Annotated in this window: 106 protein-coding genes (1 of these 106 running past the window's edge); 52 read left to right on the top strand and 54 right to left on the bottom strand. The window is 40.5% G+C overall.

Annotated features, from left to right (window positions below; translation table 11 throughout):
- The 5 genes from H6G75_RS04355 to H6G75_RS04335 form a co-directional block, all read right to left on the bottom strand.
- Positions 1-72 carry the 5' portion of a Crp/Fnr family transcriptional regulator gene (locus tag H6G75_RS04355; RefSeq protein ID WP_190978745.1) on the bottom strand. It extends 549 nt beyond the left edge of the window, so 72 of the gene's 621 nt are visible here — the first part of the coding sequence; it begins with the start codon at positions 70-72; its stop codon lies beyond the left edge, outside the window.
- A 135-nt stretch (positions 73-207) separates the two neighbouring features.
- On the bottom strand, positions 208-2,442 hold the full coding sequence (locus tag H6G75_RS04350; RefSeq protein WP_190978744.1) for a PhoX family phosphatase: 2,235 nt from the start codon (positions 2,440-2,442) through the stop codon (positions 208-210).
- Between the two features lie 308 nt (positions 2,443-2,750).
- Positions 2,751-3,416, bottom strand: coding sequence for a phosphate signaling complex protein PhoU (phoU, locus tag H6G75_RS04345; protein WP_190591395.1), 666 nt, complete (start codon positions 3,414-3,416; stop codon positions 2,751-2,753).
- A 28-nt stretch (positions 3,417-3,444) separates the two neighbouring features.
- Positions 3,445-4,770 (bottom strand): PAS domain-containing sensor histidine kinase, encoded by a 1,326-nt coding sequence (locus H6G75_RS04340; RefSeq protein WP_190978743.1) that lies wholly within the window; start codon positions 4,768-4,770, stop codon positions 3,445-3,447.
- A gap of 60 nt (positions 4,771-4,830) precedes the next feature.
- Entirely contained in the window at positions 4,831-5,583 is a 753-nt protein-coding gene (locus H6G75_RS04335) for a winged helix-turn-helix domain-containing protein (RefSeq protein ID WP_190591397.1), read from the bottom strand.
- A gap of 634 nt (positions 5,584-6,217) precedes the next feature.
- Here H6G75_RS04335 and H6G75_RS04330 point away from each other — a divergent pair.
- Complete coding sequence (locus tag H6G75_RS04330; RefSeq protein WP_190978742.1) at positions 6,218-7,201, top strand: hypothetical protein; 984 nt, start codon at positions 6,218-6,220, stop codon at positions 7,199-7,201.
- Positions 7,202-7,243: 42 nt separating this feature from the next.
- Entirely contained in the window at positions 7,244-8,329 is a 1,086-nt protein-coding gene (locus H6G75_RS04325; RefSeq protein ID WP_190978741.1) for a hypothetical protein, read from the top strand.
- Between the two features lie 390 nt (positions 8,330-8,719).
- Here H6G75_RS04325 and H6G75_RS33430 read toward each other — a convergent pair whose 3' ends face one another.
- The 4 genes from H6G75_RS33430 to H6G75_RS04310 form a co-directional block, all read right to left on the bottom strand.
- Positions 8,720-8,845, bottom strand: a complete 126-nt coding sequence (locus H6G75_RS33430) for a hypothetical protein (RefSeq protein WP_277884068.1) — start codon at positions 8,843-8,845, stop codon at positions 8,720-8,722.
- Positions 8,846-9,010: 165 nt separating this feature from the next.
- The gene (gene hisA / locus H6G75_RS04320; RefSeq protein ID WP_190978740.1) at positions 9,011-9,784 is read right to left on the bottom strand and encodes a 1-(5-phosphoribosyl)-5-[(5-phosphoribosylamino)methylideneamino]imidazole-4-carboxamide isomerase; all 774 of its coding nucleotides are present in this window, start codon (positions 9,782-9,784) and stop codon (positions 9,011-9,013) included.
- Between the two features lie 200 nt (positions 9,785-9,984).
- On the bottom strand, positions 9,985-10,299 hold the full coding sequence (locus tag H6G75_RS04315) for a DUF3593 domain-containing protein (RefSeq protein WP_190978739.1): 315 nt from the start codon (positions 10,297-10,299) through the stop codon (positions 9,985-9,987).
- On the bottom strand, positions 10,296-10,643 hold the full coding sequence (locus H6G75_RS04310) for a DUF2499 domain-containing protein (protein WP_190978849.1): 348 nt from the start codon (positions 10,641-10,643) through the stop codon (positions 10,296-10,298). Before H6G75_RS04310 ends, H6G75_RS04315 begins: the two co-directional genes overlap by 4 nt.
- 182 nt (positions 10,644-10,825) lie before the next feature.
- Between H6G75_RS04310 and csaB the strand changes: the two genes are divergently transcribed.
- The 8 genes from csaB to H6G75_RS33425 all read left to right on the top strand — a co-directional run bounded on the left by csaB (position 10,826) and on the right by H6G75_RS33425 (position 18,913).
- A complete protein-coding gene (gene csaB / locus H6G75_RS04305) occupies positions 10,826-11,863 on the top strand; it encodes a polysaccharide pyruvyl transferase CsaB (protein WP_190978848.1) in 1,038 nt (345 codons plus the stop codon).
- 96 nt (positions 11,864-11,959) lie between these two features.
- Entirely contained in the window at positions 11,960-12,760 is an 801-nt protein-coding gene (locus H6G75_RS04300; protein WP_190978738.1) for a PD-(D/E)XK nuclease family protein, read from the top strand.
- A 232-nt stretch (positions 12,761-12,992) separates the two neighbouring features.
- Positions 12,993-13,382, top strand: coding sequence for a hypothetical protein (locus H6G75_RS04295; RefSeq protein WP_190978737.1), 390 nt, complete (start codon positions 12,993-12,995; stop codon positions 13,380-13,382).
- A 311-nt stretch (positions 13,383-13,693) separates the two neighbouring features.
- The gene (locus H6G75_RS04290) at positions 13,694-16,138 is read left to right on the top strand and encodes a DHH family phosphoesterase (RefSeq protein ID WP_190978736.1); all 2,445 of its coding nucleotides are present in this window, start codon (positions 13,694-13,696) and stop codon (positions 16,136-16,138) included.
- 465 nt (positions 16,139-16,603) lie between these two features.
- Positions 16,604-17,347, top strand: a complete 744-nt coding sequence (locus H6G75_RS04285; RefSeq protein WP_190978735.1) for a choice-of-anchor E domain-containing protein — start codon at positions 16,604-16,606, stop codon at positions 17,345-17,347.
- A 307-nt stretch (positions 17,348-17,654) separates the two neighbouring features.
- A complete protein-coding gene (locus H6G75_RS04280) occupies positions 17,655-18,515 on the top strand; it encodes a Cof-type HAD-IIB family hydrolase (RefSeq protein WP_190978734.1) in 861 nt (286 codons plus the stop codon).
- Between the two features lie 27 nt (positions 18,516-18,542).
- Positions 18,543-18,740, top strand: a complete 198-nt coding sequence (locus H6G75_RS04275) for a hypothetical protein (protein WP_190978733.1) — start codon at positions 18,543-18,545, stop codon at positions 18,738-18,740.
- A 41-nt stretch (positions 18,741-18,781) separates the two neighbouring features.
- Entirely contained in the window at positions 18,782-18,913 is a 132-nt protein-coding gene (locus H6G75_RS33425) for a hypothetical protein (RefSeq protein ID WP_277884067.1), read from the top strand.
- A 67-nt stretch (positions 18,914-18,980) separates the two neighbouring features.
- Here the strand turns inward: H6G75_RS33425 and H6G75_RS04270 are convergent, their stop codons facing one another.
- Positions 18,981-19,646: a DALR anticodon-binding domain-containing protein gene (locus tag H6G75_RS04270; protein WP_242051451.1), complete on the bottom strand. Its 666-nt coding sequence runs from the start codon at positions 19,644-19,646 to the stop codon at positions 18,981-18,983.
- Between the two features lie 485 nt (positions 19,647-20,131).
- Between H6G75_RS04270 and H6G75_RS04265 the strand changes: the two genes are divergently transcribed.
- Positions 20,132-20,890, top strand: coding sequence for a Crp/Fnr family transcriptional regulator (locus tag H6G75_RS04265; RefSeq protein WP_017654928.1), 759 nt, complete (start codon positions 20,132-20,134; stop codon positions 20,888-20,890).
- A 761-nt stretch (positions 20,891-21,651) separates the two neighbouring features.
- On the opposite strand, the gene H6G75_RS04260 is transcribed toward H6G75_RS04265, so the two are convergent.
- The 3 genes from H6G75_RS04260 to H6G75_RS04250 all read right to left on the bottom strand — a co-directional run bounded on the left by H6G75_RS04260 (position 21,652) and on the right by H6G75_RS04250 (position 25,331).
- Positions 21,652-22,686, bottom strand: coding sequence for a PstS family phosphate ABC transporter substrate-binding protein (locus H6G75_RS04260; RefSeq protein WP_190978731.1), 1,035 nt, complete (start codon positions 22,684-22,686; stop codon positions 21,652-21,654).
- Between the two features lie 188 nt (positions 22,687-22,874).
- Positions 22,875-24,236, bottom strand: a complete 1,362-nt coding sequence (locus tag H6G75_RS04255) for a serine/threonine-protein kinase (RefSeq protein WP_190978730.1) — start codon at positions 24,234-24,236, stop codon at positions 22,875-22,877.
- A gap of 81 nt (positions 24,237-24,317) precedes the next feature.
- Positions 24,318-25,331: a LysR family transcriptional regulator gene (locus tag H6G75_RS04250; RefSeq protein WP_190978729.1), complete on the bottom strand. Its 1,014-nt coding sequence runs from the start codon at positions 25,329-25,331 to the stop codon at positions 24,318-24,320.
- Positions 25,332-25,538: 207 nt separating this feature from the next.
- Between H6G75_RS04250 and H6G75_RS04245 the strand changes: the two genes are divergently transcribed.
- The 5 genes from H6G75_RS04245 (at position 25,539) to ndhD1 (ending at position 33,816) form a co-directional block, all read left to right on the top strand.
- Positions 25,539-26,261, top strand: a complete 723-nt coding sequence (locus tag H6G75_RS04245; protein WP_242051450.1) for an NnrU family protein — start codon at positions 25,539-25,541, stop codon at positions 26,259-26,261.
- A gap of 409 nt (positions 26,262-26,670) precedes the next feature.
- A complete protein-coding gene (locus tag H6G75_RS04240; protein WP_062289379.1) occupies positions 26,671-27,057 on the top strand; it encodes a co-chaperone YbbN in 387 nt (128 codons plus the stop codon).
- 238 nt (positions 27,058-27,295) lie between these two features.
- The gene (locus H6G75_RS04235; protein ID WP_190978728.1) at positions 27,296-29,386 is read left to right on the top strand and encodes an NAD(P)H-quinone oxidoreductase subunit 5; all 2,091 of its coding nucleotides are present in this window, start codon (positions 27,296-27,298) and stop codon (positions 29,384-29,386) included.
- Positions 29,387-29,817: 431 nt separating this feature from the next.
- The gene (locus H6G75_RS04230; RefSeq protein WP_199337706.1) at positions 29,818-31,956 is read left to right on the top strand and encodes a PAS domain S-box protein; all 2,139 of its coding nucleotides are present in this window, start codon (positions 29,818-29,820) and stop codon (positions 31,954-31,956) included.
- A gap of 282 nt (positions 31,957-32,238) precedes the next feature.
- Positions 32,239-33,816 carry a photosynthetic/respiratory NAD(P)H-quinone oxidoreductase subunit D1 gene (ndhD1, locus tag H6G75_RS04225; RefSeq protein ID WP_190978727.1) on the top strand — a complete coding sequence of 526 codons (1,578 nt, stop codon included), beginning with the start codon at positions 32,239-32,241 and terminating at the stop codon, positions 33,814-33,816.
- A 64-nt stretch (positions 33,817-33,880) separates the two neighbouring features.
- Here the strand turns inward: ndhD1 and H6G75_RS04220 are convergent, their stop codons facing one another.
- Entirely contained in the window at positions 33,881-34,486 is a 606-nt protein-coding gene (locus tag H6G75_RS04220) for a hypothetical protein (RefSeq protein ID WP_190978726.1), read from the bottom strand.
- A 258-nt stretch (positions 34,487-34,744) separates the two neighbouring features.
- Between H6G75_RS04220 and H6G75_RS04215 the strand changes: the two genes are divergently transcribed.
- The 3 genes from H6G75_RS04215 (at position 34,745) to rimJ (ending at position 37,370) form a co-directional block, all read left to right on the top strand.
- Complete coding sequence (locus H6G75_RS04215; RefSeq protein ID WP_190978725.1) at positions 34,745-35,467, top strand: Uma2 family endonuclease; 723 nt, start codon at positions 34,745-34,747, stop codon at positions 35,465-35,467.
- A 374-nt stretch (positions 35,468-35,841) separates the two neighbouring features.
- Positions 35,842-36,546 (top strand): hypothetical protein, encoded by a 705-nt coding sequence (locus H6G75_RS04210; RefSeq protein WP_190978724.1) that lies wholly within the window; start codon positions 35,842-35,844, stop codon positions 36,544-36,546.
- Positions 36,547-36,794: 248 nt separating this feature from the next.
- Positions 36,795-37,370 carry a ribosomal protein S5-alanine N-acetyltransferase gene (gene rimJ / locus H6G75_RS04205; RefSeq protein ID WP_190978723.1) on the top strand — a complete coding sequence of 192 codons (576 nt, stop codon included), beginning with the start codon at positions 36,795-36,797 and terminating at the stop codon, positions 37,368-37,370.
- Between the two features lie 83 nt (positions 37,371-37,453).
- Here the strand turns inward: rimJ and H6G75_RS04200 are convergent, their stop codons facing one another.
- From H6G75_RS04200 to H6G75_RS04190, 3 genes are all read right to left on the bottom strand, one after another.
- The gene (locus H6G75_RS04200) at positions 37,454-37,795 is read right to left on the bottom strand and encodes a cupin domain-containing protein (RefSeq protein WP_190978722.1); all 342 of its coding nucleotides are present in this window, start codon (positions 37,793-37,795) and stop codon (positions 37,454-37,456) included.
- Positions 37,792-40,686, bottom strand: a complete 2,895-nt coding sequence (locus tag H6G75_RS04195) for a glycerol-3-phosphate acyltransferase (RefSeq protein WP_190978721.1) — start codon at positions 40,684-40,686, stop codon at positions 37,792-37,794. The genes H6G75_RS04200 and H6G75_RS04195 overlap by 4 nt, the downstream gene beginning before the upstream one ends.
- 198 nt (positions 40,687-40,884) lie before the next feature.
- A complete protein-coding gene (locus H6G75_RS04190; RefSeq protein ID WP_190978720.1) occupies positions 40,885-41,025 on the bottom strand; it encodes a hypothetical protein in 141 nt (46 codons plus the stop codon).
- Between the two features lie 485 nt (positions 41,026-41,510).
- On the opposite strand from H6G75_RS04190, the gene H6G75_RS04185 reads away from it, so the two are divergent.
- The 5 genes from H6G75_RS04185 to H6G75_RS04165 all read left to right on the top strand — a co-directional run bounded on the left by H6G75_RS04185 (position 41,511) and on the right by H6G75_RS04165 (position 47,327).
- The gene (locus H6G75_RS04185; protein ID WP_190978719.1) at positions 41,511-42,482 is read left to right on the top strand and encodes a GDSL-type esterase/lipase family protein; all 972 of its coding nucleotides are present in this window, start codon (positions 41,511-41,513) and stop codon (positions 42,480-42,482) included.
- 1,365 nt (positions 42,483-43,847) lie between these two features.
- The gene (locus H6G75_RS04180; RefSeq protein WP_190978718.1) at positions 43,848-44,558 is read left to right on the top strand and encodes an NYN domain-containing protein; all 711 of its coding nucleotides are present in this window, start codon (positions 43,848-43,850) and stop codon (positions 44,556-44,558) included.
- An 89-nt stretch (positions 44,559-44,647) separates the two neighbouring features.
- Positions 44,648-45,358, top strand: a complete 711-nt coding sequence (locus tag H6G75_RS04175; protein ID WP_190978717.1) for a response regulator transcription factor — start codon at positions 44,648-44,650, stop codon at positions 45,356-45,358.
- Positions 45,359-45,807: 449 nt separating this feature from the next.
- Positions 45,808-46,128 carry a GIY-YIG nuclease family protein gene (locus tag H6G75_RS04170; RefSeq protein ID WP_190978716.1) on the top strand — a complete coding sequence of 107 codons (321 nt, stop codon included), beginning with the start codon at positions 45,808-45,810 and terminating at the stop codon, positions 46,126-46,128.
- Positions 46,129-46,220: 92 nt separating this feature from the next.
- Positions 46,221-47,327, top strand: coding sequence for a cell wall metabolism sensor histidine kinase WalK (locus H6G75_RS04165; protein WP_190978715.1), 1,107 nt, complete (start codon positions 46,221-46,223; stop codon positions 47,325-47,327).
- 319 nt (positions 47,328-47,646) lie between these two features.
- Here the strand turns inward: H6G75_RS04165 and H6G75_RS04160 are convergent, their stop codons facing one another.
- The 8 genes from H6G75_RS04160 to H6G75_RS04125 all read right to left on the bottom strand — a co-directional run bounded on the left by H6G75_RS04160 (position 47,647) and on the right by H6G75_RS04125 (position 52,379).
- Positions 47,647-47,874 carry a DUF4327 family protein gene (locus H6G75_RS04160; RefSeq protein ID WP_062289349.1) on the bottom strand — a complete coding sequence of 76 codons (228 nt, stop codon included), beginning with the start codon at positions 47,872-47,874 and terminating at the stop codon, positions 47,647-47,649.
- 328 nt (positions 47,875-48,202) lie between these two features.
- A complete protein-coding gene (locus tag H6G75_RS04155) occupies positions 48,203-49,072 on the bottom strand; it encodes a polyphosphate kinase 2 family protein (protein ID WP_190978714.1) in 870 nt (289 codons plus the stop codon).
- 98 nt (positions 49,073-49,170) lie between these two features.
- Positions 49,171-49,665 (bottom strand): hypothetical protein, encoded by a 495-nt coding sequence (locus tag H6G75_RS04150; protein WP_190978713.1) that lies wholly within the window; start codon positions 49,663-49,665, stop codon positions 49,171-49,173.
- Between the two features lie 119 nt (positions 49,666-49,784).
- The gene (locus H6G75_RS04145; RefSeq protein WP_190978712.1) at positions 49,785-50,342 is read right to left on the bottom strand and encodes a peroxiredoxin; all 558 of its coding nucleotides are present in this window, start codon (positions 50,340-50,342) and stop codon (positions 49,785-49,787) included.
- Positions 50,343-50,374: 32 nt separating this feature from the next.
- Positions 50,375-50,638 (bottom strand): regulatory protein SipA, encoded by a 264-nt coding sequence (sipA, locus tag H6G75_RS04140; protein WP_190978711.1) that lies wholly within the window; start codon positions 50,636-50,638, stop codon positions 50,375-50,377.
- A 177-nt stretch (positions 50,639-50,815) separates the two neighbouring features.
- Positions 50,816-51,331, bottom strand: a complete 516-nt coding sequence (locus H6G75_RS04135; RefSeq protein ID WP_190978710.1) for a Coq4 family protein — start codon at positions 51,329-51,331, stop codon at positions 50,816-50,818.
- A gap of 166 nt (positions 51,332-51,497) precedes the next feature.
- Entirely contained in the window at positions 51,498-51,797 is a 300-nt protein-coding gene (locus tag H6G75_RS04130) for a hypothetical protein (protein WP_190978709.1), read from the bottom strand.
- 60 nt (positions 51,798-51,857) lie between these two features.
- The gene (locus tag H6G75_RS04125) at positions 51,858-52,379 is read right to left on the bottom strand and encodes a Spy/CpxP family protein refolding chaperone (protein WP_190978708.1); all 522 of its coding nucleotides are present in this window, start codon (positions 52,377-52,379) and stop codon (positions 51,858-51,860) included.
- 220 nt (positions 52,380-52,599) lie between these two features.
- On the opposite strand from H6G75_RS04125, the gene H6G75_RS04120 reads away from it, so the two are divergent.
- Together H6G75_RS04120 and H6G75_RS04115 are read left to right on the top strand one after the other, a co-directional pair.
- Entirely contained in the window at positions 52,600-53,814 is a 1,215-nt protein-coding gene (locus H6G75_RS04120; RefSeq protein ID WP_190978707.1) for a sensor histidine kinase, read from the top strand.
- Entirely contained in the window at positions 53,811-54,473 is a 663-nt protein-coding gene (locus H6G75_RS04115) for a response regulator transcription factor (protein ID WP_190978706.1), read from the top strand. The genes H6G75_RS04120 and H6G75_RS04115 overlap by 4 nt, the downstream gene beginning before the upstream one ends.
- 20 nt (positions 54,474-54,493) lie before the next feature.
- On the opposite strand, the gene H6G75_RS04110 is transcribed toward H6G75_RS04115, so the two are convergent.
- Both H6G75_RS04110 and H6G75_RS04105 read right to left on the bottom strand, forming a co-directional pair.
- On the bottom strand, positions 54,494-54,811 hold the full coding sequence (locus tag H6G75_RS04110; protein ID WP_190978705.1) for a hypothetical protein: 318 nt from the start codon (positions 54,809-54,811) through the stop codon (positions 54,494-54,496).
- Between the two features lie 25 nt (positions 54,812-54,836).
- Positions 54,837-55,268: a nucleoside deaminase gene (locus H6G75_RS04105; RefSeq protein ID WP_190978704.1), complete on the bottom strand. Its 432-nt coding sequence runs from the start codon at positions 55,266-55,268 to the stop codon at positions 54,837-54,839.
- Between the two features lie 84 nt (positions 55,269-55,352).
- Here H6G75_RS04105 and H6G75_RS04100 point away from each other — a divergent pair, with 84 nt between their 5' ends.
- From H6G75_RS04100 to nifJ, 8 genes are all read left to right on the top strand, one after another.
- The gene (locus H6G75_RS04100; protein ID WP_190978703.1) at positions 55,353-56,144 is read left to right on the top strand and encodes an ion transporter; all 792 of its coding nucleotides are present in this window, start codon (positions 55,353-55,355) and stop codon (positions 56,142-56,144) included.
- A gap of 101 nt (positions 56,145-56,245) precedes the next feature.
- Entirely contained in the window at positions 56,246-57,412 is a 1,167-nt protein-coding gene (locus H6G75_RS04095) for a TIGR04222 domain-containing membrane protein (RefSeq protein WP_190978702.1), read from the top strand.
- 105 nt (positions 57,413-57,517) lie between these two features.
- Positions 57,518-58,471, top strand: a complete 954-nt coding sequence (locus H6G75_RS04090; RefSeq protein ID WP_190978701.1) for a TIGR04222 domain-containing membrane protein — start codon at positions 57,518-57,520, stop codon at positions 58,469-58,471.
- A 46-nt stretch (positions 58,472-58,517) separates the two neighbouring features.
- The gene (locus tag H6G75_RS04085) at positions 58,518-59,564 is read left to right on the top strand and encodes a TIGR04222 domain-containing membrane protein (RefSeq protein WP_242051449.1); all 1,047 of its coding nucleotides are present in this window, start codon (positions 58,518-58,520) and stop codon (positions 59,562-59,564) included.
- Positions 59,565-59,567: 3 nt separating this feature from the next.
- The gene (locus H6G75_RS04080; RefSeq protein ID WP_242051448.1) at positions 59,568-60,401 is read left to right on the top strand and encodes a DUF692 domain-containing protein; all 834 of its coding nucleotides are present in this window, start codon (positions 59,568-59,570) and stop codon (positions 60,399-60,401) included.
- Between the two features lie 188 nt (positions 60,402-60,589).
- Positions 60,590-61,180 (top strand): hypothetical protein, encoded by a 591-nt coding sequence (locus tag H6G75_RS04075; protein ID WP_190978700.1) that lies wholly within the window; start codon positions 60,590-60,592, stop codon positions 61,178-61,180.
- Between the two features lie 12 nt (positions 61,181-61,192).
- Positions 61,193-61,630 (top strand): YidH family protein, encoded by a 438-nt coding sequence (locus H6G75_RS04070; RefSeq protein WP_190978699.1) that lies wholly within the window; start codon positions 61,193-61,195, stop codon positions 61,628-61,630.
- Positions 61,631-62,109: 479 nt separating this feature from the next.
- Positions 62,110-65,793: a pyruvate:ferredoxin (flavodoxin) oxidoreductase gene (gene nifJ / locus H6G75_RS04065; RefSeq protein WP_190978698.1), complete on the top strand. Its 3,684-nt coding sequence runs from the start codon at positions 62,110-62,112 to the stop codon at positions 65,791-65,793.
- Positions 65,794-65,827: 34 nt separating this feature from the next.
- On the opposite strand, the gene H6G75_RS04060 is transcribed toward nifJ, so the two are convergent.
- On the bottom strand, positions 65,828-66,748 hold the full coding sequence (locus H6G75_RS04060; protein ID WP_190978697.1) for a hypothetical protein: 921 nt from the start codon (positions 66,746-66,748) through the stop codon (positions 65,828-65,830).
- A gap of 151 nt (positions 66,749-66,899) precedes the next feature.
- Here H6G75_RS04060 and H6G75_RS33420 point away from each other — a divergent pair, with 151 nt between their 5' ends.
- The 3 genes from H6G75_RS33420 to H6G75_RS04050 all read left to right on the top strand — a co-directional run bounded on the left by H6G75_RS33420 (position 66,900) and on the right by H6G75_RS04050 (position 67,953).
- Positions 66,900-67,025 (top strand): hypothetical protein, encoded by a 126-nt coding sequence (locus H6G75_RS33420; protein ID WP_277884066.1) that lies wholly within the window; start codon positions 66,900-66,902, stop codon positions 67,023-67,025.
- Between the two features lie 103 nt (positions 67,026-67,128).
- Complete coding sequence (locus tag H6G75_RS04055) at positions 67,129-67,467, top strand: XisI protein (RefSeq protein ID WP_190978696.1); 339 nt, start codon at positions 67,129-67,131, stop codon at positions 67,465-67,467.
- A gap of 261 nt (positions 67,468-67,728) precedes the next feature.
- The gene (locus tag H6G75_RS04050; protein ID WP_199337705.1) at positions 67,729-67,953 is read left to right on the top strand and encodes an MbtH family protein; all 225 of its coding nucleotides are present in this window, start codon (positions 67,729-67,731) and stop codon (positions 67,951-67,953) included.
- Positions 67,954-68,004: 51 nt separating this feature from the next.
- Here H6G75_RS04050 and H6G75_RS04045 read toward each other — a convergent pair whose 3' ends face one another.
- The 6 genes from H6G75_RS04045 to H6G75_RS04025 form a co-directional block, all read right to left on the bottom strand.
- Positions 68,005-73,401, bottom strand: a complete 5,397-nt coding sequence (locus tag H6G75_RS04045; protein WP_190978695.1) for an ATP-binding sensor histidine kinase — start codon at positions 73,399-73,401, stop codon at positions 68,005-68,007.
- A gap of 93 nt (positions 73,402-73,494) precedes the next feature.
- Positions 73,495-73,755 (bottom strand): hypothetical protein, encoded by a 261-nt coding sequence (locus tag H6G75_RS04040; RefSeq protein ID WP_190978694.1) that lies wholly within the window; start codon positions 73,753-73,755, stop codon positions 73,495-73,497.
- A gap of 85 nt (positions 73,756-73,840) precedes the next feature.
- Positions 73,841-76,234 carry a heavy metal translocating P-type ATPase gene (locus H6G75_RS04035; protein WP_190978693.1) on the bottom strand — a complete coding sequence of 798 codons (2,394 nt, stop codon included), beginning with the start codon at positions 76,232-76,234 and terminating at the stop codon, positions 73,841-73,843.
- A gap of 261 nt (positions 76,235-76,495) precedes the next feature.
- Entirely contained in the window at positions 76,496-76,714 is a 219-nt protein-coding gene (locus tag H6G75_RS04030) for a DUF6887 family protein (RefSeq protein WP_190978692.1), read from the bottom strand.
- A complete protein-coding gene (locus H6G75_RS33900) occupies positions 76,714-76,890 on the bottom strand; it encodes a DUF6888 family protein (RefSeq protein WP_397331372.1) in 177 nt (58 codons plus the stop codon). Before H6G75_RS33900 ends, H6G75_RS04030 begins: the two co-directional genes overlap by 1 nt.
- A gap of 138 nt (positions 76,891-77,028) precedes the next feature.
- Entirely contained in the window at positions 77,029-77,325 is a 297-nt protein-coding gene (locus H6G75_RS04025) for a DUF3288 family protein (protein ID WP_062288320.1), read from the bottom strand.
- 230 nt (positions 77,326-77,555) lie between these two features.
- Between H6G75_RS04025 and H6G75_RS04020 the strand changes: the two genes are divergently transcribed.
- Positions 77,556-79,997, top strand: a complete 2,442-nt coding sequence (locus H6G75_RS04020; protein WP_190978842.1) for an ATP-dependent Clp protease ATP-binding subunit — start codon at positions 77,556-77,558, stop codon at positions 79,995-79,997.
- Between the two features lie 537 nt (positions 79,998-80,534).
- Positions 80,535-84,053, top strand: a complete 3,519-nt coding sequence (locus tag H6G75_RS04015; RefSeq protein ID WP_190978691.1) for an NB-ARC domain-containing protein — start codon at positions 80,535-80,537, stop codon at positions 84,051-84,053.
- 113 nt (positions 84,054-84,166) lie between these two features.
- Here H6G75_RS04015 and H6G75_RS04010 read toward each other — a convergent pair whose 3' ends face one another.
- The gene (locus tag H6G75_RS04010; protein WP_190978690.1) at positions 84,167-84,388 is read right to left on the bottom strand and encodes a hypothetical protein; all 222 of its coding nucleotides are present in this window, start codon (positions 84,386-84,388) and stop codon (positions 84,167-84,169) included.
- A 114-nt stretch (positions 84,389-84,502) separates the two neighbouring features.
- On the bottom strand, positions 84,503-85,339 hold the full coding sequence (locus H6G75_RS04005) for a hypothetical protein (RefSeq protein WP_190978689.1): 837 nt from the start codon (positions 85,337-85,339) through the stop codon (positions 84,503-84,505).
- Positions 85,340-85,645: 306 nt separating this feature from the next.
- On the opposite strand from H6G75_RS04005, the gene H6G75_RS04000 reads away from it, so the two are divergent.
- On the top strand, positions 85,646-85,831 hold the full coding sequence (locus H6G75_RS04000; RefSeq protein ID WP_190978688.1) for a CopG family transcriptional regulator: 186 nt from the start codon (positions 85,646-85,648) through the stop codon (positions 85,829-85,831).
- A gap of 80 nt (positions 85,832-85,911) precedes the next feature.
- On the opposite strand, the gene H6G75_RS32860 is transcribed toward H6G75_RS04000, so the two are convergent.
- The 3 genes from H6G75_RS32860 to H6G75_RS03990 form a co-directional block, all read right to left on the bottom strand.
- Positions 85,912-86,064, bottom strand: coding sequence for a CopG family transcriptional regulator (locus tag H6G75_RS32860; protein WP_062289322.1), 153 nt, complete (start codon positions 86,062-86,064; stop codon positions 85,912-85,914).
- 766 nt (positions 86,065-86,830) lie between these two features.
- Complete coding sequence (locus tag H6G75_RS03995; RefSeq protein ID WP_190587993.1) at positions 86,831-87,568, bottom strand: 2-phosphosulfolactate phosphatase family protein; 738 nt, start codon at positions 87,566-87,568, stop codon at positions 86,831-86,833.
- A 139-nt stretch (positions 87,569-87,707) separates the two neighbouring features.
- Positions 87,708-88,343 (bottom strand): Uma2 family endonuclease, encoded by a 636-nt coding sequence (locus H6G75_RS03990; RefSeq protein WP_190978687.1) that lies wholly within the window; start codon positions 88,341-88,343, stop codon positions 87,708-87,710.
- 201 nt (positions 88,344-88,544) lie between these two features.
- On the opposite strand from H6G75_RS03990, the gene H6G75_RS03985 reads away from it, so the two are divergent.
- From H6G75_RS03985 to psb35, 3 genes are all read left to right on the top strand, one after another.
- Entirely contained in the window at positions 88,545-88,964 is a 420-nt protein-coding gene (locus H6G75_RS03985) for a BlaI/MecI/CopY family transcriptional regulator (protein ID WP_062289328.1), read from the top strand.
- Positions 88,964-89,809: a M56 family metallopeptidase gene (locus H6G75_RS03980; RefSeq protein ID WP_190978686.1), complete on the top strand. Its 846-nt coding sequence runs from the start codon at positions 88,964-88,966 to the stop codon at positions 89,807-89,809. The genes H6G75_RS03985 and H6G75_RS03980 overlap by 1 nt, the downstream gene beginning before the upstream one ends.
- Before the next feature lie 308 nt (positions 89,810-90,117).
- Positions 90,118-90,345, top strand: coding sequence for a photosystem II assembly protein Psb35 (psb35, locus tag H6G75_RS03975; RefSeq protein ID WP_190978685.1), 228 nt, complete (start codon positions 90,118-90,120; stop codon positions 90,343-90,345).
- 104 nt (positions 90,346-90,449) lie between these two features.
- On the opposite strand, the gene H6G75_RS03970 is transcribed toward psb35, so the two are convergent.
- Together H6G75_RS03970 and H6G75_RS03965 are read right to left on the bottom strand one after the other, a co-directional pair.
- Positions 90,450-90,872: a TerB family tellurite resistance protein gene (locus tag H6G75_RS03970; protein WP_190978684.1), complete on the bottom strand. Its 423-nt coding sequence runs from the start codon at positions 90,870-90,872 to the stop codon at positions 90,450-90,452.
- A 57-nt stretch (positions 90,873-90,929) separates the two neighbouring features.
- On the bottom strand, positions 90,930-92,279 hold the full coding sequence (locus tag H6G75_RS03965; RefSeq protein WP_190978683.1) for a 16S rRNA (cytosine(967)-C(5))-methyltransferase: 1,350 nt from the start codon (positions 92,277-92,279) through the stop codon (positions 90,930-90,932).
- Positions 92,280-92,615: 336 nt separating this feature from the next.
- Here H6G75_RS03965 and arfB point away from each other — a divergent pair, with 336 nt between their 5' ends.
- A complete protein-coding gene (arfB, locus tag H6G75_RS03960) occupies positions 92,616-93,029 on the top strand; it encodes an alternative ribosome rescue aminoacyl-tRNA hydrolase ArfB (RefSeq protein ID WP_190978682.1) in 414 nt (137 codons plus the stop codon).
- Between the two features lie 86 nt (positions 93,030-93,115).
- Here arfB and H6G75_RS03955 read toward each other — a convergent pair whose 3' ends face one another.
- Genes H6G75_RS03955 through H6G75_RS03940 form a run of 5 tightly spaced genes read right to left on the bottom strand, consistent with a single transcriptional unit; the run spans position 93,116 to position 94,693 of the window.
- Positions 93,116-93,475 (bottom strand): hypothetical protein, encoded by a 360-nt coding sequence (locus H6G75_RS03955; protein WP_190978681.1) that lies wholly within the window; start codon positions 93,473-93,475, stop codon positions 93,116-93,118.
- Positions 93,472-93,594, bottom strand: a complete 123-nt coding sequence (locus H6G75_RS33895) for a DUF5674 family protein (RefSeq protein WP_397331366.1) — start codon at positions 93,592-93,594, stop codon at positions 93,472-93,474. The genes H6G75_RS03955 and H6G75_RS33895 overlap by 4 nt, the downstream gene beginning before the upstream one ends.
- The gene (locus H6G75_RS33890; RefSeq protein ID WP_397331364.1) at positions 93,584-93,799 is read right to left on the bottom strand and encodes a DUF5674 family protein; all 216 of its coding nucleotides are present in this window, start codon (positions 93,797-93,799) and stop codon (positions 93,584-93,586) included. The genes H6G75_RS33895 and H6G75_RS33890 overlap by 11 nt, the downstream gene beginning before the upstream one ends.
- Before the next feature lie 40 nt (positions 93,800-93,839).
- The gene (locus H6G75_RS03945) at positions 93,840-94,229 is read right to left on the bottom strand and encodes a hypothetical protein (protein WP_190978680.1); all 390 of its coding nucleotides are present in this window, start codon (positions 94,227-94,229) and stop codon (positions 93,840-93,842) included.
- Complete coding sequence (locus tag H6G75_RS03940) at positions 94,226-94,693, bottom strand: hypothetical protein (RefSeq protein WP_190978679.1); 468 nt, start codon at positions 94,691-94,693, stop codon at positions 94,226-94,228. Before H6G75_RS03940 ends, H6G75_RS03945 begins: the two co-directional genes overlap by 4 nt.
- A gap of 175 nt (positions 94,694-94,868) precedes the next feature.
- Here H6G75_RS03940 and H6G75_RS03935 point away from each other — a divergent pair, with 175 nt between their 5' ends.
- Entirely contained in the window at positions 94,869-95,177 is a 309-nt protein-coding gene (locus tag H6G75_RS03935; RefSeq protein WP_190978678.1) for a hypothetical protein, read from the top strand.
- Between the two features lie 105 nt (positions 95,178-95,282).
- Here H6G75_RS03935 and H6G75_RS03930 read toward each other — a convergent pair whose 3' ends face one another.
- The 5 genes from H6G75_RS03930 to H6G75_RS03910 form a co-directional block, all read right to left on the bottom strand.
- Positions 95,283-96,728 carry a glycoside hydrolase 100 family protein gene (locus H6G75_RS03930; RefSeq protein WP_190978841.1) on the bottom strand — a complete coding sequence of 482 codons (1,446 nt, stop codon included), beginning with the start codon at positions 96,726-96,728 and terminating at the stop codon, positions 95,283-95,285.
- A 651-nt stretch (positions 96,729-97,379) separates the two neighbouring features.
- Complete coding sequence (locus H6G75_RS03925; protein WP_190978677.1) at positions 97,380-98,555, bottom strand: M20 family metallopeptidase; 1,176 nt, start codon at positions 98,553-98,555, stop codon at positions 97,380-97,382.
- Between the two features lie 232 nt (positions 98,556-98,787).
- Complete coding sequence (locus tag H6G75_RS03920) at positions 98,788-99,375, bottom strand: pentapeptide repeat-containing protein (RefSeq protein WP_190978676.1); 588 nt, start codon at positions 99,373-99,375, stop codon at positions 98,788-98,790.
- Positions 99,376-99,890: 515 nt separating this feature from the next.
- Positions 99,891-101,633: a protein kinase domain-containing protein gene (locus H6G75_RS03915; RefSeq protein ID WP_190978675.1), complete on the bottom strand. Its 1,743-nt coding sequence runs from the start codon at positions 101,631-101,633 to the stop codon at positions 99,891-99,893.
- A gap of 252 nt (positions 101,634-101,885) precedes the next feature.
- Positions 101,886-103,487 (bottom strand): peptide ligase PGM1-related protein, encoded by a 1,602-nt coding sequence (locus H6G75_RS03910; protein ID WP_190978674.1) that lies wholly within the window; start codon positions 103,485-103,487, stop codon positions 101,886-101,888.
- A 444-nt stretch (positions 103,488-103,931) separates the two neighbouring features.
- Here H6G75_RS03910 and H6G75_RS03905 point away from each other — a divergent pair, with 444 nt between their 5' ends.
- A complete protein-coding gene (locus tag H6G75_RS03905) occupies positions 103,932-104,870 on the top strand; it encodes a phosphoribulokinase (protein ID WP_190978673.1) in 939 nt (312 codons plus the stop codon).
- Between the two features lie 481 nt (positions 104,871-105,351).
- Complete coding sequence (locus H6G75_RS03900; protein WP_190978672.1) at positions 105,352-106,065, top strand: tetratricopeptide repeat protein; 714 nt, start codon at positions 105,352-105,354, stop codon at positions 106,063-106,065.
- A gap of 410 nt (positions 106,066-106,475) precedes the next feature.
- Here the strand turns inward: H6G75_RS03900 and H6G75_RS03895 are convergent, their stop codons facing one another.
- The 3 genes from H6G75_RS03895 to H6G75_RS03885 all read right to left on the bottom strand — a co-directional run bounded on the left by H6G75_RS03895 (position 106,476) and on the right by H6G75_RS03885 (position 111,117).
- The gene (locus H6G75_RS03895; RefSeq protein ID WP_190978671.1) at positions 106,476-106,886 is read right to left on the bottom strand and encodes a hypothetical protein; all 411 of its coding nucleotides are present in this window, start codon (positions 106,884-106,886) and stop codon (positions 106,476-106,478) included.
- Between the two features lie 434 nt (positions 106,887-107,320).
- A complete protein-coding gene (locus tag H6G75_RS03890) occupies positions 107,321-107,764 on the bottom strand; it encodes a hypothetical protein (protein WP_190978670.1) in 444 nt (147 codons plus the stop codon).
- A 368-nt stretch (positions 107,765-108,132) separates the two neighbouring features.
- The gene (locus tag H6G75_RS03885; protein ID WP_190978669.1) at positions 108,133-111,117 is read right to left on the bottom strand and encodes a valine--tRNA ligase; all 2,985 of its coding nucleotides are present in this window, start codon (positions 111,115-111,117) and stop codon (positions 108,133-108,135) included.
- Positions 111,118-111,179: 62 nt separating this feature from the next.
- On the opposite strand from H6G75_RS03885, the gene H6G75_RS03880 reads away from it, so the two are divergent.
- Genes H6G75_RS03880 through H6G75_RS03860 form a run of 5 tightly spaced genes read left to right on the top strand, consistent with a single transcriptional unit; the run spans position 111,180 to position 115,207 of the window.
- A complete protein-coding gene (locus H6G75_RS03880) occupies positions 111,180-111,605 on the top strand; it encodes a GxxExxY protein (RefSeq protein WP_190978668.1) in 426 nt (141 codons plus the stop codon).
- A 53-nt stretch (positions 111,606-111,658) separates the two neighbouring features.
- Positions 111,659-112,921 carry an MFS transporter gene (locus H6G75_RS03875; RefSeq protein ID WP_190978667.1) on the top strand — a complete coding sequence of 421 codons (1,263 nt, stop codon included), beginning with the start codon at positions 111,659-111,661 and terminating at the stop codon, positions 112,919-112,921.
- Between the two features lie 4 nt (positions 112,922-112,925).
- On the top strand, positions 112,926-113,894 hold the full coding sequence (locus H6G75_RS03870) for an N-acetylglucosamine kinase (protein ID WP_190978666.1): 969 nt from the start codon (positions 112,926-112,928) through the stop codon (positions 113,892-113,894).
- Between the two features lie 17 nt (positions 113,895-113,911).
- Entirely contained in the window at positions 113,912-114,655 is a 744-nt protein-coding gene (locus tag H6G75_RS03865; RefSeq protein ID WP_190978665.1) for a hypothetical protein, read from the top strand.
- A 6-nt stretch (positions 114,656-114,661) separates the two neighbouring features.
- Positions 114,662-115,207 (top strand): DUF1349 domain-containing protein, encoded by a 546-nt coding sequence (locus tag H6G75_RS03860; protein WP_190978664.1) that lies wholly within the window; start codon positions 114,662-114,664, stop codon positions 115,205-115,207.
- Positions 115,208-115,343 lie beyond the last annotated feature (136 nt).

Raw genomic sequence — 115,343 nt, 5'->3', positions numbered from 1 at the left:
AAAGATTTTTAGTGATAATTGTTCACTAATGGATGCGGTCGAGAATGTTGGTGTCAGACTAGTAGATGTCATTATAAATTTTATGGGATCTAGTGAAAGTTTTGATTTTTTCTCAAGGCGATCGCAGCAAAATTATTGAGGCTAATTCCTAACAGCTATTTGCTTGATAAACTCAGAATAATTTTTAGCTAAATAATAGATTGCTGATTATGTGGCTAATTGAGGATTTTGATATGTTTTGTTAGTAGATATTGCCGCTTTTGTGATAGCGATAACCGCTGGTTTTGGTGGTGCATTTGGTGTTTTATCAGGCCAATTAGAACCAATGGGAACTTGGCGAGTTTGCAAAAATTCTTCGCCTGTGGTAGAGGTAATCACAAATTGTCTAGTTTCTATTGCTTGGTTTTTTCTTGTGCCATTTGTTTCACCTGGATGTTGTATAGATAAGAACATAGTTGTTTGATCATTTGTGAAACAAGGGCCTGTAGTTTCACATTCCATTGGCCCCATTGCAAATAAAAAGGCTTTCCCTGCATCTGCGCCACTGGTAGGAATAAACCACATTGAGTTATTGCCAAACAAACCAGACAAACTAGCGTTGCGGTTATTCACAGCGTTATTGAGTTTGGTGGTGGAAATATCAGTTACCATCCAGACATGACCTTGACGGTCGAGTAATAAATTATCGGGATTGGCAAAACCCATTCCGCCTGCGGTGGGTTCTCCGCCTGTGGCTAACATTTGCCAACGAAAACTCATGGCGGCGGGGTCGTTGTTATCTTCGGTTAAACGCATCACCCAGCCGTATTCATAGCCTGTTTCACCTTGAAGACTTTTAAACACTCGCACATCCGAACCACCTTGTTTGTCCGGCGCACCAGAAGTAAAACTGATGTATAAATCGCCGTTGGGGGCAACTTCTGTATCTTCTGGACGGGCTGTGCAGGTAGCGCCAGCAGCATTAGCAGCGTAATGTGCATCAATTAAAATTGCGCCTTGCTTTTCTTCGGTGTTGCCTGTGTAAAGGTCTGCGAGTTTTTGATACTTTTGTTTGTACTGGGCGATCGCTTCATCTTTTGTGACTGCAAAATAACCCGCAGTTGGGTCTGTTGTTTCAGCTTTGGTTCCCAGGGGCAACAAAATGATATTACCAGCTATCTGACTCGGCACATCTGGATTCACCAGTGTCTCGGCTTTCAGAGGTATCCAGCTACCAGTCCCATCGGCGTTGAATTTGGCGGCGTACAACATTCCCTGTTGTAATAACCGCGAATTGCCTTTGTCTTGGGGATTTTTTACCTGATCACGACTAACAAACTTATATATATGTCCGCCACGGCGATCGCATCCTGAATAAAAGGCCAGTGGTTTACCTGCTTCTACTCGCACACCGACGGCTTCATGGCGATAACGTCCTAACCAAGTGTGTTTTGTCCCGTAGTCTTGGGGGTTAGCGGGGTCGATTTCCACAATCCAACCATATTTATTCCCAGCTAAACCAAATACATTTCCTTGGCCAAATAATTCTTCATCACCCAAAGCAAAGGGCAATGTCTCAGGGTTAAAAGCTGTACCATCAGCATAAACTGGTTCCGGGACTTGGGCTTGAAAGTTTTCTTCTGCACTCAAAACTGTACCCCACGGTGTTGTTCCCCCCGCACAGTTGCCAAAAGTGCCGATAATGCGATCGCCCAGTTTATCTATATACCCCTGACCTGTTTGCTTGCGGAATATTGCCACGGATGGGCCTGTGGCTTTTAAATAACGATTATCCTTTAAGCCCGAAATTCCACTAATGCGTCTATCTGCTGGGGAATTAGTTCTTTCCCACTTGCCATTAGCTGTTTTTTGCAGGGAAATTACACCTAAACCTTGGTCTATTAAGGCTGCTTGACAAATTTCGGCAATTTGAGCTTTTACTGGGTCATTATCTGGCAAAGCATAAGCATTAATGGCATTTTTACCAGTATTTGTGCTGTCTAAAGCTGCTTTCACCTCAGCAAACGGTAATGACTGACCAATGACTTGCTGATAGGTTTCCATCCAAGGAATTGCACTGATATACTCAAAATTCACAGCCAGATAACCAGCATTTTCTGTGGTGGAGATAAACGATAAATAATCGTTGTTGTAACCAAACCGCGAATCTCCGACTTGATCACCCCAAGCCGCAATGACTTGATATCCAAACCCTTCTGGTAGCACCAAGTCATCTACAACTTCATAACTACTATATTGGACTTGTTGTTGTTCTCGATTAAAGCCTGCTGTTTCTAAGGGAATCGGCCCTTTGATGGGTTTAAACGAAAATGTCGATTCTCCTACAGATGATGTGTTTCTTTGCGTCGTTGTTTTTTGACCGCAACCTGTGAGATTAGCCAGTGCCAATGCACTTGCGCTACCTCCCATTAATAGCAATAAATCCCGACGCTTGATACTCATTTATATCAGTAAAGCGATAGTTCCTGTGATTTCCGATACTCTAATCAGCTAAGGTTAAGAATAGGTAAAAATTCAGTGAAATCTAACTCAGTTAAGCAAGTTTTAACTTTTTGGTAGTTCAAAATACTAGTCAGTTCAGATCCCCGACTTCTTAAAGAAGTCGGGGATCTTTTGATTCCTCAGCTAAAAAAATAGAGAATTGGAACTTTATATATCCCAATTCTCTATTTTTTTATGTTGTATTTAGTAACAAAAGATTTGCTAAATTATCAATTCAGTAATTGGGAAAAATCTCTCATCAATTATTGTTAACCGCGTTGACCAGTGACAATATATGCTACTCTCTGACCAATATTAGTAGCGTGATCTGCCATCCGTTCCAAACAACGAATTGCTAATGCCAACAAAATAATTGGCTCCACAACTCCCGGAATATCCCGTTGTTGAGCTAAAGTTTGATAAAGGCGATCGTAAGCATTATCTACCGCATCATCTAAGTGCTTAATTCCCCGTCCGCCAGCTTCATCTAAATCAGCCAAAGCTACCAAGCTAGTTGCTAACATTGCCTGGGCATGGTGTGACATGATTTCAATTTCTGGTAAAGATGTATGAGGTGGATAAGGGAAAAGTTTAACTGCTATTTTGCCTAAATCTTTAGCATAATCTCCTATCCGTTCTAAATCTCGGACTAATTGCATGAAAGCACTCAAACAGCGCAAATCTTGGGCTGTTGGTGCTTGAGTCATGATGGCTGTACAGTCTGATTCTATTTGTCTATAAAAACGGTCAATTTTTTTATCTAATTGGGGGAGTTCTTCAGCAGCCGTAAGGTTACGAGCAAATAACGCTTGGTGGCTGAGGCGAAATGATTGTTCTACCAAAGCTCCCATACGTAAAACATCTCGTTCTAAGCGCCTGATGGCACGCGCCAACTGAGAACTGTCCGGGTTGGAATTGTAAACGACAGCTTCCACACTTGTATTCTCAAAAGTGAAGATACTATTAACTATAATCTTGGCTTTGAGAGTTCGCCACCACTTCGGGGAGGGTTAGTTGCATCCAAGCCCCTCCTGTTTGGGGATGGTTCATGGCTTTAATGGAACCACCATGTGCTAAGAGAATTTGCCGGACGATCGCTAAACCCAAACCATTACCGACAATAGAACCAATGGAATTGTCTTGTAAGGGCGAGTGTGTTCTGGCTTTATCTCCCCGATAAAATCGCTCAAAAATATGCGGTAAATCTGCTTCGGAAAAACCTGTACCGGAATCAATTAAATTTACTTCTAAGAAGGGGGGTATAGAATTATTTTGATGATTATCTACTGAAAATTTAATCTTGGCTTCTACTTGAATGTTGGTGCTAGGAGAACTGTATTTAATACTATTGTCAAGCAAATTGAGAAAAACTTGATAAATTCTGGCTTGATCAGCTTTTACCCAAATATCTTCCGGCCCAGAATAGTGAAGTGACAGGTGTTGTCTTTGTGCTAAGGGTTCTAAGGTTTCCCAAACTGATGTAATCAGCGATCGCACTTCCACTGGTTCTAAATGCAGTTGTATAGTTGGGTTAGCTTCGATTTGCGTTAGTTCTAACCAGCCTTGGACTAAGCTAATCAATCGGTCAACTTCTTGCATCAAGCGGTCAACCCAACGGTTTAAGGGTGGTTCTAGGCGATGTTGTAAGGTTTCTGCAACCAGGCGAATGGAAGTTAAGGGTGTTCTGAGTTCATGGGCTAAATCAGAAAATGAGCGATCGCGTTCTTGATTTACGTCTAAAAGTGGTTGACGATTTTCTAAAAATACGCCTACTTGACCGTTGGGTAAGGGCAAGCCAGAGGCGCGTAAGGTCATAGACTTGATTGTAGGTAGTTCGGCTGGATTGTCGGATGAGGGATGAAATAACCACTCTTTGGTTTGGGGTTTTTGGCGATCGCGTGTTTGTTCCACCAACCGATCTAATTCATACGACCGTACCAACTCTAACAACAAGCGCACTTGCCCCGGTTGCCATCTTTGCAGATATAAAATTTCTCGTGCTTGTTCGTTGCACCACAGCAATTGATTTTCTTCATCTACTTGCAAATATCCTATCGGTGCAAAATCCAATAGGTCTTGATAAGTTTGTAGAGATTGCTGTAAATCTTGGCGCTGCTGTTGTAATGTCTTGATTTCCTGACGCAAACGAGGTAATAGCGGTAGAGCTACATCCGTCGAACTAGAGTAGGGTTGAAGAACTCTCCCCAGGTAACGGTTTAATTGAATCTGTTGCCAAATCCAAAACCCAATACCTACCGCCAAACCTAGAATTAATCCCAATAAGAACATTGTGAGTCCCAGTTGCTAGTTGCGTCGTGATTAATAAAAACTAACAACTATCTTCACCAATTATCCGAAACGATAGCCAAATCCTCTTACAGTCACAATATATTCGGGGTGGCTAGGGTCTAACTCTAACTTCTCCCGCAACCAGCGAATGTGAACATCTACAGTCTTGCTATCGCCAACGAAATCTGGCCCCCAAACCTGATCTAACAACTGTTCCCGCGACCAAACTCGCCGCGCATAACTCATAAACAATTCCAACAACCGAAATTCTTTGGGGGAAAGATTGACTTCTTGACCCCGGACTAATACTCGACATTCTTGGGGGTTTAAGGTCACGTCTTTGTATTTCAGAACTGGTAATTGCGGTAAAGTGCTTAAACGTTGACGACGCAGCAAGGCGCGACAACGAGCCACTAATTCCCGCATACTAAATGGTTTGGTGAGATAGTCATCTGCGCCAACTTCTAAACCCAACACGCGATCGGTTTCACTTCCCTTGGCACTCAGCATCAAAATCGGTACTGGATTGCCTTGATGGCGCAGCAAGCGACAAATATCTAAACCATTGATTTGCGGCAACATCAAGTCAAGAATCACCAAATCAAAGGGGAACTCACCGGAGTTGGGTTCAACACTTTTGAGATACTCGATCGCAACCCTTCCATCTGGCGCTGTTACGACCCCGTAACCTTCCTCTTCCAATGCTACAGATAGCATCTCTTGGATTAATTCTTCATCTTCTACCACTAGAATCTGACTTGTGTGTCCGATATCTGCTCTGGCAGAATACTTGGTCGATTCACTGGTGTACATTGATATCACAAAAGTCTGCCCTGTGCTTGTATCAATATTGAGAAACGAGTCAATTATCTAATCTTTCGGTGCATTCACTGTCGCACCTGAGCAAATTACTTTGCAAAAAGTAACATATATAACAGTCATGTCTACAAAACATTATAAAGCAAGTTTGTTGCATATTAGCAAAAAACTCGTTGTCAAACTTCACACTCAAGTGTTATGGAGTTTGCTGTTATCTGCTACTAGTTGCAGACTAGGTGATTCTACACTGCTACATTGCCGAAAAACAAGCTTTTCACGTCAGCCATCACTCTCTCTTGACAAGGGCAAGAGAGTTTGAGTATACTTATTAGTACAAATTTACTATATACAAGCGATCGCAGTATTAGGTGAAAACATCTAAAAAGCACGAATGCTAGGCAAAGTAAGACTTTTGCCTTCTGCCTCCTGCCTATTGCTAATAGAAGCCATACCAACAAAAAAACAGTACGGTTAATTGATATCGTACTTGATTTTCTGCATTTCTTCATTCCAGTATTTGTACTGAACAAAAATCATGGTTTTAAAGGTTACTCTGATGTCTGCATAGGGTAGCTATTGGTATGGTTTGCTACCCAATCAATTCATTGCTAATTAAGGGAGTTTGAGTATGACTTCAGTTGCAGTTAAAGACAGTAAACAGCAACTCATGCAAGCATTTCAACAAATTTTAGCTGAACAAAAAAAATTAGAATCAAAAATTGCCACTAAACAAGAAGAAGCTGAAAAAATCAAAAACCAAGAAATTTTAACTGCGGCTTCTACATATACAGTTGATAGTATTGTTAAAGGTTTAGCCGATTTACAACTAGAATTTGGTAGTATTGTCACCTCTCTCTCCGAAAAACTGGCGAAAGAAAATTCCAAATTAGATGAACTAAACCGAGCGATAGAAATTGCCACTCAAAACCTTCAAGAACTACAAAGAATTAGAATTGTTGCAGATACATTAGATATTCTCACTCAAGAACATCAAGAAAAGTTAAAAACTTTAGAACAAGATACCGCCAGTAAAAAAGAATCTATTGAAAAAGAAATTGCTCTCAAACGTAAAGAATGGCAAAAAGAACAGTCAGAGTATGAAGAAGCAGTCACCACATACAATGATTCTACTAATAAAGAACGTCAACAAGAACAAGAAGAATATCAATATAAATTAGAAACTACTCGTAAACTCAACACTGATGCTTACGAAGCCAAGAAACGCAACTCAGAAAGAGATATCCAAGAAAAGACACAGGAAAAAGAAAAAGACTGGACTGAACGGGAGAAAGTTCTATCTAATAATCAAGCTTTATTCAAAGAATATCAGCAAAAAGTCGCAGCTTTCCCCACTGAGTTGGAAGAAGCAGTGAAAAAGGCGCGAGAAGAAGCAATTAAAGGAACTAGTCAAAAAGCCAAAATTGAAGCTGATTTGTTTGAGAAAGAATGGGAATCTACCAAGCAAAGCTATGAACTCAAAATCCAAGGCTTAGAACAGACAATTACTAAGCAAACTGAGCAAATCGAAAGTATTTCTACCCAATTACAAGCAACTCTGAAGCAAGCGCAAGATTTAGCTATGAGAGCTTTTGGTAATTCTGCTGCTAAATAGATAATTCTTATCTGAGTAATTTAGAATCATTGGAGGTTAAATATGGCTAGTAAAAAACTCACAGATAAGAATACTAAAGCGGAAATTTTGCAAGCTTATGAAGAGTTGTCCAAAGAAACATCAGGGTTAAAAACTCAACTAAATCAGGCTTTAAAAGCAAATCAAAATACCAACGTAGAAAAGCCAAAAGTAGAACAAAATACAATTATAACTATGACTCAGCCTGCAACTATCCAACAAAAGATGAATTATACAATTGAAAGTTTAGCTAAAATTCAATTGGGTTTTGGTAGTGCGGCAAATGAGTTATCAGAACAGTTAACAACACAAGCTTCTAAATTAGGGGAAATTAGACAATCTGTAGAAACAGAAACTACCGCATTAAAACAATTACATAATTTAGAAGTTGGCGAAGATACTTTAGATACTCTGATTACAGCTTATGAAGATAATTCTAAGGCATATCAGGAAGAATATAATCAGCGTTATGAAATATTATCCCAAGAAATACTTGAGCAACGCATTGCTTGGCAAAAAGAACAGGATGAATATAAGCAATCAATCAAAGAACGCAATGATAATTTAAATAAAACCCGACAGCGAGATACAGCCGAGTACAAATATGATTTGGAACTGCAACGCAAGCTAGAATCTGATGAATATGAACAAGCTCAAAAAACTTTATATAAACAATTAGAAGAATTTCAGCAAGAAACAGAAAAGCAATGGGCTGAAAAGGAAAAACAAATCTCAGAACGCGAAAAGCAATTTGAAGAAGCGAAAGCAAAGGTAGAAGCATTTCCGAAAGAGAAAGAAGCAGCCATCAAAAAAGCTACAGAAGAAGGTAAAGGAATTGCTCATTACCAAGCTAAAGTAAAAGCTGATTTATATGCAAAAGAAGTCGAAGGGCAAAAGCGTTTCTATGAGCAAAGATTACAATCTCTAGAACAAACCATCACTAATCAAGAAACACGCATTCAAAATCTATCTAAACAATTAGACTCTGCACTGAAACAAGTTCAAGATTTGGCAGTTAAGGCGATTGAAGGAACTGCAAATGTCAATTCTTACCAAGCAATTAAAGAGATTGCATTAGAACAAGCAAAAAGTCAGGTGAAGAATAAATAGACATTAATTTAGAGACGTAATTAGTGATTACGTCTCTACTTTTTAGGCATAATTTGTAATAAATGATTATTGATAATCAGGGTTCGGTTTTATTGGGTTTACCATTGTTCAGAGGTTTCTTACGAGGAGTTGCGCTTTCATTAGATTTTTTGTTGGGTTGGGGGTTGGTGTTTGATTTTTGGTTAGACATAATACTGTGGAATTAACTCTATATTGACATACAACAAGAATATTACTGAATCCAGAAATTAGTTAAAAAATTTACATATAAAAATAAAAAAGAGACGCGATTATACTTGCGCCTCTAGACAGAGAAGAAACCCAATATTGTAGAAAATTAAAAGTTTTAGTAAATGTGCTTGTTATAACTTATTGAAGTTTTATAAAAAACTATTCTGGTTTATTAATTTCGTTCGAGTTCTGTTGATTGATTTTGTCAATTTTGCCAATAAACCGAGTAGCACCAGGTTCTGTTTTACTTGGCTTACCGTTATTACGGGGTTTTTGACGAGGCATAAGATCACACTGATTGTTCGTAAAATCTTTACTACTTTAACTCCAACAGTGTAAATAGCAATTCCGGAAATTAGAGACGTTGTACACAACGTCTCTACTTGTTGGAACTATTGAAAGCAACTTAGTATGAGTTTGTTTAGCCGCGATTTTGCATCGAAGCTATTGTTAAGCAAAGGAAGAAAAGCCAAGATTGGGTGGTATATCTTGAATGCGTCCTGGGCCGATCGCTCGTAGTGCTTCTTTGAGTAAAATATCGCCAGTATACAAAGCACGTCCCACAATTGCACCTGTGACACCTAGTGGTTCTAAGGCTAATAAACTCAACAAATCAGTTACCGAACTCACACCGCCAGAAGCAATTACTGGGATGGAAATCGCATTGGCGAGTTCGCGTAATGCTTCAATGTTGGGGCCACTAAGAGTACCATCACGGTGAATATCTGTGTAGATAATGGCTGCTGCACCTAATTCTTGCATTCGCACAGCTAGTTGGGTGGCTAAAACTTCCGAAGTTTCTAACCAACCACGGGTGGCTACTTTCCCATTCCGCGCATCAATACCAATGATAATTTTTTGGGGAAATTCTTGGCAGAGTTCTTGGACTAGCTGTGGTTGTTCGACGGCGACAGTCCCCAGAATTGCCCATTGTACACCCAAGTTAAACACTTGCTGCACACTAGAGTGATCGCGCAATCCACCACCGATTTCAATTGGTACTGATATTGCTTGAGCGATCGCTGCGATCGCTTTCAAGTTTACTACTTTACCCGCTTTTGCACCATCTAAATCAACCAAGTGCAAGCGAGTTGCACCTTGATCTACCCATTGTTTAGCCACATCAACAGGATTTTCACTAAAAACTTGGGATTTTTCATAATCTCCCTGATACAGTCGCACACAACGACCTTCAAGTAAATCAATTGCTGGTATTACATCCATTTATCTTATCCTTGGTTAATTTTCAAAAAGAGGGAGTGGGGAATTAATGGGGGTAAGGGTGTGAGGGTGTAGGAAAAATAAAAATTATTTAGGACTTACGCAAAATCATGAAAAAACGAACCGCAAAGGGCGCAAAGGACACGAAGTTAAGAGGATTTGAGAGGGTTCTTGCGTAAGTCCTATTATTCTTTCACTGCCTTCTAACTCCTGCCTTCTGCCTCCTGCCTTCTGCCTTTTAATTCCTTCACAGCTTGGCGAAAACCAATCACCAGCAAGATGTTAGATAGGGTTAAAAAGACTTCCGCACCCCCATGTAACCAATCGACATTTGCCAAAGCTTCGCCATAATGCACTTTGGCGTAGATACCTGCGGGGATGGTAATACCGACAAATACAAGTGTGCCGTAAAATCCATACAGTGCTAAACGGGGTACTTGTTGACTGCGGCTAAGAAACCACAAGAAACCCAAATAGGGAAACAAGGAAAGGGCAAACAGGGTTTCTTTTGAGATCATGGTTTTGATTTAATAGATGAGACTGCAACATTATCTGTGACACTTTTGGCAGACTTGCTGGAACGCCAAATCCATACCGCAGCTGCCCACAGTGTAAAATTACCAACTAAAGTCATGGTAGCTTGCAAAGTTACCAGCCATTCTAGAGATTCTGCATTGTCAAAATAATGCCAAGTGCAAGCACACATGGCACTCACCAAAGCTGGTAACATGGCCAGGGACAATCCCCACCAACTACGATTACCAGTGAGTTCGCCGTAAGTCCAGATTAACCAAATCGCGGCAATCCACTCAATAACGCTAGAAATGTGAATAATCCAAGTGGGAATTGATAAGGCGTGCATAAATAAGTCAAAAGTCAAAAGTCAAAAGTCAAGAGTCAAAAGTTAATCTTCCTCTGATTCTTTCTTCTGTTCTTCAATCTTCCCACAAGGAAATTCCTCTTTGATTGACAAGATGGCTGACATACTATGAACTGTTGAGAAAAAGTTGATATTCTAAAATCCAAATTCTAAAGATGGGAACTATGCGGGCGTTATTGTCTGGTTATTATGGCAAAGGTAACGGTGGTGATGAAGCTTTACTGGCGACGCTTTTACAAATGTTGCCATCTCATGTTACACCTGTGGTGCTTTCTGGCAATCCCGAAGAAACGCGCGATCGCTACAATGTAGAAACTTACAATCGTATGGCTATACTACCTGTACTGCAAGCTTTACGTTCTTGTGATGCTTTGATTTGGGGCGGCGGTAGTTTAATTCAAGATGTCACCAGTACCATTAGCCCTCTGTATTATGGGGGATTGATGACATTGGCGCAAACAATGAATTTGAAAACCATTGCTTGGGCGCAAGGTATCGGCCCTTTATTGCGTCCGCAAACGCGCTGGTTAGCCAGACGCAATTTTGCTGATTGTACCAAAGTTAGTGTCCGCGATCGCGCCAGTGCGGCTTTATTATCAAATTGGCAAATTCCCCACATCATCGCACCTGATCCTGTTTGGGCGCTACAAGGAAAACCAGTCGCCGAACTTGCCGATTTACCTGCGCCGAGAGTTGCTGTAACATTGCGATCGCACCCTCAACTCACCCCAACCCGCCTAGCTAACCTCACCAAAGCATTAGTCGATTTTCAAAAAGCTACCCAAGCATTTATTTTATTGCTGCCATTTCAAAAAAGTGAAGATTTAGGTATAGCCCAAGCCATTCAACCCCAGCTTGCTGATGTTAGCCAAATATTGTGTCTGGAAGATCCACAACTATTAAAAGGTGTATATCGTGGTGTGGAAATGGCAATTGGAATGCGGTTACACAGTTTAATTATGGCTGCGGCTGAAGGTTGTCGCTGTTTTGCCTTGAGTTATGATCCCAAAGTAAATCGTTTAATGGAAGATTTAGCCATACCTGGCTGGGATTTAGAAAATTTACCAGATGAAGCAAATATCATTAGTAAAACTTGGCTGGAATATTATGCTAAGGGTGAACCACTTCTGCCAGAAAAAATCCAATCTTTAGTCGATAGAGCCTTAATGCACCGCGAATTATTGAGTGAAGCCTTGAGTTAAATTTTTGGATATTTATTAAGGGAAAACCCAGATAAAAATTATTACAAATAAAATAGGAGCCAGCAAGGCGATCGCAGCTAAATCTATAATAGAAAAATGCTATCAAATTCTCCTAATTTATTAAGACTATCCCAAGGACAACTCAACTTATTAGAACGTTGTCCCCGTCAGTTTCAGCATACGTATTTAGAGCAACTCAATTCTCCCGCAAATCCAGAACACGAAGAAAGACAAACTTTGGGTAGTCGGTTTCACTTGCTCATGCAGCAGAGAGAAATCGGTTTACCAATTGATAGTTTATTACAAGCCGATTCTCAACTACAAAAATGGATGTCTGCATTTGCTAATGCTGCTCCCGAAATTGTAACGCCTACAATCAATAATCAAATTTTCCGGGAAAGCGAACACTATCGTACTCTACAAGTTCAAAATTATTTACTAACTGTTATTTATGATTTATTAATTGCAGATAACCAGCAAGCGCAAATTTTAGATTGGAAGACCTATCCCAAACCGCCAGATAAACGTAAATTAGCCCAAAACTGGCAAACACGCCTTTATATGTACGTATTAGCCGAAACCAGCGAATACTTACCAGAAAATATCTCAATGACCTACTGGTTTGTTCAGTCTGAAGGTAGACCACAAAATATAAAATACACCTATGATAATAAGCAGCATCAGCAAACAGCAAAAGAACTCAACCAGCTATTAAATAATCTAACTAATTGGCTAAAACTTTATCAAAAAAATCATCCATTCCCACAAGTTATCGAGACTAGTAAAGCCTGTAATTACTGCCAATTTGCCGTTCGTTGTCAACGTACATCATCAACTGAAGACACAGTAACATATCCATTAATAAATATTGATAACATTCAAGAAGTCACCCTTTAATTGATATAGCACTTCTTGGTTTAGTGAGGTACACTTTTTTGAGGCTATAGCAGATTTGATTTTTGAAAAAATCTAAGGCGAACGGCCGTTCGCCCCTACCTTTGGGGAACATGAAGTACGATCACCTACCACCCTAGTTCAAAAATCAAATATGATTCCTATGGAAGCTAGAGGGTGTAGCTTCTATAATCGGGAAAAAGTTAAAACATTTACCTGACTAAATCGAGCATTAATGTCAAAAATCAAAAATATTGTGATTATACCTCTGTTTTTAAGCCTTTTAAGCACACCAGTTAAAGGTAACGAAAAATTAACACCACCAGTCGTCTCGCCAGCAATTTATGGTTCGCAAGAATGGTTTGGAACGTATACACAATTAATGTTTTATAGAGATTCTGTCTGTGATATTGAGGGAGTTGATTCAATCCTTTGTGAACGTGCTTTTTCAGAATATTTTCGATGGATGGATTCTACAGAAAGTAGTATAAATTCAAAAAAAGAGTGGATAGTATACCTAACTTTAGTTTGCAATTATGCGGATAAACCATTTTCAGTTACAGCTCCCGTGGACTGTAAAAGAGCTTCTGAAAAATATTTAAATTGGTTGAAAAAATCTCTTTGACGAGCCTTAATTTCCTAGTCTTAATCTTAAAGTTTTGTAAAGTTTTGTGAGGTGTAAATATCACAAATACTCTAGATTAAAAGCTGCAACTATCATGAGAAGCGTTAATACTATAGGACTCATATTTTATTTTTGAAAAAACTTAGGTAGCTGTAAGCTAGTTATTAACTACTATATTTTATGTTGACTAATAATTTTACTGAACATGCCCACACTACGTCTATTTCTGAAGAAAGATGATAGGAAATATGGAGTAGAAAACTGAGAATACATGAGAGGTAAAGTAATAAATAATAAATGACGAACGACAAATGACAAATGACCAAACACAATGGATTTTAGCACCAACTGAACAACCCCCAGATTGGTTTATTGCAGCAGTCAAGCAGTACACACCTGCATCGAGTGGATTATATGCAGCACAATTATTGTGGCAAAGAGGTATTCAAGATTCTCAACAACTAGCCACTTTTGTTAACTATCAAAATTATCAACCTGCTAGTCCCTTTGAATTTGGGGAAGAAATGCACCTAGCAATCACCAGATTACAACAAGCAAGTAAGCTTGGTGAAAAAGTGGCGATTTGGGGAGATTTTGATGCTGATGGTATCACTTCTACTGCGGTGTTATGGGATGGCTTGGGGCAATTTTTTCAGCAACATACACAGTTAACTTATTACATTCCCAATCGCCTTAGAGAATCTCACGGACTGAATAATTCAGGAATCGAGAATTTAGCAAAACAAAATTTTAAATTAATAGTTACTTGTGATACAGGTAGCACAAATATTGATGAAATTATCTATGCTCAACAGTTAGGTATAGATGTCATTGTTACCGACCATCACACCTTACCCGCCCAACGTCCACCAGTTACAGCTATTATTAACCCCCGTTATTTACCAAGTGAACATACATTATTTCATCTTTCTGGGGTAGCAGTTGCTTACAAGTTAGTAGAAGCACTTTATCAAACTCTGCCGAACGTCCCGCAAGATGCACTGGAAAATTTATTAGATTTAGTCGCAGTCGGGTTAATTGCTGACTTAGTACAACTCAAAGGAGATTGTCGGTATTTAGCACAATTGGGAATCCAACGTTTACAAGCAGACTTTAAACAACCACCAACCGCACGACGACGACCAGGTGTAGGGCGATTATTAGAATTGTGCCAAAAAAGTGGCGATCGCCCCACAGATATTTCCTTTGGTTTGGGGCCGCGCATCAACGCAGTTAGTCGCATTCAAGGTGATGCGAGTTTTTGCGTAGAATTACTGACTAGCCGCGATGCCAAACACTGCAATCAATTGGCTGAAGAGACAGAACTTGCCAACACTCGCCGCAAGTCATTACAAAAAGATGTCCAAACCCAGGTAGCCCAAAAACTCACCCAATTAGATTTATCAACCACCAGCGTCATCGTCCTTGAAGATCCCCAATGGCCAGCCGGTGTATTAGGCTTAGTCGCCGGACAAGTAGCCCAAGAAACAGGCCGCCCCACAATTTTGTTAAGCACTGAATTAGCAGAAGAGCATACTTCGACTTCGCTCAGTAACCATACTTCGACTCCGCTCAGTAACCTGGGAAACAGAGGAGCTTTAGAAGAATTAGCTCCTTTATCTTCTAACTCAGCACTCAACACTCAGCACTCAGCACTTGTACTAGCCCGTGGTTCAGCCCGTTCCATCAATTCTGTTGATTTATATCAACTAGTCAAAGACCAAGCACATTTATTACATCGCTTTGGTGGACATCCCTACGCCGCGGGTTTGAGTTTACCAGTCGAGAATATTCCTTTATTTACCCAAGCAATTAATCAGCAGTTGCGGCAATCTTTGGGTAGTACAGAATTGATGCCTACGGTTCAAGCAGATTTAAAAGTTACCGTAGCAGACTTGGGCAAAGAATTATTTTTAGAATTAAAACTCCTAGAACCTTGTGGGATGGGAAACCCAGTCCCAAAACTACTCATTCAAAACTGCTGGTTTGAAAATGCTTGGCATCGCAATCAGCAAGACTGGCAAGGAAAAAAAGTACAGTACATTAAAACCGATTTTAATATTCGGGATGACTCTACTAAAAATCCTTTTCCTGGCGTGTGGTGGGGGCATTATAAAGATGAATTACCTGTAGGCAAATCTGATTGCATCGTCGAATTAGATTACAACAGTTTCAAAAAACGCTATGAAATCAGATTAATCGCCGTCCGTCCTAGCAATAACTCAGAACTCACTCAACAATATTCAACACAAATCCTCGACTGGCGCAACCAGGAATACTCAGCACTCAGCACTCAGCACTCAGCACTCATCCTCGAACAATGCCCCACTAGCTGGGATGAAATACGTATGTGGTGGCAACGCTCACTTTACAATCATCAACAATTAGCCTTAGCTTGGTCTAAACCTCACTTACAACCACCGCAAGAAATTTGGCAGACTCTAGTTGGCATAGCTAAATATCTGAGTCGTACACAGCAGCTAGTTACCCGCACGCAACTACTAGGAAAATTAGGCATAGGCGATCGCAGCTTACTACTAGGAATCAAAGCTTTAAAATATTGCGGATTTATAGCTACCAGACAAGACCGTTATTTACAAATCAGCCAAAATTCCCAAACAATTTCATCCCATCTAGTAGATACAGCCGTTACTCAATTTCTGTCCGCAGTCAGCGAGGAACAGTTTCAGCAACAATATTTTTCTGAAGTGCCTTTATCTACAATTGTGGCGCTTGTTAATCGACCCATAGCATAAAAGTTCCAAGTCCTGAGTCATTACAGGACTCACTTTTTCATATTTGCATACGCAATATATTTTACAAACTATACATGGTGCTTAATTACACCTATATAAATTTTAAATTTTTAAGATAAAATCTAGATTTTATGTTTATCATACTAGCTATTTTTCTATTTATATTACAGAATTATGTATAAAAAAGCACCTAAGCTATGAGGATTTACTGCTTGGAAAAAGTTGTGATTTAGCAAAAATTCTGATACTTTTTGATAGTCCAACAAGGCTCTAGTAATACTCCATCTAATTTGCCAACCTTAACACAACTTTATCTATAGTTCTCAAAGCTAGATTTATCCGAGTTTTTTCCTAATCAAAGCTTCACAGAAATTTCGGTAGATTTAGCAAGCCAAGAACCAAAAACTACGAGTTAGAAATAATGTAGCAATCTTGCGTTTATCCAGTTTGAGAAGATAAATTCCCATGACAACAAAACTATTTCAAACTCTAGCAGCAGCTACCACCTTGGCCGGTATCGTAGCCACCGCAGGCGCAGCAAACGCAGCTTCTCTTTCTTACACCACTCAATACCAATACAAGCCTACAGATGGTACACCAGTGTCAGCTGATGGCTTCTACGCGACAGATATCGAAGATATAATCAGTGTCCAAAAGTTTGACTCAAAATTAGGTACTCTCAAAAGTGTAACTATAGATTTTGTCGGTCAATTAAAGGGAGATGCAGCTTTTGAAAATAGAAGCAACAGAGCTTCTACGGTTTTAGTAAATCTTGCAGGTACTTTGAGATTAGAACTACCAAAAGGTGTAGAGCAATTTAACATTGAACCAACACAGTCTTATAGTTACAACGTCGCCAGATATGATGGAAATACTGATTACGCTGGTGCTTCTGGCAGAACACTGAATGGGCTGACGGCTACTTTGACACAAACAAGAACATTCACTAGTAGTGATGGACTTTTTACTAATTTCCTTGGCAAAGGAACAGCAGACTTTAATTTCTATGCAGATGCAACTTCCAGCATTCAAGGTTCAGGCAACATTAGCTCTTTGATTAATACTTATGCTGCCGCAGGTTTGACTGTCACCTACGAATACGACCCAGCATCTGTACCCGAACCTTCTGCTGCAATTGGTCTTGGCTTAGTGGCAGGAATCGGTTTAATGTCCCAACGCAGAAAAAATTGGCTCAAAGCGTCTAACTAATTGGTAGAAATAGGTGAGTCTTCTCACCTGATTCAATCTACTAATACCAATTAACAACCAAAAAGCACATTGCATTATTTACAAAGGTGTGCATCTGTTAGACACAGTTCATGTCGATTATTATTGTCAGAATCATCTTTTATTTAACAGTGAAAAACCTAGACTTTTAGTCTGGGTTTTTTATTTTGGTTGATATGTTGTGGTGTGTTTAAGGAATTTAGTTGTGTTTTAGCTAAATTATTTTGCCTGAATCAGATTGTGCCAATGCCTGTTAACCTCATACTGGGAGTTCACAGTTTAAAAATTTATGTATATGGCATCGCCTGAAAATCAAGCTCTACCTACACAAGACATTAAGTTACTAGTTTTAGATATCGATGGTACGATCGCAGGTAAATCCAATTCTGTAAGCAAACCTGTCAAACAAGCGATCGCAGCAGCCCAAGCTAAAGGCATTCATGTTGCAATTGCTACTGGGCGTATGTATCGTTCTGCTTTACGCTTTCATCAAGAAATTCGCTCTAACCTGCCATTAGCAGCTTATCAGGGAGCCTGGATACAAGACCCAACTAACCAGAAAATCCACTATCACTTACCTGTAGCCAGAGAAATCGCATACCAACTACTAGACTATTTTGAACAACCCCAGTGGCGATCGCTGCTTTCTATTCACTTTTACATTAATGATCAACTGTATGTGCGGGAGTTAACGAGAGAAACTAAAATTTACGCACAACGTTCAGGAATTACCCCCATTGCTGTGGGTGATTTACGCAAAATTTTAATTGAATATGAACCGACAAAAATTCTAGCTTTGTGTGATGACACAGAAGCAATTAGCCAATTATTAGGAAATTTGCGTCGCCAATATACACCCGCAGAACTTTATCTCACAACTTCTGTTGCTACTTTTTTTGAAGCCACAAATCCTGCTGTTAATAAAGGTGCGGCTGTACGTTATTTTGCTGAAGAACTTCTCGGTTTGCAAAGAAATAACGTTATGACTATTGGTGATAACTTTAATGATTTAGAAATGTTGGAATATGCTGGTGTTGGTGTAGCAATGGGCGATGCACCCACAGAAGTGCAAGCGATCGCTCAGTGGACAGCTCCCAGTGTAGAAAAAGATGGAGTTGCGATCGCCATCGAAAAATTTTTACTTTCTTAAAGCAAACTGTTTAAACTTTTTTACATTATGAAATCAGAAAGAGCGCCGACGACTGGCCGTGTTTCGTCTCGGCGCTCTTGCTGGTTCGCTCCTCACACAACAGCAAGTATAGTCGAACTACTTTTCCGAGTCAATAGCTATGATAAAAACCGTCATATTTTCCTCAGAAACAATACTGATGAACAGCACGCTCGTTTCTCGCAAAATTGCGTAGCTGTTTCTTAAAATTACAACTTTATAACGTCCATAAATTCTAGGAATCCGGTTTGATTTCCGAATCTAGTTGTGTAGATAGCGAATGGGTAGAGGCGGGTTTACTCAATGAATCTGTGGGTAAACAAAATTCTTCATTAACCCGCCGTACAGGAGTAGGAAAGAAGTCTGATCCAGTATATTGATTTTTTCATCAATTCAATATTCAGCCTCCTGCCTTCTTTGTTGCAGCTTCCTTACAAAACTACAGTTTCATAGCTCCCACAAAGCAGCAACTCCTAGTTTTTCTACTAGTAAATATCTCAGTAAATGTTGGGTTACTATTACCAAACCCAAACGAGCTTGAGCTAATTCCGGTGAATTAATTTTTACATCACCCCAAATACGACACTGACACCACAATTTTTCAAAAGCCTGGCTCAACTTCAAAGCGGTTTTTTGCCAGTGAATTGCATCATCAATCTCAGAACATACCAAGTCGTCCACTACCTGCACTAACTGAGCGAGTAAATTCTTCTCTGTGGAGTGATACAGCCAAAGTTGGTTGTCTTGGTTTAACCAAGGTATTGGTTGTTGAGATACTGGTTGCCACAACGTTGTGCTTGTATCTGGTAAAGGTTCCCGTAGTTTTATTAATCTTTCACGATGACCAAGCAAGAGTAACGAACAACATCTTGCATAAGCGTATTGAATAGCAAATATCTGGGATGGGTTGTGATTGTTAAATTTGGGAGTTGTGTTTTCTGTTCCCATCTTTCCAAGTTTTTCTCTGCTTCCCATAACCCAGCTTTGTAGCCAACTTGCCAAATAAGTTGGTTTCAATTCAAAATAAATCCAACCAGGTGGAACAATTTTAACTATAAAAACGTCGCCACTGGTCGCCAATAATTTAGGGACAAGAGTATTAGCTATATCCATAGCAGTGCAATTATGAGATTTTGCCAACTGCTGTGCCACTCCTGAGATATACAAGATTTTTTTATTATCTCTATCTTTATATAGATGATTTTTTTTTAATTCTTTGAATTGTATATTTTCTGCACTAGCAATATCACTGAGTGCCTCCCGTAACAAAGCATTTGTTAGCTGCTTAATTGATGAGTAACTGCTTGCTATAAGCCTATAATCCACTTAATCTGATAAGAACGGCTTTTAATTATTTCTTTAACAATGGCTTGTCATCTTCCTTTAGATATAAGTTTTATCTATATAAAGAAAAATGAGAAGACCATAAAATTTAATAAATATTCTATGAATAGTAAGTAAACTTTACTACCATCATTGTACAGTAAGAAGTATAACAAAAGAGTAGGCGCTAAATTGCTCTCTACTCTTTGGATGGCTGGCGCTGTTAGGCGTTAAGCCTACCCGTCAACACAAAGACACTCCTTGCACCTTGTTTTATGACGTCTTTGTCTTCAGCCGAACGCTCTTTGTTACCTATGCAATCTCCATCCTCCTTTTCTGAGGCATCACGCCCCTTTTTGACTTGGCAACGTATTCTTGATTGGGCTCAAGAACACTATCGTTGCCGCACCTTTAGCAAAGATGAGCGCATTCCAGCTAGACCTGGTTTGCTGTATTTGGTGCAAAGAGGTGCGATCCGTATGGTGGGTACCGCTCAAGTGAGTGCTACTGCCAGTCAGTTAACATCTCGACGCATTAACAGAACTCCAGAAGAAGCCTTCTTGGGTTTTGTGGGAGCAGGACAACCATTTGAAATTGTGGCTCAGTCACCATTCACTCTCCAGGCATACGCTCATGTTGACCAAACTGCGGTGCTGTGGATGTACTGGCATGATTTAGATAACTGGCCTCACTTCCGGCGCGAGGTTATGGATGCCTTTAGGTATCAGCATCAGCGTAAATTGTTGTGGCTGAGTGCCTTGGGTCAGCGGCGCACAATTGACCGCCTACTAGGATTCCTCACCTTGTTAATTGAGGAATATGGCGAACCCGCTATGAGCGAAACTGATCCCGATGTGATTCGTGGCTATTGTTTGCCTTTCCCTCTTACTCATGCCCAAATTGGTAGTGCGATCGGCTCTACCCGTGTAACTGTGACCCGCTTAATGGGTAAATTGCGTCAAAGAGGTTTAATCCTCACTCAAGGAGATAATCTCATTTGCTTGCCAGCAGAGTCGATTAATAGAGCAAGCTAAGACGCTATTAGAGTTCCTGTAATGGCATCTATCAGAACTTGATCCCGATCAGTCATCAGTAAGTTGGCGCAGCAACACCTCCTTACTGTTGTGTTTGACCAATCTGTTTGACCACCACAAACAGATTGTGCGTAATCGGGTGTTTTCTGGATAAAAAGACCTTTGTGAGAAGTTTTTTCTTAGACAGGATATTCACAAAGGAAAAATAACAGTTCTTGGTAGAGAACTAATTTATGATTTTTTTTGCCTGCCAATCACAGGAACTAAGTTAAACAGTCAAGATAATCCTTGTTTAAGGCAAAAGTGTAGTAGATTCCAGTCATAAATATCAGCCAACTTTCAATGAAGTTTGGGTGGTCTAAAAAACTCACAATTAGAGTCGAAAGTATTGATTACCCTAGACTAGTTCAGTGCTATTGTCTGCCTTGTTGTTATCAGTGGTGCAGTGAAAATACGGTTAATTAATTCACAGAATTGGAGCCTAACCCTAGGCTCCAATTGCCATTTTTATGCCATTTTTACCTTACACAGTAGACCTCTTGCACGAATGTTATAAAACACGAATTTTAGGTCTCACGCAAAGGCGCAAAGGCGCAAAGAGTTACAGAAAATTCGCTTGTTTAGTAGGCATAATCTGATTTATGCAAGAGGTCTAGTGAGATGGTTTGGGAAAGAGTATAGGGGTATATATGTTCAAAACCCTTCACACCATACCCTTTTACACCTATATCCAGTCTTCACAGACCAGTAGGTGGTCATGATTAGCGCAGTCTCACAAATCCAGCTTTAGCAATTAATTCTTGTCCTTGATCTGTCAGTAACAAGTTGGCGTAAGCTTCACCTGCTTGCTGATCTGTTTGTCCATTTTGTTTGACAATGACAAATAAACGTCGGGTGATGGGATATTCGCCAGTTTGAAATGCCTCTGTATTCAGTTGATTACGCTGTTGCGGACATTTATCTAAGGGAATATAAGGTTTTTTGTAAGGTTCTACAAATTTGTCTGGCTGTTTACCTAGAGGTAAGGCTTTGATACTGCATTGTCCAATTACCTCTGGTGCGGAAGCATAGTAAATTGCACCAGGATTTTTGGCTACTTCTTTTAAGGCGTTAGTTGTAGTGTCGATAAATTGGACGTTGGTAGCAAATTTTTCTCCACCTAGGACGTTTTCATCAAAAAACTCAATGGTGCCACTATCTTCTGGACGGCGAGAATATGGGGTTATGGGTAATTTTGGCCCGCCTAACTGTTCCCAATTATTAACTTTACCTGTGTAGATGTCTTTTAGCTGGGTGAGGGTTAAGCCAGGAAGGTTGAGGTTCGGATGAACTGCGATCGCAATTCCATCAATTGCTACAGGTATTTCTTTGAGGGCAAACCCTAGTTTTTTTGCCTGTTCATTTTCTTCTGGCTTCACAGCACGGGAAGACTGAGCAAATGCTAACTGATTACCCAGCAGCATCTTAATTCCAGTTCCAGAACCGGGTGCAGCTTCTATCGGCTCGGTGTAACGTAGTTGAAATTTGGGCCAGACAATAGCTACGGCTGAGTCTACCTGCTGGCGAATTGGAGCCCAAGTTGTACTACCCCCATAACTAAATAACCCCGTGGGTACATCGGGTATTTGCGAGAAGGTATCAGTATTTGGCGTTTCTACCCTGGCTCTAGTGAGATAACTGCCTTTGATGCCATAGCTGTGAGAAAACCACCACAACAAACCACCTACTAGTCCCAAGGTGATTGCTAGTGTTAGAACCAAAACTTTAGTTTCGTTAGTTCTATGTTGTTGTGTCATAGTTGGTGGCGTAGTTTTCTTACCCTGAAAGTAATTTCTCATTTTATGGGTAACTCTAGGTTAAAGTTTGATTAAACTCTAATTTCCTAGTTGCAATTTTATTAGTACGAAATATGATACACAGTACTGAAATTAGATTCCTGAAATTACTGGTTGAGACAAAAATATAGCATTTTATGATGTTTTATTTAAAACATCATAGATAATAATTTATATATAAGTTTAAATAGTGCTGTTACGGCAATAGCTACTAAACTGCCAGCAATTCCTAATATTACTATTTGTTGAATATCCATTCCTGCCTGCAAGGAAGGAACAAAAAGAACGATCGCAAAGGTAATTGTTGCCACAATCAATAAATTTGTGGTTTTAATCCAGCGTCGAGTTTGAGCAAAAATTATCACACTCAAAATCACGATGGTAATAATGAAAGCGATCATGGGTGATATCAAACTAGATAGAGCGATCGCTATCAATGCACCTTCAAAACCGCTCACAGCAGCTCCTGATAATAAATCTGTGGTAGAAAAACTAGCAGGTGGCTGTATAACTGGCGGTTGAGTTGGTGTGTTTGTGAGTGTAGTTGGAGGGATGAACTGCGGAAACAGTTCTTTCAGTACTTCTTCGGCTGATTGAAAACGTTGACTGACCGCAGGCAACAGCATTTTATCTAAAGTATTAGCAAGGTGGGGGTCAATGTCCACATGCGATCGCCAAGTCCACTGATTAATTAGCGGATCGAATAACTGGGGGGCTGGTTGACCGGTGAGTAAAGTCACAGCAGTCACCGCTAAAGCATATAAATCTGTACAGGGAAATACTTGATTTCCTGTCATTTGTTCTGGGGGGGCAAATCCGGCGGAATAAATTCCCGTTGATGAGGCGACTGTTCCTGATGCCACATTGGTAACTTGCTTGACTGCGCCAAAATCTAAGAGAAATAATTTCCCATCTTGGCGGCGCATAATATTTGATGGCTTGATATCTCGATGAATAATACTTTTATCATGAACAAACTTGAGGATTTTGAGAATTTCCTGCAACATATATAAAATTTCGGCTTCCGAAAATTTCCCTTTTTGGGTTAATTCTTCCTCAAGATTCAGACCATCAATATATTCTTGGACTAAGTAAAAAAACTGTTCTTCTTGATTGGGTTGGGTAAAACTAGGAACAGTAATTTGGAAAAAAGCGTAGAGTTCTGGGATTTGTTCGTGTTCTCGGCCAATTTCGGCTAAGACATCTGCTTCTCTTTCAAATAATTGCTGGGCGATGCGTAGTTGATTAGCACTAATGTCTCCCGCGGGTTGGAACTGTTTGACTACACAGGCACGAATCCCTGGAATGCGGCGATCGCGTGCGAGAAAGGCAGAGGCAAATCCTCCCCGACCCAGTAGTTTGGTAGACATATATCTCCCATCAAGAATGAGTGGCATACCACAGGTAGCGCAATATTTTTGCTGCGCTGTTTTGAGGGTTGACACATCATCTAAGTCGGCAAAGTAGTTTTTCGGGCGGGGGCAGCGTGGACGAGTGCAGTAAGCTTCCATGTTAGTTTTTAGTCAATAGTCCACAGTTAATAGTCAATAGCCTGTAGCCCTTAACTAATGACTATTGACTATTGACAAGTATCAGCCCTCGTCAGAGGAACTGGGTGTTGCTACATCGAATGTATTTACGACTAGTTTTTTTTGTGACAATTTTATCAGGTCTTGGTTCCATCCTGGAGTAGCAAACTGGGGTAAGATTTCCTGGCTGAATGCCTCTGCGGCTTTGGATCTATATCGGTTGGGATTAAAAATCAGCCAGAGTGTGCGTTTGACGATTACACCTTCAATTGGGGCGCAGTGAAGTACACCCATTTGGAGTTCTTTGGCGATCGCGGATGTCGAGACGAAAGCCGCTCCTAAGCCTGATTGCACGGCATTTTTGATGGCTTCGATGGAATTGAGTTCCATTTCGATTTTGAAACGTCTGGTATCAATCTCGCAGCGTGCTAGGACTTGATCGATGACTTTGCGAATAGTTGATTGGGAATCTAGGGCGATGAATTGTAATTTATATAGGTCGTCTTTTTGAATTGTGTCCAGTTTAGCAAAAGGATGGAAAACTGGCAGAATCAGGGCCAGTTCATCTTCAGCGTAAGGAATAATTTCCAAAGATTCGGCTAATTCGCCAGGAATTTCCCCGCCAATGATGGCTAAATCAACTTGGCCATTGGCGACACTCCAAGCAGTCCGGCGAGTTGAGTGGACATGCAGTTGCACTGCCACATCGGGATATTTTTGGCGAAACATCCCAATCATCCGTGGTAATAAATAAGTCCCGGTGGTTTGGGAAGCACCGACAATTAAAGTACCACCTTGGAGATTTTGTAAATCCTCAATAGCGCGGCAAGTTTCTTGACACAGACTGAGGATTTTTTCGCCGTAACTTAAAAGTAGATGTCCAGCTTCGGTTAATTGGGCGCGACGGCCACCACGGTCAAATAAAGGGACATCTAGTTGCCGTTCCAGGTTCTGCACTTGCAAACTCACGGCAGGTTGGGAGACATAAAGACTATCAGCGGCACGCTTGAAGCTCCCTTCTTGTGCGATCGCTTTCAGGATACGTAACTGATCTAAAGTGAAAGGAAGGTCAGACATAAGGTTCAACCCACAAACTTTGAAAGGAGCAGCTTTGGCAATACATCGGCTTTGATCACCAAAAAGTAAGAAATGATTTATTGCATCTTCAAATCGGAAGACTTGACTCGAAAAAAACAGTACTACTGCATCTTCGCGCAAGTCCCCTGTTGAATACTTTGTGTTATTGGTTGTACTGTATTAACTTTTGTTTAAATAACTTCACCCATGTCTACGATGCCTAATCCTTTGTTTACTCCCAGTCATTTTGTCATGTTGGGGTTACAATTTGCTTTTGCGATCGCCCACAGTGGCGGGGCTGCTCTACGTCCATTGGCTGAGAAGCGCATAGGAGCAAGGCTTTATCGCATTTTGTTTGCATTAGTTAGTTTACCGTTGGCTGTCATCCTAATTATTTACTTTTTTAACCACCGTTATGATGGCTGGCAAATCTGGCAGGTACAAGGAGTACCAGGAATACAAGCTGTAGTTTGGGTGTTGTCAGCAATTTCGTTTTTGTTTTTGTATCCTGCCACCTTCAATCTACTAGAAATTGCTGCTATTCAAAAGCCCCAAGTTCATCTGTATGAAACTGGGATTATCCGTATTACCCGTCATCCCCAGATGGTAGGGCAAATTATTTGGTGTGTCGCCCATACTCTGTGGTTAGGGACAAGCTTTACCTTAGTCACATCTTTGGGATTAGTATTACATCACTTATTTGGAGTTTGGCATGGCGATCGCCGCTTATCCCAACGCTACGGCGAAGCTTTTGAACTTGTCAAACAAAGAACTTCCATCATCCCCTTCCAAGCTATTATTGATGGTCGTCAATCTCTCAAATGGCAAGAATTTATTCGCCCTGCTTATTTAGGAGTAGCAATTTTTGTTGCTCTACTGTGGTGGTTACATCCACTGTTGATCGTAGCAACTAGTCAAATAGAATGGTGATTTTTACTGATCCCAACTATCAACAAAAAATTATGTAAATGCCAATTTCGGCTTATCAATTGCTGCCAAATCAATGTAGGATCAAATCAAATAGTTGTCAGTGGGGGTAAACTTAACCAGTTTGATCTTCAATACAGTGGTAAGTCGCTGGTCAAATATCTTGGTTGAGATTTGCGTGGCACAGTCTTCTCAACACCCTCGATGACAGCGGCAATCAGGAGTTAAAAAAAACTAAAAGCCACCGTGAAAGTCGCGCTGGCTTTTTTATCAGAGTTAAAATCAAAGCGGCAGTAATTTTTTAATCATCTTAAATCCTGAATGCTGATTCATAGATAGGTGCTGACTAAGTTGCCAATTCTTCCTGCTGATAGCTAGTTTGATATTAAAACCCTATAATTTTCGAGGCATCATGGTGTTGTCGGTTAGTGAGCGGACATTTACTCAAGAAGTTTTAGAATCTCCAGTACCTGTTTTAGTTAATTTTGAAGCACCTTGGTGCGGCTTATGCCGTATCATCCACCCTTTGTTATTGCAATTTAAATCTCAATGCGGGGAGCAAATTAAATTGGTTGGAGTGAATGCAGATGAAAACTTCAAACTATCCAATACTTATCGTCTCAAGTCACTACCCACTTTACTTTTAGTAGAAAACGGGATTATCCGACATCGCCTAGAAGGTTTTCGTGGCAGAGACGATTTACGTCTGGCTCTAGAAGAAATTAAGCTCACCTATACCAATCGTTCTAAAACATACAATCACTCCCAAACAGCAGATTTAGAATGCCGAACTGCATAATACAAGTCATTGGTCAATGGTCAATAGTTGATGATCATTAGTGAAAGATGCTATTGACTCTATCCAAATCTAAAACCATGCTTAATTACCCCGCCCAATTACTCTTGGGTGGGGTATTTTATCATCAGGGGTGTGTGTCACAATTATTAACAGTTCCGACCAGGACAGTTGCCTGCGGAAGACAGCCGCCGCAAAACTGTCCTAAGCTAGTCAAGAATTCTCAAATTACGCGTCAGTGATGGAAGCAATCTATGAATATGCCTGGCTGATTCCGGTGTTACCTCTTCTGGGGGCAATGCTGGTCGGTTTGGGATTAATTTCGATCAATCAGGTGACGAACCGCCTGCGGCAACTCAACGCTGCGTTGATTATCTCCTTGATGGGAGCAGCGATGGGTTTGTCGTTTGCCTTGCTGTGGAGTCAAATTCAAGGACACCCGACTTATCTGCGGACTTTGGAATGGGCAGCAGCAGGGAATTTTCACCTGAGCATGGGCTATACAATTGACCACCTGACAGCCCTTATGCTGGTAATTGTGACAACCGTAGCCTTTTTAGTCATGGTCTATACCGATGGCTATATGGCACATGATCCAGGATATGTAAGGTTTTACGCTTATCTGAGCTTATTCGGCTCCTCAATGTTGGGTCTGGTGGTCAGCCCCAACTTAGTGCAAATTTATATCTTCTGGGAACTGGTAGGGATGTGTTCCTACTTGCTGGTCGGCTTTTGGTACGATCGCAAGTCAGCAGCCGATGCCTGTCAAAAAGCATTTGTCACCAACCGCGTTGGTGACTTTGGCTTATTATTGGGGATTTTAGGTCTGTTTTGGGCAACCGGTAGCTTTGATTTTCATATCATGGGCGATCGCCTCGCCCAACTGGTGCAATCAGGAACAATCAGCAATTTCCTCGCCGTGCTGTTTGCGATTTTGGTGTTCCTCGGCCCTGTTGCCAAATCAGCCCAGTTCCCCCTCCACGTCTGGCTTCCAGATGCGATGGAAGGCCCGACACCAATTTCCGCCTTAATCCACGCCGCCACAATGGTGGCAGCAGGTGTATTTCTGGTAGCCCGGATGTACCCTGTGTTTGAACATGTCCCCGCCGCGATGAACGTAATTGCCTTTACTGGGGCATTTACAGCATTTTTAGGGGCGACAATTGCGATTACGCAAAACGACATCAAAAAAGGCTTGGCTTACTCCACCATCTCCCAATTAGGTTACATGGTGATGGCGATGGGCGTAGGTGCTTACAGTGCTGGCTTATTTCACCTAATGACTCACGCTTACTTCAAGGCGATGCTGTTCTTAGGTTCCGGTTCTGTAATTCACGGGATGGAAGGAGTCGTTGGCCATGACCCCGCTTTAGCCCAAGATATGCGACTTATGGGCAAACTGCGGAAATATATGCCCGTTACAGCCATTACCTTTTTGATTGGCTGCTTGGCAATTTCCGGGATGCCTCCGTTTGCGGGTTTTTGGTCAAAAGATGAAATTCTCGGTAAGGCTTTTGCTGCTAATCCATTTTTGTGGATCATTGGCTGGCTAACGGCGGGAATCACTGCTTTTTATATGTTCAGAATGTATTTCATGACATTTGAAGGCAAATTCCGGGGTACTGACGAGAAAATCAAAGCCAAACTTAAGAAAGCTGCTACAATCATCCTCGAATTAGAAGCTGAAGAACCAGCCCCGAATTTTGGCCCTGGGGCGATGAAACATGGTGAACTAGCTGCAACAGGAGACCATCATGGTTCTGGTGGTCATCACAGCGATTCTCCCCATGAATCACCGTGGACAATGACCTTGCCATTATTAGTGTTGGCTGTACCTTCGATTTTGATTGGTTTGGTGGGAACTCCCTTTGCTAATTATTTCGAGGAATTTATTTACTCCCCTAACGAAACTCTCGCTGAAGTTTTAGAAAAAGCCGCCGAATTTGAGCCGACGGAATTTTATATTATGGCGGGGGCTTCTGTGGGAATTTCCTTGATTGGGATTACCTTGGCTTCCTTGATGTACTTGCAACGGAAAATTGATCCTGCTGCGATCGCAGCCAAAATCAAACCTTTGTACGAGCTATCCCTCAACAAGTGGTACTTTGATGACATTTACCATCGTGTCTTTGTCCTCGGCTTGCGTCGCCTAGCTAGACAAGTCATGGAAGTTGACTTCCGCGTTGTTGATGGTGCTGTTAACCTCACAGGCTTTTTCACCCTAGTCAGTGGTGAAGGGTTGAAATATTTAGAAAATGGTCGCGTTCAATTCTATGCCTTGATTGTGTTTGGCGCAGTTTTGGGCTTGGTGATCGTTTTTGGGATTACCTGATTCTTTAGGGGTGGGCTAGTTGTCTGCCCTTCAGTTTTTCATTTTTGAGAGTCTCATTGTAGACTCTTTTTTTTGTTTATATAGCAGTACTTACGCGCCAAGCTTGTCTACTCAGAATGGGTATAAGGGTTTTGAATAAGTATACCTCTACACCGTTTGGCTGAAGCCTTTATACCTTTCTGTTTCCCCTACACTCTACTTAGGCAGTGATTGTGTATCTTTTTAGTTGGCAGTCCCTGAGATAAATCTCTTCCTCTGCTCCCTCTGCTTGTCCTGGTATCAGACTGAAGTCTGGAGCTATCAAACTAAACTCAATCAATAGTCTTCGCCACACAAGTAAATTACCCAGACTTATTTGGGCAATATTAATACTAAGAACATCAAAAACTTATTTGTTTTCCCTCTTTTAACTAGGCTGGAGATTAACCACTATGTTCCTTGAATCTGAGTATCCAGAGCTACCGACTTGTTGCCAGCAGCGAGATCATCTAATAGGAGATTTAGAGAATACACGAAAATCACTTCAAGACACTCAGCAAAAATTCTTTTCTTTGGTTGAATATCATCCTTTAGGAATCATTCAGTGGAATATAGACTTTGAGGTTTTAGACTGGAATCCGGCGGCTGAGAGGATCTTTGGCTACAGTAAACAAGAGGTACTGAAACTTCATATTGCAGAAATTCTATTACCTAGTATTTCTAAAGAAGATGCCAATCAGTTAATGACTGCATTACTCAAGCAAAATGGGGGAAATTACTGTACCAATGAGAATTTTACTAAAGATGGCAAAATAATTATTTGTGAATGGCATCACACTCTTATATTTGATTTTCAAGAAAATGTGACTGGTGTTTTGTCCATTGTTGAAGATATTACAAATCGTAAAAATACCTATATTACTGCTTACCACAAAGCAGAAACTAATCTCAAAAAATCTCTTAAGGAATTAGCAGATATAAAATTTGCTTTAGACCAATCATCTATTGTTGCTGTAACTACTAATAAAGGCATGATTGAATATGTGAATGATAAGTTTTGTCAAATCTCCCAATACCAACCAGAAGAACTAATTGGTAAAACCCACAGAATTATCAATTCTGGCTATCACTCCCAAGAGTTTTTTCAAGAAATGTGGTTAACTATTAGCCAGGGAAAAGTATGGAAAGGCGAAGTTAAAAATTTGGCAAAAGATGGCACATATTATTGGGTAGACACAACAATTGTGCCTGTTTTAGATGAGCAAGATAAACCCCAGCAATATGTAGCTATTCGTAATGATATTACTGCGCGTAAACAAACTGAAATCACTCTTAAAAAATCCCTTAAAGAAGTAGCAGATATAAAATTTGCTTTAGACCAATCATCTATTGTTGCTGTAACTAACAATAAAGGCATGATTGAATATGTGAATGATAAGTTTTGTCAAATCTCCCAATACCAACCAGAAGAACTAATTGGTAAAACCCACAGAATTATCAATTCTGGCTATCACTCCCAAGAGTTTTTTCAAGAAATGTGGTTAACTATTAGCCAGGGAAAAGTATGGAAAGGCGAAGTTAAAAATTTGGCAAAAGATGGCACATATTATTGGGTAGACACGACAATTGTGCCTTTATTTGATGAGCAAGGCAAGCCTCAACAATATGTGGCTATTCGTAATGATATTACTGCGCGTAAACAAGCAGAAGCAGAACTCAATCAAAAAGCCAAAGAACTAGAACAAGCTTTACAAGAATTGCAACATACACAATTGCAGCTGATTCAAACTGAAAAAATGTCTTCTTTGGGGCAACTAGTTGCGGGAGTGGCTCATGAAATCAATAATCCAGTTAATTTTATTTTTGGCAATCTTAAACATGCCTATCAATATACTCAAAATATTATCAAAATCCTGAAACTTTACCAATATCATTATCCAAAACCAGACGTAGAAATTCAAGCGGAGACGGAGAATTGTGACTTGGAATTTTTAATTGATGATTTGCCAAAGCTTTACTCTTCAATGACAGTTGGAGCAACTCGAATTAGTGATATTGTCACTTCTCTACGTACCTTTTCTCGTCTAGATGAATCTGATTTAAAAGTTGCGGATATACATGAGGGTCTAGATAGTACTTTAATGATTTTAGAGCATCGTTTAGCATCTAAAATAGATAGACCTAATATTTTAGTGATTAAAGAATATAGCAATTTACCTTTAGTTAAATGTTATGCTGGGCAGCTCAACCAAGTATTTATGAATATTTTGCTGAATGCGATTGATGCGTTAGAAGAAAATTGCCAACAGCTAACACCAACTATTTGCATCCGTACAGTTATGCCAAACCCCAAACAAGTCAAAATCAGCATTATTGATAATGGGGTGGGGATGTCGGATGAAGTCAGACAAAAAATATTTGACCCCTTTTTTACAAGTAAACCTGTAGGTAAAGGAACGGGGATGGGTTTGTCTATTAGTTACCAAATTATTACTAACAGACATCAAGGGTCTTTAGAATGTATTTCTTCTCCAGGAAAGGGTGCGGAATTTATTATTACAATTCCCATTCACTTAGAGCTAGAGAGTTGAATTTGCCAACTGTCTTAATTACGAATTGTGAATTACGAATTACGAATTTTTCTGAGATGGTGCGATCGCAGTCCTAAAATTTTAGCTAAATGTCTGGCGCAAAGGGGGTATTCTCACCGATACTGAGTCACCGCTAAAGTTAAAAGATACTACCAAAACCACAAATGGGGATTGTCCACTTAATTAAATCAACCTAACAAGGAATGCCAAATCCCCAAAAAGCTGCTACTTAATAGCTAGGGCTTCCTTGATAAACATGATTTTGATTGTAGACAAATTGTGATGAATACAGCTAATTTCCCGTGGCTGACGACAATTATCCTCTTCCCGATTGCGGCATCACTCTTGATTCCGATTATCCCGGATAAAGATGGTAAAACAGTGCGTTGGTATTCCCTGATTGTCGGGTTGATAGACTTCGCGCTGATTGTCTACGCCTTTTATACCGGGTACGACTTCTCCAACCCAGATTTGCAGCTAGTTGAAAGTTATGCCTGGGTTCCACAACTAGATTTGAAGTGGTCAGTAGGGGCAGATGGCTTATCTATGCCCCTCATTATTTTGACCGGATTTATTACTACCCTAGCGACTTTAGCAGCGTGGCCTGTGACCCTCAAGCCCAGGCTGTTTTACTTTTTAATCCTGGCGATGTATGGCGGACAAATTGCCGTCTTCGCTGTCCAGGATATGTTGCTGTTTTTCTTGGTGTGGGAACTGGAATTGATTCCGGTTTACCTGCTGTTGGCAATTTGGGGTGGTAAAAAGCGGCAATACGCAGCGACTAAGTTTATTTTGTACACTGCTGGCGGTTCGCTGTTTATTTTGGTTGGCGCGTTGACGATGGCCTTTTATGGCGATACAGTCACCTTTGATATGCACTCCCTCGGCCTCAAAGATTACGCACTCAATTTCCAACTGTTACTCTATGCTGGCTTTTTGATTGCCTACGCCGTCAAATTACCCATCATTCCCCTACATACCTGGCTACCAGATGCCCACGGTGAAGCTACAGCACCTGTACACATGTTACTGGCAGGTATTCTCTTGAAAATGGGCGGGTACGCCTTGATTCGGATGAATGCCCAAATGCTGCCCGATGCCCATGCGTATTTTGCCCCGGTTCTCATAATTTTAGGGGTAGTTAACATCATCTACGCCGCCCTAACATCATTTGCCCAACGTAACCTTAAGCGCAAAATTGCCTACTCCTCAATTTCCCATATGGGCTTTGTGACTATCGGTATCGCCTCCTTCACCGATTTGGGCTTGAGTGGCGCGGTTTTACAAATGGTGTCTCATGGCTTAATTGGGGCGAGTTTGTTCTTTTTGGTTGGTGCAACTTACGATCGCACACACACCCTCATGTTGGATGAAATGGGTGGTGTTGGTAAGCGGATGCAGAAAATTTTCGCTATGTTTACTACTTGTTCAATGGCTTCTTTAGCATTGCCAGGAATGAGCGGTTTCGTAGCAGAATTAATGGTATTTGTGGGCTTTGCCACTAGCGATGCTTATAGCTCTACCTTCAAGGTTATCGTGGTATTTTTGATGGCAGTGGGTGTAATTTTAACGCCAATTTATTTGCTATCAATGTTGCGGGAAATCTTCTACGGCAAAGAAAACGAAGAATTGGTTTCACACCAAAAACTTATCGATGCTGAACCCCGCGAAGTCTTTATCATTGCTTGTTTGCTAGTACCAATTATTGGTATCGGGTTCTATCCTAAATTGCTGACTCAAATTTACGACTCTACAACCGTACAATTGACAGCAAGATTGCGCGATTCTGTGCCAACGTTAGCGCAGAAAAAAGAAGAAGCACCAAAGCTTTCATTGAATGCGCCAACAATTGGTAATTAGTCAGCAATTGATCAATAAAATTATTTTTTCAGGCGGGTTTTATACTCGCCTTTTTTATATACAGCTAATTATGAGACTCGATAAAGCTTTTAATAATGCCTAAAATCTTGCCTACATCGCTTAAGAAATATTCATTTAAATCAATTTCTACTATTTGACCAGTGAGGCGCATAAATTTCCAGTTAGTTCCTGTTGTTACGCTACCATAGACACTTTCAATGACATTACCTTTTTGTTGATTAAATAATTGTGCGGCTACCATTTCAGCGATACACTGCCCTAATCCAGATTGGATGTTATCATTTTTTGCTTCCACTAAGGCAACTACAGGTGCTTTAATAATTATTTGTTCTGGAGATTTACTAATAAGAAAATCACAAAAACCACTTAAACCTTTTTCGGGACTAACGTTAAATTCTCTACCTGAAAACAAGCTAATTTGATTTTGCAATTGTTCTTTTAGTTCTACAAGTATTGGTGTCAAGATTAATTCTGAACGCGATTTTTCAGTGGCGATCGCTAAAGCCAATGGTATATATTTTTTAAGTGCTTGTGCTAAAAAATCGCTATATTCTATGGCAGGTATGTCAGCAAAGATACCCACAGATTCCCTGATGGTAATGCCAAAAGTGGTTTCGACAGTTTCTATAGTAAATTGACTGTATGACACTTGACAAAAATTATCTCATCTATATTTAGATGTTACTCAGTTTGATTATAACTAAACAACACTTACGGGAAAGTATGAAAAAACGAACCGCAAAGGACGCAAAGGACACAAAGTTATAAGAGTTTGAGAGAGTTATTGCGTAAGCCTTACTAAAACTACAGTATTAATTTAGAGAGTAAAACTTTGTGATATCTACATATATCAAAATTCCATTATTTTCTAAAATCTTTCTAGAAATCGCATCTACTCAGACCACTCATGTTAAACTACAACCCGTTACACTGTTTACCATCTTCCGAAGAGCTACCAGACTCAGAGGATACACCTGTGGATAATGAACTACAAGATTTAATTCCCAGCTTGCTAAAATCGACACTCGCCTTTGTGTGGTCTGAGCGTTGGGATTGGTTTTTTGGCGTGAAGATGGGAATTTATTACGACCCTAAAAAAGCCGCGATCGCGCCTGATGCTTTTCTGAGTGTGGGGGTTAAACGCTTTATTGATGGTGACTTACGCCTGAGTTATGTGATGTGGGAAGAAAAACAACCACCAGTTTTAGCACTAGAGGTCGTTTCTCAAATCAGTCATGGTGAATACAGTACCAGAAAAGAATTTTACGCTAAAGAATTGGGTGTTTTATATTACGTTATCTACAAACCTCTGCGAAAGAAAAAGCCCCCTCTGGAAGTTTATCAATTACAAGATGGGGAATATTTCTTAATACCAGGAAATCCGGTTTGGCTACCAGAAATTGGTTTAGGAATTGGTCTAGAACGGGGCATATATCAAGGTCTTGCACGAGAATGGTTGTATTGGTATAACGAGGAAGGACAAAAGTTACCCACCCCCGAAGAACGCATTTACGAAATCGAAGAACAATTAAATTTTGAGCGTCAGCTACGTATCCAAACAGAACAAAAAATGCAATTGCTGGCTGAACAATTAAGAGCTTTAGGTGTAGAACCTGAAAGTTTAGCCTGAAGACCATTATTAAATCTCTCGCTATTACAAGCCACGTTTCTCAAGGACAGGATTGAGAAACGTGGCTTGTGATATTTGGCTCTGTTTTTTATGCAAGGTTGTTAATCAACTAACTGACTAGGGAATTATAAAGCTAATTGCTTGTTGACAATTTAGTTACATAAGTATTCGGCTCTCCTAGACTAGCTATAGCAAATTAATACTTAATATCAGGTTAAATCCTTACATAGTCTGGGATTCAGGAGTAATAAAGTAAATTTTTATTAAATCATTGTTTTTATATTAGCGAAACCTTGTTATATCAATCATTTGAGCCATTTTTTAGTGTTAATTTATCAACCCAAGTCTGGGAGAGCCAAGTATTCTCCTGGAATATGGATATTAAATTAGGGTTCGGCTCTATCCCAAAACCTCAGTATGTATTTGTGAGTAAAGAAAGTGATCATTGTTGGTATATGCTCTCTGATGATGCTAAACAAATACCTATTTATGACAGAGCATTAACGGGAGTGATTACGGAAATAGAAGTTAACAAAATAATAGAAACTTCTCAGGGAAAAAGTGAAAAAACAGATTTGCATATTTTGGCGGATAAGCCCTATATTGTTCGTTCAGGTAGCGAATCTTATTTTTCTAAAAGTTTACTCCTTTCATTAGATGCCTTAAGCTATGAACAATTGCTTCAGCCATTAACTATTGCAGTGAGTCCAGGGGAAAAAGCCATAGTATTTTGTACAATTTACCATCCCATGACTTATCGCTCTGTGGGGGTAAGTTGGGACGGACATAAAGAAATAGACTGGCAAGTTTTAGGAAAACGAGTGAGTCTGAAAATTAACGGTAAAAAAACTGTAACTTCAGACACAAGAAAAATACTGAATAATGAAATTAACGCAGAAATTCGTGCTGATTTTATTTCTAAAACAGACGCATATTTATCACAGTTAAATTGGACTCCTCAGCAGGGTAGAGAGTATTTACAGCAAAAATATGGCAAAAAATCACGTTACCATCTCTCAGAGACAGAACTTGTAGATTTTGTTGACTACCTGAAGTTACAACTGGCTCTGAGCTATTAAAGCATTGAATATATTGAAAGAGCGATCGCCTAATTTCCCGAATTTTATCAACTGGTGGAGGGCGATCGCACTTTTATAATATTCTGAACAAGGGAGATAAGGGAGATATGGTAGACAAAGTAGACAAAATCTCGAAAATGCTAATTCTGCTAAATCTTGTTATAACAGTTTTACTGTTTGGTACTCACAACAGCAAACAGCCAGAATAAAATGCTGTAGCTATCAGTTATCAAGTTGGTCAAGTTTGTATGCACTCAGAATTGCCAATTATTACTAGCGATCGCTTATTATTACGCATTGCTATCAAGGAAGATATTCCCCAAATCTTAAAATATTTTTTAGACAACAAATCTTATCTGACTCCTTTTTATCCGAAATGGGGGGATGGTTTTTTTACAGAAGAGTATTGGCAATATCAACTAGAAAATACGTTTTTAGAATTTATTCATGACCAATCTTTAAAATTATTTATATTTTCTCGCAAAAATCCTAAGATTATCGTTGGCACAATTAATTTTAATAATTTTATTAGGGGAGCCGCCCATTTTTGTTATGTAGGTTATAGCCTAGCCGAAAATCAACAAGGTAAAGGCTACATGACCGAAGGATTAAAAGCAGCAATTCAATATGTATTTGATGATTTAAATTTTCATCGCATTATGGCAAATTATATGCCACATAATCAACGTAGTGGTAATGTCCTCAAACGTTTGGGATTTGTGGTTGAAGGATATGCTAGAGACTATTTATTAATTAACGGCAAGTGGCAAGACCATATTCTTACCAGTCTCACTAATCCTGATTGGCAACCAGAGAAATATTAAATTCAGAATTCAGGATTCAGGAGTTATATATGAGATTGAAATTATATTTATTTGCTGAGAATATTGTAAATATAGATGCTGTTTTATACTTCTATCCGTAAACCAAAGTAAGTCAAAACTAATTCCGTTACGCCATTGTTAATTACTTCGTGAACTTCTCCAGCTTCGATGGCGATGCAGTTTCCGGGTAGTAGGGGATATTCTTGATTATTTACGCGAATTACCCCAGAACCAGCTTCCACAAAAAATACTTCACACATATCTTGATGTGCGTGTGCTGCGGCTGTCTGTCCAGGGGCAAAGCGGGCTTGAGAAAAGTTGGTGAGGTGAGGTAAATCGCCAAAGCGCAACATCACCTTTTTTTTAATTTCGGGGTTGTGAGAAACAGATTCTTCGGGCAAGTTATTCAGGGAAGTGGTAATCATTGTGGCCTTAAGTCGTTAGATAGTTCTACAATACCCCTAGAGCCATCAATTCTGACCCGTTGACCATCTTGCAACAACCAAGTTGCGCCTCTGACATCCATCACCGCCGGGATACCATATTCACGGGCGACAATTGCGCCATGAGATAATCTACCACCAGCTTCAGCAATCAGTCCGCCAGCCCGCACTAATAAAGGAGCCCAACCAGAATCGGTATAAGGAACCACTAAAATAGTATCGCGGTCAATTTGGGGCAAATCTTGTAAGTTTCGTACTACCTTAACTCGACCTTCGGCTTGTCCGTGGCTGGCGGGAATACCTTGTAATGTTTGGTCAGAGTAAATAGGAGAAGGTGCTAGGGGATGGGGTGGTGTATGGCCGTAAATCAAAATCGGGACTTGGGGAATTTTGCTATCTTCGAGAAATTGCGATCGCCGATATTCGATAATTTCTGGTAAGCGTTCTCGCAATGGCGTATCAGCTTCGGCAATTAGCTGTCTAATTTCTGCCATTTCGAGGAAAAAGATATCGCCCACCTCTTTGAGTAACCCAGATTTTAACCAAGTTTTCTCAATAGCAACAAATCGCCAGCGCAATTCTGCCAACAGTCGGGAATAAACCTCTGTCACTCTGCCTTTAATATCTACACGTTCTTGGACAAAGCCACGTTTGCGTTTGCCAGATAAAGCCCGATTAATGGGGTCAACATCACCTGTTTCTGGTTGATTACCTTGAATTAGTTGCACAAATAACTGCTGCACTGGTCGGGGGTCTTCTTTCCAGGTAGGAATAGCAATGTTAGTTCCGACATCACTTAAATAACCGTAATCTTCCAGCAGTTCGTTAAATTCGTAAAGAACTTTTTGACCTTCGGGTGTTTGTTCTAACTGTTCAAATACTTGGTCTGGTTCCAACTCTGTTAATATTTGTCTGGCATCGGCAGCTAAAGCACTGAGCGATCGCAAAGCAGCCACTTCTGGTGTCACACTATTATCAATCTGCCCATCTTTCACCCGAAAGATGCCTTGTCTAATGGCGGCACTCAAAGGCGCTAAAATGCTGTAATAAGTGCCACGCCGCAGTAATTCTAAGTTAAAATCAATTCTCTCTAAGATTTGCTCTGGTTCCATCTCCTCAATTGATTCATGGGCTAATTGCGATAACCCAGGAATAAATAACTGGCGGTAGTCTTGCTTAAAGTCTTTGTCTAAATTCAATTCCTGTTTCAACAACTGCATTAATCCGGGGAGATTCTGCATTGTGGACTGCAAAGGCGGTTTACTCATTTTTGTGCCTCTGGTGAGAAATTCTAAACTTTCCGGCGGTAAACCCATCCGCAGAAAAATATCTCCTAAGAGGGAGGCATTAAAATAAGCTCTAGAGTAGTGCAGGGTAGCAGTTTCCGTAAAATCTAACCCAGAAGCGCGATCGCCTAACACAATTGTGAAAATATCTCCCCACACGCCACAAGTTAAGGGGCGATTAATTGACCAAGTTAAAGGATGAATCACCCCCGGAATCACTTCGGCGGCGATTTTCCTTGTCCAGATTGGTAACAGTGTAGTAATTGGTCGGGCTTGCAACACCCACAGAGTTTGACCGTCATAACACCACTCAATATCTTGGGGTATGCCGTGGTAACGTTTTTCGATACGGTAGGCGAGGTAAGCCACTTGTTTGATGATGGCTTGGGGGACTTGTCCTGTCCCTTCGATGTGAATTGAGGAAATATTATCGGTTTCGACAACAAAGGCGCGATATTGTTCGGGCGTAACTTGTCCAGAGACGACTTGAATCGGACTACCGGGTAAGGCTTCAATGACGATCGCATCCCCTTGCTGGGTTATGGGATCACGGGTAAAGGCCACTCCCGAATAAACGCTTTGGACTTGCTGCTGCACCAACACTGTCATCGCTGTTTCTGGTAAACCGCGATCAATCCTGTACTGTACCGCACTGGGATGATTGTAGGAATCTCTCACTTGGGCGATCGCAGTTTGCAATTGTTCTTTACTAGCGACACTCACCACCGTTTCATACTGTCCGGCGGCGGAAGCTTGTTCGGAATCTTCCCCAATGGCTGAGGAACGTACAATTAACGGCGATAAATCGGAAGGTTTGAGGATGGTGATTAATTTTTCGGGATCTGCACCGGGAACAATTACCCACCCTTTAGGGACAGGATAACCCCAACGCTTAATTTGAGATAGGGTAGCGGCTTTTTGTCCGACTATCGCCCCATCTAGTTCATCATCTAAAGTCAAAATTGGGCGATCGCTTTGCAAGGTTGCTAAGGTTGCTTGGGTATTGGTCTGGGCTGCTTCTACTGGTAAATCTAAATCATCCGGCATTTGCCGATAAATCCACCCCAGTAACACAGCTAAAGCGATCGCAGCCAGAATTCTAAACAAATCATCAGAATGCAAAACGATGACCAGTAAAGGAAACAGCATTAATACTCCATACTTCACTGGTCGTTTGGCACGAAATACTAAAAATGTGGTGATTGCTAAAAAACTGACAAATACCGCCACCAATGGATCATGAATTAAAAATCCCCAAGCAGCATTTGTGGTTCCCGCCCCTTTACCTAGCCAAAATCGCCCTAAGACTAAAGCAATGATGGCGATTATTTCCCAAGGCGAACCATCTGGGAAAAACATACGAGTCAGAAAAACGGCGGCGATTCCCTTTAAGGCTTCTGAGACTACCGCCAAAAGCCCTACCAATGTGCCGCCATGATAAAAAGCGGCTGAAACGCTGATGTTTTTTGTGCCTATCTGTGACAATTGCCTACCTGTCAACCCGTTGGTAATCCAGGCGATTAGCGGTAAGCCGCCTAATAAGGGGCAGGCAATTAAAATAACTAAGGCACCCCAAAGTTCAAGCATTGTTGATGTTGGATTTTAGATTTATATTGCATCTAAAATCTCAAATCGCAAAATCTAAAATTTTTTGGAAGTTTTTTTCCGATTTTTCGGACACTTTATTAATATGTCTCAAATGGACATTGGGCAGCAGTGCAAACCTAGGTTTTGCTGACATTCTGCCCATATCCAAATCAACACTAATTTTTCAGCACTGGTCACTTAATTTAAGGCATAAGCCGCTTGCAGCGCCCAAATAATTAGGCCAGCAATCGAACCCAAGAGCAAAACTGTAGAAACAGTCACTACTTTGGGGGAGTCTGCACCCTCAAATTTCATAATTCCTCTATTTAAGTCGGACATCGCGTTTAATCCTCCTTCGTTAGAGTCCTAATTTGTCCGTTTTGATTGTAGTCCTTCTGTTAGCAAAACTAGTTAAGGTTCTGCTTTTATTTTGTTTAAGCTTTGCAACGAATACATCCCTAAATTTACTTACGTCGCAGGTGGTAGTAGTTCAGTTTATATACATAAAACAGGAGTTAGTGGTTCGGCTACGCGGTAATCGAGCGAAGCGATGCACTGAGCTTGTCGTTCGCGTAGCGTCTCCGGTAGGAGAAGTGTCGAGATTCACCAACCAGAGATAGGAGAAGCAAAGGCTGTTTTTCTCCTGTTTATAGTTGAGAATTACTGGGTAAGAATTAATCAGATTAGTTGTTAGTTAGCAATATTTTTCAGTAAATCTACGAGTTGATATATTTATCTTTTTTTAAAGAATCACGGAAAAAATCGAGTATAGTTAATTACTTTAATAAGGCAAATAAAAATTATTTATAGGTGAGGATTCAGCAGTGAAAGTAGTCATATTCATGATTTTGGTAGTGATAGTGCTACTGGTAATTATTGAGATTGGGTTGCGATCGCTTTTTGGTTTTGGTAATCCCTTAATTTACATTGGCGACCCCCAGATAGGTTACTTGTTAGCACCAAATCAAAGCACGCGCCGATTTGGAAATTGCATTGAAATTAATGAATTTTCGATGCGTAGCAGTTCCATCGCTAAAATCCCTGCACCAAAAACTTTGCGCGTCCTGTTGTTAGGAGATTCTATTGCTAATGGTGGCTGGTGGACTGATCAAAAAAACACCATCTCCAGCTTAATCATGAATTCCCTCAAATCAGAGATTGCTGACAAATATCAGCAGGTGGAAGTTTTGAATGCTTCGGCTAACTCTTGGGGGCCAAGAAACGAATTAGCTTATTTGCAGCGATTTGGCAATTTTTCAGCCCAGATAATAATTTTATTAATTAATACAGATGATTTGTTTGCCCATTCTCCCACAGCTTTACCAGTAGGACGCGATCGCAACTATCCAGCGACGAAACCGCCGTTAGGATTAGTAGAAGTATGGCAACGTTATGCAACTAAACAACAGCCAATTCCCGAATTGCAAGCACTCCAAGCCGAACCAGGCGATCGCGTCGGTGTGAATCTGGAAGCAATTAAACAAATTCAAGCGATCGCCAGTCAAAACCAAAGTCAATTTCTCTTAGCCATGACTCCCTTACGGCGGGAACTCGGTAAACCCGGCCCCTTAGATTACGAAATTACTGCACGTAAAAGATTGAGTGCGTTTACTCAAACCCAACAAATTCCCTATATAGATTTTCTGCCGCTATTTAATCAAACAGACAACCCACAAGCTTTATATCATGACACCATTCACATGAATTTGCAGGGTAATCAATTTGTGAGTGGAGTGATGGAGCGATCGCTTTTAGAAATTTTGGCACAAGCAAGTGAATTAGGACTGACGCAGTGAGACGAAAAATCAAGGGTTTAGGAAAGGGTGTAGGTGTTCAAAACCCTTACAACCTCAACCCCTATAACCCTCTCCACCAAATATAAAAAGCGCCAGTTAAAGCGGAATCAAACTGGCGCGATCGTGTTATCGGTTTGTTAGCGTGTTATAAACAAAGTGAATTAAACAGAAAACAAAGTTTGATTTCTTAAGACATGACTTGCTTTCCGTTATCAGTCTACCTAAAACAAACTAGCTAAGAAAAACCGTAGTTTTTCTAACATTTTCCTTTAGGTACAAATTATTGACAGGATAGCATAAGAATCAGAAAACATGAGAAACTTTCTTAGTATTTCTTAATGTATTATCTAGACAGTAATTTAATTTACAAAACAGATTTATATAGACCAGTTTTACAAACATCTCTCTCCCTTGTCTCCCGTGTCTACCTTGTCTCTCTAGAATTTTTAGTTCATATCTTAATTAAGATAAATTTATTTATGGGTATCTTCTCCTGCTTCCTGCCTACTTAAAAAATAACCTCCGGGGTCAAATAACCACTGGAGGAGATGAGCAAAGACATTTTGTGGACTAGTCTAGATATCAATTTAGCTCTATTATTCAATCAATGCACTCCATCTTAAGAACAATTAAAGGTTAAGTTGATAAGTGATTTTGATAACAGTTTGTTCAACTGCTTATTTAACTGGTTATTCAGGAGGTAAACTATTAAACAGCAAATATTCGCAAATATAACTGTAATTGTTTTAACGATTAATTTTAAATAATTATGAACTCCATAATTTTAAATATATATTTGCCAGAAATTCTGCACATATTTGCCTAATAAATCAAAGCTTTGGCATTTTTGATATATATGGATATCTATACACAAAGCTGGAGGTGATTGTGGGATTTTGCCATTCAGTTGTACAATAAGTTATAGATGCGATCGCTCTTCACTATTCACCTTACAGCAAACTGCCTTTGAGCAATTGTTAGCATCCTGTGGTAAGTTGAGATGCAGAGGGAATAGATAAAGAGCCTTATATTTATAGGCAAAGGGAATATCTCGTAAAACTCGCTCTGATCAGAGTTAACAACTCTAGAGAGTTTACCTTTGGGATCTGCAAAATTAACACAATTTCTGTGTATCAAGCTCATCCAACTAAGTATTAATTCATTAGTCATTTTGCTGGTCATTCTCATCAATATTCATGACTAATGACATCACACAAACTCTGCAAGCCAATGTGCAACTTAGATAGATAACAGCTTCAGCACAAATAATGCCACATCCTTTGTTGCTAGGTAAATTAACTAGCACAAATCCTATCTTGCTAATTTCTCCACAATCTTCACAAATTTAAAATTTCCGAGGAGTCAATGACTTTCACTAATTTTACCAAAGCCAACAACGTATATAAACACCTGGAATCAGAATCGCCCTCATCACCAAAGATGGTCTTGAAAAATCCTGCCAAAAGTGAACATTATCACAATCGAGAACCGAGAACCAACAGCTCAACAATTAACGGATTAAACCGTGGGCGAGTGGCTATTTTTATTGATGGTGTCAATCTATTTCATGCAGCTTTGCAACTAGGAATTGAAATCGACTATCTCAAATTACTTTGTCGTTTAACCTCTGGTTCGCGGCTATTGCGGGCTTTCTTTTACACAATAGTGGACGTTAATCGCCCTACTCCCGCACGTCCACGGGCGAATGACAAACAACAAGGCTTTTTGTTTTGGATGCGGCGCAATGGTTATCGAGTAGTGACTAAAGAAGCACAACCGACAGACAATTCTAAAAAACCTAATTTGAATGTAGAAATTGCTGTCGATATGATCACTTTAGCCCCCTATTACGATACAGCTATTTTGGTTAGCGGTGATGGCGCGTTAGCTTATGCAGTGGAAGCAGTGACTAGCAAAGGTGGTCGAGTTGAAGTTGTGAGTTTGCGACCTATGACTAGTGATAGCTTGATTGATGTAGCTGACTACTTCCTTGATCTGGATAGCATTAAACAGGAAATTCAAAAAGACTCCCATTTAGGTTACAACTATCGATCGCTTTCTAATTCTCACCTGTAAAATCTGTTACTCATTACCTATCACAGGTTTTTAGAGTACAATGCAAGCCAGGAAATAACTCTGCGTATTCCGTTGAATTTTGAATAGCGATGGATATTTTAATTGTTGAGGATGAAGCTGAAATTGCTCAGTTAATCCAACTGGCTTTAGAAAAAGAAGGATTTTCTTGTCGTGTTAGCCGCGATGGTGTAAACGCCTTGCGGATGTTTCAGGAACAACCACCTGATTTAATTATTCTCGACTTAATGATTCCTGGGTTGGATGGCTTGGAAGTTTGCGCCAGAATTCGCCAAAAACCTGGAAGTAAAGACCCTTATATTTTAATGTTGACAGCCAAAAGCGAAGAAATCGATCGCGTCATTGGTTTATCTACTGGTGCTGATGACTATATGGTTAAACCCTTCAGCCCTAGAGAATTAGTGGCCAGAGTCCGGGCGTTATTGCGGCGGAGTCTGCGTCAAGGCGGACAACATCAAGTTACCCGGACGCAAAACTTTATTGTAGATATTGAACAACGCACCGCTTCGCGCCAGTTAAATTCCCAAGAAGCAGAAACTTTAGACTTAACCAACCTAGAATTTAATTTATTAAGCACCTTTGTCAGTAACCCTGGGCGAGTTTGGAACCGCACTCAACTAATTGATAAACTTTGGGGCGATGATTTTTTCGGTGACGAGCGAGTTGTTGACACCCATGTAGCAAGGTTGCGGAAAAAAATTGAGCCAGATCCTGCTAACCCCTCGTTTATTAAAACTGTTGTTGGGGTAGGTTATAAATTTGAAGACTCTCCTGTAATGTGAGCGTGATGAAAAAACTTCGACTGCTCCCTTCAACGCTCCCTTCGACTTCGCTCAGGGAGCGTTGAAGGGAGCGTTTGCATTGTTTGGTAGAGAGAAGATTCCTTGAACTTTGCGCCAAAACTGTTCCCTGAGCGAAGTCGAAGGGAACAATCTGGGTAACGACAGAGCAGCGTAAGTCAACATCATGGCTGACACGCCCTGAGCGTTTGCGTTGTTTGGTAGAGAGAAGATTCCTTGAACTTTGCGCCAAAACTGTTCCCTGAGCGAAGTCGAAGGGAACAATCTGGGTAACGACAGAGCAGCGTAAGTCAACATCATGGCTGACACGCCCTGAGCGTTTGCGTTGTTCGGTAGAGAGAAGATTCCTTGAACTTTGCGCCAAAACTGTTCCCTGAGCGAAGTCGAAGGGAACAATCTGGGTAACAACAGAGCGTCGCAAGTCAATTATTATGGCTTACATGTACATTCTTGAATGTGTTGATGGTAGTTATTATACGGGTAGTACAAAGAATCTTGAGCGGCGGTTGTGGCAACATCAGCAAGGTGAAGGTGCAAACTACACAGCAAAACGCTTGCCTGTAAAATTGGTTTTCTGTGAGTATTATCAGTCTGTGATGGATGCTTTTGAGCATGAAAAGCAAGTGCAAGGTTGGAGTCGGAAGAAGAAGCAAGCTCTGATTTTAGGGGATACAAATTTGTTGCATAAGTTAGCTGAATGTCAAAATGAAACTCATTACAGCAGGTTGGCTGGTTTTGACGATTTGATATGATTAATGCTCTTATATAAGGATGCTCCCTTCGACTTCGCTCAGGGAGCGTCGAAGGATTACAAATTGAGATAAAGCTACTTTTACTTTTTAAAATGAGTTGGCGTTGGACAAAATCCTTGCCTTTGGCATCACGTTTATTTGTTTCCCACTTGGTAGTGATGATTGTGGGGGTAGTCAGCTTTGTGATTATCAGCAAAGTTTCGTCACCACGTTTTTTTGTGCTGCACCTAGAACGACTACAAAGCCAGGGGTTAGATTTAATTAATGTTCGTACCGAACTAGTAGAAGGCTTTGAAACAGCTTGGCGACGCAGCACAATTTGGTCGGTGATTGTTGGGACTACGGCGGCGGGAGGATTGAGTTATTGGGTTTCTAAAAGAATTATGCAGCGGTTAACAGAAATGGAACAAATTACCCAAAAGTTTGCCGTTGGTGAATTAGATGCACGATTACCTCTGTCTGATATTCCTGAACTAAATCGCCTGGGTACTAGTTTTAACCGTATGGCTGCAAGTTTAGAGGGTGTAGAAGCACGACGGCGGGAACTCATTGGTGATATGACTCATGAATTGCGAACACCGCTAACAGTTGTGCGTGGTTATTTAGAAGAATTAGCAGATGGTGTAATAGAACCTTCGCCGGAAGTTTATCGACGTTTAGCCAAAGAAACTAGGCGCTTAGAAAGATTAGTCAATGATTTGCAAGAACTTTCTAAGGCAGAAGCCGGTTATTTACCAATTAAAATACAGGCAATAAATCTGCGCCCTTTGTTGGAGTCTTTAGTAGAAAGATTTAGCGAACAATTATTAGAAGATGGGCCTGTGCTGCATTTGGATTTTCCTACTCAATTACCAATGGTATTGGCGGATGTCGATCGCACTGAACAGGTGTTAGTCAACTTACTCGGCAATGCCATCCGCTACACAGCTAAAGGTAAAATTACTCTGCAAGCTTGGCCAGAAGCCTCGAAACTTTGGATTGCTGTCATTGATACAGGTATTGGCATTTCCCCTGAAGATTTACCCCATGTGTTTGAACGCTTTTGGCGGGCTGATCAATCACGCGATCGCCATTCGGGAGGAACTGGTATTGGGTTAACTATTTCTCGGCATTTAGTTGAATTACAAGGCGGAGAAATTCAAGTAGAAAGCGAATTAGAAATTGGTAGTACATTTAGTTTTTGCCTACCTTTGGCTTAATGGCTGTTGCAAAGTTTTCAAATAACTCGCTCTATACTCAGCACTCACATTTCGGCTACTTCGGCTGCGCTCAGTACAAGTCCGCTCAGTGTACAGCACTCAGCACTTTATTTGTACAAAGAATTGACACAAGCTAGTCGCATGACTGTCATACTCAATTGATAGCTTGAAGATATGCAAAATAAAGTTTTAATTCATTTTTAAAATGACTACTCTTGTTCTAGCTTCTTGCTTAGTGAGTTTACTAACTATTTCAGGGTGGGCTGCGATCGCCTATTTATTTCCACCAAATCATTCCCAAGATCCATAGTTGGGATAATCAGCTACCGTCCTCTTCCCAATTTTCGCTACCTAATAAGTCAATAATTCTATCTCTGAGCAGAAATTCGTTTTTCTCTAACTCCAGTTCAAACACACCCCATTCACGTTCAGGGATATACTTACACAACGCGTAAATTGGTCGCTGACGGCTAATAAGTCCCTTTTTAACCAATTGACGTGCTTCTTCTTTAATCAGTTCAATGTCGTATTTAACAGCAGTATCCATAATTAGTTCCTTTGTTTATGTTCAAGGAAATAAATGAAATGCCAAGATAAACAATACTTGGTCTTTATCTTAAAATTATCAAAAGAAGTTGAGAAAATTGTGAAGAAATAAATCAATCAAGCCAACTAAAGCTATGTAATTGATGAGATTATTTTAAATTCATAAACATATATAATTAATTTTGATTTTCATCAAGTCACACGTAAATATATTCTGAATATCCACACTTTGCCCAGAATGACATATTTACATAAGCTTGTGATCAGCCTCTAGGTAGAGCAGATTTAGAAAAGTTTATGTAGATTGATTAAATTTATACAATGATAAGTTATTCTTCTTGCTCTAAGGCGAACTTTGCTTGTAGAAGATGTTGTTGAGCTTCTTCACTGACAGTAGGGTACTTTAACTTGAGTGACTCTAATTTAGAACAGATAATATCAGCGACTACCATCCGCATAAACCATTTGCGATCGGCAGGGATGATATACCAAGGAGCGTATGTAGTACTAGTATGATGAAAAACCTCTTCATAAGCATTCATATATTCTGACCAAAATGCTCTTTCTTGCACATCATTAATTGAGAATTTCCAATTTTTTTCAGGAGAGTCAATTCTTGCTAAAAATCTTTTTTTCTGTTCTGCCTTTGAGACATTCAGAAAAAATTTGAGAATTACAATGCCATTATCTACTAAATATTTTTCAAAATTATTGATTTCGGTAAAACGCTGTTGCCAAATTTTATTGCCTTTTGGTAGGTGAGGAAGTTGCTGTTTTTGCAAAATTTCTGGATGAACGCGCACTACTAATACTTCTTCGTAATAAGAACGATTGAAAATGCCAATTCTGCCTCTTTCCGGCAAAGCTTTCATTGATCGCCATAGGTAATCATGGTCTAATTCTTCATGACTGGGAGATTTGAAGCTAAAAACTTGACAACCTTGGGGATTAATCCCAGACATTACATGTTTAATTGTGCTGTCTTTTCCAGCCGCATCCATCGCTTGAAAGATAATTAGCAAGGCATAGCTGTTTTGTGCATACAGGATATCTTGATACTTGGCTAATCGTTCAATGTCTGAGCGTAATTTTAGTGTTGCATCATTGCGGTCATGGTAATTAGCTGTATACGCAGGGTCATAATCTTTTTGCAAAGAGACCTTAGCACCTGGCGGCACAATAAAAGCATCGTGATTCATGATTAATAAAGTATGAAGTGTGAAGTCTGAGGTGCGATCGCCTATATATTGAGAAGTTGCGCTCTATAAATTCTGTAGAGACGTTGTATACAACGTCTCTACTTAAAATTTTTTCTTGGCTTTTTTAGCTTGATGGTTGGTCGCATCGTTTCTCGACCAATCATAAACATTCCTGCTATCCCGAAGCAGACAAACCAAACATATTGATACCAATATTGGTGAATCTGTCCCACTGTACTGAGTTCAGGATGCAGCGTATTCAAGTACAGCAGCAACACTAAAATCATCAATGCGCCAAAACCCACAAAGCATAAACCCACACGTAGCCGCACGGGTTGTAATTCCCAGTCAGTAATTTTTTCTAGGTCAATTTCTGCCAATTCTTGCAAAGATGTTTCCGCAACAGTTGAGACTTCTTGCATTCTGTTACTCAACTTTGGGGGCAGAATCGGCACTAATGTTGCTACAGCAGGGCGACGTAGTAAAGCCTCAGTATCTCGTAACAATTCTAGCGGTTTACGTGCCGTTACTGATTGAGCAAATTCTGTGTTACTTGGAGCAGTTGTGGTGGTAGCTTTGCCTTCAAAATCCATAGCAGGCTATAGAAGTAAGAGGATACAAATAGCCTAGCGAATCAGTTGGAGTCACGCAAATATCTTGAGTATCTATGTCTTGATGGCGAAATTGAACCATCAAGACAGATATACAAAATTTACGAAGCTGAAGATTGTAATTGTTCTAATCTGGCTAGTACTTCTTGACTGTGAACCGATGGATTAACTTTGACAAAAGTCTCGCGCAAGATACCTTCTGGGTCAATGATAAAACTGTGGCGCATCGAGACAAAACCAATCCAAGAACCATAAGCTTTGCTCACTGCACCAGTGGTATCAGCTAATAAGGGAAATTTTAATCCTTCAGAATCGCAAAATTCAGCATGAGAATCGACATCATCAGCACTCACGCCAATTATTTGTGTATTTTTTGCTAAATATTTGGGTAAGTCTTGCTGAAAACGCCGTGCTTCGATGGTGCAACCAGAGGTAAAGTCTTTGGGATAAAAGTACAGTACTACCCACTGACCACGCAAATCAGTCAGAGAGATTTTGCCGTCACCTGTATTTGTCGGCAATGTAAACTCTGGTGCAGGTTGATTTACTGCTGGTAGTTTACCACCCAGGGCGTTAGCCGCAGGTGAAAAGTTGAACCAACTGATGAGGGCAAAGCAGCTGACAAATAATATACTCAAAAAATTGCGCCGTGAAATCATGGTGTAGACCAAAATTACAACTTTACATAAGTTTACAATTCTTGGTCACTATTATCACTTGATTCGGATTCACCAGGGATATCTGTACTTTCGATGTATTGGCTATCAAGAAGAAAAGCTCCTCTGGTAAAGCGGATACCCCAATAACCTCCCGGACGGCGATCAAGGACTATACCTTCTTCACCAAGAGTTATCACGTCTGGGGGACGTAACATGGGCATCGGGTCGGCGGTTTTGACGTAGGGTGGTAGCGCCACAACTTTGACTTTGCTACCAATAGCGAATTCTTTGGTCATATAAAAAAAGCTAGAAGTTTGAATTAACTCCTAACTTTATCCTAAAGGGGTTGCCAATTTTGTTATTAGTTGGGAAGGAAATTAAGGAATGCGAAAGGAGATGGAACTTCTCCCCTCTCGCCATCTTCTGCAAGGAAGCTTGAGTAAGTAAAAAGTCAAAAATCAAAAGTTAAAAGTTTATTTGTTGACGGAAAATATTGCTTGTATTTCAGTTAGGGGTAAGTGCCAAACTAATTCCGGTTGCCAAGTATCGGGGTCAAAGTTGGAGTGACGACCGCGCTGATATGCTTGCCATAATCTTTGCCAAGCAAATGCTTGACGAGAATCAAGATTTTTATAAATAACTCTTAAGAGTCCTAACCCTAATAGAACATTAAATAAGCCGAATTTTGCGCCTAATAAAAATGCTTGTACTTCTGCTTCACCTATGGGGTCTGCACCGTAACCAGTGAGGACGTGAACGCCATCATGAAGTTGTTTGCGGCGAAGACCTGTAGTAAAAGGTTTGAGGTTGTGTGCATCAAGAAAATCAACCCAAGCTTGACCAAAACTATCAACAGGTAGCGATCGCAATTTTTCTACATAAACAATTTGTGGCACATTTTTGCCGCGTGCTTCGGTAATGCGATCGAGTTTGTCTAAAAATTGTTGGATGGGAGGAGTTGATTTGGAGGAAGCAAGATCAGTTTGCATAATTCTGAGATGAAAGTATTAATGGGGGTGGGGAAATAACACCCACCCTGGCTAAATAACTAGTACAGTGCGGCGGAAGTAAACAGACTATCAGGAATTGCAAAAAGGCTTTTGGTATGGCTATTCTTTCTTTTGCCTTTTGCTTTTTTCCTTTTGCCTTGTTGTACTAGTCGTGCTTATCGCGGTAGATGGTACGAGAGAGACGATTTTGGCGGCGGTTGAGTTGTCTTCTTTCTTGAGGAGTTAGGTGTCCGTCACTACGAATATCCCGTCTTCTGGCAGCTTCTAGGGATGCTTCTCGCCGTTCTAATTGCCGTAATTCTGCTCTGTTGATTGAGCCATTTTTAACACCGTGATAGATGCGCTGCTGCTGATGAACTTCCCGCGCATGAATTTCGCCAGCAGATGCTACGGTAGGCAAGAAAACAGCAACAGCACATATAACAGCATAGGTAAAGCGGTTCATAAAATAACCTTGTAAGTAGTTATTGTTGTGGCTCTCAATTTCAAGGCTGATTTGCCAGAATTAGCTATTGGGTTGACGGCGTTGTTGACGACGTTCTTTACCTTCTTGGCGTAATTGCTGAAGTTTTGTTCTTTGTTCGGGAGTTAAAACTGCTTCAATTTGTTGTTTAGAAGATTCACGTATTTGCCGGATTTGGGTTTTTTGCGCTTCGGTTAAGTTCAAATCAGCAAAATCCTTACCACCTCTGCGGCCAGCACGCTGTCCTGGTTGACCTTGGTTTGCTTGTCTTTCGGCGCGGCGTGCTTCTATTGCTGCTTTGATTTTTGCCTTTTGTTCTGGGGTGAAAACGTTTTCAATTTGAGTGCGGGTGTTGCGTTGAATTTGCTCAATTTGGCTCTTTTGTGCGTCAGTTAAACCTAATTCTGCCCAAGGGCCTTTTTTACCTTGCCAACGGCCTTGTCCTTCTGCTTGGGCTACTAACAGAGGAGAATGGGAGAAGGCTTGAGCTTTTACAGCTAAGGAAGTTGTGGTCAGAGTTAGAGCGATCGCACCAGCAATGAATGATAATGATTTGAGTTTCATTTTGTAGCTTGTTTTCTGTTCCGTTTGAGGATGCCATCATCATAGGAATTTACTCTTGCTAATCACATGAGGAGAAAGTCATGGTTACACCCATGACTTTAGTCATGCTTTATTTTTCTGTGATTTGAGTAACAATAACTAGTAATTTCAAGTGACAACAACAGGCGGGATTAAGTATAATCTCGCCCTTTTCTACTAACGCTATAAATCTGATATTGCTATGAATGAACCTATTCAAATTCACAATCATCCCTTTCGGTTTTTACTGTATTTAGAATGGATATTGCTTACTCTTGCTATTTCATCATCTACCTTTCCTGACCCTTCACCACGCTTTGCTAATTATGCCAATCAATTTCCTGAACTGACTATTGGTTGTTTAATTATCTTTGGTGTGATGGGTTTAAGAATACCCACAGATAAACCGATAAATAAAATAATTTACACGAGTATTGAAATTTTATTGTTATTTATTACGGGGATGTTTGGTGGTAGAGTGGCGCGGTTGTTTCCATTTATTTATTTAATTTTAGTCACCCGTAGTTGTTTAATTTTTCAATTACCAGGGCGTTTAGTTGTAACGGGTTTATCTTTTAGCTTATTTTTAATTACCTTAAATTCTCGTTTACCCAAGTCTTTACCGCCACAAGCCCAAGAGAGATTTCGTTTTATTACATTCAACACAGCATTATTATTTGGTTTAAGTTTGGTTTTCGTTTTATTATTAATGAATACAGTTTTAGCTGAACGGCAGAGTCGAGAAAAACTAGCGATCGCTAATGATAAACTCCGCCAATATGCTTTGCGAATTGAAAATCAAGCCACTTTAGAAGAACGCACCCGCATCGCGCGAGAAATTCATGATTCTTTAGGACATTCTTTAACTGCTTTAAATTTACAATTAGAAACAGCTTTAAAATTATGGAATGCTAACCCAGAAAAAGCCCAAACATTTTTAGCTAGAGCCAAAGAATTAGGTTCTAAAGCTTTAAAAGATGTGCGTCAGTCAGTTTCGACGATGCGGGCTAATCCTTTGCAAGAAAAAACTTTAGAACAGGCAATATCTGTACTTTTAGAAGATTTTCACCGTGCTAATAATATCAGTCCACGTTGTTTTATTAATTTAGATTATCCTCCGCCATCAGATATTAATATTGCCTTGTATCGGATTATTCAAGAATCATTGACCAATATTTCTAAACATGCACAAGCAACAGAAGTCATCATCGCCCTCACTAGTAATAAAAATAGTTTACGGTTGATGGTGCAAGATAATGGCAGAGGGTTTGATATTCAGCAAAATACCACTGGTTTTGGCTTACAAAGTATGCGCGATCGCACTTTAGCATTAGGAGGGGAATTTAATATTCATACTAGTCCTAATTTTGGCTGTCAAATTACCGTTGATATTCCTTTATTGAGTTTAATGCCATGATTAAAGTATTATTAGTAGATGACCAAAACTTAATCCGCCAAGGGCTAAAAGAATTATTGAAATTGGAAGCAGATTTAGAAATTGTTGGCGAAGCGGAAAATGGTAAAATCGCTGTGGAATTAGCCGCAAAATTGCAACCAGATGTGGTATTAATGGATATTAGAATGCCCATTATGGATGGAGTTGCAGCTACCAAAGAAATTCATCAACATTATGAAAATATCAAAATTTTAGTACTGACAACTTTTGATAATGATGAATATGTTTCGGCTGCATTACAATATGGTGCAATGGGTTATTTACTCAAAGATACACCCTCAGAAGAATTAGCAGTGGCAATTCGCGCTGTTTACAAAGGTTATACTCAATTGGGGCCAGGAATTGTGCAGAAACTCTTAAATCAGTTTCCGCATGGTATCTCAACACCATCAGAACCTATTCCACCGAGTTTAACTGAACTCACGCCCAGAGAAAAAGAGGTTTTAAAGTTAATTGCGACAGGTGCGAGTAACCGCGAAATTGCCCAAGAATTATATATTTCGGAAGGGACGGTAAAAAATCACGTCACGAATATTTTAAATCGCTTGAGTTTGCGCGATCGCACTCAGGCTGCTATCATCGCTAATACCTTTCTATCTTATTTAAATGAGTCTGATTAACATATCAATTCATCTCAAAATCATGGTTGTCGTAACGCCGACATTACTTGTGGCGTGACATCTTTACCACCTCGAAAATTTGTCAACAGAGATTGAATTGTATAGATAATACCCCAAGGTATACCCCACCAGCCGAAAAATAGAGAAATTAAAGTGAATTTTAAGCTTTTTTTCAGAGTCTTATCATCAGATTTAATAAAATAGATATTAGAACTACGTTTAAAAGTCAAAATGACTATCGAAAAGCAATAAAGAAAAACAATAAACTTAGCACCATTGGCTAACTCTTGATTGACTTCTGCTACCGTTAATCCGTCTAAACCAATTATTTTCGACATTTAGCACCTGACACTATTAAAATAATTAATTTTGTATAAATAAAGCCAAACATTCATCTTTTAAAACACCTTTTGTCACCTTGATATTTCTAAAGGACTTGGCTATGATTTCTTCGCAAAAAATATGAATCTGTGACTGGTTTATCGAGATTAAATCTTGAATCGAAACACCATAGATAATTTCTGATATACCTGTCCACACACAAGCTGTTGCACACATCGGACAAGGTTCACAAGTTGTATATATGCTGTAACCTTCTAAAGAAGGTTTTTTGAGTTTAGTTGTTAATTTGCGAATCACATTTATTTCTGCATGTGCAGATGGGTCACTATCTGTTTGCACCGTATTATATGCTACCGCAGCAACTTCGTCATCCTTGACAATTACCGCACCATAAGGCCAATCACCTTTTTTGGCAGCTTCCAGAGCTAAACGCATAAAATATTCTTGGTTCATTGTTGTTATTAATAGTCAAAAATCAGACTCAATCATATTCCACAGAGATTAAAATTCAGTGAAATTTTTAAAGGTCGAAAAAATATGTTAATAAGTAGAGAAAAAACAGAATTTTACTTAACAGACTTGGAAACACCTACTGGAAAATTGATTAATCTGACAATTGCAGCTTTAGTGCTAATTTCGTCAGGCATTTTTGTTGCCCAAACTTATAATATTCCTTATAATATTAGATTACAGCTTGATTTTATTGATACTGCTATTTTGGTAATTTTTGCAGTAGAGTATATAATTCGCCTCTGGAGTGCCGAAAACAAGCTGAAATATATTTTTAGTTTTTATGCAATTTTAGATTTAATGGCGATATTGCCATTTTTTCTTGGTGCAGTAGATATCAGTTTTATTCGCCTGCTGAGATGGTTTCGGATTTTAAGATTAATTAGGTTTATTGATCAGAAATTTTTGTTTGCCAGTGTCAGCAGCGAAGATAGTTTAATCTTCGTGCGGATATTGTTTACATTATTTGCAATTATTTTTATTTATTCTGGGTTAATTTATCAAGTTGAACATCCAGTCAATCCGCAAGTTTACACTACATTTTTGGATGCGTTTTATTTTTCTGTTGTCACGATGACGACTGTCGGGTTTGGGGATGTCACACCAATTTCGGAAGCAGGAAGGTTGTTGACAGTCTTGATGATTTTAACAGGTGTCACCTTAATTCCTTGGCAAGTGGGAGATTTAATTAAGCGGTTGGTAAAAAATGCTAATCAGGTAGAAACGGTATGTTCCGGTTGTGGGTTAGCTTTTCATGATTTAGATGCGACTTTTTGTAAAAGATGTGGGACAAAATTGAGAATTAAAAGTGGCGAGTAAAAATTAAACTTTTCTAAAATTTTACGTAAAAAGCTTGTCGGAAATTGTAGCGGTTGCTGAATAGACTCAATTCTGAAAGTATCAGGAGTTGAATTTTAGCAATGGATAAGTTATTACTGGCAATTATAGCGATGTTGCTGATAGTGACCGTTCCTAACCCATTGAGTAACCCCATTGCGAATATGTATGGGCCGAACTTTTTGGTGTTGTATGGTTGTCTCATTGCTGTAACTATGTTTGCCGCCTATTGGAGTGTACAAAGCGACACAACAGCAAAGTTACCTTTACCATTAATTCCCACTCATCCAGATCCTTATAAGATTGCATATTTACGTGGTGGAGAAAATGAAGTTATAAGCTTGGCTATATTTAACTTGCTTCAGGATGGTTACTTGCAAATTGAACGCGGTACGATAGAGCGATCGCCTACTCAACCTAACTCTGATAATTTATCTACAATTGAGCGTGAAGTATTTGAGCATTTTTCAGTTCCCCAAACAGCTAGTCAAATCTTGCTTTCCTCTCTTCCAACTAAAATTAGTTACTACTGCAAAGTCTACGAACAATCACTACTTAACGAGCAACTTCTATCACCCCCAACACTAATCGAAACCGCAGGAAGAATCAATAAACTAGGGAGTTTAATTATTGTCGGTTTAGGTGGTTATAAACTTGGCGTAGCTTTGTTTAAAGGATATACCAATGTTGGGTTTCTCTTCATGATGGGAATAATCTCATTCGTCATCATTCAATTTATCTGTTATCCACCACGCCTAACTCAACTTGGAACAGCTTATATAAACCAACTCCAGCAAAGTTTTACACAACTCAAAAGCAAAATTTCTCAACCTGTATCAGATTATCCTGATGGTACAGAATTTAATATATTGTTGCCTGTGGCTATTTTTGGTACAGGCGTTTTATATGGAACTGAATACGCTAATTTTGCTCAGTATTTCACTTCATCATCGGGACAATATACCAGCACAAGCATAGATAGTAGTGGCGGTGGAAGTTCTTGCGGTGGCGGAAGTTCTTGCGGTGGCGGAAGTTCTTGCAGTAGTGGGAGTTCTTGTGGTGGCGGAAGTTCTTGTGGTGGCGGAAGTTCCTGTGGCGGCGGAAGTTCTTGCGGTGGGGGGAGTTCTTGCAGTAGTGGAAGTTCCTGTGGTGGCGGAAGTTCTTGCAGTAGTGGAAGTTCCTGTGGTGGCGGAAGTTCCTGTGGCGGTGGAAGTTCTTGCGGTGGTGGCGGTGGCTGCGGTGGTGGCTAAAACTGAGTATGATATAATACTGTGCAGAGTTGAAAAAGCGAGATGAATTAAACAACCGCTACCAAAATTTTGACAATTAATTGTTCCTAACAAGGAGTAAAAGTAATGGATACATTACTGCACAATTTCGTTGCAGATATGTATGGGCCGAACTTTCTGCTATTGTATGGTGTTGTTATCATCGCAACTTTGTTATTGTGTGAGCGTTTAGTCCAAGATCCAACAAAAAATCAGCCTTTACCCTTAATTCCGGCTGAACCAGATCCTTACAAAATCGCTTACTTGCGTTCTCAAGCAACCGGAATTGCCCATTTAGTATTATTCAACTTGATTCAGCAGGGTTATTTGCAAGTTAGTGAACAGACTCTCAGTAAAACATCAGATCATCCTGACATATCAAATTTACAACCAGTCGAACGGCAAGTTTTTGAGAAAATTTCTGAACCTGCTACAGCTAAAACATCTCTGTGGTTAGCTACCGAGTGTGTACAACCATTCTGCATTGCTTATCAAGAACAGTTGGATGATGAGAAATTACTGTATGCAGGTAAATGGCAAATACGTAACGTTCAATTTGGCTTAATGGGGGCAATGCTGATTTTCAGTTTCGGTTGCTATAAGCTGCTGATAGCCTTGGGTAAGGGACGCTACAACGTTGGTTTTTTGATAATTATGGGCGTATTATCCATTATTTATCTGCTGTGGTTTGTGAGTCAGCCCCATCCGCCCCTAAGTCATCTCGGAACAAGGTATCTGCAACAACTTCAAACCACTTTCAACAAACTGCGCGAAACTTCTATCGTCAATAACAACTTACTGGTATTAGCACTATTTGGTGTTGAGTCTTTGGCGGGAACTGCTTACGATGCTTACTATAAAGCGTTTTTTCCGCCGGCTTATTCTACGACAAGTAGCCGCAGTAGTTCGTCTAGTAGTTCATGTAGTAGTGGTTCTGGCGGTAGTTCTTGTAGTAGTAGTTCATGCAGTAGTGGGAGTTCCTGCGGTAGTTCTTGTGGTGGTGGTGGTTGCGGCGGCTGTGGTGGCGGTTGTGGCGGTTAGAGAGAATGTCATACAACAGGCTGTCTGAAAAATTGAGATGTAGAGAATGTTAACTAAACCTGTACCCAGCACAGTTATAAAATCGCTCATACTCAAGTTACTGATTATCTTACTGGTAATGTGTTTGGTGGTGGCGATCTCAAAAATCATCACAGACATGAATAACGTTGATTTTCTGCGGTTTTATGGTGCTATTGTCATCATCACGGCGTTAGTTGGTCGCTGGTTTATGCAAGATCCTACGAGAAATCAACCTTTACCTCTTATTCCCTCTGAACCAGATCCTTACGAAATTGCTTACTTGCGTTCTGAAGAAATGGGAGTAGCAAAGGTAGCAGTGATGGACTTGTCACAACGCGGTTATTTACAAATCACGGAAGAATCTATCCAGCAAGCAAAAAATCATCCTGATGTATCTCTGCTAACAACCATACAACGTGAGGCATTTGATTGGTTTGCTACACCGACAACACCAAGAACATCTGGATGGTTATTAGCCAAACAATTACAGCCACACTGCACAGTTTATCAACAACAATTACAAAATAAACAACTGCTAACTTCTGAACAAATGCAAGTCCGAAAAGAGTTAGTTAGCTTTATCGGGATTTCTATCATTCTGATGTTAGGTGGCTTTAAATTGGTAGTAGCGTTATTAGATGACTCCCATAATGTCGCTTATCTCATCATTGTGGGAATATTTTCGGTTTATTTTCTCCACAGTCTCTCTCAAATACCTCGTCTTAGCACTTTGGGGAAAAATTATCTCAAACAACTCGAAGTCACATTTGGACAATTAAAACCGAAAATTCAAGCTGATATCCCCGAAACAACCTTCGCGCAGTTAAAACAAAAAGTAGAAATTGGCATTCCGTCGGAGTTGGAATACAAATTGGCTGTCGCACTTTATGGCTTTGAATTACTCACCGGAAGCCGCTACGACAGATATCAAAATATTTTTGTACCTGTGATAAATACCGCCTATGGGCAAAATAGTAGTTCTGGTGGCTGTGGCGGTGGTGGCTGTAGTGGCGGTTGTAGCGGTTCCTGCGGCGGTGGTTGTGGTGGTTGTGGCGGTTGTGGTGGAGACTAAAAAATGATGTTATCTCAACTTCCTAGTTTGGGTGTCGGGTTGGGTTTTCGAGAACCATTCAAAAGTGATTTATTTCTCAACCGTCAGCAAGTGGACTTTCTGGAAATTGTGGCAGAACATTATCTTGATGCACCAGTACAAAAACAACAAGAGTTGGAAATACTGGCTGCACATTTCCCGATAGTTCCCCACGCCATTAATTTGTCGCTGGGTAGTGCAGAAGGTTTAGACACAAATTATTTACGCAAACTTGCAACATTAATTAAACAACTTAACCCGCCTTGGTGGAGTGAACATATTTGTTTTACCAAAGCTGGCGGTGTGGATATTGGGCATTTGTCACCCTTACCTTACACCAAAGAGGCGGTAGATATACTCTGTCGCAATATTGCCGAAGTGCGACGCTTTGTTGATGTGCCGTTAATTCTGGAAAATATTACCTATATGGTAAAACTTCCTGGTGCAGAGATGAGCGAAGCGCAGTTTTTGACAGAAGTGGTAGAACGTGCTGACTGTGGGTTGCTGTTGGATGTGACCAATTTACATACTAATGCGGTGAATTATGGTTATGATATCCAAGATTTTCTCAATGATTTGCCTTGGGAACGTGTTGTACAGTTGCATTTCGTCGGCGGACATTGGCACGATGGTGTATTAATTGATAGTCATTCCCAGTCAACCCCTGCGGAAGTTTGGCAAATAATGGCGGAAGTTGTCGCCCACATTTCCGTGAAAGGGATAGTGTTAGAACGGGATGAAAATTTACCTCCGTTTACAGAAATAGCCCAAGAATTGCAGACAGCACGAAAGATTATGAACACACATATCTTGCACTAGCCCCGACGAATGGAATTCGCGGCTATAAGAACGAAGTCCGCCTACGCGGACTAAAGGAAAATCAAGGGTTTTGAACCCGCGCAGGTGGTCACTGAGCTTGTCGAAGTGCGGGTTTTGTTCATGTAGCCGCGACTTCAGTCGCTTGGTGCAAGAAAGATATGAATTTAACAGCTTAGGAGTTATCAAAGATGGGGTTAGCACAAACCCAGCAAGTTTTAGCCCAGCTTTACACCAATACTGAATTTCGAGGGCGTTTTTTTGCCAACCCGCAAGCGGTGGGTGTGGAGTTTGGTTTGAGTGATGATGAAGTGCAGCAGTTAGCGGAAGTGTCATCACAGGAAGTCAATATATTTGCCAATTCTCTCAAGTGGAAGCGGTTAGGGGAAATACGGGAACTGTTACCCCGCACTGCTAAGGCGTTAGGGAAAGATTTTAATACTTTGTTTTGGCGATATGCGGAAACCTATTTACCCACGGGAATTAAAAAACATCGGGATGATGCGATCGCTTTTGCTAACTTTATGATTAAGGTGGCGCAAAATGAAAACTTAGAACCTGCTTGGATAGGTGATTTAGTGAGGTATGAACAAACTTGGCTGTTAACTTATGAACCTGGAGTTTATTTAAAATTTTGTTGGTTGCGTTACGCTATCCATCGTGATTTTACTGCAAAACCAACATTGGCAATCTGGTGGCGTTGGTCGGGGCGATCGCACTTACGTCATATAATATTATCTCACGCAGAGACGCGGAGGCGCGGAGAGTATCAGGAGTTGTAGATTAGTTTACTCATGAACAAAATAGACCGCCAGAGAGAACATCAAGCCAATGAAAGAACTTTTCTCGCTTGGTTGAGAACTTCTATTGCTTTGATTGGTTTTGGTTTTGCTATTGCCAGGTTTGGTCTATTTTTACGCCAATTAAATACAGCAATTACCCAACAAGAACCCGTGGTTCATCCTTTATTTAACTCGGAAAATTTAGGAGTTGCTTTAGTAATTGTGGGAGTAAGTGCGATCGCCCTAGCCGCGTGGCGATATAATCAGGTTTTCTGGCAAATTGAACGGGGAGATTATCAACCCAATCGTTTACCTGTGTGGATACTCACCGCAGTGGTGATGATTTTAGGTTTACTGAGTATTCCTTTATTGTTTTTACGCAATCATCAGACACCACGCCCATCTTCAATACCACCCCAGCCCCAAACTAAAAATATTAACCCAAAATAATTCATGATTTATTTATGACCATAGACATATTTAAATTATGACTATTGGCATATTTTTCAAATTAAATTTGTGCTTTTAAATATCAGCCGCTAAAATTTTAGAATATATTAATCAGGCAAATAAAACTGTTTTGAAAACTCAAATCAGTTCCCGCACCTCTACCCCCACAAATCAAAAGCATCTATTCAAAAGTCTTGAAGAGAGATTGTTTCTGCCCTTGAGTACATCGTTAATAGATATTATTAAATAAAGTATTTCGGATGAGATACTAAGAGCATACAATCACTATTTAGAGTCAACTCCAAAGCCCGCAAGTGGTCAATCAAATATTATCCTAACCAGGGATAATCCTACCTACACATATTGGATTTTCCAGTTGGATGCAGCTAACACCAACCACCAACTTCCAGGCTTTAACTATTTCTAATTAGTACCACAACGCTGTCTGATAGTGCCGTTTAAAGGCTAGGACTACAATTATGAGTCAAACCTTTGCAACCATCGACGGGAATGAAGCTGTTGCCCGTGTTGCTTACAAATTAAATGAAGTAATTGCTATTTATCCTATTACTCCCTCTTCCGCGATGGGTGAATGGGCGGATGCTTGGTCAGCAGAAGGTCGTCCCAATCTTTGGGGTACGGTTCCCAGCGTTGTGCAGATGCAAAGTGAAGGTGGTGCGGCTGGTGCAGTTCATGGGGCATTGCAAACAGGTTCTCTGAGTACCACATTTACGGCATCTCAAGGGCTATTGTTAATGATTCCTAACCTCTACAAAATTGCGGGGGAACTCACTAGCACAGTTGTTCATGTGGCTGCACGCTCATTGGCTACTCATGCTTTATCCATTTTCGGCGATCATAGTGATGTGATGGCGGCGCGGGCGACTGGCTTTGCCTTGTTGTGTTCCGCTTCAGTGCAAGAAAGTCACGACTTAGCCCTCATCGCCCATGCAGCTACTCTCAAATCAAGAGTTTCGTTTATGCACTTTTTTGATGGGTTCCGCACCTCTCATGAAGTGCAGAAGGTGAAATTATTGGCGGATGACGATATTAAATCGCTCATTCCTGACGAATTAATTTTAGAACACCGCGCCCGTGCTTTAACCCCAGACCGCCCTGTGTTGCGGGGTACTGCCCAAAACCCTGATGTTTACTTCCAGTCGCGGGAAGGCGCAAATCCTTACTACAACGCCTGTCCAGAGATTGTCCAAGATATCATGGATCAATTTGGCGATCGCACAGGTAGATATTACCGCATTTTTGAATATCACGGTGCTGAAGATGCGGAACGGGTAATTGTCATCATGGGTTCTGGTTGTGAAACTGTCCATGAAACAGTTGATTATCTCAACGCCCGTGGGGAAAAAGTCGGCGTGGTGAAAGTACGCCTCTACCGTCCCTTTGATATCCAAAGGTTTGTGCAAATGTTACCAGAAACTGTACAAGCGATCGCGGTTTTAGACCGCACAAAAGAAGCAGGTAGCACCGGCGAACCACTATATCTCGATGTGGTCGCAGCTATCCACGAAATCTATGCTGAACGCGGTAGTGGTAGAGACAAAGTTCCCTCGGAAATTGTCGCTGCCCGTGGTAGTGGCAGAGACAAAGTTCCCTCAGAAATTGTCGCTGCCCGTGGTAGTGGTCGAGATCAAGTCCCACCGATGATTATCTGTGGTCGTTACGGCCTTTCCTCCAAGGAATTTACTCCCGCAATGGTGAAGGCCGTCTTCGACAACTTATCTCAACCAAGACCAAAAAATCATTTCACTGTGGGTATTCACGATGATGTGACCCACACTTCCCTTTCCTTTGACCCCAACTTTTCCATCGAACCCGATAGCGTTGTCCGGGCAATGTTCTACGGCTTGGGTTCCGATGGGACGGTGGGGGCGAATAAAAACTCCATCAAAATTATTGGTGAGGGAACCGATAACTACGCCCAAGGTTACTTTGTCTACGACTCGAAAAAATCCGGTTCCATGACCGTATCTCACCTGCGGTTTGGACCGCAACCGATACGGTCTACCTACCTGATAGACAAAGCTAACTTTATTGGCTGTCACCACTGGGTATTTCTAGAAAAGGTCGATGTACTGCAAGGGGCGGCAACTGGCGCGACAATTTTGTTAAACAGTCCTTTTGATAAAGAGACAGTTTGGCAAAATCTCCCTGTGAAAGTCCGACAGCAAATTTTAGATAAACAGCTGAAATTGTATGTCATCAATGCCAATCAAGTCGCCCGAGAAAGTGGCATGGGGGGACGCATCAATACAATTATGCAGGTGTGCTTCTTTGCCTTAGCTGGGGTATTGCCACAAGAGGATGCGATCGCCAAAATTAAACAGGCGATCGAAAAGACATACAGTAAAAAAGGTGCAGATATCGTCCGCATGAATATGCAAGCGGTTGATATGACCTTAGATAATCTGCATCAAGTCAATATCCCCACCGCCGAACAAGGTAAATGGCTAGATGAGGAATTATTCTCGACCAATTCCTTACCTGTGAGTGCGCCCGAATTTATCCAAGAAGTCCTCGGTAAAATCATGGTTTGGCAAGGCGATGATTTACCTGTCAGCGCCTTACCAGCAGACGGAACCTTCCCCACAGGTACAGCCAAATGGGAAAAACGCAACGTCGCCCAAGAAATCCCCGTTTGGGAACCGGATGTCTGCGTACAATGCAGTAAATGTGTGATGGTTTGTCCGCACAGTGCCATCCGTGGCAAAGTATATCAAGAAAGTGAATTAGCTAATGCACCGTCCGCCTTTAAGTCGGTGAATGCCAAAGATAAGGATTTTAATCATCAAAAATTTACTATTCAAGTTGCTCCCGAAGATTGTACAGGTTGCGCTATTTGTGTAAATATTTGTCCGGCGAAAAGTAAATCTGAACCGACGAAAAAAGCCATTAATATGGCGCAGCAACTACCTTTAAGAGAACAAGAAAGAGAAAACTGGAATTTCTTTTTAAACTTACCCAACCCCGACCGGAGAAATTTAAAATTAAACCAAATTCGTCAACAACAATTACAAGAACCCTTATTTGAATTTTCTGGTGCTTGCGCTGGTTGTGGTGAGACACCCTATTTAAAATTATTAACCCAATTGTTTGGCGATCGCTCAGTTATTGCCAACGCTACCGGCTGTTCCTCCATCTACGGCGGCAATTTACCCACCACACCTTGGACAACCAACGCCGACGGACGCGGCCCCGCTTGGTCGAATAGTTTATTTGAAGATAACGCCGAGTTTGGTTTTGGTTATCGCCTATCTATAGATAAACAAGCCGAATTTGCCGCCGAATTATTACAACAAATCAGCAGTGAAGTAGGCGACAATCTTGTTCAATCTATCCTCAATGCTGAACAAAAAAACGAAGCCGACATTTGGGAACAACGAGAAAGAGTTTCATTATTAAAAGACAAATTAGATCACATTTTAACTTCTGCGATCGACGCGAATTTAAAATCTAAAATTATCAATTTAAAATCTATTGCAGATTACCTCGTCAAAAAAAGCGTCTGGATTATCGGCGGTGATGGTTGGGCGTATGATATAGACTTTGGCGGTATTGACCATGTGTTAGCCAGTGGTCGCAATGTCAATATTTTGGTGATGGATACAGAAGTATATTCTAATACTGGCGGTCAATCTTCCAAAGCCACCCCCAAAGCAGCCGTAGCCAAATTTGCCGCCAGTGGTAAGCCTGCACCCAAAAAAGACTTAGGCTTAATGGCGATGAACTACGGTAATGTCTACGTAGCGAGTGTAGCTTTAGGTGCAAAGGATGACCACACCCTCAAAGCCTTCTTAGAAGCAGAAGCATACGACGGCCCATCATTAATTATTGCCTACAGCCATTGCATCGCCCACGGCATCAACATGACCACGGGAATGAATCACCAAAAAGCTTTGATAGAATCAGGACGTTGGTTATTGTATCGCCACAATCCCCTATTAAAAGAACAAGGTAAGAACCCCTTGCAATTAGATATGCGCCCTCCGACGCAATCTGTAGAAGCATCAATGTATCAAGAAAATCGCTTCAAAATGCTCACCAAGAGTAAACCAGAAATTGCCAAGCAATTGTTAGAACAAGCACAAGCCGAAGTCGATGCGCGTTGGCAAATGTATCAATATTTAGCAGAACGCAATATCTAAAACTATATGTAGGGTGAGCATTTTCAGCTTTTGTTTATTTTGGAAATGCCCGATGAGTTAAATTCCAAGTATCATCTGGCGTAGCTGTAAATTTTAAACGAAGGTTGCGATCAGAAAACTGACGTAAAATTTCACCACCAACGAATTGGGTATTCATCAAAAAGTTTCCAATATCTAAGCGTGATAAGTTTTTGGCTTCATACCGACTCTCAACATAGTCTGGAAGCTGTTTAACGACAAATAGTACGGTTTCTCGGTCAAAATTAGGCAACTGTTGGGCAGTTTTATCTACCAATTTCTCAAGGTCATGTCCGTAACCCTTTTGCTTGCTTGCTAGAGTCTTTTCGTCGATTCCTTTAGCAATCAGCGTTCCTTTCAATAGCAGTTCTGTCGAAATGCAACAATTCTGAATTACAGCATATTTGTTGAATGAACCTAATACTGTTGCTGCTGCTGCCTCCAGTTGCTGTTTTGCTAGACACCAATATTCCACCGTTTTATTAGGTACTTGTCCTATTTTTTCAAGATCATCAAGTCCATACACAAAATCCATTAGGTCAATAACTTGATCAAAAAAAGCCAAGCCAGATTGTTGGTCTGTCAACAACCATCGTTTTTGTATGTCAGGTACATCAATGAGAAAATCAACTGGGTTGATTACTGGTGAGCCAAAAATTAGTGGAATTCGTAGAGGAAAGAACACGTCTCGGAACATGAATGCTCCTATATGCATAGGCGGCATATGAATATCTGATGGACGGTATAACTCGCCATATATATAATTAACTGCGTTAAAAAGTGGATCGCTTTCAAGAATACAACTGCTACCTGGTTTCAGACGCTGTGCAATTCTCATATAAGCAGCTAAAGGACGTTGAAAGGGTTCTACACTTTCTTTGATTAGTTCATCATCTACTTCAATAACAAGCTTCATCAAATCAATTTCTTCTGCCACTGCTGCACTTAAACCAAAAATTTATATTGCTATTGTTATATTATACTACAAATTACACTACATTTATTACAGTTTGGTAGAATTACATAATAATATTAAGAAATCTTTGTAGTTAGATGTACGCTCACTCAGTAATTTTGAGTATTGAATTATGCAATCAAGCCAAACTTATCTATTGGCTAAAGTTATTTCATATAGTGCCATTGATGCCAAGATTCAAGCTGCAATTATGCGAAAAATGCAAGCTGTAGATAATGACGATAAAGCGAAAGCTTAATCTTACCGAATGAATAGCTTAGTTTGTATTAATTAAATGTAATGCACCTGTTTTGTTTTTCAGCTATCATTTGTTATCCATTATCATTATTATCTTTTGTGCAATGGATACCCGACTAAAATACCAAAGCATTATTAAGTCTGTCCTCCAAAACCATGCAGACTATCGTGCTACTCTGCCTGATAGTTACACCTGTCAAGTTGTATTTGATGATGAACGAGGGCAGTATTTAGCTCTAGACATGGGTTGGAATGGTGATAAATATCTCCATGCAACTCCCATTCATATTAGTTTGATTGGTAATAAAGTCTGGATTCAACATGATGACACAGAAGAAGGTGTTGCAACTGATTTAATGGCAGAAGGTATATCTAGAGAAGATATCGTACTTGGTTTTCGCCATCCAAAAATCCGGCAACATACAGGTTTTGCCGTGGCTTGATAGACAAGTGTGGTTGTGAAATTGTCCAATTAGGATAACAAGGTAATCACTAGAATCCTTCAAAAAACACTAACGCCAGCGTCTCATTCATCCAAAAAATATGTCAGAATACAGGTCTTTACTATGAAAATTTATTTAGTAATTGCAATTTTTCTTAACAATTAAATTTCTTAAGTGTCTTAACTGTCCTTGTATTCCTGTTAGAAAAGTCAGAATATGTAGTAACCAGTTATTATAAAAAAACAAAAAAAGAAAACACTTATGACTATAGATAGGGAGACTGAAGATACAACAATTTACAAAGTTGTAGTTAATCATGAAGAACAATATTCTATTTGGCCAGCTGATAGAGAAAATCCTTTAGGCTGGAGAGATGCGGGTAAAACAGGTCTTAAGGCAGAGTGTTTGGAATACATTAAAGAGGTATGGGTAGACATGAGACCTTTGAGCTTGCGTAAGAAAATGGAAGAAATGGGCTACCAGTGAGTCCAGTAGAGTGCTTTACATTTCATTAACGCACCTGATTTCTATGGGTTCCTATAAAGGTAACTGAATAATAAACTCAGTACCTTCGCCTAGCTGAGAATTTACATCAATCAATCCTCCATGTTTTTCCACAACAATTTGTCTTACTATAGCTAATCCTAAGCCTGTACCCTTACCTACAGCTTTAGTAGTAAATAAATGGTCAAAAATCTTTTGTTTGACAGCTTCATTTATTCCTTTACCATTATCAGCAATTGAGATGTTTACATATTGATCTACAGTTGATGTTGTAATAGTAATTTGGTTAGGATTAGCTTGAATTTCGGCAAAACCCCGCCCGGAGTTTGATTCATCTAAAGCATCAATGGCATTAGCCAGGATATTCATAAATACTTGATTTAATTGCCCAGGAAAACAAGAAATTTGTGGCAAATTGCCATAGTTAGTAGTAACTTCAATTGCGGGACGTTGTTCATTTGCTTTCAGGCGATGTTTGAGAATTAAAATCGTACTATCAATTCCTTCATGCAGATTAAACTTGACTTTGTAATCTTGATCAGCGCGGGAGAAGGTGCGAAGACTGGTACTGATATTTTTCAATCTATCGCACGCTAACACCATTGCATCTATCATTTTTGGTAAGTCTTCTAAAAGAAAATCCAAGTCAATTTCCTCAGCATGATTTTGGATTTCATTACCAGGATTATCGATAATTTCTTGATAAAGTTCTAAATGTTCTTTTACATCAGCAAAGTTTGGTTTAGCTTGTTGTAGAGTCGCAGAAATAAAACCCAAAGGATTATTCATTTCATGACCTATCCCAGCTACTAAGTTACCTAATGCAGACATTTTTTCACTTTGGATAATTTGTAATTGCGCCTGTTGTAAATCTTGTAATGCTTGTTGAGATTGCTGATATAGTCTGGCATTTTCTAATGCGATCGCAGCTTGGGAAGAAAGTAAATTAATCACTTGTAGCCGTTCGTTAGTAAATACGCTACTTGTGAGTTTATTTTCTAAATATAAAATCCCAATTAAATTGCCTTGATTAATAATTGGTGTACATAATATACTTTTTGGTTGATGATCTAGCAGATATTGATCCATCACTCCCGGAATATCTGTTTGGCAGTTATTAATCACAACAGTTTCGTGAGTATTTTTGACATAATTGATAATTCGTTTAGGTATAGTTTTACAAACAGCAATTGACTGTGATTCAAGGATAGTCTGTATTTGATTTTGAGAATGATTTTTCTGATCAATAAAAGTGATTGCTCGAACTTTTAAAGTATCTGATTCCGCAAGTATTAATACAGATTTTTTAGCACCAGAGTTTTCTAGGATAATTTGGGTAAGGCTGGCAATAAGTTCATCTAACTGAATACTGCTAGAAATATTTTGAGCAGCTTTAAGAACAGAGGTAAAATCTAGAGCGTCAGAGATATTTGTGCTACCTGTTGTAGAAGTATGAATAGATGCAGAAGTCCCGCGGGATGTGATTGTTTCTAAGGGGTTGAAGGAAAGTTTTTGTTGTTGCAGAATGGGTTGTAGTAGGTGAGGATAACATATTTCTAAGTCATCGATTTTGGCTTTTGCACCCCAACGAGCATAACAATAATATGCTTCCTGCATATAAAAGGTGGCGAATTTTTCTTTCTCCCATTCTAAGAAAAATTTAGCAGCCAACTCGTTAGCTAAAGCTTCTTCTTGAATGTATGTGTTGGCTTTAGCTCTAGAAATAGCACAATCATATAGCTCCATTGCGGCAATTTTTTCGCCCAAAACTCGATTTAATTCTGCTTCTACTAAATAACATTTGTGAGCGTAATTCATGGGTGCGCTCTCTGCCCATTTTTGGAGATGTTGATGATTTTCTCTAACGCGCTCAATGATGATTTCTTGTTCTGGTAAAGAGTAATGACGATGCAAAGATAAGTAAATTAAAGATTCATAAAAATAAAAAGTTGGTACTATGACTAATCCCGTAACACTTGCCAAATATTCCTTAACAACTGCTGCATTATCTAACGCTTGATGATGATCATTAAAAAAATAACACAAAATCATTTTACAAAAGTGAAGCTGACAAATCATACTGATTTGATTGGCAGCCCGATGCAGAGGTAACATTTTTACCTCATCATAAATTTCACCAATTAAACAACAAGGATTATCTGCCAGTCCTAATAAGTTTAAAACAGATTGATAATATATACTATTAAAGTTTAAATAAGTAGTCTGTTTGAACTGGTGCATAACTGAGCCATAATTTCCCATAGCATCAGCTAATTCTTTTAACTCATGACCACTTAAATAGGCATATCTGCCAAACACATAGGCAGACATAGCCGCATATTCAATATCACCAGTTTCTAAACCACTTGTATAGGCTTGCAATAATGGATTTAAAGTATCTTTTACAGGTGCTTTCCAATGTCGAATAAAACAATTAACTGCAAATAAAGTTTTAGATTTCAGTTTAGAGGCATTGAGACGTTCTACTAACTGTAATGCTATCTCGCCAAACTCATAGCCAGCATCAATTTGCTTCAAGACACCGCAGAGTAGGAGTCCATAACTAGCATAAGCATAGGTAGATTCTGGTGCATTGCCATAAAGCAGTGATAACTGAACTTGTTTTAAAACAATCACTCTAAATAATGGTGGTGATGCTTGATAAGCCGTTGACATAATACTAGATAAAATTTGCATTGCTGCCAAGATATTTGCATCTGTCATTTCTGGCAAATCAAGCAAATCGATCGCAACTTTATCTTTTAATAGCAATTGTGTTTGTTCTAGTTCATAATCAATATCTGTTTGGTTAACTTGTTGAGGCAGTTTTACTCCTATAGAGTGGAGAACAGCTAAGGCAATTTGCAAGGCATTTTGATGTTGTGCCTGTGCCATACAGGCTTGAATTTTAGTATTATGAATGGGTATTTGTTCCAGGACTGTTTCTGCTTGTTGTAAAACAACTGCTGCATAACCTTCCATTTTCTCAAATTCACCACAAAGACAAAGTGCTTCGGTGAGAGATTGATGTAGTGCTAATGTGAGTTCATAATCTTGTTGCCAACTACAATCTGATAATAAATTTAAACCTGTAGTGAAATATTCACTGGCAGATAGATAAGCAGTGGCATTTTTAGCTTTTGTACCTGCTTGAAAATTTAATCTAGCTAGTTGTTGACTTTCGTTGATATTGGTAATGAGTGACGAACCAATATTTAATTGATTCACTACATCAAAAATTTTCTCTTCTAATTCAATGTCAGATATATTTTTTAGTAGAAGCTGCCCGATTGTTAGATGGGTTACTTGTTTTTGTTCATTAGGAATTAGAGAATAGGCAGCTTGCTGAACTCGATCATGCAGAAATTTGTATGTGGGTAATTGTTGATGATTAATTGTGAAATTGCATTCTACTTCGATATCTTGATAAAACTTATAAACTTCACTTTGGGGTAAAACTAGTCCTTCTTGTAAAGCACTCCACAGTGAAACTGCGGTTTCTATTTCTGTTTGTTGGGAAATAATTGCTAAGGTTGCTAAGTCAAATTGGTTGCCAATACAAGCTGCAAGTTGTAATACTGTTTGTGTTGCTGGTGCAAGTTTCTGCAACTGCATTGCTAGAAATTCAACTACATCATCTGTCAATGCTAATTCCCGTACTTGGGTAATGTTACATTGCCAATAACCAGCTTGCAGATTGAAGGTAATTAAATTTTCCTGATGCAATACTTTGAGAAATTGGGTGCTAAAAAAGGGATTACCATAAGTTTTTTGATACACTAATGCTGTCAAAGGTTGCGCTAAGGCGATCGCACAAGCAAGAGTATCCGCCACTAACTGATTTAAACTGAGTATAGATAAAGGCTGTAAAGTTATAGTATTGACTGTGGCTTTGGCTTTGCTCACTTCATCCAGTGACAACATCAATGGGTGAGCTGGAGACACTTCATTATCCCGGTAAGCACCAATCAAAAGTAAATATCCTTGCTGGGATTCTTCCATGAGCAATTGCATCAACTTTAATGATGTTGAATCTGCCCACTGCAAATCATCCAAAAATATTACCAAGGGATGCTCTGGTGTGGTGAAAACTTGTAAGAATTTCTGAAATAATAAATTAAAGCGATTTTTTGCGGCTGTTCCCGATAGCTCTGGTACAGGAGATTGCTTACCTATGAGGTATTCTAGTTCGGGTATTACATCAATAATAACCTGGGCATTTTCTCCTAATACTTCTATAATTTTTGTTTTCCATGCTTGTAATTGAGCATCTGATTCACAAAGTAACTGCCTCATTAAATCTCGGAATGCTTGTACGAAAGCAAAGAAAGGAATATTGCGGTTAAATTGATCAAATTTGCCTTTGATGAAATAGCCTCGTTGTCGCACAATAGGTTTATGAACTTCATTGACAACGGCAGTCTTCCCAATACCAGAAAAGCCCGCTACTAAGATAATTTCTGTAGCACCAAGGCTGACTCTTTCAAATGCTTGTAGGAGAATTTCTACTTCGCTTTCTCGTCCATATAGTTTATCAGGAATAATAAATCTATCACAGACATCCCTTTGGGCAATGGCGAAACTTTTAATTTCTCCTGTTTTTTTGAGTTGATGTAAACATTGTGTTAAATCATGCTTGAGACCCCATGCACTTTGATAGCGGTCTTCGGCATTTTTAGCCATTAGTTTGTTAACAATTTCTGCAATAACCAAGGGTATGTTTGGATTAATTTCATGGACAGAAGGTGCTGTTTTGGCAATATGACAGTGTACCAATTCCATTGGTACACCTGATTTAAAAGGTAATTCTCCTGTAAGTAATTCGTAAAAAGTTACACCCAAAGAATAGAAATCTGTGCGATAATCTAAACCTCGATTCATCCGCCCAGTTTCTTCGGGAGAAATATAAGCTAATGTTCCTTCAACAACATTTGGACTGACTATATTTTGAGTTTCCCGTGGGAGCAAAGAGGCAATACTAAAGTCAATTAATTTAACTTGTTTTGTTATAGGATTTATCAGAATATTAGCTGGTTTAATATCTTTGTGAATAATGCGATCGCGGTACAGTATCTCTAAGGCATTACACAAAGCGATCGCTATTTCTAAAAATTCTTCTAAACATCCAAAATAATGATGATTGACAAAATAATCATATAGAGAAATTCCCCCAAAGTCTTCCATCACTAACACATAGCCATTTTTGTAAAGTTCTAGGCTATAGGTTTGAATGATTTCGGGATAGTTGAGATTTTTGGTAATCGTGTATTGATTGCGAAATTGTACTAGTTCGCTAAAGCTGGGATAAGGATTTTTAAGTAATTTGATGACTACGGATATGGAGTCAACCTCTCGGATAGCTCGGTAAACTATAGTTCTCGAACCATGATAAATTTCTTCATTTAGCTGATATCCGGGAATACTCAACATAACACCCAACCTTGAAATAACAAGTTTAGTATTCCCAAAGATACGAAATATTTCACGAGGAAATAAAAAAAGACTCACACTAATTTAGTTTAATCACTTAGTTAGTTTGCTGTGAACGCGATCGCTCGATAACTTAGGCTTACTCAACAGAAACCACCAGATTTCTAAACCCATTAATGCCAAACCACCTGCGGTAACTGCACCTTTCATTAACAGTGGTTGCTCAATGCGGCGAAACTGAGTGTTTGGTGATTCTTTTGGGTTGGGGATTTGAGTTTTCGCTACACCACCCGCCAAACTCAACATCAATCCGCAACTGGCAATACTACCAATAATTGCTTTACTATTCCACATACTTACTTCCCCTTGAAGTAATGCAAATATCTTCCTTGTCTCCTTCATCCCTGAAGAATGGCATACTTGTTGAATAGAAAGTACCTTAGCCAATCACTTTGGCTCGAAAGTTACGCAAACGTAGCGCATTAGTGACTACAGAAACTGAACTAAAAGCCATTGCTGCACCTGCAATGATTGGGTTGAGCAACCACCCAAATATCGGGAACAGAATTCCAGCCGCGATGGGAATACCAGCAACGTTGTAGATAAACGCAAAAAATAAATTTTGGCGAATATTACGCATTGTGGCGCGGCTGAGTTGAATTGCTGTGACTATACCTTGCAAATCACCAGAGATTAGGGTGATATCACTAGCTGCGATCGCTACATCTGTACCTGTACCAATCGCAATTCCCACATCCGCTTGCGCCAAAGCCGGTGCATCATTAATCCCATCACCAACCATCGCTACAATTGAGTGCTGAGTTTTGAGTGCTGAGTGCTGAGTGCCGTACACTGAGCGAACTTGTACTGAGCGCAGCCGAAGTAGTCGAAGTGTGAGTGCTGAGTAATTCTCCCTTGTCTTCCTTGTCCCCCTCGTCTCCCTTCTACCCTCTCCTTGCAACAACTTAATTGCTTCTACCTTCTGCTCAGGACGCACTTCAGCTAATACTCTGGTAATCCCAACTTCACGCGCAATACTTTCGGCGGTGTGGCGATTATCACCTGTGAGCATCACAACTTCTAAACCCATTTTTTGCAAAGCTCGCACAGCTTGGGGAGAAGTCGGTTTAATCGCATCAGCAATTCCCATCAATCCTTGGATTTCACCATCTACTGCTAACAAAACCGCCGTTTTACCTAAGTATTCTAAGCGTTCTTGATTTGGTTGCAAGTCTGCGGTGTTAATATCTAACTCTTCCATCCAGCGTTGTGTACCGATTTGCACCAGACGATTTGCAACTATACCCTGCACACCACTACCAGCGATCGCGGCAAAATCTCGAACATCTATGAGGCTGACATCCTGAGATTGAGCATATCTCACCACTGCTTCGGCTAATGGGTGTTCAGAATTGCGTTCTACAGAGGCGGCTAGTTGTATTAACTGAATTTCGTTACCATTAGCCGTACCGTTAACTGTGACAAAATCTGTAACTGTAGGCTTACCTTGGGTAATAGTGCCAGTTTTATCTAAGACAATTGTTTGAATTTGGTGGGCGAGTTCTAAACTTTCTGCACCTTTAATTAAAATGCCGTTTTCTGCACCTTTCCCTGTACCCACCATAACTGAGGTTGGTGTAGCTAAACCCAAGGCGCAAGGACAAGCAATAATTAACACTCCGACTGTGGTAATCAACGCCAAGGAGATATTACCAGTGATGTTGAACCAGATAATAAAAGTGAGGATGGCGATCGCAATTACCGCAGGTACAAACCAGCCTGTAACTTGGTCTGCTAACCTTTGAATGGGTGCTTTTGAGCCTTGCGCCTGTTGTACTAATTGGACAATTTGCGCCAATACCGTATCTTTTCCTACTCTTGTCGCCCGAAATTGGAAACTACCAGTTTTATTGATGGTTGCGCCAATAACTTCATCTCCTGGTTGCTTTTTCACAGGAATACTTTCGCCAGTCACCATCGCTTCATCAACTGTGGATGTCCCATCAATTACTTCGCCATCAACCGGAATTTTCTCTCCAGGACGCACCAGCACCACATCACCAATTTGTACTTGTGCGATCGGTACATCTATTTCTCGTCCGTTGCGGATCAACCGCGCAGTTTTCGCCTGTAAACCTATCAACTTACGGATGGCTTCGGAAGTTTGCCCTTTGGCGCGATTTTCAAACAGCCGCCCTAATAAAATTAAGGTAATCACAATCGCCGCAGTTTCGTAATATACATCTGCCATCAATCCCTGAGCTATGAAAAAGCCGGGAAATATTGTAGCGAATAGAGAATAAAAATATGCTGCACTCGTACCCAACACAATTAAAGTATCCATTGTGGCAGTATGACGCTTGAACGCTTTCCCAGCATTTACATAAAAACTTTTACCGCACCAAAACTGTACAGGAGTGGTGAGGACTAATTGCAGCCAAGGATTATGCAACCATCCAGGAATAAAAGGTAAGTGCAATCCTGTCATCATCGGCAATGAGCCAAGCACCAGTAAACTGCTAATTATTCCCCCCACTATCACCTTTTGCTGCAAATCACGGGATGCTTGCTGGCGATGTCTTTTTTCTTCGTCGTCTTCACCCACCAGCAAATTCTCTTCTTGCAAAGGATAGGCAGAATAACCAGCTGCATCCACCGCATTTTGGATGGCTAGTAAATTTGTTTTTCTGGAATCATAATTAACTGTTGCCTGTTCTGCCCCAAAATTCACACTACATTCATTCACACCAGGAACAGCACTAATAGCATCTTCAATATTTTTGGCACAGGAGGCGCAACTCATACCGCGCAGCTTCAATGTGGCATTTTCCATTTGACTCACCCCAATAGCTAACGACTATCTTCATCTTGAAGTATCTAGTCAACTGGAGAGTCAAGGGGTTATTGGCAGAATTTTTATGAGTGCGGGGTGATGTTATCCACAGATGGATGCACCTACCCATACTTTATCAAGTAAGGCAGCAGGTAGGAGTTCCGCTTTGTTGAGTGCGGGTTTGTTTGACAAACTTACTTTTATAAGTAATTAGGCTGCGATATTTAAGCAAGTTCTGAAAGATGGCGATTGGGTTAGTGGTTAGGTTGACTTACCACTTTGATATTCTGCCATTTGCTGACGGATAGCCGCTTGAATTTTGCTGTCAAAGTCTGGGTCGTTGATTGTTGTGATCACAGGACGTGAACGTTCTCTACGCCTTGCCAAATAAGCTTGGAACGCAGCATCGTCATCTCGATGAGTCAGAAAATAACGCCTTAATTCTTGATAGGACATCGCTGCATAATCAACTGAACTCATCACAGCACCTCCCCATTCGGAGTAACTTCAAACTCGATTTCTTCGTTTTGCCCTGCCAAGACATACAAATTCTGGGTTCGACCATCGATACAAACCAGATGAATCGGCTGCAACATTCTATATGTTAAATGGTAACAAATTCGATACAGGCACTCCAACTGACTGTTAGTAGGCATCACACCCAACTAGGTACATAATTTTTCTTGATAATACTTCTTTGCGGAAACCATACGAGAATTTTCGGCAAGGAAACGGCAGGTGTCATCATAACCGTGACAGTTAATGAACTTACTCGGCAATTGGTACGCCAAAGACTAATTCCAATCTTGTTCTTCTTTCTTACCGCGACTTTTGTAAATCCCCCCTACGTCGTGGATTTGGCGGGTTTTAGCGAAAAGTTCTGATTCGGTTAACCCCCACTGTTGCAAAACTTTATCTAGGTCTTTTTGAATGTCCCGTGCGCCAGGGAAGCCTTGATAACGGATGCGTAAACGGGCTAATTCTGCCAAATGGTAGTCTGTTGCTTCTTGAGCGAGTAAAATATCAATAAGGGGGCGATCGCGGTTGTAAAGTGGATGTTGTTGGTCTTTACTTCCGTGCTGTTCTGCCATAGTTTATACCTTTAGTCAGATTCTTAATTCATTCTGAGTCTAGAGTTGAGATTCCACCCAACGCCAGATAATAAAAGATGAGGGCAAACACACCTTTACGCTTACGGCTCTCACCACTGCCAGTCAATCATAAATAAAGATACATTGTCTTTAAGAAAATACTAAAAGTTTTAACGAGGGTGAACCTCAAATCACCCCCAGTCCAAGCAGCAAGGGAGCAAGAACCCGCTATGTTTGAACACTTCACTTCCGAAGCCATTAAAGTCATTATGTTAGCTCAGGAGGAAGCACGTCGTCTGGGACACAACTTCGTAGGAACTGAACAAATTCTCCTGGGTTTAATCGGAGAAGGAACGGGAGTTGCTGCCAAAGTGCTGAGTGAGTTGGGCGTTACCCTCAAAGAAGCACGACGGGAAGTTGAAAAAATTATTGGTAGAGGTTCTGGCTTTGTACCGCCAGAAATTCCTTTTACACCAAAAGTCAAAAACCTCTTCGAGCAATCGTTTAAAGAAGCTCATAGTCTAGGACATAACTACATCAACACTGAACACTTACTTTTGGGTTTAACAGAAGCTGGTGAAGGTGTGGCGGCGAAAGTATTGCAAAATCTGGGGGTTGAACTCAGACTCATCCGCACTACTGTCTTACGTCGTTTGGGTGAAGACCCCAATGTGGCTGTAGGTGGTAGTAGTCCCCGCCGCAACCAACAAGCACTCACCTTAGAAGAGTTCGGCAGAAATCTCAGCAAACTCGCCCAAGAAGGCAAGCTAGACCCTGTAGTTGGTCGGGAAAAAGAAATTGAGCGTGCCATTCAAATTCTCGGTCGCCGCACGAAAAATAATCCTGTGTTGATTGGTGAACCAGGAGTTGGCAAAACTGCGATCGCAGAAGGTTTAGCACAACGTATTGTTAACCAAGATGTTCCTGATTTGTTGTTGAATAAACAAGTCATTAGCCTTGATATGGGCTTATTGGTCGCAGGAACTCGCTTCCGTGGTGATTTTGAAGAACGCCTGAAGAAAATCATGGACGAAATCCGCTCTGTCGGTAACATCGTCCTAGTAATTGATGAAATTCATACCCTTGTGGGTGCTGGTGGCACAGAAGGCGGCTTAGATGCAGCCAACATTCTCAAACCAGCTTTAGCACGCGGTGAACTCCAATGTATCGGCGCAACCACCCTGGATGAATATCGCAAGCACATCGAACGCGATGCCGCTTTAGAACGCCGTTTCCAACCGATTTTGGTCGGTGAACCTTCTGTGGAAGAAACCATCCAAATTCTTTACGGTTTGCGCGGTGCTTACGAACAACATCACAAAGTCGAAATTTCCGATGCGGCTGTGTTAGCAGCAGCGCAGTTGTCAGATCGTTATATTAGCGATCGCTTCTTGCCCGATAAAGCCATAGACTTAATTGACGAAGCTGGTTCCCGTGTCCGGTTACGGAACTCCCAAATTTCCGCCAACAAAGAACTCAAGCGTCAACTAACCAGTGTCACCAAAGCAAAACATGAAGCCGTCAGAGTTCAAGACTTTGACAAAGCCGGCGAACTGCGCGACCAAGAATTAGAACTGGAAGCGCAAATTCACCAAGAACAAAATATTCCTCAGCCCATTGTTGACGAAGAAGACATTGCTCAAATCGTCGCCTCTTGGACTGGTGTCCCAGTTAACAAACTCACCGAATCTGAGTCAGAATTGCTGTTACACCTGGAAGACACCCTGCATCAACGCTTAATCGGTCAAGAACAAGCAGTTACCTCTGTATCTCGCGCTATCCGTCGGGCTAGAGTCGGGTTAAAAAATCCCAACCGTCCCATTGCCAGCTTTATCTTCTCCGGCCCCACAGGCGTTGGTAAAACAGAATTAGCCAAAGCCTTAGCATCGTACTTCTTCGGTGCAGAAGAAGCAATGATTCGCTTAGATATGTCCGAATTTATGGAAAGCCATACCGTATCTAAGCTAATTGGTTCGCCTCCAGGTTACGTCGGCTACGATGAAGGTGGACAACTGACCGAAGCTGTGCGGCGCAAACCTTACACAGTGCTGCTGTTTGACGAAATCGAAAAAGCGCACCCCGATGTCTTCAACATGCTGCTGCAAATCTTAGATGACGGTCATCTAACTGATGCCAAAGGTCGGAAAGTTGACTTCAAGAACACTTTGATCATTCTGACTTCTAACATCGGTTCTAAGGTGATTGAAAAAGGTGGCGGTGGTTTAGGTTTTGAATTTGATAATCAAGCCGAAGCCAGCTATCACCGCATTCGTAACTTAGTCAATGAGGAACTCAAAACTTACTTCCGTCCAGAATTCCTCAACCGAGTTGATGAAATTATTGTCTTCACTCAACTGGGTAAAGATGAAGTCAAGCAAATTGCTGAGATTATGCTGCGCGAAGTTGCTAATCGCTTGACAGAAAAAGGTATCACTTTGCAAGTGACAGAAGCATTTAAAGAATTGGTTGTTAATGAAGGTTATAACCCCAGCTATGGTGCTAGACCTTTACGCAGGGCAATTATGCGCCTGTTAGAAGATTCTTTGGCTGAAGCACTACTAGCTGGCGAAATCAGTAATGGCGACACAGCGATTGTCGATGTTGATGATGACGGCCAAGTGAAAGTCCGTAAATCAGATACACGGGAGTTACTTTTGGCAAACGCTCGCTAATATTCCTCATCTAATAATTTGACACTCAAAAATCCCTTGGGAATCAACCAGGGGATTTTTGCTATTGATACTAACTGAGTCAGAATTAAAAGTAATACTCCAGATTCTCGTAGTGAGTATTGCCATAGTATATGCTAAGATACAGCCGAAATTACGTTTAATTTACCTAGTTGTGTGTATAACATCATTCCGCATAAACCATAGCTTTTGAATTGTGTTTTGATACATTCAGAATAATTTGCCACTATTTTTAGCTCAGGGCGTTTTATTCAATATCATAAAACTGGCATATTCTGAGATTCTCAAGCCAAGATTTTGTGTATAAATTGAAATTATAACATTCGTAAGAATTCAGGATTCAGAATCCAGGAGTCAGTCAGAATGTTGCCAGATTAAGTAAAATTATTCTAGGCCAATCGATGAATCATTCTGAATTACGTTTAAATTGTGACTCCTGAGTGCTGACTTTTTAGTACCATTCTTTTTTAAAAAGCTAAAAATATCAAGGATACGTGATAGTTAATACAGTTTTAATACATGGTTTTACAGAATTGGAGACGTAAGCGTGGTGTTGCACTTACTACTAGAGGTTTACAAAAACTTCAGGAGGCAAAACGTAAGTCAGAAGCACAAGAAAATTTTGGCAATAGCTATACATTAGAAGATATCAGCGCACTTTCAGGTTTGCATCCTAGTACGATATCCAAAGTACTAAATCGAGAAGGTGGAGTTGATAAAAAAACTCTGGAAAAGCTATTTTTAGTTTTTAATATCAAAATCAATGAAAGTGATTATTTAAGCTCCAATACTCGGTTAGATTGGGGAGATGCGAGTTTTTTACCAGTTTTTTATGGGCGGAAAGAAGAACTGGCGGCCTTAGAACAATGGATTTTAGATGAACATTGCCAATTTATCGCCTTGTTAGGTATGGGTGGTATTGGTAAAACGGCGCTGGCTGTAAAATTAGCGCAACAGATTCAGGAAGATTTTGAATATGTAATTTGGCGATCGCTCCGTGAAGCTCCACCTGTAAAAGCTATCATCAATCAATTACTGCAATTTTTATCGGATGAGCAAGAAACAGAAGCGAATTTACCAGAAAGTTTAAGCGATCGCATTTCCAGATTAATTGATTATCTGCGAAATCATCGCTGTCTAGTAATTCTGGACAATGCCGAATCAATATTACGTTATGGGAGCCGAGCCGGCAAATATCGAGAAGGATATGAAGGTTATGGTGAGTTGTTTAAACGTTTAGGAGAAGCTACTCACCAAAGTTGTTTAATCTTAACCAGTCGGGAAAAACCCCAAGAAATCGCATTATTAGAAGGTGAAGCCTTACCAGTCCGTTCCTTACAACTTAGTGGTTTGAAGGTAGTTGAAGGACAGGAAATTTTAAAAGTCAAAGGGTTATCGGCCGCCGAAGAAGAATGGAAAGCCATGATTGAATCCTATGGTGGTAATCCCTTGGCTTTGAAAATAGTCGCTACAACCATTGAAGATGTGTTTGCTGGTAATATCAGCGAGTTTTTACAACAAAATACAGTGGTTTTTGGCGATATTCGAGATATTTTAGACCAGCAATTTGATCGGTTGTCAGATTTAGAAAAAGAGATTATGTACTGGTTAGCAATTAATCGTGAACCAGTGACACTCTCAGACTTGCGAGAAGATATTGTCTCACCAGTGCCACCACAAAAATTGCTAGAGGCTGTAGAATCCTTGGTGAGGCGATCGCTAGTAGAAAAAAGCACAGCCACTTTTACCTTACAACCTGTGGTTATGGAATATGTGACTCAGGTGTTAATAGAACAAGTTTGCGAAGAAATTGTCACTGATCATATTCAACTTTTGAGATGCCATGCTTTAATCAAAGCCAGTGCAAAAGACTACATCCGAGAAACTCAAATTCGCCTGGTTCTCAAACCAGTCATTGATGCTTTACTGACGGCATTAAGAAGCAAAAAAAGTATTGAAAACCAATTAACTCAAATTTTAGCCAGACTCCGAGAAGAATCACCACAGGAACCAGGTTATACAGGTGGAAACATTCTCAATTTGCTGTGTAAATTACAGACAGATTTAACTGGTTTTGATTTCTCTCAATTAACGCTCTGGCAAGCAGACTTGCGGAATGTAAAACTACATAATGTCAATTTTCAAAACGCTGATTTAAAGAAGTCTGTTTTTGCTGAAACCTTTGGTGGCGTTTTATCCATCGCTTTTAGCCCCAATGGCAAACTTTTAGCAATGGGTGATACCAATGGTGAAATCCGCCTATACCAAGTTACAGATTGCAATCAAGTTCTCACCTTTCAAGGTCACACTAACTGGGTACCATCACTAGCTTTTAGTCCTGATGGCAGCATCTTAGCCAGCAGTAGTAGTGATCACACAGTAAAGTTGTGGAATGCTAATACTGGTCAATGCTTGAAAACTTTACAAGAACATGAACACGAAGTTTGGGCAGTTACTTTTAGCCCAGATGGGAAAACACTAGTAACTGGTAGTAATGATCGCACTATCAAACTGTGGAATGTGAGTACTGGTGAATGTCGGCAAACATTTCATGGACATACAAGTTGGATCATTTGTGTAATTTTTACTCTGGATGGACAGAAACTTGTGAGTGGTAGTGATGACGACACAATTCGGTTGTGGGATGTCAACACTGGTGAATGTATCAAGATTTTGCGGGGACATCGTGATGGTATACGTTCTCTGACTCTCAGTCCTAATGGACAGACAATTGCCAGTAGCAGTGATGACCAGACAGTGAAGTTATGGGACATTAATACTGGTGAATGTATTAAAACCTTACAAGGGCATCATGCTGCCGTCTGGTCAGTAGCCATTCATCCCCAAGGCAATCTTATCGCTAGTGGTAGCCTTGATCACACAGTCAGATTATGGGATTTTCATACTGGTCAATGCCTGAAAATTCTCCAAGGACATTCAACTTTAGTATTTTCTGTGGTCTTTAGTCCCCAAGGCGACCTTTTGGCTAGTGGTAGTGATGACCAAATGATGAAGCTATGGGACGTTAGCACTGCTCAATGTCTGAAAACTCTCAGTGGATACACCAGTCAAGTTCTGTCAGTTGCTTACAGTCCGGACGGTCAAATGTTGGCTAGTGGCAGTGATGACCAAATGGTGAGGTTGTGGGATGTCAATACTGGTCAAGCGTTGCAAACTCTTCAGGGACATCATGCTGTCGTTCGCTCAGTGGCTTTTTGTCCCAGTGGTCAGACTTTGGCTAGTGGCAGCGATGATCACACAGTTAAGTTGTGGGATGTTAATACCTGTCAAGTTCTGCAAACTCTTTTGGGACACCCTGCTGTAGTTTGGTCAATAGCTTTTAGTCCAGATGGTCAAATGTTAGCCAGTGGCAGTAATGACCAAACCGTGAGGTTGTGGGATGTAAATACTGGACAGGCTTTACAAACTTTCGTGGGGCATCGTGCTGCTGTTCAATCAGTTGCCTTCAGTCCTCAAGGTAATCTACTAGCTAGTGGTGCTTGGGATCAGACAGTTAAGTTATGGGATGTTAACACAGGTGAGTGCAAACAAACATTAGAAGGTCATACAAATTGGGTTTGGTCGATCGCCTTCAGTCCGAATGGCGAACTGCTGGCCAGTGCTGGTTATGATGGAACAGTCCGACTGTGGAAGGTTCGTACAGGTACTTGTTTGCACACCTTCATGGTTTGTGAAAATGGTCTAGTGAAGGCAGTTATTTTTAGTCGAGATGGCAAGATTTTAGCTAGTAGCAGTCCCAATTACACAATTAAATTATGGGATGTTGACACGGGTGAATGTCAAACAACATTACATGGACATTCAGCTTGGATTTGGTCTCTCGCTTTTAGTCCAAATAATAGAATTCTTGCCAGTAGTGGTGCTGATGAAACAATTCGCCTGTGGGACATCAATACAAGCGATTGTGTAAAAACTTTGAAAGCTAAAAAATTTTATGAGGGAATGAATATTAGAGGAATTACAGGTTTAACGGCTGCGACGATTGCTACTCTAAAAAGATTAGGGGCAGTTGTGTAGCTCAAACAACTAAAACTCACGTAACTAAAATATTTAATCAAGGCTATGGTTGTCAAAAATCAGCATTTTGTGAATTATTAACTATTGACAACCTCAACTCACAATTCCACACACTACCAATCAGCCATAGGAATATCGCTGGGCAAACCATGTGCGAATTCTTCAAACATGATTTTTTCTAATTCCATGTCTGTGTCATCTAATATTCCTAAATTATTTTCGTTGATATTAATATTAGAATTTTTAATATTTAAAGTTTGGTGCTGGAGTAGTGAATCATCTTGGGTAGAAGATGGTTGTTTGAGAGTTTTGATTGGGGATGTTGCCGTTTTCATGGTCTTCTCCTTGGTAATTGCACCGAATTCTATGTTGTTAAAAATTGCTGACGAAATTTCAGTTTTGCTTTTTAAGAAGTTAGCAGTTGATTACTCAGATTGACCTGTGCTTATTTACAGTTTTAGTGGCTTTAAGACATTTTCAATCTCCTCATCTGTTATGTAAGCTTCTGGCGGTGGGCTAAAACGCAATAATGCAGCTTGATAACAAGCTTGTGCCACAAGATCGCGTTCTTGATGAGTTAGCCCTGCAATCATCGCCACCGTTTCCTTAACGTGCTGTACCTCTGTGGTGCTAATGGCACTATGTACACGTAAACAACGTGTGGCTTTGATACCTGGTGGTAGTAATGCTTCTACTTTCTGGATGTAAGCTTCTCCTATACATGTACCCAGGCGTTCGGCTGTATAGGAATAGCCTACACAATCAATTGGATCTGAATCCTCGGCGCTTTGAGCAAAGTAATCCATCAATGCTTTAGCCGCAGGCGGATAAAAGGCTTTTACAACAGCTTCAGCTTGATACCCCATTGAGCGAATATCTCGCAGTGCAAGTATGTCGTGACCTGCTTCTTCTCTGGCTTTTTGTTCTGCCCACTGTGCCAAACTCTGGCGATTGGTTGTTGCAAAACGCGATCGCGCTTTTTCCATGATTTCTGGTGTTGAATGACACAAATGGTAAAAGCCCGCAAGTCGCCATACCCAACGTGTAGGAGTTAAAGCAGGTGGTCGTCGCTCTGACTTGACGGCGTGCCAAGCAGATACTATTGCACGATCTAAAAGCTTTTGGGTTTGATTTAAGGTATCTGCATCAATTATTTCTGGAGTGAAGGAATCACTACTACCCATCGATGGCTGTTGCTCTACCAAATTAATGTCGTCTGTCTTAATCTCTACTTTATCAGGCTCAATAAATGCCAATTCCGAATCACTTAGAAATTTATTAGGCATGGTTCGTTGTATAATCTCCTATCTACCAGTATCTTGACGGCTACTTATGCTACTGCGAAAGATGTGGATTGCTTGACTATGACAAGACTTTAACGCCCCAATGATGAGACTTTTGAGGATATGTGGTTTTAACTCACTGATCAAAGTGGGTTATCAAAAAGGCTGATTTCTTCAGTTCTAAAGTCAATTTCTTAAAAATTAAGATAAGTCAAAGCTTAACTTTAAGCTCAAAATCTTGATTTTCACTGGTCAAGATGTTTCAGTCTTGGCAATATCTTAATTAGCCTTCATACACATTAAAAAATAATGGATAGAACAGCTGCGCTTGGATTTTCTAGTTTTCCAACTCCCAGTAAAAAACAAGTAGTCAAGCAAATAACTGTGGACTTGACTCCAGACGAAGCTCAAACGCTAGAGAAATATTGTGGGCAGACAGGCCAAGCAATCTCGAATGTGATTGAGGAACTCATTCGAGGCTTACCAGTGAGCTAAGTGTTTCATTACAACTCTAGAAAGTTAGAGTTGAAAAAATTATCAATACAATGGTTTTAAACACAGACCAAGCTTGAATCCTACTCAGACCGCGTAGTAGCTAATCCGCGAATCAGTTCTCTGATGACATCTGTTGCTGGTCTTCCTGTCTGGTCACAATACTTTTCCAAGTTCTTCGCTTCGTTTAATGCCAGGTTGATGGTTATTCGCTTGACCGCCCATTTTTTATTCATGCTATCAGTCTGGTTGTATTAGATAAAACTACGAAAATTTTCATTTATTTAGAACATTCTCTTGTCTTGACTATGCGTTTCGGCGTAATTAGACAGAGATTTTTTATCTGTTTGAAAGTAGTTAAGAAAAGCTTTTGTCCGCTTTCATTAGCTATCTTCAGAAAAGATAAACAAGCTTATTTGCATTGCTATGAGTCTTAGTGTATAACCTGCTCATAACTTTTTTGTTTTCCTGGTATTGAGGCCAAGTAATAAATTTCTTATTGAGAATATTACCATCCAAGTCAACTATCAGCCAAATATGATGTCATCACAAGTTATTTAGTAATTCAGCAAAAAAATACACCCTCTTCTGGCTGTGTTGTAAATTTAAAATGGCAAAATCAGCCATAAATAAAGATATAATTGCAAAATTAAGGTTTGAAAGAGCAAAATTATTTACTGATGAGTCTTTAATCCCTCAGAATATCTGATACGTCTATTTATGTTTCGGTAGGGAGTTAGGCATTAAATAACTTAGTTAAGTTTTTTCAATGGAAAATAAATATTATATTAAATAATTTGATAAAATATCCCTGGTACAAATACCAGGGATATTTTTAATCATTAATTAATACAAACAGAACAAGCGTTGCGTAAAGATTAAGCTTCCAGATCGATAAGCGAAGATAAATTTGTTACATTTGCATCTAAAAAAATCCCAAATAATACTAAGATAACCAGCAGAAAGAACTTGGGAATGTTTTGGATGATGTTTGAGTAATGCTTAATTGTTGCTTTTTAAAACTCCTATTTCCTGTTGCATTGGTAAAACATCCAAAATATCAGTTTGGGAGCAATATTTCAGGTCTTCATGACATTCAAGGCGTAATAATCGTTTGCCGTGACTAGCATGATGAAATAATCCCAACAAGTTATCTTGCCACTGAGTATAAAGAGCGATCGCACCAATCAATTCATCATTACCGGCTAATTGATCTGGAGACACCTGAGTTTTTTCGAGAATGCTATGAGCGATCGCGCCTGCACAAACTGTATCTTCTAAAGCAAAACTTCCTTCCCAACCCGAACCAACAATCCAGACTGTTTCGGGCTGTTTTTCTAACAGAAAATCTACTATAGCAGCGCGGTTAATTAAAGCGGCTGCTAGTACAGATGGAGAGTTTTGGATTCGTTGTAAAGCACGAGTACCGTTAGTAGTACTGATAAACAAGCGGCGACCATGCACTAGCTCTGGTGTGCAGTCTAGGGGAGAGTTACCGAGTTCAAAGCCAGTGACTTTAGCTCCGCCACGTTCTCCGGCTCTTAAGCGTTTCTCTACTGGCCATTGTTCGCTAACTTCAATGAGCTTTTCTAAATCACTAAAGACTTGTACTGCTTCACCGCCAGCCGCTAAGACTGTGGCAATTGTACTAGTGGCTCGCAAGACATCAACTGCGATCGCGCAGTCTGGAATTTCATCTTTAGGAGTTAATTCCGGAGTGTGGTATAAGAATAACTTCACGCGCTGGATACACCTGCTCTAAATATTATTATCGACATACATTCTAATTTGTGTTAACAGCCATAATGACAATTTAAGCAATAGGAATTTTTCGGGGTTATGGCAAGACATTGGCCAATGAGGGCAAATATCCTTGACTTTAACTGTTATTTAACTGTTGTTTAAGATGGCGAATAGCCGCACTAGTGTTACGTTGATAAGCAATTTGTACACACTGAGCAATCACACTGTGCATATCCAACCCTGGAAAATAGCGACTCTGGGTTTGCAGTTGGTAAATACTTCCCTGTAATTGGTAAATTAATAACTGCTGTTTTTTAAATAGCCAAATTTCTGGCACACGATAAGGCAGATAATCTTCCACATCGGAATAACTAGTGACATCAATTTCAATTACCAAATCAGGCGGGGGATCTTGTCGCCAGTCAATTCGTTTTTTACCGGAAACAGCTTGCCAATTATCAATGTAAAAACAATAGTCAGGCTCAATACCGCTTTCTTCGGGTAGCGTCATTGTCACAGGGGTAAACGCATCATATTCCCTGCCATCATGATCTAAAAGTGTGACAACAATATTGGCAATCAAATGAGCATCTCGTCCATGTACAGGCAAAGGTGACATTAGTAATACTTCTCCATCACGATATTTAATGCGGGGAATTGAGCCATCTCCCCGTTGTTCACAAAGGCGCTGATACTCTTGCCAAGTAGCAGGTAGGCGCACCACAGAACCAGCAGGTAATTGAATTTTGTCAATTGAGACGAGGGCATACATAATTGCAGATCCTTTGAGTGGTATTGAAGGACAATGATTATGAAGATTTGCGATGGTATTTTCAGAGGTGCGATCGCTTGATTGATTTAATGGAATCAGGTATCTAAAAAACAAGGGATTTATAATAACTCTACCTTGGTCAATCAAGAGGGGAATTTTGCATCAAATCTGCCAATGTAAACTCTAGGATCTAAAATCGACATGGCACCTTTACCCGATTACCGTCCAAAACAACTGTCTGTAGGCCCTTTGGAAGCAGAAATTTTAAATATTGTCTGGGAACTTGGTTCCGCGACAGTTAAAGATGTACACGATCGCATTTTGGCTGATCCTAACCGAGAATTGGCTTATACTTCTGTCACCACAGTGCTGCGTCGGCTCACCGAAAAAGGCTGGCTGGCCTGCGATAAACAAGGAAGAGCTTTTTATTGGCGACCATTGCTGAGTAAACAACAGGCGCAGGTGATTAAAGCTCATGATCAACTACAACGCTTTCTCGCAGTGGGTAATCCCGATGTGATTGCGGCCTTTGCTGATAGTCTGGATGAAACAGCCCAAGCACAGATAGAAGCAATAGCCAAGCGGATTCAAGCTGCACGCCAAGCCAGGGAGGAACAATAATGCACCTAATCATGATTTTGACGGCTGTAGCAGTTTCTTGGATATTAAGATGTTCTTGGGTGAATAGTCCGGGTAATTGGAATCTACGCTGGCGGAAAGCTTTATTTATCTTTTTGTTTCCGCCTTTGTTGATATTTATGACTGCGATCGCCCTGCTGTGTATGGGGCCGCAAGGTAAAATGGGCGGAGTCTACACAGGCTGGTTGAGCTACGATTTAGCGTTTGTCATTCTCGGCTATTTTGCTTTTTTGTGCATAAAACTCACTATCCAAGGTTGGCAATCTGTAGAATCTGCCCGTCATGCTCCCTTGATTAATCTTGATGGTAAATCAGCTAGGCTAATCAATACACCAACATTGTTTGCTGGTCAAATTGGTTTTTGGCAACCAGAACTAGTAGTTAGCCAAGGATTACTCCAGAATCTTTCACCTGCTCATGTCGAAAGTGTCTTAGCCCATGAGCAAGGACATCATTATTACCGCGATACATTTTGGTTTTTCTGGCTGGGGTGGGTGCGTGCTTGCACCACTTGGCTACCGAATACAGATGCGTTGTGGCAAGAATTATTAGTGTTGCGCGAACTACGTGCGGATAGTTACGCTGCTTCCCAAGTTGATCCACTGCTGTTAGCAGAATCGTTAGTGTTAGTTGTCAGCCAAACTTCTGTGTTACCGGAATCTGCGGTGTGCTGTGCGGCTTTGGGTAGTAGTTTAGGCGATCGCTTGGAACAAAGAATTGATGCTTTACTTGCACCACCAGAACCCAAATTAGCGATGAACTGGCAGTCTTGGCAAGGCTTTATCTTAGCGTTTATCCCGTTATTTACTGTCTTATTTCATACATAAAGCATAAAGTTGCTTTCAGAAATAATTTTCCTATTCTCAACCCCAGTAGAGACGTTGTATACAACGTCTCTACAAATTTGAATATAAAGCGTTTAACACTGTCACCTGTCACCTGTTACCTCTCACCTGTCCTCTGCTATATATACAGAATTTTTTATCGATAATTTTTTGTAACCCTTACACTGTGAAGGTTTTACGTCTTCTGTATCTGCTGAAAGACCCACTATTTCAAACTTGGGGAGGATGTAAGTGATACTCTAGTTTTATAGTGTCTTAAGTAGTGTTGCGTAAAAAAGGAACATATACTCATGCTTATATTAATGCAGGCAGCAGATTCAGTAGCAACAGGCGGAGGTCATTTCCCCTTTGCTTTTACATTGGTTTATGTAGTTGGGTTTATTGCTGCTGTCACCATTGGTTCTATTGCTTGGTACAACTCTAAACGCCCAGTTGGTTGGGAAAGTAAAGAACGCCCCGACTTTGTACCCAAAGTAGAAAAAGAAGAAACTCCCGGTATTGGTGAACCAAAAGCATAATTGGTCAATAGTCAACAGTCAATGGTCAATGATCAAAGTTTTAGATTGCAAAATCTGGACTTTTGACTTTTGCCTTTGGACTCTTGACTATAGACATTACACCATTAATTCTGTACCTCGACCCAACGACGATAAAGCGTTTGAATTTGTTTAAGCAACGCATTATGAACTGGTTGTTGGTTAGAATCTTGTTCAGCTAAGTCCTGAATTTGTGTCAGGAGTCGGGCTTCTTCGGTTGCGACTTCGCCATCGCTATAAATTAAGCCGCTAATAGCTTCAATCAAACTTTCGCAATCTTCCAAGCTTGGGCGATCGCCTAAATATTCTTTCACCCAAGCGTAACATTCTTTGGGTTGCACGGGTACTAATTCGTACAACCAAGGCTTAATTTCTGGATCGGTAGCCAAACCTTTAGCTTGAGCAATTTCGCGGAGATACTGTCGTTCCTCTGGTTGAATTATCCCATCAATCCAAGCTGCTCCAATCAAGATTTTAACTAAGTTCTTTACATTGGAATCAGTAACCATTGCTGCCTCCTGTGGGAGATTGGGGCTTCCATCAAATGGTACAATCCCTGGCAGTAATCACCCTGAATCATTAGTTTTTCTTAAGCGCACCATAAAAAAGCCGTCCATATCCCAACGGTGCGGCCAGACTTTCAGCCAGCCTTGGGGTGTGGAATAAATAGAGTAGGGTGAACTGGGTGCGAGAGGCTCAATTTGCCATTGCGGATTTTCTGCTAAAAATTCCGAAATTACCGCTTCATTTTCGGCTGGATGCAGTGTACAAGTTGCATAAACCAGCACGCCACCGTTTTTGACAAAATTTGATGTGTGGGACAGTAATTGCTTTTGTAGCTGTGAAAGTTCTTGGATAGATTCTGGTGTTTGTCGCCAACGTGCATCGGCGTGGCGGTGTAAAGTTCCTAAACCAGAACATGGGGCATCTAACAACAGGCGATCGCCAATATTATAAAATTGCGGCAAGTTACGACTGTCGCCAGTACAAATTTCAATTGATTGCAAATTGAGCCGCCGCGCATTTTCTTGGAGTTTTCGCAATCGGGAATCAGTGCGATCGCAAGCCCAAATTTTACCTTGATCCTGCATCAACTCTGCAATGTGAGTTGTTTTCCCTCCAGGGGCGGCACAAGTATCAATTACCACCTCATCCGGTTGAGGGTCAAGTAAATGGCTCACCAGTTGGGCGCTTGCATCCTGCACAACCCACCAACCTTCAGTAAACCCTGGTAAATTTTGTATCGCCCCGGTACTGCTAATTAACCTTAAAGCTTGGGGTAAATTGGGGATTTTTTGAGCTAAAACTCCCGCCGATTCTAAGGCTGTGGCTACTTGTTCTAAATTAGTGCGGAGTGGGTTGATGCGTAAATCGATTGTCGGTGTTTGGTTCATCCATTCACAGAGTTTTTCGGTTTCTGCAACACCAATTTGGTCTAACCAAACTTGAATTATCCAGTCGGGTAAACTATGCAAAATCCCCAAACGTTCTACGGGGTTATCTGGTAACTGCAAAGGTTCGGGGGATTTTTCGGCAAGACGGATGTACTGGCGTAACAAACCATTCACAAAACCCGTGAGTCCCGAAAAACCATTTTCCTTAGCAAGTTCCACCGTTGTATTTACTGCTGCTGAAGGAGGAATGCGTTCTTGGTAGCGGAGTTGATAAAAACCAAGATGCAGAATGGTACGCAGTTCTGGTGGTTGTTGATGAGCTTTTTTCGTGGCGAGTTGGTCAATTAAAGCATCAAGAGTGCGTAATCTGCGGACACTGCCATAAACTAATTCTGTCGCTAGACGGCGATCGCTATCTGGCAATTTAAATTTTCGCAACACTCTATCTAAGGCAACATCAGCATAAGCCCCTTTGTGAACATCTCGCAAAGCCACAAAAGCTATTTGGCGGGGGTTAGTCATAAGTTTTCATCTACCCCCGTTGACTTGGCAGGGCTGTATTATTCTATCAGCATGGTACACACAAGTAGAATTACCCTTCTTGATCCCGGATTTCTCGCAAGTGAGAAATCCGGGAATAAACCAATTAGTTCCGCAAACATAGCCTTAAACCAAAAGCCCAGTCGGTATGACTGGGCTTTTGATGGGGTAATTTTCCCCTAGTTATTTATAGAAGTTATTTATAAGTTGCTTGACTAATAAGGACTACACCGCCTAAATTACGAATTCCAGAAAACAGTAGACTCATAAAGTTTAACTACCCTGCTTTCTTTGTGGCTTCGGGCGTATAGTAAAGTTATGCTGCAAATTAAGAATAAAATCATCATCCCCGATAGCGAACTCGAAATTAGCGCGATTCGTTCTCAAGGAGCCGGGGGTCAAAACGTCAACAAAGTTGCTACAGCCATTCATTTACGCTTTGACATTGAAGCTTCATCACTACCCGCTTTCTATAAACAGCAACTTCTCAAGCTCAACGACCGACGCATCACCCAGGATGGGGTTATTGTCATCAAAGCTCAAGAACACCGTAGCCAAGAACAAAATCGGGAAGAAGCTTTGCAACGACTCAAGCAACTCATACTCAGCGCAGTTGTACTACCCGAAATCCGCAAACCCACCAAACCAACTCGTAGTTCTCAAAAAAAACGTCTTGACAGTAAAACTAAGCGTAGTCAAATTAAGTCAATGAGAAGGCAGGTAATTGATTAAAATCTGATGCTACCAGAGAAAAGTGCTGAAGGCGATCGCTCCTTTTTCCTCTAAGAAATTGCAGATATCCAGCGATCGCAGCCCAGCTACATAACTGCTGTAGATAATAACCCCGACATCTTCAACACTCGTTCTGACCAAGTAGCCGCAGCCGCAGCCAAGGATGCAGTTTTGGTGGGATTATCGTAAATATTTACCCAATTTTGCTGCCAGTCTTCTAGCAAGTTTTGGAGTTGGGTTAATTCAGTATGATTGCTCTGGCTTTTTTGTTGTAACAAATTCACGTATAGTAAGTTTTCCGAAAGTAACACTGGCACTAATTCACGGCTGGCATTCTTTTGACACCAGGATTTGAGACGTGCCAAAGAAGCTGCCAGTTCTCCCAACTGCTGTGGATGGGGTTGATTTAAAAAACTTGCTTCAATTGCGCTCCAGTTCGGTATCATAATCCTCCTAGTAATCGCAGGGTAATCTGAGTAACTCGCTCTCTAATATCAGGGGATTCAATGATCATAGTACGATTGTTTTGGCTGGGGCGAATGTTAATAATCGATTCAAACACCATTTCTTGGGTGAAAGGACACCAATCTGCACCCCAAAGATTTTTTTTGTTTACTACCATCTTTCAACAATTCTTGCTCACATTCATAGTGACGCTCTGCACCACCAGCCAAAATTTCACGCTCGATATCCACTACTATTTTGATAAATACTCCCCAGGTTTTGAGCATTTCGTCAATCTGCTGTTTCGTAGCACGTTCACGTATCACTTGAATCAATGTACTAGCACCCTATCATTGATTTTAAGTATTATTCATTACCTATAACCCAAGGTTGATTTTGTTGAATCAACTGGTTAATTACTTCTGGTTTTATCGGACTGTAATAGCAGTAGATGACAGCACTATGCACTGGTGCAGTTTCACACGAGGGCATATTTCCATTACCAACTAAAACCATTTTTTGAGGTACAAACACCTCATAGCTAACCAGTTTCCATTCGTGTTCAGGATTGTTTTTGTAACCAGCAGTCCACACAATAGTCTCAATCTCAGCAATTGCATCATCGACTCCACCACAAATTTCCATTCCACCCGTAAGTTCATATCCTGGTGCATTAAAACTAGGAAAAGTCAGAATGGATGTTAAAAGCGTGTCGCCTCTCAACTCGTTAAACTGTTCTAATTCTTGTAAATTCATCTGTTGTCTCCAAAACTTGTTTGTTCTCCAGGAAAAATACACCAGTATCCACCACCAACGGCTGGGTGTTGTCTTTTTAGTGTTTTACCTATCTTTTTGGCAATCTTATAACAGTCAGTAACAGTATTAGCCCAGTGAGCATCTCCTAGTTTTGCTGCCTCAATCCCAGATATAGCTCTACTCTGCAAAGGTTTGGCTGTACCAACTAATCTTTCAGAATTGTTGATCTTTCCATTTGCGTCTGCTGCATAATGCTTCCCATCCCTAGAACGCCAGATATAGTAAGCACTGCCACCTACAATAGCAACTCCAACCAGTACACATCCTACCCCAGCCGTGCCTGCACAAAAAGCGGCGGGTGCAAGTACCGCAGGATTCGCGTTAACTGGGCGATTGGGTAAAGCAGTCCCACACAGAACCAAACTTGTTTCTATGGCAATAATTTTTGACTTGAATTTAAGCATATTTTAATGGCTTTGGTTCATCAACTGAAGCCGCTTTTTATGTACTTTTGCATCCTATCAAATGTGGGCGTAATTGTGACGTATTTGGGTCAATTTTGGGAAAATTAATTTAGTCATCCTTTTTTGTGCCAACTCTGGGGCAAATCTGGAACAATAGAATCGCTTAGGTAGCAATATGAATGCAGTAGAATCAAACCCCAGAAAGGATGAAATGCCCAGAAAGGATGAAAGGTTAGCGATTCCGGCGCTTGGTGAGTATTACAATGATTTACTCACTGTCGATTCATGGGTAAATGGTCGAACTAAGGTTGCCCAGGCACAATCTCTTTTATGTGCCAAACTTCAGGAGCGAGACAAGTTAATTCGAGAAAGGGTGGAATATTTAGCGAAAAAGCGGGGTATCACCTTTGATGAAATGTGGGCAGAAATCCTGAATGGCACTGCTCAAAAAATAGTTCCCGGTGAAGGTGAAGGGCTAGAGTAAGCTTTTTGGGAATTTTTGCGTGAGTCCTGATAAAAACAGAATATATAGCTCAGTCGCCAGAATTCAGAATTGAATGCTGACGACTGAATTCTTTGTTACTCAATATCAGGAGCTAAGAGGATCTACACTGAGAATTTCAAACTCACATGCTCTTGATACTAAATCTGGTGGTAACTTATCGAAACTTACTAGCGGTAAATGAGAAGCATCTTTAACTAATTCTTTTGCTAATAAGAAACCTGCAATTGTCCAGGTTTGGTACTTTCTCGCTTGTTTTCCAATTAATCGGCCTTTTTTACCATCGTAGTATTCTGGCCATTCATCTTCACCAATGCGGGCTTCTGCAATGGCGATCGCTTTTTTTGCCAAACTGGTTCTATTAGTTTTCATGGCTGCTGCTGTTAACATCCACATCAACACAGGCCAGCTACCAGCATTATGATAAGACCAAGGTATGTTTTTCGGGTCACATCCAGTTACAATTCTGTACTCTTCATCTTCTATCGCTGGGAAACAGATTTTCATCGGCATATCGCCTACTAAATCGTCCCATCTTTCATCAATCAAAGTCATAATTGCTTGTGACTGTTCTTCTGTGGCTAAGTCAGAAATAATCGCCATCAAGTTACCCAAAGTGAAAAAGCGTGTATCTAACTGAGATGGCCCGACATTCCCAGCCAGATAACCACCTTTTTTGGGTAGCCATTTATCTAATTCGTAATAGGGAATCGAGTCTACATAAATGTTAAATAGATTCACCGCTGCTTTGCCATATTCTTCACTTTTGAAGCGATAAATGGCATTTAAGCGATTAATATCTATCCAATAATGCTGACGAATATGTCCGCATAAAAGTGGTAAACGATTATCAATTGCCATCACAATATCTTGATTACCTTGGCAAATTAATAACTCCCGCGCTGCTCTGAGTGCTGTGTAGAATAAAACTTGTATTTCGAGAGGATGTCCATATATACCCATCCGACGGTCAATCATACAAGCACCGTCTGGAACTAATAGTGTTGGGTACATATCAAAACGATTAGCCAAACAAATTTCCATAATCAACCGAATGCCATTTTGGAATTCTGGCTGATAAGCTATAGAAAAATCTTTGGTCGCTACAACATAAGCGCGTAACAAAATAATCCACCACAGACAAGAATCAACAGGTGTGACTCTGGCGATCGCATGTTCCCCAAAATCTGCTTCTAAATATTCTTCGCCATTCTCGACCACAACTTTAAAGCTGGCTGGAATTAATCCTCTCCCTGGCTTATAAGCATCTAATTGCCTTTCTTTTGGTTGTAACTTTAAAGTTTCTTCTAAAAAGTTACGCACAATATCTGTTCTACCTTTAGCGAGAAAAATTAATGCTGAAGAGACAAAATCTCGAATAAAACACTGGTCATAATTGAGTGCTTCTACAGAATTATCATAAGCTGCGACTGTACCAATCGGTCGCCCTCGATAATAGAGAATAGATTTTTCTAGTGCTTCCCATGCTGCTTTTTCTGTAATTTCATCTGTTACTAAATTCTCTATTTGCATTGTCAAAGAAACTCCATACATGGTGTGTTTTGGTGGTAAATGCTCCTGAATTGCTGAATTTCTGCCATCATCATAACAAAGAGCCTTTAAGAAACGACAGAAATGTTATCTTCTTAAAGTTGATTTTTGCTGATTATAATTAACAGTTTTGTAGGAATTTAAATGCTGATTAATTTACAGCAATTCAATGATAATTTTTATGAATTGCTTGGGAAAATACTCCTGAAAATCTGGAGACAAGATATAGTCTGAGATTAATTACGTTCTTTTTCTATGTAGAACCAGTTATATCAATCAAAATATATCTTGTAAGCTATTTAAAGCTTCAATTATTTTCAGTATAATTACGTATGATAATTGGGTTTTGGAAATTACAATTTTGAGTTTCCCCTACAAATTAATAATTTATAACCTTTTTTAAGAATCTGCAAGATAAATTGCTATAAAAATTAAGATGTCAATACCTCAAAAGAGGTATAAACACCTGACTATAGTTAGATTTATTAACTAAATAAGTACAAGAAATTGAGAAAAAATACTCAATTTTCTGCAAAATTTATATCATTAGTAGAGAACAGGTTTGAAAGCTATTGATATTTTTTAGATGAGTTTATATCCTCTAACTGCTGCAATCCTGTTCTCTATTTGCTGTTATAGCCAATATTTATAAGCGGCATAGGCCATAGTTACCACACCTGTGACAATCGCCGACTCATCGATTTCAAATTCGGGATGGTGTAATGGGTAATTGATGATTCTATCTTTGAAACCGACACCCAAGCGAAACATGGAACCAGGGGCGTGTTCTAAATAAACAGAAAAATCTTCTGCGCCAAGAGAAGGTTCGGGTAAAACTTGGACGCGATCGCTACTCCAAGCTTCTTCTGCGGCTGATTGTAACAACTGGGTTAAAGAATAATCATTTTGGACGCTGGGGACACCTTGACGATAATTAACTTGATATTTTGCGCCGTAAGCATCACAAATATTCGCCACAATATTTTCAATCCAATGGGGTAGATGGGCGCGGGTTTCGGGATGGAGCGATCGCACCGTTCCCCACAACTGCACTTGATCAGCAATCACATTGGGCGCTCTACCACCCTGAATTTTCCCTATACTCAACACTACAGGGCGCAAAGGATTCTGAGTCCGGCTGATGGCTTGTTGCAAAGCTGTAATCACTTGTGAAGCAATCCAAATCGCGTCAGTTGCTTCATGGGGACGTGCGCCGTGTCCAGACTCACCAATAATCGTAATTTCTAAATCATCAGCTGCGGCTGTCAATGCTCCATAACGTATCCCAATCGAACCTGCGGGGATAGAAGGAAAAACATGAACGCCTAAAATAGCGGAAACATCCTGCATCGCCTGATCTTGCACCATCCAGTTCGCACCCTGGGCAATTTCCTCGGCGGCTTGAAATAAAAATCGCACCTTCCCGCCCAATTCATCAGCGATTTGGGACAATATCATTGCCGTACCTAACCCGACAGTCGTATGCACATCGTGACCACAAGCGTGCATCACCCCATCTGTACGAGAAGCATAATCTAAACCTGTACGTTCCTGGATAGGTAAAGCATCCATATCAGTCCGAATCGCCAATAAACGCTCATCGGTTCCTGTACTCCGCACTTCTCCAATCACACCTGTTTTTCCCACACCTTCTTGGACATGCAGCCCACTAGAAGACAGAACCCCAGCTACAAAAGCAGCTGTTTGATACTCTTGACCACTGAGTTCTGGATGGGAGTGAAGATGACGGCGAATTTCAACTAAACGGGGTGCTAGTTTTGTGGCTATGTCTTTAATACGGGTTAGCATCAATCAATTTTAGTTACGAGCTTTGTTCCCATGATAAAGAAGTGCTACTGAACAAAATGTTCTTTATCAAAGGGAACAGGGAACAGGAAACAGTTGACGAGAGTTTAAACCCTCCCTACTCCCAACTCCCGGTTGGTGAGCGAACTTGTACTGAGCGACTTGCCTTGAGCGTTCGCGCAGCGTCTCCGTCAGGAGAAGTCGAAAGGAGTCGAAGTAGCCGAACCATCACTTTTTATTTCTTACTTTCCACTTCCTCAGACTGGGTATAACAAGTTGTACCTTGTGTCGTGCCTGCTTTAAATTTATTACATTGCTTGGGAATGACACGCTCTGATGACCACCAGTAAGGTTTATCAGAAGTTACATTACCCACAGGTAAAGTAGTCAGTCGAAAGTTCGCTCCGCGAAAATTTGTAAAGTATAATTTAGAACCTAACAAGTTTGCTGCTGTTAAATTAGCACCCAGAAAACCTGTAAAAGACAAATCGGCACTTTCTAAAGATGCTGAAGTTAAATTAGCACCTGTAAAAGATGCTCCTGTGAGATTGGCAGATTTCAGAACTGCACCTTCGAGATTTGCATCGGTTAAATCTGCATTTGCGAGATTCGCTTGCGATAAATTTGCTCCCTTTAAAATAGCCCCACGCAAGTTGACACCAGCCAAATTAGCTTGATTCAGATCAGCACCACTCAAATCGCAACGAGGACAAGCACCCGATTTTCTGAACTGTTCTAGGTCTTGTTGATTCAGCCCCAAGGCTTTTTCGGTTAACCCCGTGCAAACTATTAGAGCAACAAAGCCAGCAATCTGGAGTTTCATAAGTTTTACGGATATTTGTATGGGTGATAAGTTCAACGTAGAGTTACTGTCATACTTAACATATACACATATACCGTTAACTCAGCAAATCCTAGCAATGAAGTGGTGATGAAGAAGCTATAAAAATAGTATAAATTCTGATTTTGGGACTACACAAAACCAAATTTAGGCTTTAAGATTGATTCGTAAGGAACTATACAGAACTCTCTATAGACTATCACATATTCGATCCCCCCAGCTAGAAGAACAGTAGCTGGGGGGATATTAATTTGAGCATTTATACTGTGTTGAGTCACTTAGTGATAATTCGGTATATCTATGTAGGTCTTACGCACAAAGGTTGTCGGTGAAGAATGGGTGTGAGAGAGAAGTTAAAAGTCAAAAGTTAAAAGTCAAAAATTGTCTGAGGTTTAACTTCTGACTTGATGTTGCCTGTTCCCTATGATGCACTGAGCTTGCCGTTCGCGTAGTGTCTCCGGTAGGAGAAGTGTTCCCTTTCCGGCAGGGACGTTAACTTAGCGCCATCCCAAAAAACGCAGTCCGGGAACAATGAGATAGTGACTGACTCCTAGCCAAAAGCTTGTAAAAATGGCGACTAAAACAAACAATGCCAAGGGTAGACCTAATTCTGACCAAAGTGGCTGGGGTGAAAAGTGAAAGACTGTGGCGGGGAAGCCTAAAATAAATAAGCCAGAAAATATCACTGCTGTGCCTAAAGCGGCCACTAAGGCATAAACTATGTGATGACTGCGAAACCCAAAACTCAGGGATAGTAAAAATATTGAGACAGCAATCATCACGACCAAACCATCACTGCTTTGTTTGGGAGAAATGAGTTCCCAAAATAACCAACCAAATCCATAGCTGATCATACCCATGAGTGATGCGACTAAAAACCGCCGTCGTTGACCAAAACACCCAGATAGGGTGAGTCCCCAGGCGGTTCCCAAGCCAGCACTCACAAAGACTAGAATATCTGCGCCAAAGTTGGTTTGAGAATTGGGAATGAGTTCTGGTAGCTGACCTACGATTAATTGCACAATGCGATCGCCTAAAATTGTGCGGTAAGCTACAAAAAAACCGATAATTGTGCCGAAACAAGCTCCTAAACTAGATAGCACCATTGCCCAAATAATCGCTACACAAGCTTGAATCATTTTCAGCAAGGCTTTGGCGAGAAACAAAGCTGTTTTACCAATTGCTTGCAGAAAATCGGTAAAAGCTCGTTCAATGGTTTGAATGAGCCTTGTTAAGTTGTTACTAGCTGAATTTGAGTTTGGTGGCTGGGAGAATGACGCTGGTTTGACAGATTTGTTAATTTTTGCTAACCGTTTGAGAATAATGGCTGCATTAGATGGACGCGATCGCACATCTTCCTTTACCATCTCATCCAGTAAATCAGCAAACTGTGAGCTAATATTCACTCGATTCCGCCAGCGCAATTCCCCAGTCTGCAAATCTTCCATCTCTGGCGGATACTTACCTGTGAGTAATTCAATCATTGTCCGGCCGAGAGCATAAAAATCAGCCGCAGGCCCCACATTTCCCCCAGTCACTTGTTCTGGTGGACTGTAACCAGAAGAAAATAACCGCGTTGAACTCGACTCTCGACGCTGCATAGCAGCGTTAATTTGCTTAACACCACCAAAATCAATTAATACTAATTCTTCCCACCCTGTTCTGGGTTGAGTTGGCGGTGCGGTTGAGGCTGGTATCCGCAACATTAAGTTAGAAGGTTTAATATCGCGGTGAATAATTTGGCATTTGTGTAGTTCTTGTAAAATTTTCACAGCTTGGGTGAACCAGTTGAGTACCAAATTCTCTGGACATCCTTGAGGATAGTTATTCATAATTTCATCCAGAGTCGGCCCGTTGATTTTTTCCATCACCAAACAAGCTAACTGGCGCGGTTTTGGACTGCTGATATTTACCTGAAAAAAACCATCAGCTTCCACCTTTGGAACACCAGGATGCTGCAAACTAATCAAAACTGCTGCTTCTTGTGTAAATAATTCTTGGGCTTTTGGTGAATCTTCCACCAAAACTTTTAGCACCTTTTCAGTTTGGGTTTTTTCATCCCAAACTGTATAAATTTGGGCAAACCCACCCGAACCCAGTGGTTGAATAGGCACATAGCGGTCTAGCAGCTGTAGCAATGCGCCACAGCTGTTACAAAATTTGTTTCCCCAAGGTTGGGGGTAAGGACGTTGACAATCAGGATTTATGCAGTGAACCGCCCTTTGAGGGATATGGGACACAACCGCTACAATACAAACGCTGAGTTGATTTTAACCTATGTTAAGGAGGCAGTGGTTCGACTTCGCTCACCAACCGGGCAGGAGGCAGAAGGGAATCCCTATCAATAAATTTAGGGGATTTAACCAGGACAACACTTCACCCGAATTTCTCACGTATGGGTGGGGAGTGTGGGGTGAGAGGGGCGAAAGATTTCTTCACCATCCTCCTCCCACCCTTCCCACACCTCCCACACCCCTAGAGGTTCACACTTCCTAACTGTACCCATCCCAAGCAGCGGGGAATGTGTAATCAGAAAAGAGGGGAAAATTTTGATTTTCGCTGCGGGTTTCTTCATCCAATACATTCACAACTTTGTTATAAATATCTTCTGCTTGTTGGGGAGAATCGCCAATGCTGGTTAATCCTAATTTGCCAAATTGAGAGAGACACCCCATCAAATGAAAAACTGTACCTGTTTCTGTACCGCTATCAAAATGTAATCGGTGATGGGCAATAATATCCATTAAGTCGTTGGGTAATAATCCCCGATAGCGGTCTTTTTGTAAGTTATCAGTTGCAATGTAATATTTAGGACGACCTTGCTGACTATAAAACAATCCTGTGGACAAATCATAGCGACCATTTGTTAATAGTTTTAAAGTCATAAAAGGATGGGTTGTACCACCTTTGCGTAAGTTAATTTCAATTGCCTGAATATCCCAATTTTTATCGCCTTGGTCAACGGTGATAAAATCAACACCAAATCTTTCTAAGGCTCCTTTTTCTGCCAGCTTTCTGCCAACTTTTAAGCCTAGTTGTTGCAGTTGTAGACGATAGCTTTCATCGGCGGGAAAGCGACATCCAAGATAAATTTGACCGTCTGGGCCACCAAGAATTTGGTCGTGGGTGGAGAGGATTTCGACTTCGCCTGTGGGTGTGATGCGTCCTTGGACACTGGGAGAACGCTTGATTTCTCCTTCGATAAATGCCTCAACAATTGCACCTAACTCTGTTATGCGTCCTGAAAAATTTGCCCAAGTTTCTTGTTTAGCTTGAAAGCGCAGGGTAGAAAAGCTGCTGCTAATGGCTGCTATTCTTTGTTCACTGGTAGCTTGCCCTGGTGCTACATTCATAATTGGTCTTAAATCTAGTAGGGCGTTACCTTCTCCAGAAATGCCTTCGTTGAGTTTGACTACCATCCTTTTTAATGTTGGTTGGCGTTCCCATAAATCGCTGGCTGCTATTGCTAATTCTTGAGTATTCCAAACTCTTTGACTACCATCTGGATGGGGAACTTGACTTTCAGCAAAAATTTGCCGACTGCCACTTTTTGTCCCCCAAATTTGTAAATCTGGTGCGGCTGCATATAAAGGTACATTTAATTTTAAAGATAATTCTGCTTCTAAATCTGTGGCGTTGTAGCAAATCATAAATGATTTTTCTAGCCTTAAAGCTTGCCGAATCCTATCTAATAAGCGGGGACGTTCTAAAATTTTTTGACTGAGAGGTTGCGGAGAAGAGTCATAAGTAGAAAGTAAAAGTAAGCGATTGCGTGCATGAGAAAATGGAATGCCAGGTAACAGTTGCAAATAGTAATCAATAATACTCGGATGCAGTGGCATTGAAGTAATATAAATTAGCCTTGTACGAGGATTTCGCAACCGCATTAAAGAAAATAACAATCTCTCTTCATAATGTTCACAACCTTCTACTTTTTGCAGTTCTCTCTGATCGAGACTGAGGGAAGGAACAACCACGATATCTGCTTCACTATTATCGAATAGCTCAATGGTTTTCCAGCGATCGCGCAAAGTTGACTGCAAGCGGCGAAATTGATCAACCTGATCCAACTTTGAAACATTTAAAGTTACCATAATCCCTGCCCTGTAATGATCCCCAACACTACCGTCTTTCTTCGGTATACCGCACAGCCAGCTAGATGTGACTAAGCCTTAATACTTCTTGACTGCAAATATTAATTCTTTACTCTGTCATCGTAGAGATTTTTGTAATTGCTTGCCTATGCACCCAAGGTAGGAAAAATTAAGTATTCAGACAGGCAGGTAACAGGTAACAAGAAAAATAAAGTAGAAGTGTACCTAGTTTTTTCCAAAATCAAATATGAGTCCCTAATATTTAACTTGATTTGTATCAACTTATTTACATAATTATCTTGGCAATAAACAATGACATAGATATCTTTATGTATAGAGATGTTGCAGACAAGACCTTGAAACCAGCTAGGCGCTAATTTCCTTCTAAACTAGAACAACGGTGTCTGCAAAATTTATTACTAATTGTTCGTGTCGGGGGTGGGTATGAACCGTCCAATAATTCTTGGGATTGTGGGTGATAGTGCTGCGGGAAAAACAACACTAACTAAAGGTATCGCTCAGGTACTAGGGCCAGAAAATGTCACGCTGATTTGTACAGATGATTACCACCGTTACGATCGCAAACAACGTGCTGAAATTGGCATTACAGCCTTACACCCAGACTGCAACCATTTAGATATTATGCAGCAGCACCTGTCCTTACTCCGCACAGGACAGCCAATTCTCAAACCTGTTTATAGCCACAAAACAGGTACTTTTGAGGCTCCCCTATACATTAAGCCCAATAAATTTGTAATTATAGAAGGCTTACTTGGCTATTCTACCCGTGCTGCCCGTGACTGTTATGATGTCAAAGTTTACCTTGCGCCTCCCGAACCGATACGCGCCAAGTGGAAAGTTAAACGAGATACCCTAAAACGCGGCTACACTCCCGAACAAGTATTAGCAGAATTAGAAAAACGCGAACCAGACTCAGAACAATTTATTCGTCCTCAACGCCAATGGTCTGATATAGTGGTGAGTTTTTATCCACCTAACGGTGATGAGGATGAAAGCAATGGTCATCTGAATGTGCGGTTAGTGCTGCGTCCCACAATTCCCCATCCTGATTTCACCCCCATTATTAATTTGACCAGTGGTGATGCTGGTTCAGCGATTCGTTTGGGACTAGACCGCGATATGAATAAACCAGTGGATGTCTTGGAAGTAGATGGTCACGCAAATTTAGAGCAGGTGAATAAACTCGAACATATTATCTGTTCGGATATGCCCCATTTACGTAGTGTATGCGATCGCGAAAGTAATCCCGAACTTGGCAAAATTGCTGGTACCACAGGCGAAACCTTACAAAGCTATCCCTTGGCACTAACTCAGTTAATTATTACCTACCACATGCTGAAGGCAACGCAAATGTATCAATAGTAAGATTTCCGCACCAAGATTATCTGTGAAGAATGGGTGTAGGGGTGTAAGGGTATGGGGTGTAAAGGTTCTGTATATATACACCCCTCTAACCCTACACCCTTGCACCCTTTTAGCTTGATACGCAGTTCAGTTAAGAGAATAGTAGTCTTGAGAATTTTGGGTTCCGTTCCTACACCTGTTAACTGCCTTCTGCCTCCTGCCTTCTGCCTCCTGCCTTACCCATTTCTAATCCCCGTCAAGATTGATATTTATTTTTTTCTGGAATTCTACTTGCGAGTGAAGTATCTATTACTTAGTTAGTGCATCAATTGTAGGTGTAAGACCTAGTTCTTTACTGGTTGTAGTACCTACTATTGTGGCTGAGATACTTATTGCTAAGTAATCAAAAGCACATTATAAATAAAATCGGGTCAAAACTACCACCATAGATAAAACTCTAAATTAATTTCTAAGTACGAGCATCTGAGGCGGGTAAACTATGAATGGTCACTCATTTCTAACTTCTGGCGATCAGCAAAATAACAGTTGTCAATATGTTGTAAATAATACATTTGGTTTGCCAAGTCATGAGGCTAATGGTAGTGGACAATCTGCTGTTAAAGAAAGTTATTTACGCGCTTGTGCTTTGAAATCAGCGAAACAAGGAAATTATCATCAAGCGATCACTTTATTAAATGAATTAATTTGTCGTTACCCCCACAACGCTGCTGATTACAACAATCGTGGGTTAATTTATTTTCAAAGTGGTGAAAAGCAAAAGGCTTTTTGTGATTACAACACAGCTTTAGATTTAAATCCCAATTTGGCTAGTGCTTACAATAATCGTGCCAATTACTATGCAGCTTGTGGAGAATTAGCCGCAGCTTTGGCTGATTACGACCAAGCAATTGATTTGAATCCCCGTTATGTGCGAGCTTGGATTAACCGGGGTATTACCTTCCGCGACTTGGGACAATATGAAGAAGCAATTGAGAATTTGGAGATTGCATTACTGTTTGGTCAGTTAGAAGCGCATATTTGGGCAGAACGCGGTCGGACTTATCATCTGTGGGGTGATTGGAACTGTGCGATCGCTGATTATCGTCGTGCGATAGCGCAACTATCTACAAGCCAGAATAGCGTTGATGTTTCAGGTTATCGTTTGCGCTTACAAATCGAAACTTGGTTAAATGAACTACTGTCGCAACAGTAGAAGTAGAAAGAGTATTTTTTAGCTGACTGTGATTTTCAGCAATCAAATATTTAGGATGACGACCCTGTATTGCTAATAGCTAATAGATATTCACTTAATCAATTTGCCAAAATTAGCTATTAGCAGTCTAGATATTTTTGATGTTATACATCTATATAGGCAAATATTGATAAAACTAATGGCAAAAGTCACACCATTTTGGATTAAAAAAGAGTTTACTGGTAAGCTTTTAGGCAATCCATTGGTCACACTCGTGCTTTAACTTAGTGTCAGAATTCAGAATCTAGATAGAAATTTTCATAGTCTAATAGTGCTAGTTATCAAACTCTCTGGGAATTTTGACTTCTGGATTCTGAATACTTCCAAAGAACGGCAATCATCCCAATTCCTCAAATCCAGCAAAATTTTGCTTAGGGTAAAGAATGGATGACATCAATTTCTTTGCCGTCTTGATTCATCAACACAATTGGACGCTGATTAGGTGCAAATCTATATCCTTGTTGTTCAGCGATCGCTTTAGTTTGGCGGGGATCAAAGTTGCGGACAAATTCTGCCTGTAAAGTACTCACTCGTCCTTCCATAATTTTGACTTCAGTGCGAACTTCACGTAATCTTTCTTGCTGTGACCAATGATAAGGCAGAAGTTGAGTTATGGCGGATGCAGTGGCTCCCAAAATTGCCAAATTCACCCCGATCTTGACTGTGGTTTCAATCGCCATGATTTGATGAGAACGTTGACGAAGATGCCGTTTTGGTCGAGGAATAGTTCGAGGCTGCTGTATAGGTTGTAACGGCTGTCTTGATGGTTGGAAGGCGTTCATAATACTAAAAATAACTTTACTTGGAACAAGTTGATCAACAGTCTACTGCGGCTAGTTACAGCCTAAGTTAGCTGTCATATTACTTCATTTTCCTGAGATTGCTACACGTATGTTTTTTGTTAAAAAACAATCTTACATACGTAAGTAATGAACGGTAAACAGTTTGCTGTACTCAGCTATCACTCTGAAAAACTGCACCTTGTATCCCAGGATTATTCATCGTTTGTGATTTTATGTCAATTCCTAGACAAGATGTTAATGGTTATTACCCCATACAGCTAATCCAGCAGAATTCAGGAGCCAGAATTCAAAATAACAGTTTACTTCACGCTGCCGGGAATTGGTTGCAATTGTAAAGACTTTCAAAAATTAAATTATTCAATGAACAAACGCCTTTTGTAATCTGACACCCCTTTGTGTCTTTGACGCATTCTTCAGCTACCAGTAGCCTCATCGTTATGAAATCCGTTTCTCTCGCGCTTGAGACTTTCTTCTAAAGCTTGAATTTGTTCGCGGCGGGCTTCCAATTCTAGAGAACGACGTGCCAAATCTTGATTTTGCAAAGTCAGAGATTGTCGCCACTGTTCAGCGCGTTCTGCTTCTTGTTGTAATAATTCTGGAGTAATGCCAGTGGTGAGATAAGACTCGACTAAATTCATTACCCAATTACTAGCTTCTTCTAATTTTTCAATTTCACCCGTGGCAGAAAGTTCAACTAAAACCAGTAAGCCTTCACTCATAGTTTTACCTTTCCCCAACAGAATAAAGGCTTCTTCAGGAATAATTACCCAGAGTTTATCAGTATCTTGACGTGCTAACAAACGCAACTGGTACTGGTCTAAAAATTCGTTTTTATGTACCTGAGCTAGATATAGCATGATCGTCTTTTTGCTCCAGCTTACAATTAAAAATTAAAAAATAAGTACAAAAATTTATATGAAACACCAAAATTAAAATACTGAATTTGTATGGAAAATTATCATTGGGCAATGGGTCAAAAGAAGCAGGGGAGCAGGGAGTAGGGAGCAGGGGAGATAGTATGAGACGGAACTTGTACTCTGCCCCAAATGAACGCCCTAGTAGTTTACCAACCCAATGTTGCTGTGTAGGCCTAGCTCTTGTTGCAGGGGACAGGGGGAATTGGGGAAATATTTTCCCCCTTGCTCCCCGCTCCCTGCTCCTTGTCCTCTTCGGTGATGACTCTGCTATTACCCATTGTCACAATGCTAGACAATCCAGGCTATGTTTACTGTAATGCCTGGAGGCGATCGCGCAAAATTTCGGCTTGTTTCTCAGCTTCAGCTAAGGCATCTTTTGCCCCTTGTACCACGTCGGCTGGAGCTTTATCCACAAACTTCGGATTGCTTAATCTACCTCTGAGAGACTGGGCTTCAGCTTCGATTTTGCTGAGGTTTTTCTCTAATTTGGCACGTACAGTTTCAATATCAACAACACCAGTCAGAGGAATGACCACTTGAACTGTACCAACTACCCCAGCAATAGTTTGTTCTGAGGTTGGTGCGGGTTCTGCAACTGCTGTGGGCTTTTGTGAGACAGTATTCACTGGTTTAGGTTTGGCAAATAATATACTGCGGGCAATAAACCACATACTATAACCTAAACCCACAAGTTGAAAGAAAGTACCAGCTAAGGGAATGCGATTAACTGTGTCGGCTACAGCCAAACCAACTCGCAGAAAAATCAGCCCCACAAATATTAAGCCAATTGTTTTCCAACTCCAACGAGATTTTGCGGGTGCGACAGTTTGGCTTTTTTGTTCGGCGGCAATGCTTAAGGTTTCCACCTTGGCTAAATCTTGAATATAAGCTTGCCCAGCTACGAGAATTTGTTGTTCTTGCAAATTGCCTGTTTGCAAATTCACCTTGACTTTTGCCCCTGGCTTAACATCCGCCTCCGCCCGTAAATTGCGAATTGTGCGGATAGTGCCGATTAGCAGGTCAAACTGTGCTTCTAAAGCAGTATCAATCAAGTCGGCATTTACTTGGGGATAAGCTTGTAAAGCCAAAGTTTGTGGAGAATCTGGGTTTTGTTGGGTGAGGGTTTGCCAAATTTCCTCGGTGATGTGGGGCATAAAGGGATGCAGTAGTTTTAAAATCCCTTCCAGCACGTAGGCGAGGATTTGTTGGGCGGCGCGGCGGGATGTGGGATCTGCACCTGGTTGTAGCCTGGATTTCACTAACTCAATATACCAGTCGCAAAAATCGCCCCAAATAAATTCGTAAATTCCCTTGGCGGCTTCCCCTAAACCGTAATTGTTGATGTAACTGGTAGTTTGATTAATAACTTGATGATAGCGAGAAAGAATCCAGCGATCGCTTAGTTCACTCGCAACGGGTTGTCCCAATTGTGCCGGGGTTTGTCCATCCAAATTCATCATCACAAACCGCGCCGCATTCCACAACTTATTCGCAAAGTTACGCGCAGCCTCCACCGATGCGGACTCATCAGTTTTGCGGTTGTATTCTAAGCGAATATCTTGACCTGCACCCGCTACTTCCTTAACTAAGGTGTAGCGCAGGGCATCTGTGCCGTATTTATCAATCAAAATCAACGGGTCAATGCCATTATTCGCCGTTTTCGACATTTTCTTATTGTTTTCATCCCTTACCAAACCGTGGATGTAAACTGTCTGGAACGGCATTTTCCCCGTAAAATGACCAGCCATCATCGTCATTCTGGCTACCCAGAAAAAGATAATGTCAAAGCCTGTAACTAAGGTAGTCGTGGGGTAGTACTTAGCTAAATCGGCGGTTTGTTCCGGCCAGCCCAAAGTCGAAAACGGCCACAGTCCCGAAGAAAACCAAGTATCTAGTACATCTGGGTCTTGTTGTAGCTGGACATTGTCGCCAAATTGGGCTTTGGCTTTCTCCCATGCTTCATCAGCCGATTTCGCCACCACAAACGGCGTAGTATCGGTAATTTGTCCCTCTGTTTCACTCACCGCATACCAAGCGGGAATTTGGTGTCCCCACCACAATTGTCGGGAAATACACCAATCTCTGAGACTTACCAACCAATCACGATAAACCTTTGTCCAGCGTTGGGGAACAAACTCAGGAGAATCTTTTTGGTCGAGGAATTGTAGGGCGTTGTCTGCTAGTGGGCGAATTTTGACAAACCATTGAGTCGAGAGAAGGGGTTCAATGGGGACTTTACCGCGATCGCTATAAGGAACGGTATGCTTATAATCTTCTACCTTCACCAAAACCCCATCCGTTTCTAAACGAGAAACCACATTCTTTCTCGCCACAAAACGGTCTTGTCCTTGAAACTCCCCAGCATTAGCGTTGAGAGTACCGTCCTTATTCAAAATATTAATAAACGGCAGATTGTGACGCTTACCCATTTCAAAATCATTGGGATCATGGGCTGGTGTCACCTTCACACAACCAGTACCAAAAGTGGGATCAACCAACTCATCGCCAATAATTGGAATTTCCCTCTGCATAATTGGCAGAGTTAAAGTTTTACCAATCAAATGCTTATATCTATCATCATTGGGATTCACCGCCACCCCAGTATCGCCCAGCATCGTTTCTGGTCGAGTCGTCGCCACTTCCACATAACCAGAACCATCTGTTAGCGGATAGCGGAAATGCCAGAGATTACCATCAACCTCCTTAGATTCCACCTCCACATCCGACACCGCCGACTGAGTAGCCGGACACCAATTCACCAAATATTCGCCACGATAAATTAATTTTTCATTGTAAAGACTTACAAAAGCTTCCACCACAGCTTTCGATAAGCCTTCATCCATTGTGAACCTTTCCCGCGACCAGTCCACCGACACACCCAAGCGGCGCAACTGATTCACAATTGTTCCCCCAGACTCCGCCTTCCACTGCCAAGCGCGGTTCAAAAATTCCTCACGCCCCAACTCAGCGCGAGTTTTACCCTCTTTTTTGAGTTGTCTTTCTAATATTGTGTGGACAGCAATACTAGCGTGGTCAGTACCAGGTAGCCACAAGGTATTGCGTCCTTGCATCCGGTGATAGCGTACCAGAACATCAATTAGCGCACTTTCAAAAGCGTGACCCATGTGCAGACTGCCAGTGACATTTGGTGGCGGAATCACAACACAATAAGGTTCACCGCCATGATTAGGGTCAGCTTTGTAAACTTGGTTTTCTTCCCAGAATTTTTGCCACTTAGCTTCAGTGGTAAAGGGATCGTAGAGACTGGGAAGATTCGAGATAGTTGCGGTCATGCTGGGAAAATTAACTGTGGAAGAACTTTAATAAATTTTGCCACAGGGTTGGAGAGGGTTTGATGGAAACGAACCGCCAAGATGCCAAGAACGCCAAGAGAAGAGAACCAAGTCAAGAGTTAGATAAACTAGCTTATGCTGTGATTGGAGCAGCGATAGAGGTGCATCAGATTTTGGGGCCAGGGTTTTTAGAGGAGGTGTATCAGGAGGCACTAATTATAGAATTTTTAAGGAGAGGAATAGCTCATGAGTTTGAAAAGAGCGTAACAGTTTATTACAAAGGCCATGAAGTAGGTAAAGGTAGATTAGATTTTTTGGTTGCCAATTCTCTAATTGTGGAATTAAAAGCAGTCCAAAACCTAGCCCCCATTCACGAGGCACAAGTCCTTTCTTACCTAAAAATGACCAAATATCGTCTAGGTCTCCTCATAAATTTTAATGTTCCTCTTCTCAAAGACGGCATCAAACGCATTATCCTTTCTTCTTAATCTCTGTCTTGGCGTTCTTTGCGTCTTGGCGGTTCGTTTAAAAAAATTATCCTATGTCACGCTCCCCCTGGCTTTACATCCCCACCTTATATTTCGCCTCCGGTGTACCTTACATCATCATCAACACCGTCTCCGTCATCTTTTACAAAAAACTCGGCGTAGACAACACCCAAATAGCCGTATGGACAAGCCTTCTTTATCTCCCTTGGGTCATTAAAATGTTCTGGGGGCCAATTGTTGATACTTACTCCAGCAAACGCAACTGGATACTCTACACCCAACTCGCAATGTTCTGTTGCTTGGGTTTCGTCGCCTTTTGCTTACAACTGCCTAATTTCTTTTTTATCTCCCTCGCAGCCTTAACAGTGGGAGCATTTATTTCTGCAACTTATGATATTGCTACAGATGGCTTTTATCTATTAGCTTTAAGCCCCGAACAGCAAGCTTTTTTTGTAGGCATTCGCTCATTATTTTATCGAATGGCGGTGATTTTTGGTTCAGGATTGTTAGTTGTTGTAGCGGGACAACTTGAAGGCTATCTCAAGAATATTCCCTTAAGTTGGACTGTAGCTATTGGTTTTTCGGCGGGAGTTTTAGCCATACTTTCTTTGTTTCACCGTTTCAGTTTACCCTTACCAGATTCTGATCAACCACGGCAAATACAAGCCACAGATAAAATCCCATTTTGGACAATTATTAGTTCCTATTTTGCCCAAGAAAAAATTCTGTTCATTCTAGCATTTATCTTACTTTACAGATTTGGCGAGGCAATGCTTGTCAAGTTTGCTTCTTTATTTTTGTTAGATAAACCAGAGGCAGGAGGATTAGGTTTATCGACATCTGAGGTGGGTTTAGTATACGGCACATTTGGCGTAATTTCACTCATTGCTGGCGGTATTTTGGGTGGATTGGTCATTGCCAAATATGGCTTAAAAAAATGTTTATTCCCGATGGCTTTAGCCTTAAATTTGCCAGATATATTTTATGTATATATGGCTTATACTAAACCTTCTATTAGCTTGGTTTATCCATTGGTTTCATTAGAGCAGTTTGGTTATGGTTTTGGATTTACAGCTTTTAGTGTTTACTTAATGTATGTTTCCCAAGGGGAATATAAAACATCCCATTTTGCTATATCTACTGGCATCATGGCTTTAGGTATGATGCTACCCGGAATAGTGAGTGGTTATTTACAACCGTTATTAGGATATCCATTATTCTTTAGCTTGGTGTGTTTGCTGACAATTCCGGGAATGATTGTTTTATTTTTCATCCCCTTAAAAGCAGAAGCACAAAAAAGAGCGATCGCACATTAACACCATGACTTATGTTATCGGAATAGATGGTGGGGGTAGCAAAACCTTATGTATTTTGATGGATGATAAATATCAAGTACTAGGTAGAGGTATAGCAGGCGCATCTAATTATCAAAGCATAGGCGTTTCAGCCGCAATCCAATCAATTCATTCTGCTATTCAAACAGCAGCAAATGAAGCCTTAAAGTTCACAAATACAATCCAAATTTCAGCCATCTGCTTAGGTTTAGCTGGTGTTGGACGTGCTGGAGATATTGCAGTAGTTAAAAGTATGGTGCAGGAATTACAAAACAGTCAATTCCTACCGATTACTTGGGATTTACAACCAGATAATATTGTAATTTGTCATGATGCGTTAATTGCTTTAGTTGGCGGAGTCGGTCATGATGTAGGAATTGTGGTAGCTGCGGGTACTGGTTCCATAGTTTTTGGTCGAAATCACCAAGGAGAAACGAAAAGAGTAGGCGGTTGGGGATACATTTTGGGTGATGAAGGTAGCGCCTATAAAATTGCTGTTGCTGGTATGCAAGCAGCCTTAAAATCTTATGATGGGCGGGAAATATCAACAAGTTTAATCCCCGCTTTTCAACAGCATCTTAGCTTGCAGAATATAGCAGAATTAATCGAAATAATATATCGGCGCGGATGGGGTGTGAAAGAAATCGCATCGTTAGCACCCATTGTAGATTTAGCAGCAGCTTCTGGTGATGAATTAGCGAATAATATAATTGATGATTCTGTTCACGAGTTAGTAAAGGCTACATCTACAGTTATTAATGCAATTTTTAGTCCTAACGTAGCTTTTGAAATTGTGACAACAGGTAGTGTATGGCGGGGTAAATCTCAAATACATGAAAGATTTACCACAGCTATAGTTAATCAGTTTCCCCAGGTAAATGTAATTTTTCCTCTATATGAACCTGCTTATGGTGCTGGGTTATTAGCTTTACAGAGTTTATCTATATCCCATTAAAAATTGAATTCAGCTATATGAATGGCAAAAAATTAAGTAAAGCTCAATACTATACTTACGAAGCCAGAAATAAAGATATTAGATGGTTGCATCGCACGATTGAGTTATTACATCAAAATCCAGAACGAGGAAGATATGAGGAATTTGGGGAATTATTTACTAATGAGACAATAGAAGTAGCTAAAAAATTACTCGAACTTATAGAAACAGCACAACCAAATTCAGAAGATATTCAAAATTTATATAATTTATTGAAATTTTATAAAGGTGTGCGTAATTCTGATTGGGATAACCTTTGCCGTTATATTGAGAATTGGTATTGGGTTGCTAATATTTGGGATAATTTTGATGGCAGACTGGAATTAAATTTATGGGATAAAGGAGAATATAAGCTTTATTCTATTGCTGAACCATTAATAGGAGAAGGTAAATTTGTGCGCCAGTCTTCTAGTATTGACAGTTATGGTCATGTATGGTTAAAAATTGAGCCTATAATTGCTAACTCACACATTGAGATTGTCTGGCAAATTGATGATGAAGAAATTATTCCTTTTGAGTGGATACCAGCAATTTTTGAGGGAATTATCGATGGTATCTTCGATTATTTTCATCAAACTAATTTTGCTCTTACTTCTATGAAAATTGTTGTTAATAATGGTAGTTATCATCCAGTTGATTCTAAAGAGATGGATTACCGCATAGCTGCTAAAATAGCTTGGCGGAATGCTATAGCAAAAGCTGAACTTGTTAGTGGTAATTGAAAATTTATGACTCAAATGAAATGGTACAATGAACCATCCATCTGGAATCAACAAGTAGAATTTATTTCTGTAAATGCAGGAGCAAAAACAGATTTCTGGCAAAAGACTCACTATGATTTCATCCGTGATAATGGCAACTTTTACTATCAGGAAGTCAAGGGGAATTTTACAGTTGAGGTCAAAATGATCGGAGATTATCAGGCTTTGTATGACCAAGCCGGATTGATGATTCGAGAAAACGAAAATACTTGGCTTAAATGCGGAATTGAGTATGTTGAAGGTGTGCAGAATGTCAGTGCTGTAGTTACCAGAGATTATTCAGATTGGTCGGTAGTTCCTTTGTCAAAACAATTAGTTGCTTTATGGTTGCGGGTACAGCGGCGCTCAGAAATATTAGAAGTGCAATATTCTCTAGATGGGGAGAATTATCAAATGCTGCGGCTGGCATATCTTACCCATACTGAAACACTACAAGTGGGAATAATGTGTGCTTCCCCACAGGGAGAAGGTTTTTCAGTTGTCTTTGAAAATTTCAAAATTACTCAACCATAGCAGCATTACCAGAAATGTTGAATCATGACATAAAACTTTACATAAATAATTACACGGATTCTAAAAAGCCGAAAAATGTCAACATAACATCATCTCTTCAAACCAATGAACATAACTGATTTTCTGACACATACAA

Origin of the sequence: Nostoc sp. FACHB-280 (genome assembly GCF_014697615.1) — a bacterium.
In the GTDB taxonomy this organism is placed as follows: Bacteria; Cyanobacteriota; Cyanobacteriia; order Cyanobacteriales; family Nostocaceae; genus Nostoc_B.
Note: the sequence above shows the minus strand (reverse complement) of the source record. Positions and strands in the feature narration are given on the sequence as shown.

Coding starts and splice junctions, on each gene's coding strand:
- H6G75_RS04350 (WP_190978744.1), bottom strand. CDS start 2,442: ATGAGTATCAAGCGTCGGGATTTATTGCTATTAATGGGAGGTAGCGCA.
- H6G75_RS04340 (WP_190978743.1), bottom strand. CDS start 4,770: ATGTTCTTATTGGGATTAATTCTAGGTTTGGCGGTAGGTATTGGGTTT.
- H6G75_RS04335 (WP_190591397.1), bottom strand. CDS start 5,583: ATGTACACCAGTGAATCGACCAAGTATTCTGCCAGAGCAGATATCGGA.
- H6G75_RS04330 (WP_190978742.1), top strand. CDS start 6,218: ATGACTTCAGTTGCAGTTAAAGACAGTAAACAGCAACTCATGCAAGCA.
- H6G75_RS04325 (WP_190978741.1), top strand. CDS start 7,244: ATGGCTAGTAAAAAACTCACAGATAAGAATACTAAAGCGGAAATTTTG.
- H6G75_RS33430 (WP_277884068.1), bottom strand. CDS start 8,845: ATGCCTCGTCAAAAACCCCGTAATAACGGTAAGCCAAGTAAAACAGAA.
- hisA (WP_190978740.1), bottom strand. CDS start 9,784: ATGGATGTAATACCAGCAATTGATTTACTTGAAGGTCGTTGTGTGCGA.
- H6G75_RS04315 (WP_190978739.1), bottom strand. CDS start 10,299: ATGATCTCAAAAGAAACCCTGTTTGCCCTTTCCTTGTTTCCCTATTTG.
- H6G75_RS04310 (WP_190978849.1), bottom strand. CDS start 10,643: ATGCACGCCTTATCAATTCCCACTTGGATTATTCACATTTCTAGCGTT.
- csaB (WP_190978848.1), top strand. CDS start 10,826: ATGCGGGCGTTATTGTCTGGTTATTATGGCAAAGGTAACGGTGGTGAT.
- H6G75_RS04300 (WP_190978738.1), top strand. CDS start 11,960: ATGCTATCAAATTCTCCTAATTTATTAAGACTATCCCAAGGACAACTC.
- H6G75_RS04295 (WP_190978737.1), top strand. CDS start 12,993: ATGTCAAAAATCAAAAATATTGTGATTATACCTCTGTTTTTAAGCCTT.
- H6G75_RS04290 (WP_190978736.1), top strand. CDS start 13,694: ATGACAAATGACCAAACACAATGGATTTTAGCACCAACTGAACAACCC.
- H6G75_RS04285 (WP_190978735.1), top strand. CDS start 16,604: ATGACAACAAAACTATTTCAAACTCTAGCAGCAGCTACCACCTTGGCC.
- H6G75_RS04280 (WP_190978734.1), top strand. CDS start 17,655: ATGTATATGGCATCGCCTGAAAATCAAGCTCTACCTACACAAGACATT.
- H6G75_RS04275 (WP_190978733.1), top strand. CDS start 18,543: ATGAAATCAGAAAGAGCGCCGACGACTGGCCGTGTTTCGTCTCGGCGC.
- H6G75_RS04270 (WP_242051451.1), bottom strand. CDS start 19,646: ATGGATATAGCTAATACTCTTGTCCCTAAATTATTGGCGACCAGTGGC.
- H6G75_RS04265 (WP_017654928.1), top strand. CDS start 20,132: ATGACGTCTTTGTCTTCAGCCGAACGCTCTTTGTTACCTATGCAATCT.
- H6G75_RS04260 (WP_190978731.1), bottom strand. CDS start 22,686: ATGACACAACAACATAGAACTAACGAAACTAAAGTTTTGGTTCTAACA.
- H6G75_RS04255 (WP_190978730.1), bottom strand. CDS start 24,236: ATGGAAGCTTACTGCACTCGTCCACGCTGCCCCCGCCCGAAAAACTAC.
- H6G75_RS04250 (WP_190978729.1), bottom strand. CDS start 25,331: ATGTCTGACCTTCCTTTCACTTTAGATCAGTTACGTATCCTGAAAGCG.
- H6G75_RS04245 (WP_242051450.1), top strand. CDS start 25,539: ATGTCTACGATGCCTAATCCTTTGTTTACTCCCAGTCATTTTGTCATG.
- H6G75_RS04240 (WP_062289379.1), top strand. CDS start 26,671: ATGGTGTTGTCGGTTAGTGAGCGGACATTTACTCAAGAAGTTTTAGAA.
- H6G75_RS04235 (WP_190978728.1), top strand. CDS start 27,296: ATGGAAGCAATCTATGAATATGCCTGGCTGATTCCGGTGTTACCTCTT.
- H6G75_RS04230 (WP_199337706.1), top strand. CDS start 29,818: ATGTTCCTTGAATCTGAGTATCCAGAGCTACCGACTTGTTGCCAGCAG.
- ndhD1 (WP_190978727.1), top strand. CDS start 32,239: ATGAATACAGCTAATTTCCCGTGGCTGACGACAATTATCCTCTTCCCG.
- H6G75_RS04215 (WP_190978725.1), top strand. CDS start 34,745: ATGTTAAACTACAACCCGTTACACTGTTTACCATCTTCCGAAGAGCTA.
- H6G75_RS04210 (WP_190978724.1), top strand. CDS start 35,842: ATGGATATTAAATTAGGGTTCGGCTCTATCCCAAAACCTCAGTATGTA.
- rimJ (WP_190978723.1), top strand. CDS start 36,795: ATGCACTCAGAATTGCCAATTATTACTAGCGATCGCTTATTATTACGC.
- H6G75_RS04200 (WP_190978722.1), bottom strand. CDS start 37,795: ATGATTACCACTTCCCTGAATAACTTGCCCGAAGAATCTGTTTCTCAC.
- H6G75_RS04195 (WP_190978721.1), bottom strand. CDS start 40,686: ATGCTTGAACTTTGGGGTGCCTTAGTTATTTTAATTGCCTGCCCCTTA.
- H6G75_RS04190 (WP_190978720.1), bottom strand. CDS start 41,025: ATGTCCGACTTAAATAGAGGAATTATGAAATTTGAGGGTGCAGACTCC.
- H6G75_RS04180 (WP_190978718.1), top strand. CDS start 43,848: ATGACTTTCACTAATTTTACCAAAGCCAACAACGTATATAAACACCTG.
- H6G75_RS04175 (WP_190978717.1), top strand. CDS start 44,648: ATGGATATTTTAATTGTTGAGGATGAAGCTGAAATTGCTCAGTTAATC.
- H6G75_RS04170 (WP_190978716.1), top strand. CDS start 45,808: ATGGCTTACATGTACATTCTTGAATGTGTTGATGGTAGTTATTATACG.
- H6G75_RS04165 (WP_190978715.1), top strand. CDS start 46,221: ATGAGTTGGCGTTGGACAAAATCCTTGCCTTTGGCATCACGTTTATTT.
- H6G75_RS04160 (WP_062289349.1), bottom strand. CDS start 47,874: ATGGATACTGCTGTTAAATACGACATTGAACTGATTAAAGAAGAAGCA.
- H6G75_RS04155 (WP_190978714.1), bottom strand. CDS start 49,072: ATGAATCACGATGCTTTTATTGTGCCGCCAGGTGCTAAGGTCTCTTTG.
- H6G75_RS04150 (WP_190978713.1), bottom strand. CDS start 49,665: ATGGATTTTGAAGGCAAAGCTACCACCACAACTGCTCCAAGTAACACA.
- H6G75_RS04145 (WP_190978712.1), bottom strand. CDS start 50,342: ATGATTTCACGGCGCAATTTTTTGAGTATATTATTTGTCAGCTGCTTT.
- sipA (WP_190978711.1), bottom strand. CDS start 50,638: ATGACCAAAGAATTCGCTATTGGTAGCAAAGTCAAAGTTGTGGCGCTA.
- H6G75_RS04135 (WP_190978710.1), bottom strand. CDS start 51,331: ATGCAAACTGATCTTGCTTCCTCCAAATCAACTCCTCCCATCCAACAA.
- H6G75_RS04130 (WP_190978709.1), bottom strand. CDS start 51,797: ATGAACCGCTTTACCTATGCTGTTATATGTGCTGTTGCTGTTTTCTTG.
- H6G75_RS04125 (WP_190978708.1), bottom strand. CDS start 52,379: ATGAAACTCAAATCATTATCATTCATTGCTGGTGCGATCGCTCTAACT.
- H6G75_RS04120 (WP_190978707.1), top strand. CDS start 52,600: ATGAATGAACCTATTCAAATTCACAATCATCCCTTTCGGTTTTTACTG.
- H6G75_RS04115 (WP_190978706.1), top strand. CDS start 53,811: ATGATTAAAGTATTATTAGTAGATGACCAAAACTTAATCCGCCAAGGG.
- H6G75_RS04110 (WP_190978705.1), bottom strand. CDS start 54,811: ATGTCGAAAATAATTGGTTTAGACGGATTAACGGTAGCAGAAGTCAAT.
- H6G75_RS04105 (WP_190978704.1), bottom strand. CDS start 55,268: ATGAACCAAGAATATTTTATGCGTTTAGCTCTGGAAGCTGCCAAAAAA.
- H6G75_RS04100 (WP_190978703.1), top strand. CDS start 55,353: ATGTTAATAAGTAGAGAAAAAACAGAATTTTACTTAACAGACTTGGAA.
- H6G75_RS04095 (WP_190978702.1), top strand. CDS start 56,246: ATGGATAAGTTATTACTGGCAATTATAGCGATGTTGCTGATAGTGACC.
- H6G75_RS04090 (WP_190978701.1), top strand. CDS start 57,518: ATGGATACATTACTGCACAATTTCGTTGCAGATATGTATGGGCCGAAC.
- H6G75_RS04085 (WP_242051449.1), top strand. CDS start 58,518: ATGTTAACTAAACCTGTACCCAGCACAGTTATAAAATCGCTCATACTC.
- H6G75_RS04080 (WP_242051448.1), top strand. CDS start 59,568: ATGATGTTATCTCAACTTCCTAGTTTGGGTGTCGGGTTGGGTTTTCGA.
- H6G75_RS04075 (WP_190978700.1), top strand. CDS start 60,590: ATGGGGTTAGCACAAACCCAGCAAGTTTTAGCCCAGCTTTACACCAAT.
- H6G75_RS04070 (WP_190978699.1), top strand. CDS start 61,193: ATGAACAAAATAGACCGCCAGAGAGAACATCAAGCCAATGAAAGAACT.
- nifJ (WP_190978698.1), top strand. CDS start 62,110: ATGAGTCAAACCTTTGCAACCATCGACGGGAATGAAGCTGTTGCCCGT.
- H6G75_RS33420 (WP_277884066.1), top strand. CDS start 66,900: ATGCAATCAAGCCAAACTTATCTATTGGCTAAAGTTATTTCATATAGT.
- H6G75_RS04055 (WP_190978696.1), top strand. CDS start 67,129: ATGGATACCCGACTAAAATACCAAAGCATTATTAAGTCTGTCCTCCAA.
- H6G75_RS04050 (WP_199337705.1), top strand. CDS start 67,729: ATGACTATAGATAGGGAGACTGAAGATACAACAATTTACAAAGTTGTA.
- H6G75_RS04045 (WP_190978695.1), bottom strand. CDS start 73,401: ATGTTGAGTATTCCCGGATATCAGCTAAATGAAGAAATTTATCATGGT.
- H6G75_RS04040 (WP_190978694.1), bottom strand. CDS start 73,755: ATGTGGAATAGTAAAGCAATTATTGGTAGTATTGCCAGTTGCGGATTG.
- H6G75_RS04035 (WP_190978693.1), bottom strand. CDS start 76,234: ATGGAAAATGCCACATTGAAGCTGCGCGGTATGAGTTGCGCCTCCTGT.
- H6G75_RS04030 (WP_190978692.1), bottom strand. CDS start 76,714: ATGAGTTCAGTTGATTATGCAGCGATGTCCTATCAAGAATTAAGGCGT.
- H6G75_RS33900 (WP_397331372.1), bottom strand. CDS start 76,890: ATGCCTACTAACAGTCAGTTGGAGTGCCTGTATCGAATTTGTTACCAT.
- H6G75_RS04025 (WP_062288320.1), bottom strand. CDS start 77,325: ATGGCAGAACAGCACGGAAGTAAAGACCAACAACATCCACTTTACAAC.
- H6G75_RS04020 (WP_190978842.1), top strand. CDS start 77,556: ATGTTTGAACACTTCACTTCCGAAGCCATTAAAGTCATTATGTTAGCT.
- H6G75_RS04015 (WP_190978691.1), top strand. CDS start 80,535: ATGGTTTTACAGAATTGGAGACGTAAGCGTGGTGTTGCACTTACTACT.
- H6G75_RS04010 (WP_190978690.1), bottom strand. CDS start 84,388: ATGAAAACGGCAACATCCCCAATCAAAACTCTCAAACAACCATCTTCT.
- H6G75_RS04005 (WP_190978689.1), bottom strand. CDS start 85,339: ATGCCTAATAAATTTCTAAGTGATTCGGAATTGGCATTTATTGAGCCT.
- H6G75_RS04000 (WP_190978688.1), top strand. CDS start 85,646: ATGGATAGAACAGCTGCGCTTGGATTTTCTAGTTTTCCAACTCCCAGT.
- H6G75_RS32860 (WP_062289322.1), bottom strand. CDS start 86,064: ATGAATAAAAAATGGGCGGTCAAGCGAATAACCATCAACCTGGCATTA.
- H6G75_RS03990 (WP_190978687.1), bottom strand. CDS start 88,343: ATGTATGCCCTCGTCTCAATTGACAAAATTCAATTACCTGCTGGTTCT.
- H6G75_RS03985 (WP_062289328.1), top strand. CDS start 88,545: ATGGCACCTTTACCCGATTACCGTCCAAAACAACTGTCTGTAGGCCCT.
- H6G75_RS03980 (WP_190978686.1), top strand. CDS start 88,964: ATGCACCTAATCATGATTTTGACGGCTGTAGCAGTTTCTTGGATATTA.
- psb35 (WP_190978685.1), top strand. CDS start 90,118: ATGCTTATATTAATGCAGGCAGCAGATTCAGTAGCAACAGGCGGAGGT.
- H6G75_RS03970 (WP_190978684.1), bottom strand. CDS start 90,872: ATGGTTACTGATTCCAATGTAAAGAACTTAGTTAAAATCTTGATTGGA.
- H6G75_RS03965 (WP_190978683.1), bottom strand. CDS start 92,279: ATGACTAACCCCCGCCAAATAGCTTTTGTGGCTTTGCGAGATGTTCAC.
- arfB (WP_190978682.1), top strand. CDS start 92,616: ATGCTGCAAATTAAGAATAAAATCATCATCCCCGATAGCGAACTCGAA.
- H6G75_RS03955 (WP_190978681.1), bottom strand. CDS start 93,475: ATGATACCGAACTGGAGCGCAATTGAAGCAAGTTTTTTAAATCAACCC.
- H6G75_RS33895 (WP_397331366.1), bottom strand. CDS start 93,594: ATGGTGTTTGAATCGATTATTAACATTCGCCCCAGCCAAAACAATCGT.
- H6G75_RS03945 (WP_190978680.1), bottom strand. CDS start 94,229: ATGAATTTACAAGAATTAGAACAGTTTAACGAGTTGAGAGGCGACACG.
- H6G75_RS03940 (WP_190978679.1), bottom strand. CDS start 94,693: ATGCTTAAATTCAAGTCAAAAATTATTGCCATAGAAACAAGTTTGGTT.
- H6G75_RS03935 (WP_190978678.1), top strand. CDS start 94,869: ATGAATGCAGTAGAATCAAACCCCAGAAAGGATGAAATGCCCAGAAAG.
- H6G75_RS03930 (WP_190978841.1), bottom strand. CDS start 96,728: ATGCAAATAGAGAATTTAGTAACAGATGAAATTACAGAAAAAGCAGCA.
- H6G75_RS03925 (WP_190978677.1), bottom strand. CDS start 98,555: ATGCTAACCCGTATTAAAGACATAGCCACAAAACTAGCACCCCGTTTA.
- H6G75_RS03920 (WP_190978676.1), bottom strand. CDS start 99,375: ATGAAACTCCAGATTGCTGGCTTTGTTGCTCTAATAGTTTGCACGGGG.
- H6G75_RS03910 (WP_190978674.1), bottom strand. CDS start 103,487: ATGGTAACTTTAAATGTTTCAAAGTTGGATCAGGTTGATCAATTTCGC.
- H6G75_RS03905 (WP_190978673.1), top strand. CDS start 103,932: ATGAACCGTCCAATAATTCTTGGGATTGTGGGTGATAGTGCTGCGGGA.
- H6G75_RS03900 (WP_190978672.1), top strand. CDS start 105,352: ATGAATGGTCACTCATTTCTAACTTCTGGCGATCAGCAAAATAACAGT.
- H6G75_RS03895 (WP_190978671.1), bottom strand. CDS start 106,886: ATGAACGCCTTCCAACCATCAAGACAGCCGTTACAACCTATACAGCAG.
- H6G75_RS03890 (WP_190978670.1), bottom strand. CDS start 107,764: ATGCTATATCTAGCTCAGGTACATAAAAACGAATTTTTAGACCAGTAC.
- H6G75_RS03885 (WP_190978669.1), bottom strand. CDS start 111,117: ATGACCGCAACTATCTCGAATCTTCCCAGTCTCTACGATCCCTTTACC.
- H6G75_RS03880 (WP_190978668.1), top strand. CDS start 111,180: ATGGAAACGAACCGCCAAGATGCCAAGAACGCCAAGAGAAGAGAACCA.
- H6G75_RS03875 (WP_190978667.1), top strand. CDS start 111,659: ATGTCACGCTCCCCCTGGCTTTACATCCCCACCTTATATTTCGCCTCC.
- H6G75_RS03870 (WP_190978666.1), top strand. CDS start 112,926: ATGACTTATGTTATCGGAATAGATGGTGGGGGTAGCAAAACCTTATGT.
- H6G75_RS03865 (WP_190978665.1), top strand. CDS start 113,912: ATGAATGGCAAAAAATTAAGTAAAGCTCAATACTATACTTACGAAGCC.
- H6G75_RS03860 (WP_190978664.1), top strand. CDS start 114,662: ATGACTCAAATGAAATGGTACAATGAACCATCCATCTGGAATCAACAA.